This window comes from Streptomyces sp. NRRL S-244 (assembly GCF_000717915.1).
GTDB lineage: Bacteria > Actinomycetota > Actinomycetes > Streptomycetales > Streptomycetaceae > Streptomyces.
In genome coordinates, this window is sequence record NZ_JOCX01000010.1 from 167,604 (window position 1) to 277,203 (window position 109,600).

Sequence of the window (109,600 nt, forward strand, 5' to 3'; positions counted from 1 at the left end):
ACGCGCTCGGCGGTGGCCCGCAGCAGGGTCCGGCCCCCGGCGCGCAGCGCCTCGTAGTACTCCGGGCCCTCGTCCCCGTGGAGCTGCACTCCCCGTACGCCGCTCTCCTCGGCCAGCCGCCGCACCTCCTCGACCGGCTGTCCCCGGAACACCCCGACGGTGAGCACCGAGTCCGGTACCCGCGCCGCCAGCTCCCGCGCCGCGGCGGCGCCGATCGTACGGGGGCTCCCTGCGGCGAAGACGAACCCGACGGCATCGGCCCCGGCCGCCACGGCCACGTCGACGTCCGCCCCGGTCTTCAACCCGCAGATCTTCACGAACAGCTCGCTCATCCCCCCAGTCAACCAAACCGCCCTGTTGGGTGGTGATCCGTCTCGGCACCCGGGCGCGGCCACCCTCGCGCCGCTAGCCTGGAACGGGGCTCACGCCCAGTGCACGGCACGCCACGCGGAGGATCACGGTGACGATCATGATCGAACGGGCCACACCGATAGAGCAGGCGGCACCGCCGACATTCGAGACGCTCCTGCGCACGGTTGCGGAGATGGACACGCCAGACGGCTATAAGGCCGAGCTCATCCGGGGGAAGATCATCGTGTCGCCGTTCTCCAAGCTGCGCTACTCCCGTCGCATGCGTCTTTTGCGCGAGCAGCTCCAGGCCCACGTCCCCGAGGGGCAATTCGCGGACACCTCGCCCTTCCTCTTCCGGTTCGAGGCAGCTGAGCGCGGCTACGGACCAGACCTGTACGTCGCGGACGAGGCGGCCTTCGAGCAGGAGGGGCTGCACGCGGACGGCGCGGCGCTGTCGCTGGTCGGGGAGTTCACGTCCGTCTCCACCAGGGACGCGGACTGGAACGAAAAGCTCGACGTGTACGGCCGGCTCGTGCCCGTCTACCTCGTCGTCGACATGCAGGACTCGGAGATCACCTGCTTCTGGGACCCCTCGCCGCACGGATACCGCTCTCGTACGACGGTGTCCTTCGGGAAGCCCCTGCAGATCCCCGCGCCCTTCGACTTCTCCCTCGACACCAGCGGCTTCTAGGAGCCCCGAAAACGCCCGAGGGCGGCACCCCCCGTGTGGGGAGTGCCGCCCTCGGTCGAAGAACAGCCGATCAGCCAGGGGCCGATCAGAAGTCCATGTCACCGCCCGGCATGCCGCCGCCGGCCGGGGCGCCGGCCTTCTCGGGCTTGTCGGCGATGACGGCCTCGGTGGTGAGGAAGAGGGCCGCGATCGACGCCGCGTTCTGCAGCGCGGAGCGGGTGACCTTCGCCGGGTCGATGATGCCCTCGGCGATCATGTCCACGTACTCGCCGGTCGCGGCGTTCAGGCCCCAGCCGACGGTCAGGTTGCGGACCTTCTCCACGACGACGCCACCCTCGAGACCACCGTTGACGGCGATCTGCTTGAGCGGGGCCTCCAGGGCGAGCTTCACGGCGTTGGCGCCGGTCGCCTCGTCACCCGACAGGTCGAGCTTCTCGAAGACCGAGGAGGCCTGGAGCAGGGCCACGCCACCACCGGCGACGATGCCCTCCTCGACGGCCGCCTTCGCGTTGCGAACGGCGTCCTCGATGCGGTGCTTGCGCTCCTTGAGCTCCACCTCGGTCGCGGCACCGGCCTTGATGACGGCCACGCCGCCGGCCAGCTTCGCGAGGCGCTCCTGGAGCTTCTCGCGGTCGTAGTCCGAGTCGGAGTTCTCGATCTCGGCGCGGATCTGGTTGACGCGACCCTGAACCTGGTCGCTGTCGCCCGAACCGTCGACGATCGTGGTCTCGTCCTTGGTGATGACGACCTTGCGGGCGCGGCCGAGCAGGTCCAGGCCCGCGTTCTCGAGCTTGAGGCCGACCTCCTCGGAGATGACCGTGCCGCCCGTGAGGATGGCGATGTCGCCGAGCATGGCCTTGCGGCGGTCGCCGAAGCCCGGGGCCTTGACGGCCACGGAGCGGAAGGTGCCGCGGATCTTGTTGACGACCAGGGTCGACAGGGCCTCGCCCTCGACGTCCTCGGCGATGATCAGCAGCGGCTTGCCGGACTGCATGACCTTCTCGAGGAGCGGCAGCAGGTCCTTGACCGAGCCGATCTTCGAGTTGACGATCAGGATGTACGGGTCGTCGAGCGACGCCTCCATACGCTCCATGTCGGTGGCGAAGTACGCCGAGATGTAGCCCTTGTCGAAGCGCATGCCCTCGGTGAGCTCGAGCTCCAGACCGAAGGTCTGGGACTCCTCGACGGTGATGACGCCTTCCTTGCCGACCTTGTCCATGGCCTCGGCGATGAGCTCGCCGATCTGGGTGTCGGCGGCGGAGATGGAGGCCGTCGAAGCGATCTGCTCCTTGGTCTCGACATCCTTGGCCTGCGCCAGCAGGGCGGCGGAGACGGCCTCGACGGCCTTCTCGATGCCGCGCTTGAGGGCCATCGGGTTGGCGCCGGCGGCGACGTTGCGCAGGCCCTCGCGGACGAGCGCCTGGGCGAGCACGGTGGCGGTGGTCGTACCGTCGCCCGCGACGTCGTCCGTCTTCTTGGCGACTTCCTTGACCAGCTCGGCGCCGATCTTCTCGTACGGGTCCTCGAGCTCGATCTCCTTGGCGATGGAGACACCATCGTTGGTGATCGTGGGGGCGCCCCACTTCTTCTCAAGGACGACGTTGCGACCCTTGGGGCCAAGGGTGACCTTGACGGCGTCGGCGAGCTGGTTCATCCCGCGCTCGAGACCGCGCCGGGCCTCCTCGTCGAACGCAATGATCTTGGCCATCTGAAGTGGTCCTCCAGGACTGGGGTTCCCCCTGCACCGTCGGTACGAGGGGAGGGTTGGATTGCTCCGGACCGCGCCCGCGCCCGCGACGGACGGCCTGCCAGCCCGGCGGTTCCTTCCCGCCGGACCCTGCGGGCCTCACCGACCCGGTCCTGTGTAGTAGCACTCTCACCAGGAGAGTGCTAACGCCAATGATTAGCACTCGACCCCCGAGAGTGCAAGCGGCTTCGAAGAAGCCTCACCGAGGGGTGGCGGTCGGGCGACGGGCGGGCGCAAGCGGCTTCGGGCAACGGCGGGCAGCCCGCCCGGGGCGGAGGCCGGACATGCGTCGAGGGCCCACATCCCTCCTCCAGGATGTGGGCCCTCGTACGTAATGCGTCGCTGGTCGATCGCGCCGGGGCTAGACGGCGAGCTTGACCATGTCCGCCTGCGGACCCTTCTGGCCCTGCGAGATCTCGAACTCGACCCGCTGACCCTCTTCAAGGGTGCGGTACCCGTCCATCTGGATGGCGCTGTAGTGGACGAACACATCCGCACCACCGTCGACCGCGATGAAGCCGTAGCCCTTCTCCGCGTTGAACCACTTGACGGTGCCCTGAGCCATGCCTAACTCCCCTATTACTGGCCCTTGCGCAGGACCGCACTTCGCGGTCCCGGGTCAGAACTTGCGCCGGAACGCCTCGACCGGGGCTGAATGTATCCGCACCGCTGCTGTCTGCAACAGGTCAATCCGACGAGAATTCTGGACACGGGGATACATTGAAATAGAGTGAAAAGTTGGCATATTCCCGGGCAACTCGGACCCGGCATATCTCGCCAAAGCCCCATACCGCACTTGCACATTGACTCAATGTCAACCATCACGCGACCCGCTCATATGCGGCGGGCAAGAACAGCGGAGGGGACTTCCCCAACTCTACCGCGCCCAACCAAGCAGAATTACCCCCTCCGCTTTTACCGGAGGGGGTAATTCGAGGCTTTCGCGTGTCAGCAGCCGCCCGCGACGGCGGGAATGATCGAGACGCCCGCGCCGTCCGGCGTCACCGCGTCCAGACCGCCCTCGAAGCGCACGTCATCGTCGTTGACGTAGACGTTGACGAAGCGGCGCAGCTTGCCCTGGTCGTCCAGGACGCGGGCGGCGATGCCCGGGTGGCTCGCCTCGAGGGAGGCGATGACCTCGGAGAGGGTCGCGCCCTCGGCGGAGACCTCGGCCTGGCCGCCGGTGTAGGTGCGCAGGATGGTGGGGATGCGGACGTTGACGCTCATGGCGCTACTGCCTTTCCGGTAGAGCAGGGAGGAGATGGTCAGGCCAGGCCGGCGGCGCGGAACGCGTCCAGGCTCGGGCGGATGGTGGCGCTCTGCCCGCTGTCCGCGGCCACCGCCTCCAGGGTCTTGAGGCCGTCACCGGTGTTGAGGACCACCGTGGTCAGTGCCGGGTCGAGCTGACCGTTCTCGATGAGCTTCTTGGTCACGCCGACGGTCACGCCGCCCGCGGTCTCGGCGAAGATGCCCTCGGTCTGCGCGAGGATCTTGATGGCCTCGACGACCTGCTCGTCGGTGACGTCCTCGACGTAGCCGCCCGTACGGCGGGCGATGTCCAGGACGTACGGGCCGTCGGCCGGGTTGCCGATGGCCAGCGACTTGGCGATGGTGTTCGGCTTCTGCGGGCGGACCACGTCGTGGCCGGCCTTGAAGGCGGTGGAGACCGGGGAGCAGCCCTCGGCCTGCGCGCCGAAGATCTTGTACGGCTTGTCCTCGACGAGCCCGAGCTTGATCAGCTCCTGCAGACCCTTGTCGATCTTCGTCAGCTGCGAGCCCGACGCGATCGGGATCACGATCTGGTCGGGCAGCTGCCAGCCGAGCTGCTCGCAGATCTCGTACGCCAGGGTCTTGGAGCCCTCGCCGTAGTACGGGCGCAGGTTGACGTTGACGAAGCCCCAGCCCTCGCCGAGCGGGTCGCCGATGAGCTCGGAGCAGAAGCGGTTGACGTCGTCGTAGTTGCCCTCGATGCCGACGAGGTCGCCGCCGTACACGCCGGCCATGACGACCTTGCCCTGCTCCAGGTCGTGCGGGATGAACACGCAGGAGCGGAAGCCGGCCCGGGCGGCCGCGGCGCCGACGGCGCCGGCCAGGTTGCCGGTGGAGGAGCAGGACAGGGTGGTGAAGCCGAAGGCCCGGGCGGCCTCGACGGCGATGGCCACGACGCGGTCCTTGAAGGAGTGCGTCGGGTTGCCGGAGTCGTCCTTGACGTACAGCTTGCCCGTGACGCCGAGCTCCTTGGCCAGGTTGGCCGCGTCCACGAGCTTGGTGAAGCCGGGGTTCAGGCTGGGCTTGGAGGCCACGTCCGCGGGGACGGGCAGCAGCGGGGCGTAGCGCCAGATGTTGTTCGGGCCGGCCTCGATCGCGGCGCGCAGCGCCTCGGGGTCCCCGGTGGGAAGGTCGTAGGCGACTTCCAGCGGACCGAAGCACTCGACGCAGGCGAAGATGGGTCCGAGTTCGAAACGGGTACCGCACTCACGACACGAGAGGCCGGTGGCAGGTCCGAGATCGACAGAGGTGGCAACAGTCTGTGCAGCCATGATGGCGAGGCCCTTTCTCCTCATCTTCCCCATGGCGCACTTCGCCATGAGACGGAATTGGCACCTTCCCTAGCCGGGGACCTCGCTGCCGCAAGCAAGCAAGCGCGAGAACCGACTGGAGGGTTGCCGGGGCTTCAACGGGCCGTGTCCCTCTGCCCCTCTGGATGAGCGGTATGGCACCGGGCCGCGCGCTCTGCGGCGCGTCCGGGCGTTTGTGCGCGGGGACCCCCGGCATGCGGTGGTCCTTCGCGTTGTTCAAGACTGTAACTGAAGGTCCGGGTGGTTGAGACAGCCGTCCGAACCGCGAGATGGATCACTTTTCGGCTGAAACCGCCGGGGAGCGACGGACGACCAGGGAGTGCTGAACGTGCTGGAAGAGGTGGAGCGCTGGTTCGCGGACCGCTCCTGGTCCGCGGCCGACCGACCGCTCGACCAGCTGCTTTCCGCCAAGCGGGCGGCGGGCACCACGGTCAGCGTCGTCCTGCCCGCGCTCGACGAGGAGGAGACGGTCGGCGCGATCGTCGAGGTGATCCGGCGCGATCTGATCGACGGGCTGCCGCTGCCGCTGGTCGACGAACTGATCGTGATCGACTCGGGCTCCACCGACCGGACCGCCGAGGTGGCCGCCAAGGCAGGTGCCCGGGTGGTGCACCGCGACGACATCCTGCCGCGGATCCCGGCCGTGCACGGCAAGGGCGAGGTGCTGTGGCGCTCGCTGCTGGCCACCACCGGGGACGTGGTCTGTTTCGTGGACGCGGACCTACGGGACTTCTCCTCCGCGTTCGTGTCCGGGATCGTGGGCCCGCTGCTGACCGAGCCCGACGTGCAGTTCGTCAAGGCGATGTACGACCGCCCGCTGGGGGACGCGCCCGGCCAGGGCGGCCGGGTCACCGAGCTGGTCGCCCGTCCGCTCCTCAATCTCCACTGGCCGCAGCTGGCCGGCTTCGTCCAGCCGCTGGGCGGCGAGTACGCCGTGCGCCGGGCCCTGCTGGAACGTTTGCCCTTCCCCGTCGGGTACGGGGTCGAGCTCGGCCTGCTGGTGGACGCGCTGCACACCGTCGGACTGGACGCGTTGGCCCAGGTGGACGTGGGTGTACGGCTCCACCGCCATCAGGACGGACAGGCGCTGGGCCGCATGGCAGCGGCGATCTACCGGACGGCGCAGCTGCGGCTCTCGCGCGGGCATCTCGTACGGCCGGAGCTGACGCAGTTCGAGCGCGGCCCGGACGGGTTCACGCCGCGCACGTACGCCGTGGACACCGAGGAGCGGCCGCCGATGGCCGGGGTGAAGGAGTACTCCGGTCGCCGGGTGGCGTGAGGGAACTGACGTTTGAGCGGGCGGGCCCCGGGCTAGGTTCGCCGCATGGCTTCCCAGGTACTCGTTGCAGCGAACCGCGGCCCGCTCTCCTACGCACTCGAAGACGACGGCACCCTCACGGCCCGGCGCGGCGGGGGCGGACTCGTCTCCGGCCTCTCCGCCGCCCTCGCCCGCCAGCCGGAGGCACTGTGGATCTGCGCGGCGCTGTCGGACGCCGACCGGGAGGCGGTCCGCCGGTGCCACTCCGAGCCCGGTGTCCGGATGCTGGACATCGATCCCACGACGTACGACGACGCGTACAACGGCATCGCGAACTCGGTGCTGTGGTTCACCCACCACCACCTGTACGACATCCCGCGCGAGCCCGTCTTCGACGCGGAGTTCCGGCGGCAGTGGCAGTCGTACGCCGCGTACAACCACGCCTTCGCGCTGGCGCTGGCCGAGGAGGCGGGCGAGGGCGCGGCGGTGCTCGTGCAGGACTACCACCTGGCGCTGGTCCCGGGTGAGCTGCGGGAGCTGCGGCCCGACCTGAAGATCAGCCACTTCACGCACACCCCGTGGGCCTCGCGGGAGTTCCTGGAGATGCTCCCCGACGACATCCGCTCGCAGCTGATGTGGGGGATGCTCGGGGCGGACATCGTGGGCTTCCACACCTGGGCGTGGGCGAACAGCTTCATGGACGGCGCGGACATCGACGACACGAGCGGAATCGCCCGCCCGACCGGGGACCCGCGGCGCAGGGTGCAGCACCAGAGGAGGGGCGGGGCCGTCCGGTACACGGACGTGGCCGTGTACCCGCTGGGCGTGGACGGGGACGAGCTGCGCGCGCTGGCGCACCGGCCGGCGGTGAACGACAAGCTGGCGGCGCTGCGGGCGGAGGCCGGGGACCGCAAGACGATCGTCCGGGTGGACCGGACGGAGCTGTCGAAGAACATCGTGCGCGGGCTGCTCGCGTACCGGGAGCTGCTGACGGTGCACCCCGAGTGGCGCGGGCGGGTGGTGCACATGGCGTCGGCGTACCCGTCCCGTCAGGACCTGGCGGTGTACCGGTCCTACACGGAGGCGGTACGGGAGCTGGCGGAGCGGATCAACGAGGAGTTCGGCACGGAGGACTGGCAGCCGGTGCTGGTGTCGGTGAAGGACGACTTCACCCGCTCCCTGGCGGCGTACCGGCTGGCGGACGTGGCGCTGGTGAACCCGGTACGGGACGGGATGAACCTGGTCGCGAAGGAGATCCCGGTGGTGTCGGACGCGGGGTGCGCGCTGGTGCTGTCGACGGGGGCGGGGGCGTACGGGGAGCTCCGCGAGGACGCGCTGACGGTGAACCCGTACGACGTGACGGCGACGGCAGAGGCCCTGCACGCGGCGCTCGCCATGCCGGCGGGCGAGCGGCTGGAGCGCACGAAGCGCCTGGCAGCCGCCGCGACCGCCCTCCCCCCGACGGACTGGTTCACGGCCCAGCTGGAGGCCCTGCGCGAGGCGTGAGCGCTGGCCGCTGCAGGGGACCCTCCCCTACCCGCCCTTCCACCGTTCCCCGGGCTCTGCCCGGACCCGGGCGGAGCCCGCATGGGGTCCGGGGCTTGCCCCGGTGAACGGGAGAAGGGCGGGTAGGGGACCGGCCCCGCAGGGCCCTGTCAGCCGCGGATGGCTTCGGCGAGGGCGGCCAGGAAGCCGACCACCTGGGACGGGCCGTTCAGGACCAGGTCGGCCCGGGCGGCGAGCTCGGGGACCTCCACCGAACCACTGGCCACCAGCAGCCCCGGCAGACCGTCGGCCCGGCGCTTCTCCACCGCGGAGTACGCGGCGAGGTCGCCGAGGTCGTCGCCCGCGTAGAGGACCGCCTCCGCGTCCCGTTCCGCCACGAACTCCGTCAGGGCGACGCCCTTGTCCATGCCGGGCGGCCGCAGCTCCAGCACCGCCCGGCCCGGCTCCACCATGAGCCCGTGGCGGGCCGCGAGTTCCGCCAGGGGTTCCCGCAGGGCCGCGAAGGCCGCCGCCGGGTCGTCCGCGCGCCGGGTGTGGACGGCCAGCGCCCGGCCCTTCTCCTCGATCCAGGTACCGCGCCAGGCGCCGATGGAGTCCAGGAACCCGGGCAGCTCCGCCCGTACGGCGGCGACTCCCGGGTGCTCGGCCGGCGCGTGGACGATGCCGGTCACCGCGTCCCACCGCTCGGCGCCGTAGTGGCCGAGGACGACGAGGTGCTCCAGCCCGGGGACCCCGGCGAAGCCCCCGTAGCGGACGGCGACGCCGGCCGGGCGGCCGGTGATCACGGCGACCGAGTCGACCTCGGGGGCGAGGGCGGAGAGGGCCGGGACGGCCCCGGGGTGGGCCCGGGCCTGGTCCGGGTCGGGGACGATCTCGGCGAGGGTGCCGTCGAAGTCGAGCGCGACGACGGAACGGCGGGGTGCGCGGAGCAGGGCTTCGAGGCCCTCGCGTCCGGCAGCGGTGACGGGCATCGGCAAGTCGTGCGGATGGCTCCCCATACGGACGACCCTAACGGCCCCGCCGGGCCACGGCTACGGCGCGCGAAGGCCGGACACCCCCTGGGGTACCCGTCCCCGGTGCCGTCCCTCAGCGCCGGGCCCGCTGTGCCTCGCGGATGCGGCGGAGCCGGTTGACGGTGCCGGGGGCGTGGGCCAGCGCGCGCGGGTCGTCCATCAGCACGTTGAGCAGCTGGTAGTAGCGGACCGGGGTCATCCCCAGCCCTTCCCGTATCGCCCGCTCCTTGGCCCCGGGCCCGGGCCAGGTGCGTCCCTCGTACGCGAGCACCGCGGCCTCGGTGGCCGTCAGCCCCACGTCGTCCGTCATACCGCCAGATTAACGCCGCCCTGTGACACCCACCCGGCCCGCGCCCCTCAGTGCCCGCGCCTCGGGCCACGCCCGTCCAGGCCGCGCCCCTCAGGCCGCGCCCCTCAGTGCCCGTCCGCCCTGCGCGCCGACTCCGCGATGTCCTCCAGGACCTTCGCCGGCTGCCCGCCGGGCTGCACGGTCTTGCCGATGTTCTGCTTGACGTCCTCGCTCACCCCGGCCCAGGACTTCTTGCCGACCGGGTAGAGCCGCGCGTTCGGCAGCGCCTGGAGGAACGTCTTCAGCTGCGTGGCCGAGCCGCCCGTACTGGCGTCCATCGCCCGGTAGCCGGTCGTCGTGACCGGCAGCAGGTCGTACTTGTTGGTGAACGTCGTCACGTTCTTCGCCTCGTACAGGTAGTCCAGGAACTTCCCGGACTCCTTGCGGTGGCCGTTCTTGAAGGCCATCACCCAGTCCGCGACGCCCATCGCCGGGTGGTCGGTCCCGTCGGCGGTCGGCAGGGCCACCATGCCGAACTTCACGCCCTTCTCCGCCGCCTGCTTCAGCAGCGTGGGGTGGCCGTTGAGCATGCCGACCTCGCCCCGCGTGAAGGCGTCGAACGCCGCCTGCCGGTCGGTCTTCGCCGGTTCCAGCGCTCCGGTCAGCCCCTGGCCGACCATTTTGTCGCGGAGGAACTCGAACGTCTTGACGTTGTCCGGGGAGTCGATCGAGTACGCCTCTTCGTTGTCGGTGTAGCCGCCACCGCCCGCGAGCATCCACATCATCGTCTCGGCCTGCGCCTCCTCGCGGCCCAGCGGCAGCGCGAGCGGCGTCGGCACGCCCGCGGCCTTGAGCTTCTTCGCGGCGGCCTCCAGGTCGGCCCAGCTCTTCGGCTGCCAGCCGCCCTTGGCGTCCTTCGGCAGGACCCCGGCGTCCGTCAGCAGCTTCTCGTTGTAGAAGAGCAGGCGGGTGCTGGCCACGAAGGGCATCCCGTACTGGACCCGCCGGACCTTGCCGGCGTCCGCGAGGGGCGCCAGGAAGTCGGCCTCGGTGCTGACGGAGAGCAGCTCCTCCGCCGTGTACAGCTTGCCGGCGGCCGCGTAGTCGGCGTACGCGCCGATCTGCGCGATGTCGGGGGCCTTGCCGGTCTTGACCATCTCCGCGACCTTGGCGTCGACCTCGGACCAGGAGTAGACGCTGACCTCGACCTTGACGCCGGGGTGGTCCTTCTGGAAGCCGGCCGCGAGGTCCTTCCAGTAGCCCGCCGAGGAGTTCTGCGGATTGTCCCCGTAGTCGGCCGCCACGACCCGCAGGGTCACCTCGTTGTCCCCCGTGAGACTCCCCACGGCTCCGCAGCCCGTCAGTGCCGCGGCGGTCAGGCTCAGCGCGGCGCCGGTCGCGGCCAGGCTCAGGTAACGGCCCTTCACAGTTCTCGATCCACCCCTTGTTGTACGTACGATCCACGTAAGGTCTACACCACTTTGGCGGCTCGTCCACATCCGGAACGCACGGTGTCCGGTTCGTCGCCCGACCAAGGTCTTCGATTTTGTATGGCCGCTCAACAATCCCCTCCAATGGACTAGACCTTTCCCCGCCGAGCACGCGAGACTGTCACCTGTGAAACCCGTGAAACACGTCATCGCCCTCGATGTGGGCGGCACCGGGATGAAGGCCGCCCTCATCGCCGAGGACGGCTCCCTGCTGCACGAAGCGCGCCGCGCCACCGGCCGCGACCGGGGCCCCGACGCCGTCGTCGAGACGATCCTGGAGTTCGCCGCCGAGCTGTCCGACCTCGGCCGCGAGCGCTTCGGCGTGCCCGCCTGCGCGGCCGGCGTCGCCGTCCCCGGCATCGTCGACGCCGAGAACGGGATCGCCGTCTACGCGGCGAACCTGGGCTGGCGCGACGTACCGATGCGCGAGCTGCTCAGCAGACGGCTCGGCGGCATCCCGGTGGCCCTGGGCCACGACGTCCGCACGGGCGGACTCGCCGAAGGCCGCATCGGCGCGGGCCGGGGCGCCGACCGCTTCCTGTTCGTCCCCCTCGGCACCGGCATCGCCGGCGCCATCGGCATCGCCGGCCGCATCGAGGCCGGCGCCCACGGCTACGCCGGCGAGATCGGCCACATCGTGGTCCGCCCCGGCGGCCCCGCCTGCGGGTGCGGCCAGTACGGCTGCCTGGAGACCCTCGCCTCCGCGTCCGCCGTCAGCCGCGCCTGGGCGGCCGCCTCCGGCGACCCGGCCGCGGACGCCGCGGACTGCGCCAAGGCCGTCGAGTCCGGCGACGCGCGCGCCCGCGAGGTGTGGCTGGCCGCGGTCGGCGCCCTCGCCGACGGCCTGGTCACCGCGATCACCCTGCTGGACCCGCGCACGCTGATCATCGGTGGCGGGCTCGCCGAGGCGGGGGAAACCTTGTTCACACCACTACGGACGGCCGTCGAGGAGCGCGTGACGTTCCAGCGGCTGCCCGACATCGTTCCGGCGGCCCTCGGGGACACCGCCGGATGCCTGGGCGCAGGGCTGCTCGCCTGGGACCTACTCGCCACGGAGGTACCTGCCTGATGTCCGGAAGCGCACACAGCACCGTTCTCTCCGGCGCCAGGGTGGTCCTGCCCACCGGGACCGTGGCGGGCGGCCGCGTCATCGTCGACGGCGAGCGCATCGCCGGCAGCGCCGGCGAGGGCGCGCGGATCGTCGACCTGTCCGGACACTGGCTCGTCCCCGGCTTCGTGGACATGCACAACCACGGCGGAGGCGGCGCCTCCTTCACCTCCGGCACCGCCGAGGAGGTCCTCAAGGGCGTACGGACCCACCGCGAGCACGGCACCACCACGCTCGTCGCCTCCACCGTCACGGGCGACCTGGACGAACTGGCCCGCCGCGCCGGGCTGCTCGCCGAGCTGACGCAGGCGGGCGAGATCGCCGGCATCCACTTCGAGGGGCCGTTCATCAACGCCTGCCGCAAGGGCGCGCACAAGGAGGACCTGCTCCGCGACCCCGACCCGGCCGAGGTCCGCAAGCTGATCGACGCCGCGCACGGCGCCGCCCGCATGTTCACCCTCGCCACCGAACTCCCGGGCGGGCTGGACTCCGTACGGCTGCTGGCCGAGCACGGGGTCATCGCCGCGATCGGCCACACCGACTCCACGTACGAGCAGACCCGCCAGGCCATCGACGCGGGCGCGACCGTGGCCACCCACCTGTACAACGCGATGCCCGGCATGGAGCACCGCGCCCCCGGCCCGATCGCCGCACTGCTGGAGGACGAGCGGGTCACCGTCGAGCTGATCAACGACGGCACCCACCTGCACCCGGCAATGCTGGAGCTGGCCTTCCACCACGCGGGCGCGCACCGCGTGGCGCTGATCACCGACGCGATGGACGCGGCGGGCTTCGGCGACGGGATCTACCACCTGGGGCCGCTGGAGGTCGAGGTCAAGGAGGGCGTGGCCCGCCTCGTCGAGGGCGGCTCGATCGCCGGCTCCACGCTGACCCTGGACACCGCGTTCAAGCGGTCGGTGACCCTGGACAAGCTGCCCGTCGAGTCCGTGGTCCAGGCGATCTCGGCCAATCCCGCCAAGCTGATCGGCCTGTACGACGAGGTCGGCTCGCTGGAGCCGGGCAAGTACGCCGACCTGGTCGTCCTGGACGCCGCGTTCGACGTCAAGGGCGTCATGCGGCGCGGCGAATGGATCGTGAATCCGCTGGTCTGAGCGGGTATCAGAGGCAGCGGGCGGCCCGTGGGACTGGGCCGCCCGTACTGGTGTTTGGCATGATCCCGGCACACACCGAGACCGGGGCCTGCCATGATCCTCACCGTGACGCTCAACACCGCACTCGACGTCACCCACCATGTACCGAAGCTGATTCCGCACACCTCGCACCGGGTCACCGCCGTGACCGAGCGGCCCGGCGGCAAGGGCCTCAACGTCGCCCGGGTGCTGGCCGCGCTCGGCCACGAGGTCACCGCGACCGGCTTCGCGGGCGGGCGCACGGGCGCCGTCGTACGCGAACTGCTCGCCGACACCCTGAAGGTGACGGACGCTCTGGTCCCCTGCGCGGGCACCACCCGGCGCACCCTGGCCGTGGTCGACGCGGCCTCGGGCGACACCACGCAGTTCAACGAGCCGGGCCCGCTGATCGGTTCCGCGGAATGGGCCGGGTTCCTCGACCGCTACGAGGCCCTGCTGGCCGGGGCCGCCGCGGTGGCCCTGTGCGGCAGCCTCCCGCCGGGCGTGCCGGTGGGCGCGTACGCGGTGCTCGTACGGGCCGCCCGCGCGGCCGGGGTCCCGGTCCTCCTGGACACCAGCGGCGAGGCCCTGCGCCGCGGGGTCGCCGCCCGGCCCGAGATCATCAAGCCGAACGCCGCCGAGCTCGCCGAGCTGACCGGCTCCTGCGAGCCGCTCCAGGCCACCCGCGACGCCCGCCGCCGCGGCGCGCACGCCGTGGTGACCTCCCTCGGCCCGGGCGGGCTGCTGGCGGCCACCCCCCAGGGCACCTGGCAGGCGGCCCCGCCGCGCGCCCTGACGGGCAACCCGACCGGAGCGGGCGACTCCGCGGTGGCGGGGCTGCTGTCGGCCCTCACGGAGGGGCTGGACTGGCCGGCCCGCCTGACCCGCGCGGTCGCCCTCTCGGCGGCCACGGTCCACGCCCCGACGGCGGGAGACTTCGACCCCCGCACCTACGAGGAGGTACGGGGGTCGGTGAAGCTGACGGCGCGCTAGGTCGTCGCGGGGGACTGCGGGGGCCGCCGAGGGCCGGTCAGCCCTTCTCGAGCCAGAGCTGGTCGAGGTTGACCTCGCACTGGTTCCCGGCCTCGCACGAGATCTTGACCGTGTTCGTGCCCTGCTTGAGCGTCACGAGCGACCAGGTGTTGGTCCAGCCCTTGTCCCACTCGCCCGGCTTGGCACCGGAGAAGTTCTTCATGTTGATCGGCCGGGACTGGGCCTCACCGTTGATGGTCAGCGTGGTGCTGGCGTCCTTGCCCGGCACCCCGTAGACCATCTTCAGCTTGTACTGGCCCGCCTTGGCCACGTCCACGGTCCAAGTGGCCGCCGCACCGGCGGCGTTCAGGCCGCCCACGTACTGGCCGCCCGTGCTCTTCGCGCCGGGGACCGCGGCCTCCAGGTGCGCGCCGCCCGTGAGGGACATGCCCGCGCCCGAGGCGTCCGCCTTGGGCAGCGGGGCCTCCGGGGACTGCGAGGGGCTCGGCTGGGCCGACGAGGAATTCTGCGGCTGCGCGGACTGCTGCCCGCCCGCCGCGCCGTCCTTGTCGCCCTTGTCCTTGTCCTTGTCGCCGAAGGCCACGGCCGCGCCGATGCCGATCGCGACGGCGGCGACCACCGCGACCGCCGCGATGAGCATGCCCTTGCGGCTGGAACCGCCGCCTCCGCCGCCGTGGCCGCCCGGCGCCGGGATCGTGGCCGTGGCCTGCCCCTGCTGCGGCGGAACCCCGTAGCCGCCCGCCTGGAGCGCTTCCGGGGCCTGGTACTGGGCCTGGTAGGCCGGCTGCTGCTGGGGCGGAACCTGGGCGCCGCGCTGGCCGCCGTACGTCCGCTCACCGACCGTGCGCACCTGGTTGTACGAGGTACGGGGGACACCGGGCTGTACGCCGGGCTGGCCACCGACCGTCGGGCCGGGGTAGCCGTATCCACCGCCCGGTGGGGGCGGGGTGGCTCCGGCGGCCTGGCCGTCCGCGTAGAGATAGCCGAACGGATCGTCGTCCTCGGGCTTGTTCGCCCCACTGTTCGGGCCGTGGTTCGCGGGCGTCGTCATCGCAGGTCACTCCTTTCGACCCACGGGAGCCTACCCCGAACACGTGCACCCACGGGCGGCCGATCGCCTCAGCCGGCTCGGCGGTGCGCCTTGGAACGGGACCTTTTCTCGATGTACATCCGCTGGTCGGCGGAGCGCAGCACCTCGTCCGCCGACATGCCGCAGCTGGCCCATCCGATCCCGAAACTCGCGCCCACACGGACCGCGCGGCCGTCCACCCGGATCGGCGGGATGATCGCGTTGCGCAGCCGGACGGCCAGGTCGGCGGCGTCGGCCGCGCCCAGTCCGTCCGCGAGGACGACGAATTCGTCACCACCCAGCCGAGCGACGGTGTCACCGTCCCTGACGCCCGTCGTCAGCCGCCGGGCCACCTCGATCAGGACGGCGTCACCCGTGTGGTGCCCGAACCGGTCGTTGATCGACTTGAACCCGTCGAGGTCGCAGAAGAGCACCGCGAGCCCCTTCGTCCCGTCGTCGATGTCCGTCGCGGGCGCCACCGTGTGCACGTGGTGGTCGTACGGGCCCGGGCCCGCGCCGGGCCCGCCGGGCCCGGGCACCCCCGGGACACCGGGAGCGGGCACCGCCGGGGCGCCGGGGTACTCGAAGGGCTCGGGGTAGGCGTCGGGCCGAAAGCCGTGCTCCCCGACGGCACCACCGGCCTCGATCGCGCCGCCCCCGTGCCCGCCGTGGCCTCCGTGCCCGGCGTGGGCCCCGTGGGCCCCGTGCGCCCCCTGCCCCTCGTACGCCGCGTCGAGCGCCTCCACGGCGGTGGCGCGGACCGACTGCGGCCTGCGGCACAGCCGCGCGCCGAGGCGGGAGCGCAGCTCGGCGCTGTTGGGGAGGCCGGTCAGCGAGTCGTGGCTGGCCCGGTGGGCGAGCTGGAGCTCGTGGCGCTTGCGCTCCTCGATGTCCTCGACGTGCGTGAGCAGGAAGCGCGGCCCGTCGGCGGCGTCCGCGACGACGGAGTTGCGCAGCGAGACCCATACGTACGTGCCGTCGCGCCGCCCGAGCCGCAGCTCGGCCCGGCCGCCCTCGGCGGAGGTCCGCAGCAGGGTCCCGATGTCCTCCGGGTGGACCAGGTCGGAGAAGGAGTACCGGCGCAGCACGGAGGCGGGCCGGCCCAGCAGCCGGCACAGCGCGTCGTTGGTCCGCAGCAGCCGCCCGTGCTGGTCCCCGCCCATTTCGGCGATCGCCATGCCGCTGGGCGCGTACTCGAAGGCCTGCCGGAAGGACTCCTCGCTCGCGCGCAGCGCCTGCTGTTCACGCTCCAGCCGGACCAGGGCCCGCTGCATGTTCGCGCGCAGCCGTGCGTTGCTGATCGCAATCGCCGCCTGGAAGGCGTACATCTGGAGCGCTTCGCGCCCCCACGCGCCGGGGCGCCGTCCGTTGCGCGGTCTGTCCACCGAAATGACACCCAGAAGTTCCCCGCCGGACGCATACATGGGGGCGTAGAGCCGGTCCTCGGGGTGCCACTCGTCCGCGAAGCGCGGGTCGGGGCCGTCCGTGTGCCACTGGGGCACGTCGTCCTCCAGGAGGACCCAGCCCTCGGTGTGCGGGATGAAGCGGAGCCCGTCCCAGCTCTCACCCATCGTCAGACGGCGCTCCCAGGAGGCGCGGGAGCCGACGCGGCCGGTGATGAGCGCCTCGGCGGCGGGGTCGCCCGCGAAAGCGGCGACGACGAGATCCCCGTCAGGGCGTACGAGGTTGACACAGGCGAGTTCGTAGCCGAGGCCCACGACGATGCCGTCCACGACGGTCTGCAGGGTGTCCGCCAGGCTCCTGGCCGTGTTGAGCTCGGCCACCACCTGATGGAGCTGCCGCAGGGTCGCAAGACGGACGTACGGCTCCGACTCGGTCTCCATTGCTCGCTCTCCCCGAGACCTCGACAGCAACTCCAGGTTTGTCATCGGCGTTTCGTTGCGGTGTCCCGTCCACTGAATCACAGTGAGCTGTGCGGCAGGTACACAGGGTCAACAAATCTTGCCCTCTGTGACTCAAGTCACATGGGATGAATAAAGGTGGGCAATGGGGGTCGTGTCACCTGGAGGCGCTCCCTTGCCATTCCCGGGAGCAAACGATACGCCCAGGCCTAGGCCGAGGGGCGGGGACGCGGCTCGGGCTCGGGCCCGATGTGCGGCGCGGGAGGGCGAGACTAGCGTTCCGAACGTGCCGAAGACGACCCCTGTACCCATGCCGATCCCCGCCACCCTTCATCCTGAGGGCGTGAGCAACGACGAGTTCCGGGCCGCCATGTCCCGACTGGCGGCGGGCGTGTGCCTGATCACCGCGCACGAACCGCCCCTGACGCCGACCGGCCCGGGCGGCGAGGACATCGGCATGACGGCGACCGCCTTCCTGTCCGTGTCCCTGGACCCGCCGCTGGTGCTGGTGAGCCTGCGCGAGGGCTCCCGGATGGACGACCTGCTGGCCGAGCAGCCGCTGTGGGCGGTCTCGGTGCTCGCCGACCACCAGGTGCAGGTGGCGAGCCGCTTCTCGATGAAGAACCGCATCAGCGACCGGCTGCTCTTCGCGGACCTGCCCCACGGGCGCGGCGAGGTCTCGGGGGCCCCGCTGCTGACGGGCGCGCTGGCCACCCTCGAATGCCGTACGGAGAACCGCGTCGAGGCGGGCGACCACACCCTGGTCATCGGCCGCGTCCTGACCGCGTCGCTCCCGTCCCCGGACTCCCCGCCGCTCACGTACTTCCGCGGCCGCTACCGCCACCTGGCGGGCTGAGGGCCCCGGCCGCGCAACCAGTGGCCACCGGCGGTCGCTGCCGGCGGCTACCAGTCGCGGCCGGTGCGGCCGCGCTTGGTCTCCGCCCGGGCCTTCTTCTCGCGCAGGCGGCGCTCGTTGATCCCCCGGGGGATCTTCGTGGCACGGCGCGCCTTCGGCGGCGGGGCGGTGGCCTCCGCGAGCACGGACGCCATCCGGACCAGTGCCATCTCCCGGTTGCGGAACTGCGACCGGTGCTCCGAGGCCCGTACGGTCAGCACCCCGTCCACCAGCCGGGCCGCGAGCCGCTCCAGCGCCCGCTCCTTCCAGACGTCCGGCAGCGCCTTCGTCGCCGCGACGTCGAACAGCAGCTCCACCCGCGAGTCCGAGGTGTTGACGTGCTGCCCCCCGGGCCCGGAGGATCGCGAAAAGCGCCAGGCGAGCTCCGCCTCGGGGAGCACGACCGAACCGCGAATGACATGGGGACCAGGCATGCCCCCTATGATCCCGCCCCGCGCGATGCCCGTCACCCGTATTTCGCCGCGCGTATTTCGCCGCGCGGAACCTACCGGCCCCCTCGCCGCGTTATGTAGGTCAGCGGTACCTTGGCCACGATCTCGCGGCCAAGCGAAGAGGAAGGGACACCAGTCAAAATGGCAGTAAGCCTGTCCAAGGGCGGCAACGTCTCGCTCACGAAGGAGGCCCCCGGCCTCAGCGCCGTCACGGTCGGCCTCGGCTGGGACGTCCGTACGACGACCGGTGTCGACTTCGACCTGGACGCCTCCGCCATCGCGGTCAACGCGATGGGCAAGGTCGTCTCCGACGGTCACTTCGTCTTCTTCAACAACAAGTCCACCCCGGACCAGAGCATCGTCCACACCGGTGACAACCGCACCGGCGAGGGCTCCGGCGACGACGAGTCCATCAACGTCAACCTCGCCACTCTCGCGGCCGACGTGGACAAGATCGTCTTCCCGGTCTCGATCTACGACGCCGACGCCCGCAGCCAGAACTTCGGCCAGGTCCGCAACGCGTACATCCGCGTCGTGAACCAGGCCGGCGGCGCCGAGATCGCCCGCTACGACCTCTCCGAGGACGCGGCCACCGAGACCGCCATGGTCTTCGGCGAGCTCTACCGCAACGGCGCGGAGTGGAAGTTCCGCGCGGTCGGCCAGGGTTACGCCTCCGGCCTGACCGGCATCGCGCAGGACTTCGGCGTCAACGTCTGAGTCTGCGCCCGAGGCCGAGGCTGACGCCGAGGCCGAGGCAGAGGCCGAACCTGAGCCCGACCGGCCCAAAACGCCGTAGCGAAGCCCCCTCCCGGCCGTCCGGGGAGGGGGCTTCGCTACGGTTCGGCAGGTGATCCTGCAACCGCTCGCACCCGTGGACGGCGCCCTGCCGGGCCCGGTCCTCACCGAGATCGCCGCGCTCTACGCGACCAACCACGCCTTCTTCGAGCTCAGCGGCGATTTCCCCGACCCGGACCGCATCACGGTCGAACAAGTCGCGGCGGCCCTCGCCGACGAACTGGCCCACGACGGCGCCGAGGTGCTCCTGGCCCGCTCCGCCGGCCGGCTGGTCGGCCTGGCCGCCACCCTGGCCCACCACCCGGACCCGGCCTCCCGCGACCCGGACCCGTGGATCGGCCTGCTGCTCATCGACGCCACCGCGCACCGCGCGGGGTACGGGAGCGCCGTCGCCGGCCTCGTCGAGGACCGCTTCCGCGCCGCGGGCCGGACCGGCGTACGGCTGGCCGTACTCGACAACAACCCCGCCGGCCTGGCGTTCTGGCAGTCCCGGGGCTACACCGCGCTGCGCCACGCCGAGGACCGCGAGCACGGCCGCGACTGCACGGTCCTGCGCAAGGCCCTGTAGGACCGCCTGCCGCGACGGACGGCTACTTCGGCCGGTCCTCCCCGTACAGCCAGACGTCCCAGACCTTCTTCAGGTCGTGCCCCGTCGACCGCTCCGCGTACGCGGTGAAGTCGGCCGTACTCGCGTTCCCGTACCGGTGGTCGGTGGCCCAGCCGCGCAGCAGGGCGAAGAACTTCTCGTCGCCGACCTCCTGCCGGATCCGCTGGAGGACCATCGCGCCCCGGACGTACACCGGGGTCTCGGAGATGTCCTTCGCGCTGGGCGGGTCGGCGGGCGGGAAGGCGGCCCAGTCGGATTCGGCGTCCTCGTCCACCGCGGTGTCGCCGGTGAGGTAAGCGTCGAAGTGCTGCTGGGCGGTGGTGCCGCCGTGGTCCTCGGACCACAGCCATTCGGCGTAGGTCGCGAAGCCCTCGTTGAGCCACATGTCCTTCCAGGACTTCGGCGACACCGAGTCGCCGAACCACTGGTGGGCCGTCTCGTGCAGGACGAGTTTCTCGTCGGGCGCTCCGGAGAAGACGGGTTTGGTCTGCGTCTCCAGCGCGTACGCGAGGGATTGGGCCGGCAGCACGATCGCCCCGGCGGTGGCGAAGGGGTACGGGCCGAACCTGCGGCTGCCCCACTCCACGATCTCCGGCAGCCGCGCGAGCGCCGGGGCACTGGCGGCCGCCTCGGCGGGTGCCACGGCCTCGTACAGGGCGACCCCGGAGGGGGTCTTGCCGGTCGTCACCTTGAACTTCCCGATCGCGGCGGTGGCCAGGTAGCTCGCCATCGGCTCCGGGTTGTGCCACACGAATTCCGTCTGCCCGCCGGGGGTGTCGGTCCGGGAGGTCAACTCGCCGTTCGAGACCGCCTCGTAGCCCTTGGGCACGGTCAGGGTGATGTCGTACGTGGCCTTGTCGCTGGGGTGGTGGTTCCCGGGGAACCAGGCCATCGACCCGATCGGCTCACCGACCCCGACGGCCCCGTCGGCCGTGGTGATCCAGCCCTCCTCGGAGCCGTCCGCGTCCGTGATGGGCTGCGGCTTGCCGCGGTAGTCGATCTCCGTACGGAAGACCTCGCCCTTCTTGAGGTCCTTGGAGGGACGCACCGTCAGCTCCCGGCCGGTGCGGTTGTACCGGGCGGCCTCGCCCTGCACGGTGACGCCCTCGACCTTCAGGCCGGCGAGGTCGAGGTTGAAGGAGCTGAGCCCCTGCCCGGCGCGGGCGGTGATGACGGCGGTGGCGTTCAACTCCCCGTCGGCGGGGTCGTAGTCGAGGTCCAGGTCGTAGTGCTCGATCTGGTAGCCGCCGTTGCCGGCCTTGGGGAAGTACGGATCGCGCAGCCCGGACGCACCGGGCCGCCCCTGCACCGTGCCGGCCGTACACGCCGTGGTGAGGGCGAGCAGGACGGCAGCGGCGGCGGCAGGGGCGGCGGCGAGGCGGGAGGGTGCGCGGCGGTGTTCCACGCGCCCGATCCTATGGGCGCCCGATGTCGTACTTCGGGGGATTACTTCTCCAGGGAGTCGACGCCGGCCTTGGCGTACTTCTCGTCCAGGTCGCCGCTCGGGGCGCCGGCCACGCCGATGCCGGCGACCGGGGCGCCCTTGGCCTGCACCGGGGTGCCGCCGCCGAGGAAGAGGGTGCCGGGGATGTCCTTCAGGTTCGGGGTCTGGGCGAGACGGCCCGCGAGCACCGAGGTCGGGGCGTTCCAGGACACGGCGGTGAAGGCCTTGCGCTGCGCCGACTCGTAGGACTGCGGGCCCGCGCCGTCGCCGCGCAGGGTGACGATGGTGTTGCCGTTGCGGTCCACGACCGCGACCGTCACCTTCTGGTTCTCCTTCTGCGCGGCGTCCAGCGCGGCCTGGGCGGCGCGGGTGGCGGCGTCGACGGTGAGGTGGGTCGTGGTGGTGAAGTTCTTCTCGTTCGCCCCGCCGTCCTTCTTCGCGGTGGCGGCGGCAGCGGCGGCCGGGGCGGACTCGGTCTGCGCGGCGCTGGCGCTGACCGCGCCGAAGGTCCCGGCGCCGAGCGCGACGGCGAGAGCGGTACCGGTGAGAACGCGGGTGCGGGTGTTCATGTCTGCTGCTCCTGGGTGCATCGGCTGAGTACGTCGGCTCGTCCTGCTGCTCCAAGCCTGGGGCCGCACCCGGCCCCGACCGGTCCCCGTACCGGCTCGCGACGGCTGCCGCACCGGTTGACCCCGGGGTCAACCGATCGGTCGATGCGGAGCGGGTACGGGTGCGGATTGGCTGGTCGGCGCCATCGCGTACGACCAGGCACGATGGAGGAGCCAGACACCGACCCGGGAGCCCGCTGTGAGCCACGTGAGCCGCGTACCGCCACAGGCGCCGGGGGTGCCGGGTGCGCCGGGTACGGCAGGTGCGCCCGGGGCACCGGGTGCGCCCGGGAAGGCGGACACGCGGGCCCTGGCGGCCGTCATGCACACGGCGTTCTTCCTGCTGCTCGGCGCCTCGGTGGCCCGCTTCCTGCTGCGCCACCCCGGCTCGCCCAGCACCCCGTGGATCCTCGCCCTCAGCATCACGCTGGCCCTGCTGTACGTGCTCGGCCCCGCGCTGGGGGCCGCGCCCACCGTGCGCCGGCTGCTCTGGCTCGGGCTGGTGGTGGCGGTCTGGGTGGTCCTGGTCGTCCTCGCGCCCAGCTTCGCCTGGTGCGCCGTCCCCCTCTTCTTCACCGCCCTGCGCACCCTGCCGCCCCGCGCGGCGATCGTCCTGGTGGCCCTGCTGACGGTGTTCGTGGTGGCGGCCCAGCTCAAGCTCTCGCGCGAGTTCGACCCGAACCTGCTGCTGGCCCCGCCCGCGATCGCGGCCCTGGCCACCGCCGTCTTCGTCCACATGGAGCGCCAGGCCGAGTCCCAGCGCGCCCTGATCGACGACCTGATCCGCACCCGCCGCGAGCTGGCCGCCACCGAGCGCCGCGAGGGCACCCTCGCCGAGCGGCAGCGGCTGTCGATGGAGATCCACGACACGCTCGCCCAGCACCTGTCCAGCCAGCAGATGCTGCTCCAGGCCGCGGACCGCACCTGGGACAGCGACCCGGCCACCGCCCGCGCGCACGTCCGTACCGCCACCGGCATCGCGGCGCGCGGGCTGGCGGAGGCACGGCGCCTGGTCCACGACCTGGCCCCGCCGGAGCTCGAAGGGGGCGGCGGCCTCGCGGAGGCGCTGCGCGCGCTCGACGCGGGCCCGGACATCGAGGTCCGCTTCCACCTGGAGGGCACGCCGGCCCCGCTCCCGGACCGGGTCCAGTCGGCGCTGCTGCGGATCGCGCAGGGCGCGCTGGCCAACGTACGGGAGCACGCGCACGCCCGGACCGCGGCCCTGACCCTGAGCTTCCTGGGCGACCAGGTGGTCCTGGACGTCGCGGACGACGGCGCGGGCTTCACCGAGCCGCGCGGGGCGGGAGCGGCCGGGGACCGCGGGCACGGACTCCCGGCGATGCGCGCCCGCGTCCGCCAGCTCGGCGGCACCCTGACCCTCGAATCCACCCCCGGCGAGGGCACGGTCCTCTCCGCGGCCATCCCCCTGGAGCCCCCCGTATGACGACCGGAACCGGAACCGGCCCGACCCCGATGACGACGATCCTGCTCTGCGACGACCACGCGGTGGTCCGCGCCGGCCTGCTGGCGCTGCTCGGCAGCGCGCCCGACATCGAGGTCCTGGGCGAGGCGGGCAGCGGCGAGGAGGCCGTGGCCCTGGCGGCGAAGCTGCGCCCGGACGTGGTGCTGATGGACCTCCAGCTGGGCGAGGGCATCGACGGGGTCGAGGCCACCCGCCGCATCACGGCGGTGACCGACCCGCCGCACGTACTGGTCCTGACGACGTACGACACGGACGCGGACGTCACCCGGGCCATCGCGGCGGGCGCCACGGGCTACCTGCTGAAGGCGGAGCGCCCGGAGGAGCTGTTCGCCGCGATCCACTCGGCGGCTGCGGGCCGCACCACGCTCTCCCCGCCGGTGGCGAGCCGCGTGATGGCCCACATGCGGGGCTCGCGCCCGACGCTGACGGACCGCGAACTGGACATCCTGGGCCAGCTGGCGCGGGGCCTGGGCAACCGGGACATCGCCCGGGCCCTGTTCATCAGCGAGGCCACGGTCAAGACCCACCTGGGCCGCATCTACGACAAGCTCGGCGTGGACACCCGGGCGGGAGCGGTCTCGGTGGCCAAGGAGCAGCGCCTCCTTCCGTAACGTGCCGGTCGGGGGCGGGATCCGGACACCGGGCGGGGCGTGTTCGGACAACCGTCCCGGGATCCCCGCGAATCCTTGTCGCAGACCTGCCAAAGCCGTGCCCCGCCCTGTCACGCTCTCTCGCGCCGCCACCCCGGCCACCGCGAAGGAGCCCGAGTGACCCACCCCACGTCCTCTCGCCGCACCCGCCTCGCCGTCCTCCTCGGGACGGCCGCCGTCCTGACGACCACGGCGATGACGGCCCCGGCGACGGCCGCGGCCGAGACCCCGTACGGCACCGCCGGCACCGGCGTCGGCCCCGGCATCGGAACCGGAATCGGGCCCGGACCCGTCGCCGCCATCGGCACGGGCCACGGCCAGCACGCCGGCACCGTCCCCCTCAGCACCTACTTCACCGGCAGCGCCTACCAGCTCCGCGACACCACCCGCGGCAACCAGCGCACCCTCGACGCCATGAACCAGACCGGCGGCGGCACCCTCTTCACCGACCCCGACAACGACTGGGGCGGTACCGGCACCCCCGCCGACCGCCAGTCCGCCGGCGTGGACGCCCACTACGCCACCGCCGTCACCTGGGACTTCTACAAGGGCGTCCTCGGCCGCAACGGCATCCGCGGCGACGGCACCGGCATCACCTCCCGCGTGCACTACGGCAACAACTACCCCAACGCCTTCTTCGACCCGAGCTGCTTCTGCGCCAACTACGGCGACGACCCCGCCACCGGCAAGACCCTCGCCACTCTCGACATCGTCGGCCACGAGCTCACCCACGGCGTGATCGCCTCCACCGCCGGCCTCGGCTCCTCCGGCGAGCCCGGCGGGCTGGGCGAAGGCACGGCCGACATCCTCGGCACCGCGATCGAGTTCTTCGCCGACAACACCACCGACGTCGGCGACTACTTCATCGGCGAACGCGTCTTCACCGACGGCCCCCTGCGCCGCATGGACCACCCCAGCCTCGACGGCCACTCCCGCGACTACTGGTCACGCGACATCGGCACCCTGGACCCGTACGCCGCCTCCGGCCCCGCCCGGCACTTCTTCTACCTCCTCGCCGAGGGCAGCGGCCCCAAGGAGATCAACAAGATCTCCTACGACTCCCCCACCTACGACGGCTCCAAGCTGCTCGGCATCGGCCGGGACAAGGCCGTCCGCATCTGGTACCGGGCCCTGAGCACCTACATGACCTCCACCACCAACTACGCCCGCGCCCGTACCGCCACGCTCACGGCCGCCGCCGACCTCTACGGCCCCGCAAGCGCGGAATACGGCCGCGTCGCCGCCGCCTGGACCGCCGTCAACGTCCGCTGACGGGCCACCGCCGAACGCGGTTCCGGCAGGCGTTGCGGGGGCGGTGGTCCGCGATGCCGGGCGGTGGTGACGGCGATGTTGCGGTGGGGCGGCGTCCGTGACGTGCGGGGCATGCGCCTCGGGCAGGCCCGCAGCCGCCCATGCCCGCCGGGGCGGCTGCCGGATGCGGCCTGCGGCCCGTCATCCACCGGCTCAGGACGCCCCACCGGCGTCCCGTCCCACGTACCCGCCCCACCGTGACACCATCGGGTACGTGCTCGACATCGGCTACTCCCTCTCCCGGCGCTTCCCGGACCCCCCGCAGACCGACTACCGCTCGGCGGACGTCCACTCCCTGCGCCACGACCTGTTCTGCGGGGACGTCTACCTCGCCGACACCATCAAGGACCGGGAAGTGTCCACAGCCTGGGGATGGGTGCCCGTACTGGACTTCGCCTGGGCGCTCTGCGACATCGTCGAGCAGCTCGACCAGGACCCGCGCGGCAGCCGCTCCGCCCACCGCCAGTACGCCGAACTCGACTTCACCGAGTCCACCGACCGCATGCTCTTCGAGCGCCGCTTCGGCTGGGTGGACGTCGAGGCCGACTGGATGCCGCCGGAGGAGGAGCCGCTGACCTTCAGCCACCGCCTGCTGCGCCGCGAGGCCCGCGACTTCCTGCACGACCTGGTCGCCGACCTCATCGACATGCACGACGGCCTGGCCGACAACCCCGCCATCTGGACCCTCCAGGCCCGCTTCCCCCGCGTCCCGGCGTAGCCCCGGCAGGCCGGGCGGCCCGGCGTAGCCCCGGGCGGCCCGGCTGGACCCGGTGACCCGGCGGGCGGCAGGACCCGGTGGCCCGGCAGGCCCGGCAGGCCCGGCAGGATTACGACAGCACGCGGAGGCCCAGCTGGGCCGCCAGCGCCGGGGCCAGGTCGAAGAGCTGGTGCGGGCTGATCACCGCACCGGACAGCGCTTCCACCCCGCGCGCGATGTCCAGCTCCGCGGCCCCCCGCAGGTCCACGTCCGCCATCCGCGCCCCCGTGAAATCGGCCCCCCGCAGCGCGCACCCGCGGAACTCCACCCGCTCCATGACCGCGCCCCCGAAGTCCGCCTCCACCAGCACGCACCCGTCGAAGACCACGTCCTTGAGCCGCGCCTGCCGCAGGTTCAGGTAGTCGATCTTGCCCCCGCGGAACACCACCCGCTCCAGCACGGCCCCGTGCAACTGCACGCCGCCGAGCCGCGCCTCCACCAGCTCCACGTCCCGCAGCGAGGCCCCGGACAGGTCCGTCCCGACCCCCCGGACCCCCTCCAGCACCGAGTCCAGGATCCGGGCCTTCCCCAGCCCCGTCTCGTCCAGCGCGCACCGCCGCAGCGCGCAGTCCATGAAGCGGGCCCCGATGCCCTCCTGCCCCGCCAGATCCAGGTCCGCGAACTCCAGCCCGTCGTAGTCCCCGTCCGGCTCCAGCTCACCGCCCTCCCACGCGCTCAGCTCCGGAAGCCGCACCTCCGCCGGCCGCGCCGCCTTCACCTTCGCCTTCGCCGTCTCCCGCCGGGCCTGCCGGCCCTGCTGCCCCCGCTGCTCCTGCTGCTCCTGCTGCTCCTTGCGCGCCATTCCCCCATCGTCCCCCGCCCCACTGACAACGCCCGCCGGAGCCTTGACCTCAACCACGCTTGAGGTCAGAGGCTGTCGCCATGGACACCATGCGCGCCATCCGCCTCCACGCCTTCGGCCCCGCCGAGAACCTCGTCCACGAGCGCACCGAAACGCCTGTACCGGCCCCCGGCCAGGTCCGCATCGCCGTGGCCGCCGCCGGAGTCCACCTCCTCGACACGGCCCTGCGCCAGGGCGTGCAGAGCCCCGTCCACGCCCTCCCCGAGCTCCCGACCATCCCCGGCCGCGAGGTCGCCGGCACCGTCGACGCCCTCGGCCCCGGCACCGACCCCGGCTGGCTCGGCCGACAGGTCGTCGTCCACCTCGGCTTCGTGCCGGGAGGCTACGCCGAGTACGCCGTCGCCGACGCCGACCGCCTGCACCCCGTACCGCCCGGCCTCGACCCCGCCCAGGCGGTCGCCATGATCGGCACCGGCCGCACCACCCTCGGGATCCTCCAGTTCGCCGACCTCGGCCCGGACTCCACCGTCCTCGTCCCCGCCGCCGCCGGCGGCATCGGCACCCTGCTCGTCCAGTACGCACGGGGCGCCGGCGCCACCGTCATCGCCCTCGCCGGCGGCCCCGCCAAAACCGCCCTGGCCGCCGCCAACGGCGCCCACCTCGCCCTCGACTACACCACCCCCGACTGGCCGGAGGCCGTACGCGAAGCCCACCCGGCCGGCGCCACCGTCCTCTTCGACTCCGTCGGCGGCCCCATCGCCCGCGCCGCCCTCGACCTCCTCGCCCCCGGCGCCCGCCACCTCGTCTTCGGCTGGTCCGCCGGCCCCATCCCCCTCACCGAAGCCGACCGCGCCCGCCTCACCGCCCGCGCCGTCACCACCGAGAACGTCCTCGGCCCCGCCATGCTCCGGCGCGCCGGCGGCGACGACCCCCTGCGCCTGCTCGAAACCCGCGCCCTCGCCGAAGCCGCCGCCGGCCGGCTCCGGCCCGCCCTCCAGCGCTACCCGCTCGCCGAAGCGGCCGCCGCCCACCACGCTTTGGAGACCCGCGCCACCACCGGCAAGGTCGTCCTCGAACCCTGAGGGGCGCCGGGCCCCCGCCGGTAATATCGGATGACAGCGGCCCGTATCCCCACGTACCGTCCACCGACGTGGACCCGCTCACCGAAAAACAGATCCGTTCGTCCTTCGTGAACTGCACGAAGGGCGAGGCGGCGCGCCTCAGGCTCCCGCTGGACTTCAGCGAACTGCCCTGGGAAGACCTCGACTTCCTCGGCTGGGTCGACCCCGGCGCGCCGCTGCGCGCCCACCTCGTACGCCGGAACGCCGACGGCACCCCCGTCGGCATCACCCTGCGCGTCCCGGGCACGAGCCGCACCAGCGCCCTCAAGTCCAGCGTCTGCCAGATCTGCCTCACCGGCCACGCCGCCTCCGGCGTCTCCCTCCTGGTCGCGCCCCTCGCCGGGGCCCGCGGCCGCGAGGGCAACACCGTCGGCGTCTACGTCTGCTCCGACCTCGCCTGCTCCCTCTACGTCCGGGGCAAGCGCCAGCCGAAGCTGCGGGCGGGCCGGTACGAGGAGACCCTCACGCTCGCCGAGAAGATCGACCGCACCCGCGCCAACCTCGACTCCTTCACGGCCAAGATCACCGCCTGAAGCCGCGCCCCGGCCCGGCGCAGCGGCATCAGCCCTGCGCCGAGCCGAGCCTCTTCAACGGCTCATCGCTCAGCCGGTACACCGACCACTCGTCCTGCGGCCGCGCGCCCAAGGCCTCGTAGAACGCGATCGTCGGCGCGTTCCACTTCAGCACCGCCCACTCCAGGCGCTCGTACCCGCGCTCCACGCAGATCCGCGCCAGCTCCGCCAGCAGCGCCTTCCCGTACCCGCCGCCGCGCACGCCGGGCCGCACGTACAGGTCCTCCAGGTAGATCCCGCGCACCCCGCGCCACGTCGAGAAGTTCAGGAACCAGACCGAGAACCCGACGGCCTCCCCGTCCTCCGTCTCCGCGATGTGCGCGAACGCCGCCGGCCGCGCCCCGAACAGCGCCTCCCGCAACTGCTCCCGCGTGGCCCGCGCCTCGTGCGGCACCTTCTCGTACTCCGCCAGCTCGCGGATCATGGAATGGATGACGGGAACGTCTTCGACGACGGCGCTACGGATCATGGAAGCACCCTAGGGAGTGTCGCCGCCGATGCCGACGGCCTCCAGCGTCTGCGCGAACGCCGCCGCGTCGAACATCGCCCCGTCCTTCGAGCCCACCGACCGCCCGTCCACCCTCACCATCGGCGTCCCCTGCGCCCCCGTCGCCTCGAACGCCTCCTCCGCCTCGCCGACCCACCCCTCGTACGTCTGCTCCGCCACCGCCCGGTCGAACGCCTCCCCGCGCAGCCCCGGCACCTCGGCCGCGATCGCCAGCAGGTGCCCGTCCGTGAACTTCGCCTTCGGCTGGCTCGCGAACACCGCCGCCTGGTACTCCGCGAACTTCCCCGCCTCCGCCGACGCCCGCAGCGCGTTCACGGCCCGCACCGAACCGCTGGCCCCGTCCCGGTCCAGGAACGACGCCAGCAGGTACTCGACCTTGACCTTCCCCTCCGCGGCCAGCTTCAGCAGCACCTCGCCGCCCGCCCCCTCGAACTTCGCGCAGTACCCGCACCGCGGATCCACCAGCACCTGCGCCGTACGCGGCGCCGCCGCGTCCCCGACCACGATCTTCGCCCCGTCCACCCGCGCCGGCAGCTTCGCCAACTGATCGGCGATCGGGCTCGTCCGCACCACCCCGGCGGCGCCGGAGACGGAACCGGAACCCGCTCCCGACCCCTCCCCCGCGCCGCATCCGGCCGCCGCCCCGAAGAGCAGGGCCGCCGCCACGACCGCCCCGACCACACGCCCCGCGCGCCCTGTCTTACGTACGCCCACCATCGACCAAACCTCTCACAACACGGACAAAACCCCCCACCGGCACCCTACGGACCCCCGCACCCCCGCCACATCAGCCAAAAGGCCACCTCTCCCACCCCAAAACCCGGCATCCGGTACCTGGACACCCATCCGGAACGCCCTGTACCAACTCCCCATGACGATCAACGGCGGCATTTCCTTCTGGTACGCGACGGACCACACCGCCACCCAGCAGCCACCCCGCGCCCCCCTCACCGGCCACGCCACGGCCGACGTCGTCATCGTCGGCGGCGGCTACACCGGCCTGTGGACCGCCTACTACCTCAAGACCGCCGCCCCCGACCTCCGCGTCACCGTCCTGGAGCAGAAGTTCTGCGGCTACGGGGCCTCCGGCCGCAACGGCGGCTGGCTCTACAACGGCATCGCCGGCCGCGACCGCTACGCCGAACTCCACGGCCACCAGGCCGCGCTCCGCCTCCAGCAGGCCATGAACGAGACCGTCACCGAGGTCATCGACACCGCCGCCAAGGAGGACATCGACGCCGACATCCACCGCGGCGGCGTCCTCGAAGTCGCCCGCACCCCCGCCCAGCTCAGCCGCCTCAAGGCCTTCCACACCGCCGAACTCGCCTTCGGCGAGACCGACCGCGAGCTCTACGACGCCACCGACACCCGAGCCCGCATCGACATCGCCGACGCCGTCGGCTCCAGCTGGACCCCGCACGGTGCCCGCATCCACCCCCTCAAGCTGGTCAAGGGGCTGGCCGCCGCCTGCGAACGCCTCGGCGTGGTCATCCACGAATCCACGCCCGTCACCGAAATCGCCCCCCGCCGGGCCATCACCCCGTACGGCACCGTCCGCGCCCCGTACGTCCTGCGCTGCACCGAGGGCTTCACCGCCGCCCTCAAGGGCCAGAAGCGCTCCTGGCTCCCGATGAACTCCTCGATGATCGCGACGGCCCCGCTGCCGCCCGAGGTGTGGTCCCGCATCGGCTGGTCGGACGCCTGCACCCTCGGCGACATGGCCCACGCCTACATGTACGCCCAGCGCACCGCGGACGACCGCATCGCGATCGGCGGCCGCGGCGTCCCGTACCGCTTCGGCTCCCGCACGGACACGGACGGCACCACGCAGCAGTCGACGATCGATTCCCTGACCGCGCTCCTGACGTCCTTCTTCCCGATCCTCACGGGAGTGGAGATCACCCACGCCTGGTCGGGCGTCCTCGGCGTCCCCCGCGACTGGTGCGCCACCGTCACCCTGGACCGCACGACGGGCCTCGGCTGGGCCGGCGGCTACGTCGGCTCGGGCGTCGCCACCTCGAACCTCGCGGCCCGCACGCTGCGCGACCTCGTCCTGGGCGAACGCTCCGACCTGACCGCCCTCCCCTGGGTCAACCACCGCGTCCGCCGCTGGGAGCCGGAGCCCTTCCGCTGGATCGGCGTCCAGGCCCTCTACGCGGCCTACCGCGAGGCCGACCGCCACGAATCGGCGACCCACACCCCGACCACAACCCCCCTGGCCCGCCTGGCCAACCGCATCTCGGGCCGCCACTGACCCTTCCGCACGCACACGAAAGGCCCCGGACCACAAGGATCCGGGGCCTTCCCCTTCCATCCGATTCCCTCGACCGGAAACCCTCCGGCCTGGGACGGAGCCCCCTGTCGGATTCGAACCGACGACCTACGCATTACAAGTGCGTTGCTCTGGCCGGACTGAGCTAAGGAGGCGTAACCGCCCTCACTTTACACAGCGCCCCATCCCCCGGGCCATCACGTTGTCCCTCCCACGGGTGCCTCTGCGAACGCTCCGACAGAGGCGGAAGTCACCGCCGCAGGGGTGCTGACAGGACGGGGATCCGGGGGTAGCGTCGGGCGGAGTCCTGATTACTGGACTAGACCTTCCACTCGGATCGTCCGGCACGTTCCTGCCGGTAGAAGGGATTCATCACCATGGCTTCTGTCACCTTCGACAAGGCGACCCGGCTGTACCCCGGCGGCGACAAGCCCGCCGTCGACGAGCTGGAGCTGCACATCGAGGACGGCGAGTTCCTCGTCCTCGTCGGGCCCTCCGGCTGCGGCAAGTCCACCTCGCTGCGCATGCTGGCCGGCCTGGAGGACGTCAACGGCGGTGCCATCCGCATCGGCGACCGCGACGTCACGCACCTGCCGCCCAAGGACCGGGACATCGCGATGGTGTTCCAGAACTACGCGCTCTACCCGCACATGACCGTCGCCGACAACATGGGCTTCGCGCTCAAGATCGCCGGCGAGGACAAGGCGACCATCCGCAGGAAGGTCGAGGACGCGGCGAAGATGCTCGACCTCACCCAGTACCTCGACCGCAAGCCGAAGGCGCTCTCCGGCGGCCAGCGCCAGCGCGTCGCCATGGGCCGTGCCATCGTGCGCAAGCCGCAGGTGTTCCTCATGGACGAGCCGCTGTCGAACCTCGACGCCAAGCTCCGCGTGTCCACCCGCACCCAGATCGCGGCGCTCCAGCGCGACCTCGGGATCACCACCGTCTACGTCACCCACGACCAGGTCGAGGCCATGACGATGGGCGACCGGGTGGCGGTCCTCAAGGACGGTCTGCTCCAGCAGGTCGACACCCCGCGCAACATGTACGACCGCCCGGCCAACCTCTTCGTCGCCGGCTTCATCGGCTCCCCGGCCATGAACCTGGTCGAGGTCCCGATCGCCGACGGCGGCGTGAAGTTCGGCGAGAGCGTGGTCCCGGTGTCGCGCGAGGCGCTGTCCGCCGCCGCGGACGCGGGCGACCGCACCGTCACGGTCGGCGTGCGCCCGGAGCACTTCGACATCGGCACCGAAGGCGGCCTGACGATCACCGTCAACGTCGTCGAGGAGCTCGGCGCCGACGGCTACGTCTACGGCCGCACGACCGAGACCGAGGGCGCGCAGGACATCGTGGTGCGCGTGGGCGGCCGCCAGGTGCCGGAGAAGGGCTCGACGCTGCGCGTGGTGCCGCGGGCCGGCGAGATCCACGTCTTCTCGACCTCGTCGGGCGAGCGGCTCTCCGACTGACCCGGTGCGCGAGTGGGTACGGACAGGGGCGCTCCTTCCCGGGGCGCCCCCGTCCGCGCCCCCGTCCGCGTCCCCGTCCGCGTCCCCGTCCGCGTCCGCCATCCGGGGCAGACCGGGCCATTCGGGCCCAGTCGTCAACCCTTAATTCGAAAAGCCACGTCGAACCATCCCCCGACCGGGTGACTAAATGTCGCCAAATCTTCACCGAGCGCTACTCTCGCCCTCGTGACCCACACTGCCCGCCGTATCGGCCGTTCCCTCGCCCTGGTCCTGCCCGTCGTCCTGGTCCTGTCCGGGACCCTCGCGGTCACCATGGTCCCCTGGGCGGACAACACGCCTTCCCAGATCCTGACCGCCTCCGCCGAGGACGTGTCCGTCCCCGCGAAGCCGCGCGCCGCGCAGGACGTGCTGCGCGACAAGCTGCTGGGCGAGCTCCAGCAGGGCGAGGCGCCGGGCGACGTCCTGACGCACCTTCAGCAGGAGGTGGACCGGCGCCCGTCGCTGGCCGAGCACTGCGTGGGGATCGCGCGGGCGCTGGGGCGGGCCGCCGTGGACGTGTACGGCCCGACGAAGGCGCAGTCCTTCGCGCGTCCCGTCTGCGACACCGCGTACGCGACCGGCGTCGCCTCGATGGGCTGACGGCTGCCGGGCGTCGCCGTTCTCCCCCGCCTCGGGGCCTCTACTCTGGCGGCCATGACCGACGTACCCCCCGTGTCCCGCTCTTCCGATTCCGCGGCCGCGTACCCGGCCTCCCTCGTTCAGGCGCCCGTTCAGGCGGTCGTACTGGCGGGCGGCCAGGGTTCGCGGCTGCGTCCGTACACGGACGACCGGCCGAAGCCGATGGTGGAGATCCCGGGAACCGGGGTGCCGATCATCGGGCACCAGCTGGCCTGGCTGGCGGCCGAGGGGGTGACGGACGCGGTGGTGTCGTGCGGGCATCTCGCGCAGGTGCTCCAGGACTGGCTGGCGAAGGCGGACCTGCCGCTGCGGGTGACCACGGTGGTGGAGGAGGAGCCGCTGGGGCGCGGTGGCGGGCTGAAGTACGCGGCTCGCCATCTGCCGTACCCGGACCGGCCCTGGTACGCGACGAACGGGGACATCTGGACGCGGTTCTCGCTGCGCGAGATGGCGGAGTTCCACGCCGAGCGGGGGGCGACGGCGACGCTGGCGCTGGCCCGGCCGCGGATCCCGTGGGGGGCGGTGGAGACCAACGAGTTCGGGCAGGTGCTGGACTTCATCGAGTCGCCGCCGTCGCCGTACCTGATCAATGCGGGCGTGTACGTCTTCGGTCCCGAATTCGCGGCGCTGCTGCCGGATTTGGGCGACCACGAGCGTACGACGTTCCCGCGGCTGGCGCGGGAGCGGCGGCTCGCGGGCTTCCCGCTGCCGCAGGGGGCCTACTGGCGGGCGATCGACACGGCGAAGGACCTGACCGAGGCGGCACGGGAGCTGGCCGCCCAGAGCGGCTCCTGAGGCCGTTCGCGCGGCAGAGCACCGGAGAACACCGGAGAGCACCGAAGAGGGGCCCGGCGCGCACACGGTGCGCCGGGCCCCTCTCCGTACCGTCGTCAGCCGAGGAGGCCGCCGACCAGTCCGGGCTTCTTCGCCGGCGCGTCCCCGCCGCCGCTGCCGCCTCCGCTGCCGGAGCTGGAGGACGGCGGTTTCGGGGTGGACTGCTTGGGCGAGCTGCCCGGGTTCTGGCCGTTGCCGGAGCCGCGGGTCGCGGTCGGCGACTGCGAGCCGGTGCCCGCGGTCTCCTTGGCGGTGGAACCGGTGCCCCCGCGCCCGGACTTGGCGGCCGGCGCCGAGGCGCTGGCGCTGGGCTCGGCCGTCTTGGAGGGCTGCTGGGTGGCGGGCTGCTGCTGCGGCCGCTGCTGCTTGTCGGCCGGGGCCTGCGGGAGCGGGGAGCCGGGCAGGTAGTTGCTGGGGGCCTGGCCGGGTCCGGGGACGGTGACCACGGTGGTGGAGCGGACGGCGCCGCCGAGGAGCGAGCCGATGAGCAGGGTGAGTCCGCAGACGACGGTGGCCATGATGGTTCCGCGGCGCAGGACGCGGCGGCGCAGCCGCCAGATCTCGGAGCGCGGTCCGAGGGTCCGCCAGGCCTCGCCGGCGAGGCGCCCGTCGAGGGAGTAGACGGGGGCGCCGGCGATGATCAGCGGGCTCCAGGCGGCGAGGTAGATGATGTCGGGGGCGTCGTAGGCGGGGACGGTCTTCCAGCTGACCGTCATCAGCAGGGCGGCCGACAGCAGGGCGCCGATGCAGGCGGCGAACCGCTGCCACAGGCCCAGGACGGTCAGTACGCCGACGATGACCTGGAGGAAGGCCACGCTGAGCCCGGCCCCGACGGGGTGGGCGAGGGCGAAGTCGCGCAGGGGTTCGGCGAGCGCCCAGGGGTGGAGGGTGCGGAGCCAGGTGACCATGGAGCCGCGTTCGCCGCCGTCGAAGTAGACGGGGTCGCACAGCTTGCCCATGCCGGCGTAGATGCAGATGAAGCCGAGGAAGACGCGCAGCGGGAGCAGCACGACGCCGAGGTTCATCCGGCGGCCGGGGTAGTACGAGGCCTGCCCGCGGGTGTCGGAGGGGTTGCGGCGGGAGTCGGCGCCGGGTCCGCCGTCGAGGCCGTCGTACGGTCCCCCGCCGCCCGCGTACCGGGGGTCGTACGGGAGGTCGCGTACGGCGGCCAGCGGGCGGGTCTCGTCCGCGGCTCCGTACGTGCGCTGGCCGATGACGGTCGGCGTGGCCAGCGTGTCCTCGGCGAGGTCGTGGGCCAGGTCGACGCGGGGGATGGTCTGGGTGGCGCCGCCGTCGAACTCGTCGTGTCCGCGCCCGTGTTCGCGCACGGCCTGGAGGAGCCCGCCCATGGCGGCGGTGTCGCCGGGGGCGGACTTGCCGCTCCAGACGACGGGGGCCCGGCGGCGGCCTGCGCCGGCAGCGGCGGCGACCACGGCGCCGCCGAGGACGGGCACGCGGCCGGGGCCGTTCGCGGGCTTGGAACGCGCGCTCGGGCTCGGTGCGAGCCGCACGCGGAAGCTGGCGTGGTTGACGATGACCTGTGCGGGGTCGCACGGCACCTTGACCATGCTCAGCGCGGGCTGGTCGTCGAACCCTGACGTTCTGGTGTCCACACTCATCTAACCGAGTGATCAGTGTTTAGGACACTGCCTTGACAGCAGGGATGTGTCCGAGACCCGTCAAGATCAAGCCACCCCGCCCGAAACGGGCGGGGTGGCACGCTCACGGGTCACGGCGCGTAGGCCATTCGGCAGAGCTCAGGTGCGGGGCGTCGTCGCGCGGCGGCGGGCCGCCTCGTAGAGCACGACGCCCGCGGCGACACCGGCGTTGAGCGACTCGGCGCCGCCCGGCATCGGGATGCGGACGAGGTAGTCGCAGTTCTCGCCGACGAGGCGGCCGAGGCCCTTGCCCTCGGAGCCGACGACGATGACGACCGGGCCCGCGAGCTCGGCGAGGTCGTTGACCGTGTGCGTGCCCTCGGCGGCGAGGCCGACGATGGTGATGCCGGCCTTCTTGTAGTCCTGGAGGGCGCGCGTCAGGTTGGTGACGCGGGAGACCGGGGTGCGGGCGGCGGTGCCGGCCGAGGTCTTCCAGGCACCGGCGGTCATGCCGGCGGCGCGGCGCTCGGGGATGACCACGCCGTGGCCGCCGAAGGCGGAGACGGAGCGGACGATCGCGCCGAGGTTGCGCGGGTCGGTGACGCCGTCGAGGGCGACGATGAGGGGGTCCTCGCCGTTGTCGTACGCGGCGGTCGTGAGGTCCTCCGGGTGCGCGTACTCGTACGGCGGGACCTGGAGGACCAGGCCCTGGTGGTTGAGCCCGTTGGTCATCCGGTCGAGCTCGGGGCGCGGGGCTTCCATCAGGTTGATGTTGCCGCGCTCGCCGGCGAGCTGGAGGGCCTCGCGCACGCGCTCGTCGTTGTCGATGAACTGCTGGACGTAGAGGGTGGTGGCGGGGACGCCGTCGCGCAGCGCCTCGAAGACCGGGTTGCGGCCGACGACCATCTCGCTGGTGCCCTTGGGGCCTCCGCGGCGGGGGGCGGGGCGGCGCTTGGCGGCCTGGCGGGCCATGGCGCCCGCGATGCGGTTCGCCTTGTGCTTCTTGCGGTCCTCGGCCTTGGGCGTGGGGCCCTTGCCTTCGAGGCCCTTGCGCCGCTGGCCACCGCTGCCGACCGTGGCGCCCTTCTTGTTGGACGTGCGGCGGTTCCTGCGCTGGCTGTTCCCGGCCATGACCTCTACCTGTTTTCGTTGATGCTGCGATATGTACGTATGAAGAGTGTGCCGCCCGGAGCCCCGGGCGGCACAGTCGGACTGCTCCGCGTGCCGGGGGCTCAGCGCGGGCCGAGCGACCAGCGCGGTCCCGTGGGGCTGTCCTCGATGACCAGGCCCGACTGCTGGAGCTGGTCGCGGATGGCGTCGGCGGTCGCCCAGTCCTTGCGGGCCCGGGCGGACTCGCGCTGCTCCAGGACGAGGCGTACGAGGGTGTCGACGGCGCCGTGGAGGTCCTCGCCGCGGTCGGACTCCCCGGCCCAGTGCGGGTCGAGGGGGTCCAGGCCGAGGACGCCGAGCATGGCCCGTACCTCGGACAGCCGGGCGATGGCGGCGTCCTTGTCGTCGGCGGCGAGGGCGCTGTTGCCCTGGCGGACCGTGGTGTGGACGATGGCGAGCGCCTGCGGCACGCCCAGGTCGTCGTCCATGGCCTCGGCGAAGGCGGGCGGGACCTCGGAGGCCGGGTCGACGGTCTTGCCGGCCTTCTCGATGACGCGCTGGTAGAAGCCCTCGATGCGCGCGAAGGCGGACTCGGCCTCGCGCAGCGACTCCTCGCTGTACTCGATCATCGAGCGGTAGTGCGGGGTGCCGAGGTAGTAGCGCAGGACGATGGGGCGCCAGACCTTGAGCATCTCGGAGACGAGGACGGAGTTGCCGAGCGACTTCGACATCTTCTCGCCGGAGAGGGTGACCCAGGCGTTGTGCATCCAGTACTTCGCGAACTCGTCGCCGAAGGCCTTGGCCTGGGCGATCTCGTTCTCGTGGTGCGGGAAGATCAGGTCGAGTCCGCCGCCGTGGATGTCGAAGGCGCTGCCGAGGTACTTGTGCGCCATCGCGGAGCACTCCAGGTGCCAGCCGGGACGGCCGCGGCCCCACGGGGTCTCCCAGTCGGGCTCGCCGGGCTTGGAGGCCTTCCACATGGCGAAGTCGCGGGGGTCGCGCTTGCCGGTGATGCCCTCCTCGGCGGGCTGGCGCAGGTCGTCGATGTTCTGGTTCGACAACTCCAGGTACCCGGGGAAGGAGCGCACGTCGAAGTAGACGCTGCCGTCGGCCTCGTAGGCGTGGCCGCTCTCGATGAGGCCGCGCATCATCTCGATCATCTCGGGCACGTGGCCGGTGGCGCGCGGCTCGTAGGTGGGCGGGAGGCAGCCCAGCGCGTTGTAGCCGTCGTTGAAGGCGCGCTCGTTCTCGTATCCGATGGACCACCACGGGCGGCCCTGGTCGCCCGACTTCAAGATGATCTTGTCGTCGATGTCGGTGACGTTGCGGATGAAGGTGACGTCGAGGCCGCGGTAGGTGAACCAGCGGCGCGCGATGTCGAAGTTCAGGTACGAGCGGACATGCCCGATGTGCGGGGCCGCCTGGACGGTGGCGCCACAGAGGTAGATCGAGACGCAGCCCGGAACGAGCGGGGTGAAGTCGCGGATCTGCCGGGCGCTGGTGTCGTACAGGCGAATAGTCACGGCATCCAGGGTAGTGGGCCTGTAGCAGTGCCCCGCGACCCTTTCGGGGCGCGGGGGTGCTTTGTTGCCGAAGCGGTGTGGTCCGGTCTAGGGATTCGTCCGGTACACCAGTGCGGTGGCGATGGCGGCGAGGCCTTCCGCGCGGCCGGTGAGGCCGAGGCCGTCGGTGGTGGTGCCGGAGACGGAGACCGGGGCTCCGGCGGCCGCGGAGAGGGTCTTCTGCGCTTCCTCGCGCCGCTTGCCGATCTTCGGGCGTACGCCGATCACCTGGATGGCGATGTTGCCGATCTCGAAGCCCTCGGCGCGGACGATGCGGGCGGCTTCCGCCAGGAGGGTGACGCCGGCGGCGCCGGACCACTCGGGGCGGGAGGTGCCGAAGTGCGCGCCGAGGTCGCCGACGCCGGCGGCGGAGAAGAGGGCGTCGCAGGCGGCGTGGGCGGCGACGTCGCCGTCGGAGTGCCCGGCGAGGCCGTCCTCGCCCTCCCAGAGCAGCCCGGCGCACCACAGCTCGCGCCCGGTCTCGAAGGCGTGCACGTCGGTGCCGATCCCGACGAGCGGGATCAGCGGGGCGGCGGAAGCTGCGGGGCTAGTAGGCATCGGTGGCCCTCCTGCGGGCGAGTACGGCCTCGGCGAGGACCAGGTCGAGCGGGCGGGTGACCTTGAAGGCCTCTTCGTGGCCGGGGACCACCATGACGGTGACGCCGAGCTGTTCCACCATTCCGGCGTCGTCGGTGGCGCCCTCGCCGTTGACGGCGATGGCCTCGTGCGCCCGTACGAGGGTCGCGAGGTCGAAGCCCTGCGGGGTCTGTACGGCGCGCAGCCGGGCCCGCTCGGGGGTGGCGACGACCGGCTCGGCCTCGCCGGGCTTGCCGGGCTCGACCTCCTTGACGGTGTCGGCCAGCGGCAGAGCCGGCACCACGGCGGGCGAGCCGTCGCGTACGGCTTCGATGACGGAGTCGACGGTCTCCACGGGGACGAGCGGGCGGGCCGCGTCGTGGATGAGGACGGAGGTGACGTCCGCGGGGAGCGCGGCGAGGCCGGCGTTCACGGATTCCTGGCGGGTCTCGCCGCCGGGGACGACCAGGATCTCGGTCCGGTCGGGCAGCGCGTGCTCGTCGACGAGCCGGCGCACCTCAGCGGCGCCGTCGGACGGGGCCACGACCACCACGAGGGAGACGGCCCGGGAGCGGGCCATCGCGCGGACGGCGTGGATGAGCATGGGGGTGCCGCCGATGGCCCGCAGGGCCTTGGGGGCTCCGGGGCCGAGGCGTACCCCACGGCCTGCGGCCGGGATCACCGCGGCGGTGCGGTGGGGGCGCGATTCGTCAGACATCAGTAGCTCCGAGCCAGGTTTGTGACTTCGGCCGACATGGGTATGGCCTGAAGGGTGCCGGGTGCGACGCCCTCGCCCCTTCCGTGACGACCGGTCGAGCAGGCTGTCAGGACCCGGCACGCCGGTGGAAAAAGTGCAGAAAAGGTGTGGGTACAGACATGCCGCAGCGCCCGGCAACAGCCCTCTCGTGGAGGAGAGGGCATGTCATCGGGCACCGCGGCACAACTGTGTGAAGGATTTCCCGCGTCAGGACGCGAGAACCTCGTCGAGGAGGGCCTCTGCCTTGTCCTCGTTGGTGTTCTCCGCGAGCGCGAGCTCGCTCACCAGGATCTGGCGCGCCTTCGCGAGCATGCGCTTCTCGCCCGCGGAAAGCCCGCGCTCACGCTCACGACGCCACAGGTCACGCACCACTTCGGCGACCTTGATGACATCGCCAGAAGCGAGCTTCTCCAGATTTGCCTTGTAGCGCCGGGACCAGTTCGTCGGCTCTTCGGCATACGGTGCACGAAGCACCTCGAAGACCCGGTCCAGCCCGTCCTGGCCGACTACGTCGCGAACGCCGACGAACTCCGCATTGTCCGCAGGCACACGAACCGTCAGGTCGCCCTGGGCGACCTTGAGCACCAAGTAGGTCTTGTCCACGCCTTTGATCTGGCGAGTTTCGATGGCCTCGATCAGCGCGGCCCCGTGATGGGGATAGACCACGGTGTCGCCAACCTTGAACGTCATGTGACAGGTACCCCTTCCGTGGCTATCCAGGGTAACACGAGAACTGACTGTTATGAATGGCGTTTTCGCAGGTCAGGGCACATCTCGGGGCTTGACAACAGCGACAGGAACGTGCTGCGAAGAGCTTCCGGAGGGGGGTATTCGCAGGTCGGAGGCGCTGTGCGGACCGGGCGAAACGGCCACGCTACACCCGGGCGCGGGTCCCGTCAGTGTGATGTACGTCCCGTTTTGCCGGTTTCGAAGCCGGGAAACCGAACTACTCCGTTCGACTGGCGACCACCCGTACGGAGCGGTTCAGGCCCAATCGGAAATTGATCACGGAGGGCCGTTCGAAGGAATCCCGGAATTGATCACCGGGAGGCCGGAGGGGGATATGCGGGCGGCACATGATCAGCAGATGAACGGCACGGGAAGTGCCGAGCGGAAGGGTGGCCGGAAGGGCCGGGGAAGCGCGGTGCGAACGCCGGCCGGACCGCGGGCGGAATGCAAGATCGCGGGGCGGGTGCAGGGCGGCCCGTGCGCTGCGGAGGGTCGGGTGCGGGGGCGGGGCGGCGGCTCGGTAACCTAAGCGCGCTGACACACCCTTAGGGCGGCTTTACCTCGGCCGCTCCGAGACTGCCCACCCTTCCGTTCCGTACGTCCAAGGAGTTGCCGCCGCCGTGAGCCGCAGCCTTCGACGCGGCGCCCTCGCCGCCACCGCCATCGTGTTCTCGATCGCCTCGCTGGCCGCTTGCGGTGCAGGCAAGGACGCGGAGACGCTCCAGATCAAGCCGGACAACGCCGCCGTCACCAAGGGCAACATCAAGATCCAGAACGCGCTGGTGATCACCCAGGGCGAGAAGGAGAAGAAGGCCGTCGTCTCCGCGACGCTCTTCAACAGCGGCATCAAGCCGCAGACGCTTGACGCCATCACCCTCCCGGGTGGCAAGGGCAAGGTCGTCCTGAAGCCCGCCGAGGGCGCGGCCAAGGTCACCGTGCCGGCCGGCGGCTCGGTGGTGCTGGGCGGCAAGGGCAACGCCTCCGCCGTGGTCGAGGGCGGCGAGGCCGTGAAGAACGGCAACGCGCAGCCGGTCGTCTTCCAGCTGAGCAACGCGGGTGACGTGGCGATCTCCGCCTTCGTCGTCCCGGCCGCCGGCATGTACGCGGGCTTCGGCCCGACCGAGGCCCCGGTCGCCGCCCCCGGCGCCACCCCGTCGGGCGCCGCCTCGGGCGCCCCCTCGGGCAGCCCGTCCGGCTCCCCGGCCACGACCCCCTCGGGCGCCGCTTCCGGCACCCCGTCGGGCGCGGCCTCGGGCACCCCGTCGGGCTCCCCCTCGCACAGCGCCGGCCACTGAGCCCGCAGCACCACGTACGAAGGGCCCCGTCCGCTGGAGCGGACGGGGCCCTTTCGTGTGTGCGTGCACGCCGCCCGCACCGGGAGCGGCGGCACGGTCCGCGGTTTACGGCTCGAACTTGTAGCCCAGGCCGCGGACCGTGACCAGGTAGCGCGGCGCGCCCGGGTCCGGCTCGAACTCCTCCCCCGTGCGACCCTCGTGCGGCGCGGCCCTGGGGGCCTCACCGGCTTCGGGGCGCTGCGCCGACCTCCGGCCGGCCCCGGGCCTCGGCGACACCGTCGGTTTACGGCTCGAACTTGTAGCCCAGGCCGCGGACCGTGACCAGGTAACGCGGCGCGCCCGGGTCCGGCTCGATCTTGGCGCGCAGGCGCTTGACGTGGACGTCCAGGGTCTTGGTGTCACCGACGTAGTCGGCGCCCCAGACCCGGTCGATCAGCTGCATGCGGGTCAGTACGCGGCCCGCGTTGCGCAGCAGCATCTCCAGCAGGTCGAACTCCTTCAGCGGGAGGTCCACCTTGGCTCCGGCGACGGTGACCACGTGCCGGTCGACGTCCATCCGTACGGGGCCGGCCTCCAGCGCGGCCGGGGTGACCTCCTCCGGCTCGCCGCGGCGGCGCAGGACCGCGCGGATGCGGGCGACCAGCTCCCGCGAGGAGAAGGGCTTGGTGACGTAGTCGTCGGCTCCTATCTCCAGCCCGACGACCTTGTCGATCTCGCTGTCCTTGGCCGTCACCATGATGACGGGCACGTTGGAGCGGCCGCGCAGCTGCCGGCAGACCTCCGTGCCGGGCAGGCCGGGGAGCATCAGGTCGAGGAGGACGAGGTCGGCGCCGTTGCGCTCGAACTCGTCGAGCCCGTCGGGCCCGGTCGCGGCGATCGCGACCTCGAAGCCCTCCTTGCGGAGCATGTAGGACAGGGCGTCGCTGAAGGATTCCTCATCCTCGACGACGAGCACTCGGGTCACGGAAGGACCTCCGGGGCAGGAATGGCTGGCGTGGATCTCTGGGAAGCGTGGTTCAGGCGGGGGTGGGGTGGCTTGGTGCGGGGGCGGGATCCACGGCCGGGGCGGCCGCGGGTGCAGGTGCCGGAGCGGCTGCTTCCGGCAGGCGCAGGGTGAACGTGGAGCCCTGACCCTCGGAGCTCCATACGGACACCTCCCCGCCGTGTGAGGCCGCTACGTGCTTCACGATCGCAAGGCCGAGGCCGGTTCCTCCCGTGGCACGGGAGCGGGCCGGGTCCACGCGGTAGAAGCGCTCGAAGATGCGCTCGCGGTCCTTTTCCGGGATGCCGATGCCCTGGTCGGTCACGGCGATCTCGATCAAGTCTCCCCCAGGTGCCGCGACCTTGCGTCCGGCTATGCCGACGCGGGTGCGGGCGGGGCTGTAGTTGACGGCGTTCTCGACCAGGTTCCCCAGGGCCGCCGCGAGCTGGCCGCGGTTGCCCCAGACGCGCAGGTCGGCGGTGCCGCCCGCGGCCATGGTGATCTGCTTGGAGGACGCCGTGTGGCGGCAGCGGTCGATGGCCTCGGCCACGAGCGTATCCACCCGTACGGGCTCCGCGTCCTCGAGCGGGTCGTCGTTCTGGACCCGGGAGAGGTCGATGAGCTCCTGTACGAGGTTGATCAGGCGGGTGGCCTCGATCTGCATGCGGCCGGCGAAGCGGCTGACCGCCTCGGGGTCGTCCGCGGCGTCCATGACGGCCTCGGACAGCAGGGAGATCGCTCCCACCGGCGTCTTCAGCTCGTGCGACACGTTCGCGACGAAGTCGCGCCGTACGGCCTCGATGCGGCGGGCCTCGGTGAGGTCCTCGACCAGGAGCAGGACCAGCCGTGAGCCGAGCGGGGCGACGCGCGCCGAGACCGCGAGGGCCTCGCCGCGGCCGGTGCCGCGCCGGGGCAGGTCGAGCTCGACCTGGCGTATTTCCCCGTCGCGGCGGGTGTCGCGGGCCATGTGGAGCATGGGCTCGACGGCCAGTTTGCCGCCGCGTACCAGTCCGAGGGCGTACGCCGCCGAGCTGGCCTTGACCACCGCGTCGCCCTCGTCGAGTACGACGGCGGAGGAGCGGAGCACGGAGAGGACGGTGTCCACGCCGGGCGGGAGCACCGCGTTGATGTCGGGGCGCATGGAGCTCCGGGTGGGGCGGGCCTGGTCGCGCTCGCTCCAGCGGAACGCCAGCATCGCGATCACACCGGTGCAAAGACCGGCGATCGCTGCAGCTGCGGCGACCGCCGCGTTCACGTCCATGCCTCAAGGTTAAGCAGGCTCGACGGCACTTCCACAGCCGTTCGGGTGGCACCTCGAACACTCGTCGCCCAGAGTTCACCGTGGCGACGGGGCTGATTCACTTGTGATGCCGGAGTCGGACGCGTTTGCGCCCCACCGTGTCAACGTGGGGGCACGAGGCCGCCCCGGCCCGTCCCACACGGGCAGCAGAGGCAGTAGGCAAGAGAGGGACAATCCATGCGCGACGCGTACCACGAGGAACTGGACTCGATCGGGGAAGGCCTGGTCGAAATGGCCCGGCTCGTCGGTTCCGCGATCGGGCGGGCCACGACGTCCATGCTCGACGCCGACCTGAAGCTCGCCGAGAGCGTCATCGCCGCCGACCAGAAGGTGGACGACCTCCAGCACGACCTGGAGGCCCGCGCCATCGCGCTGCTGGCCCGCCAGCAGCCGGTCGCCACCGACCTGCGCATCGTGGTGACCTCGCTGCGCATGTCGGCCGACCTGGAGCGCTCGGGCGACCTGGCCCAGCACGTGGCGAAGCTGGCCCGGCTGCGCTTCCCGGACACCGCGGTACCGCGGGACCTGCACGCGACCATCCTGGAGATGGGGCAGCTGGCGCAGCGCCTGATGGCGAAGGCGGCCGAGGTCATCATCACGAAGGACGTCGACCTGGCCCTCCAGCTGGAGCAGGACGACGACGAGATGGACCAGTTGCACCGCACCCTGTTCCAGCACCTGATGGACGACCGCTGGAAGCACGGCATCGAGACCGCGGTGGACGTGACCCTGCTGGGCCGCTACTACGAGCGCTTCGCGGACCACGCGGTGTCTGTGGCCAAGCGCGTGGTCTACCTGGTGACGGGCGAGCACGCGGACGAGCTGCAGGCGCCGACGGTGGTCGACGGCGTCTGAGCCGATCTGCACCAGTGCGCCGTTGACGCGCCGGTGCGGCTGGGCATGAATGAGGGCGAAGGCAGTAAGAGGCTCTGAGAAGCAGTAAGACGCCACGCACGCCGCCTGCGAGGAGGATCCATGCCCGATTCCCCCGTCCCCATCACCCCGGAGCACGAGCAGCAGCAACCGCGGCCTGAACCGCTGCGGCTCCCGCTGCTCGCGGCTTGCGGCTGCGGCTCGGGCTGCGGCTGCGGCTGCCAGTCCGGCGCGCCCTGCCAGTGCGGAGGCTGACCCGGCCGAACCGGGCCGGCACGGCACCAGCAGTAGTAGCAGTAGCAGTAGCAGCAGTAAGGAGAGAGGCCCCCTGCCCGCGGAGATCCGCAGGCAGGGGGCCTTTCTCGGGCTTGCTCGGGCTTGCTCGGTCCTCTGGACCTTCTCGGCCCTCTAAGCCGGACCTACCAGAACACGACGAGGTAGCCGTTGCCGCCCAGGCCACCGGGGCTGCCGGGGCCGCCGACGGTGGTGCCGCCCACGCCGCCGCCACCGCCGTTGCCGCCCGCGGAGGTGTTCGTCGCCGGCAGCTGCACGATGCCGTCGACGGCGGCCCCGCCCACGCCGCCCTGGGCGCCGCTCTGACCGCTCGCACCGCTGCGGTTCGTCACGTCGAGGCTGTTGCAGGTTCCGTTGCCGCCGGCGCCGCCCGTACCCGGGGTGCCGGTCGTGGCGGTGCCGCCGCCCCCACCGCCACCGCCGGTGCCGCCCGTCGCGCTGAGCTGGATGCCACCCGCCGAGGTCAGCGTCGTCGGGCTGCCGGTCCCGCCGGTGCCGCCCGGCTGTCCGTTGTTGCCGCCGGCGGCACCGCCGGGACCGACTGCGCCGGCACCGCCGCCGGCGCCCACGTCCACCGTGTAGCTCTGGCCGGGCTTCACCTTGATGACGCACCAGGTGAACCCGCCGGCGCCGCCGCCACCGCCCTGGCCTCCGTTGCCGGTCAGCTCGGCGCTCGCGCCGCCGCCTCCGCCGCCTCCGCCCCCTCCGCCGCCCCAGGCCTGGACGTGCACCGAGGTGACGCCCTCGGGCGGCGTGAAGAACCCGTCCGCGGTGAAGTCCCGCAGGCCGTGGATGTCGGTGGGCGCCTTCGGCTCCTTGGGCTTGGGCCTGTCGCCCTCGCCGTAGGGGCCGTCGCTGTCGCCGGAGCCGTGGGGGCGGTCGCTGTCACCGGCACCGTGGGGGCGGTCGCTGTCGCCGACGCCGTGGGGGCCGTCGTACGCGAGTGCGCCGGGCGCCATGGTGAGGAGCTGGCCGGAGAGGGCCACCGCTGTCAGGGCGGAGGCGAGGAGCACCCGGCGGGGGGCGCGGGAGCGCTGGGAAACGGGCTTCTGGTTCACGGAGCGAGTTCCTTCCCCGCGGGGAGCCGAGGCTCTCGCGGAGGACGAGTGAATACGGGACCGGTCGGCCCGCGAGCCCATCGGACCCTCACCCTCCGCACTCCGCACCCCGACGAACCGATACTTGGCCCGCGCAGGTGACCGGTTGGTCCACCCGAGCGACCAAGATCCCCGGTCCGTCGCCGACTCCCCTCCCCCGCCCCGCCCTCGCCCCCGAACGCCAACAGGCCCTCTACCCGCCGAAAACCGGCGGGTAGAGGGCCTGTTCGTGCGTGAGGACTACTTCTTCTTGCCCTGGTTCTTGACGGCCTCGATGGCGGCCGCGGCGGCGGCCGGGTCGAGGTAGGTGCCGCCCGGCTTGAGGGGCTTGAACTCGGCGTCCAGCTCGTAGGCGAGCGGGATGCCGGTCGGGATGTTGAGGCCCGCGATGTCGGCGTCGGAGATGCCGTCCAGGTGCTTGACCAGCGCGCGGAGGCTGTTGCCGTGCGCGGCGACCAGGACGGTGCGGCCCGCGAGGAGGTCCGGGACGATGCCGTCGTACCAGTACGGGAGCATGCGGACGACGACGTCCTTCAGGCACTCCGTCTTCGGGCGCAGCTCCGGCGGGATGGTCGCGTAGCGCGGGTCCTCGGACTGGGAGAACTCCGTACCGTCCTCGAGGGCCGGCGGCGGGGTGTCGTACGAGCGGCGCCACAGCATGAACTGCTCCTCGCCGAACTCGGCGAGGGTCTGGGCCTTGTCCTTGCCCTGGAGCGCACCGTAGTGGCGCTCGTTCAGGCGCCAGGAGCGGTGGACCGGGATCCAGTGGCGGTCGGCGGCCTCGAGCGCCATCTGCGCGGTGCGGATCGCGCGCTTCTGGAGCGAGGTGTGCACGACATCGGGGAGCAGGCCGGCGTCCTTGAGCAGCTCACCGCCGCGGACCGCCTCCTTCTCGCCCTTCTCGTTGAGATTGACGTCCACCCAGCCGGTGAACAGGTTCTTCGCGTTCCACTCGCTCTCGCCGTGGCGGAGGAGGATCAGCTTGTACGGTGCGTCGGCCATGCGTACGAGCCTAATGGACGCGCGGGAGCGCCCGCGCGCGGCGTCCACGGCCGCCGACGAGCCGTGGATTGACGGTGCGCGTCAATTCGGTAGCCCGCGCGGACCCCCCACCCGTAGGGTGCGATGAGCAGGAGAGACACTTACATCACCGGGGGGAATCCGTCATGTCCGTTGCCAGTCTCAGACGGGCGGCGCGTGAGAGCGTGGCCGGCCTCCCCCGCGAGTTCTGGTGGCTGTGGACCAGCACCCTGGTGAACCGGCTCGGGGCGTTCGTCGCCACTTTCATGACCTTGTACCTGACCGTGGACCGGGGCTATTCGGCCTCCTTCGCGGGACTCGTGGTGGCCCTGCACGGGCTCGGCGGGGTCGTCTCCTCGCTCGGCGCGGGCGTGATGGCCGACCGCCTCGGCCGGCGCCCCACCCTGGTGGCGGCCCAGGCCTCGACGGCGTTCTCGGTGGCGCTGCTCGGCTTCATGGAGCACCCGGCCGCGATCGCGGCGGTGGCGCTGCTGGTCGGCATGACCTCGGACGCCTCGCGCCCGGCCGTGCAGGCGATGATGGCGGACATCGTCCGGCCGGAGGACCGGGTCCGCGCCTTCGCGCTGAACTACTGGGCGATCAACCTCGGCTTCGCCGTCTCGGCGACGGCCGCGGGCTTCGTCGCCGAGTACAGCTACCTGGCCGGCTTCCTCGGCGAGGCGGCGCTGACGCTGGTCTGCGCGGTCCTCGTGTACATGAAGCTGCCGGAGTCGCGGCCGGAGCGGACCACCGCGGAGCAGGCGGCCGCCGAGCCGGAGATCGGGCTCGGGACGGTACTGCGGGACGGGCGCTTCATGGGCGTGGTCGGGCTGTCGTTCCTGATCTCGCTGATCTTCATGCAGGGCTCGTTCGGGCTGCCGCTGGCGATGGGCTCGGGTGGCTTCTCCGCCAGGGACTACGGTCTGGTCATCGCCGTCAACGGGGTGCTGATCGTGCTGCTGCAGATCCCGGTCACCCGGTTCCTGGAGAAGGGCGACCCGCAGAAGCTGCTGTTGATCTCGGCGCTGCTGGCCGGGTACGGGTTCGGGCTGACGGCCTTCGCCGGGTCGGTGTGGAGCCTGGGGCTGACGGTCTGCGTCTGGACGCTGGCCGAGATCGTCAACTCCCCGACCCAGATGGGCCTGGTCGCCCGGCTCTCCCCGCTGCACGGGCGCGGCCGCTACCAGGGCATGTACACGATGTCCTGGGCGGTGGCCGCGCTGATGGCTCCGCTGATGGCCGGATTCATGATCGACCGGTGGGGCGCCGACTGGCTCTGGGCGTCCGTGGCGCTGCTGGGCACGGTGGCGGCGCTGGGCTACTGGCTGCTGATGCGGAGACTGGCGGACGGCGAGCCCCGGCCCGTGGTCACGGCACCGGCATCTGCACCGGCACCGTCTGCCGCGCCGACGGTCCCGGCGACGGCCCCGGCCGTCGCCGAAGCCTAGGACGACGTCCGCGACGGCTGCGTCAGGTGCTTGAAGGCGTCCAGGTTGCGGGTCGGCTCGCCGCGCGAGACGCGCCACTCGTACTCGCGCCGGATCGCGCTCGCGAAGCCCAGCTCCAGCAGCGTGTTGAACGCGCCGTCCGCCGCCTCCAGGACCGTGCCGAGCAGCCGGTCCAGATCCTCCGGGGTGACGACCGACAGCGGGAGCCGGGCCGTCAGGTAGATGTCGCCGAGCGGGTCGACCGCGTAGGCCATCCCGTACAGCTTGAGGTTGCGTTCCAGCAGCCAGCGGTGGACGCCCGCCTCGTTCTCGTCGGGGTGGCGGATCACGAACGCGTTGACCGACAGCGAGTGCCGCCCGGCCCGGAGCGAGCAGGTGGTGGACAGCTTGCGCGTGCCGGGGAGCTGGACGACGTACGAACCGGGCTCGGGGCTCTCCCAGCCCAGTCCGGCCTCGGTCAGCGTGCTCTCGATGATCGCGGCGGTGTCAGCCATGGTGGGAGCGTACGCGACGGCGGTGATCATGCATCGCCGCGGTGTACACGTCCGCCGTGCCGCTCGCCGCCGTGTCCCAGCCGAAGAACTGCGCGTGCCGCGCGGCCTCGGCGCCCATCCGGTCCGCGAGTCCCGGCTCGTCGACGAAGCGCCGTAGCTCGCGCGCGTAGTCCACCGGGTCGTGCCCGGGTACGAGGATCCCCGTCACGCCGTCGTTGACGGCGACCGGCAGCCCGCCGACCGCGGCGGCCAGCACCGGGGTGCCGGTGGCCTGGGCCTCGATCGCGACGAGCCCGAAGGACTCGCTGTACGAGGGCATGACCAGCACGGACGCCGCCCGGAACCAGTCGGCGAGCGCGTCCTGGCGGACCGGCGGGTGGAAGTGGACGATGTCGGCGATGCCGAGCTTCGCGGCGAGCTTCTGGAGCCCCTCCGGCTTGGCGAGCCCGCTGCCGCTGGGTCCGCCGACGACCGGGACGAAGAGGCGCCGGCGCAGCGAGGGGTCGCGGTCGACGAGCTCGGCGACCGCGCGCAGCAGGATGTCGGGGGCCTTGAGCGGCTGGATCCGGCCGGCGAAGAGCGGGATGACGGCGTCCTGCGGCAGGCCGAGGCGGGCGCGGGCGGCGGCCCGGCCGTCGCCGACGGTGAAGCGGTCGAGGTTCACGCCGGGGTGGACGACGGCCACCTTGCCGGGGTCGGCCTCGTAGTGCCGGACGAGCTCGTCGGCCTCTTCTGTGGTGTTCGCGATGAGCCGGTCGGCGGCGGCCACGATCTGGGTCTCGCCGATGACGCGGGCGGCGGGCTCGGGCGTGTCGCCCTCGGCGAGCGCGGCGTTCTTGACCTTGGCCATGGTGTGCATGGCGTGGACGAGGGGGACGCCCCAGCGCTCGGCGGCGAGCCAGCCGACGTGGCCGGAGAGCCAGTAGTGGGAGTGGACGAGGTCGTAGTAGCCGGGCCGGTGGCCGGCCCAGGCCTGCATGACGCCGTGGGTGAAGGCGCACAGCTGGGCCGGGAGCTCCTCCTTGGCGAGGCCTTCGTACGGGCCCGCGTCCACGTGCCGTACGAGGACCCCGGGGGCCAGCTCGACCGCGGACGGCAGGCCGCCCTCGGTGGCGCGGGTGAAGATCTCGACCTCGATGTTGATCGCGGCGAGGCGCTTGGCCAGCTCCACGATGTACACGTTCATGCCGCCGGCGTCGCCGGTGCCGGGCTGGTGCAGCGGTGAGGTGTGCACGCTGAGCATGGCCACGCGGCGCGGCTTGCGGTGGTGGCCGACGGCCGGCAGGCGCAGGCGCGGCGGGTCGTGGCGGGTGCCGCGGGCGGCGGCGATGCGCCCGCCGATGCTGCCGCCGAGGCGGGACACGTACTGGCTCAAGGGAGCAGTTCCTCTCGCTCGGACGACACTCGGACGGCGCGCGGTGGGAGTGCGGACCACCGGCGGAACGCGGACAGGGCACGTGCAGGGCATGACGGAAGGAGCGCACGGGGCGCCCTTCAAGGAGTGCAACCCGGATGGCCGCGTCCCGCATTCCGGGGGAGCGCGCCTTTTTCCTCGGCGTTTGCGTCGAGGGCCTGCCCGGGGGCGGATTCCGTCAGGTGGGTGCGCTCCGCTTACGCTCGGCGCATGTCCTCCCGCTCCGCCGCCCCGCCCCCGCGCCGCCCCGTGGGCACGGTGACGCGCGGGACGACGAATCCGAACCGGCTGCGCCGGATGGACCGCTGGATCGCGGCCACGCACGGGCCGGTGCTGCGGCGCTCGGAGGCCCCGGTCGCGGTGGACCTCGGCTACGGGGCCGCGCCGTGGACGGCGGTCGAGCTGCTGGCCCGGCTGCGGGAGGCGGCGCCGCGGGTGCGGGTGGTCGGCATCGAGATCGAGCCGGCGCGGGTCGCGGGGGCGAAGCCGTACGAGCGGGAGGGGCTGAGCTTCCGGCACGGCGGGTTCGAGGTGCCGCTGGAGGGCGGGGCCCGGCCGACGCTGATCCGCGCGGCGAACGTACTGCGCCAGTACGACGAGGAGCAGGTCGCGGAGGTGTGGGAGCGGCTGTGCGCCCGGCTGACCCCGGACGGGCTGCTCGTCGAGGGCACCTGTGACGAGATCGGACGGCGCCATGTGTGGGTCGCGTTGGGGCCCGAGGGGGCGCGCACGGTGACGTTCGCGACCCGGCTGGGCTCCCTGGAGCGACCCTCGGACCTGGCGGAGCGGCTGCCGAAGGCGCTCATCCACCGCAATGTGCCGGGGGAACCGGTGCACGCGTTCCTGCGCGACTTCGACCGCGCGTGGGCGGCGGCCTCCCCGTACGCCTCGTACGGCGCGCGGCAGCGCTGGATCCGGACGGCGCGTGCGCTGGCCGCGGACTGGCCGCTGGCGGACGGGCCGGGGCGGTGGCGGCAGGGGGAACTGACCGTGCGCTGGGAGGCGTTGCGCCCGGCGGGGTGAATGTGGCGGGACGGGGAACCGGTTGCCGGGGTGGCCCGTTGAGTCGTCGGGGACAGGTGTGGGGGACTGGGCGGGACCGGGGGCCGGGGCCGGGGCCGGGCCAGGACGAGAGTCAAGATCGGGACGGCATCCGTGAGGGTGTTGGAATTCACCCACTCGTGGCACCATCCCGAAGGCAGGGCAAAGTTACTGATGAATAGTCAGATCTGATACCGGATCCGACTCGGGGCACCTTGGGGGGACCATGGGGACCGTGGAGCGCAGGCGATGGAGGGGCGCGTCCGCCCTCACGCTGCTGTGTGCGACGGCGCTGCTGGCGGTGTCGGCCATGACGGGCACGGCCCAGGCGGCGCCGATGCCCGAGCCCGGCGCCAAGTCCCTTGAGCAGGTGCGCCAGGAGATCGACGAGCTGTACCGCCAGGCGGGCACGGCGACGGACGCGTACAACCTCGCGGAGAGCGAGGCCAAGGCGCAGTCCGCCAAGATCGTCGAGATCGCGAAGCAGGTGGTGGCCGGCCAGGACCGGATCACGGCGCTGAAGAACCGCGCGGGGGCCGCCGCGCGCGCCCAGTACCGCTCGGGCGGGATGCCGGCCGGCGCCCAACTGGCGCTGAGCAACAGCCCGAGCCAGTTCCTCGACGGGGCGGACCGGATCCGCCAGGGCGAGAAGGCGACCACGGACCTGCTCTCCGAAATGAACCGCACGCAGAGCGACTTGCAGCAGTACGCGAAGGACGCGAGCGCGCAGTGGGAGAAGCTCGAAGCCAACCGGATCAAGCAGGAGACCTCGAAGAAGCAGATCGAGGAGAAGATCAAGTCGGCCGAGTCGCTGGAGAGCAAGCTGGAGGCCGAGGCGAAGGCCCGGCTGATCCAGCTGGAGCAGGAAGCCCAGTACAAGGCCCAGACGGCGTGGCTGTCGACGGGCGTGCTGAAGGAGATCAACAGCTCGGCGTCGGAGTCGGGGAAGAAGGCGGTCCAGTACGCCACGGCGCAGATGGGCAAGCCGTACGTGTGGGGCGCCGAGGGACCGGACTCGTTCGACTGCTCCGGCCTCACCTCGCAGGCCTGGCGGGCGGCGGGCAAGGGCATCCCGCGCACCTCGCAGGAGCAGCTGCGGCTGCTGCCGAAGGTCGCGGTCAAGGACATGCGGCCGGGTGACCTGATCATCTACTTCGACGACGCGAGCCACGTCGGGATGTACGTCGGCGACGGCGCGATGATCCACGCCCCCCGCCCGGGCCGCAACGTCACCCTGGCCGGAGCCGGCTCGATGCCGATCAAGGCAGTGGTCCGCCCCGACGCGTGACCGCCGCCTGCGGCGAGGGAACCCCGGAGGGTCGGACTGCGTCTCGTTGGTCGGGACATCGATCACGCATGCCGTGACGTTTCTCATTCAGTGGGCACCCAGTGAGGCGGACTTTCCCCCGCGATAACGGCATATGACTGCGGCCCTGGCCCAGAACGCCATTCCGCTTCCCGGCCACCGCCCGCTAGGGTCTGCCGGACGCACCCTCGGGGGGAGGGAAGGAACCGGAGACGATGGCCGTACCCGTACCGCGGCAGAGGGACACCCCCGCCACGGAGAGCGCTCAGGCAATCCCGCAGGCGATCCCGCAGACAATCGCGCAGGCATCCCCGCCGGCGGCCGCGCACGCCACCGCACCCCAGGCGTCCCTGACCCTGCTGGTGATCGAGGACGACCCCGCGGGCGGGCTCACCGTCCCCGAGATCCTCGACGCCGACCGGCACCGCATCCGCCTCCGCACCGCCCGCAACCTCACCGAGGCCGCACGCCTGCTCACCCACGACGTGCACTGCATCCTGCTCGACCTCTCCCTCCCCGCCACCGGATCCACGACGGCGGGCGGCGCGCGCACCGCCGTCGTCGACCAGTTGGACACCCTCCGCGAGGTGCTGCGGATCGCGCCCCGCCACGCCGTGCTCGTCCTCACCGCCGAGGCCGACGCCGAGCGCGCCGCCGAGGCCGTACGGGTCGGCGCGCAGGACTTCCTCTTCCGCGACGAGCTCGACGGCCGCCTGCTGAGCCGGGCGATCCGCTACGCCGTGGAGAGAAAGCGGGCGGACATCGCCCAGTACAAGCTCGCAGAATCGAAACTTCGGGCCCAGGAGAACGCCCGCCTGGAGCGGGGCCTGCTCCCCAACCCCCTCCTCGAAGGCTCCGATCTCCGCTTCGCCGCCCGCTACCGCCCCGGCCGCAGCCGCGCCCTCCTCGGCGGGGACTTCTACGACACCGTCCGCACCCCCGACGGCACCGTCCACGCCATGATCGGCGACGTCTGCGGCCACGGCCCCGACGAGGCCGCCCTCGGCGTCGAGCTCCGCATCGCCTGGCGCGCCCTGACCCTGGCCGGCCTCTGCGGCGACGACCTGCTGTCGACCCTCCAGGAGGTCCTGGAGGTGGAGCGCCCCGGCGACGAGATCTTCGCGACCCTGTGCACGGTCGACATCTCCCCCGACGGCCGCCGCGCCGGCCTGTGCCTGGCCGGCCATCCGGCCCCGCTGATATCCCGGCCGGGCCGCCGCGCGCAGCTCCTCCCGTACGAGAACAGCGGCCCGGCGCTCGGCCTGCTGCCCAAGGCCCGATGGCCGCGCCGCCAGGTCGAGCTGGGCGGCACCTGGAGCCTGATGCTCTACACCGACGGCCTGATCGAAGGCCGCATCGGCGAGGGCAAGGAGCGGCTGGGGCAGGACGGGATGGTCGAGATGATCAACCGGCACCTCGACCGCGGCCTGAGCGGCGAGGGCCTGCTGGAGGCCTCCGTCACCGAGGCCCGGCGCCTCAACGGCGGCGAGCTCACCGACGACGTGGCCGTGGTGCTGCTCTCGCGCAACGAATCCTGACGGGGTCAGCGCCCGCCGTTGTACGGGCCGTACGGACCGTCGCTGCTGCTCCCACCGCTGCGCCGGCCGCCCCGGCCACCGCCCGAGACCTGCTTGAGGGCCGGGCGTACGTCGACGAAGAACACGATGGTGGCCACGAGGCCGGCGATCTCCAGGAACAGCATCCCCAGGAAGAAGTCCACCAGCACGGTGACCCCGAGGATGACCAGCCAGAACGTCTTGGTCTGCTTGTCGGCGGCGCGGTACGCGTCCTCGCGCGCCAGCAGCGCGAAGACGAAGGCCACGACGGCGAGTGCCAGCATGGCGAACCCGAGCAACGGAAGCACTCCGTTATCGAACCCGTTCATCAACATCGCCTGACCGCCTTCTCACGCCTGCACGCCTGATGCCGCCTGATGCCGCTTGCCTCCACGCTACCGGCAGAGCGGCCCTCGCAAACAACAACGGGCCGGACACCGCACTGGTGCCCGGCCCGCCGTCACGGTTTCAGCTCTCGTCGCCGGCGACGACGGCGGCCTTCTTCACGTTGTTCTTGCGCGTCGCGGTCCGCCGGGCGGCGGGCTTCTCGTCGGCCGAGAAGCCGGCGGCGGGCTCCCCCGCGGCCTCCTGCTCCGGCTGCTCCTGCTTGGGCTCGACGGCGACCGCGATGTCGACGATCTCCTCCGAGACCTCGCCGCGCCACGTCCGTACGGCCTGCTCGCCGTGCTCGGCGACCTTGTCGTACGTCTCCTTGGCGCGCACCGCGTACTCGGCGGCCACGCCGACCCCGCGCAGCGCCAGGTCCTGCGCGGTCTCCCCGAGCTTCTTCGGGTCGATCGCGGTCAGCACCTCGGCGAACTTGGCGGTGACCGCCTCCTGCGCCTCGCGCGCCTTGTCCTGCACGATCTTCGGGTCGGTGTTCTTCACGGCCTCGATGCGCGCGGGAGCCTCGGCGCGCAGCTGCTCGATGAGCCCGGGCACCTTCTTGGCCTGCTGCACCGCGAGGTCGGCGGTGCCGGCGGCGAAGTAGAGCGGCGTCGGGTCGGTGAGGGTCTTCTTCAGGTCATCGGCGATGGCCATGGTGGCTGGTCCTCCCGGATCACAGTTCAGTTCGTAGGGTGCATCGCGTCGTCCCCGCCGGACGGGTCGGACGGATCGGCCGGGTCGGCCTCGGCCGCGTTCTCCTTGCGGAACGAGTCGTAGATCTGGAGCAGCACCTGCTTCTGCCGCTCGTTGATGGACGGGTCGCCGAGTATGACGGCCCGCGTCTCGACCTCGTCGCGATCGCGCTCGTCGAGGATCCCGGCCTGCACGTACAGCGTCTCCGCGGAGATCCGCAGCGCCTTGGCCAGCTGCTGGAGGATGTCCGCGCTCGGCTTGCGCAGCCCGCGCTCGATCTGGCTCAGGTACGGATTCGACACCCCCGCCGCATCGGCCAGCTGCCGCAGCGAAAGCTGGGCCTGCCGCCGCTGCTCACGGAGGTATTCGCCGAGATTTCCGACGTTGAGCGATGCCATGCCCCGATCCTGCCGCACTCTGCTAACTATTGCAAGCACCTGCTTGCAAAATCACCCACGAGCGCGGGGCTGGTTGAAGCGGAGCATGTTGCCGGCCGGGTCGCGGAAGGCGCAGTCGCGGACGCCGTACGGCTGGTCGGCCGGCTCCTGGAGCACCTCGCCGCCGGCGGCCCGGATGCGTTCGAAGGCGGCGTCGACGTCGTCGGTGGAGAAGATCACCCCGCGCAGCATGCCCTTGGCCAGCAGTTCGGCCATCGCCCGCTTGTCGGCGGGCGCCGCGTTCGGGTTGGCGGCCGGCGGTTCGAGGACGATCTCCACGTCCGGCTGCGCGGGCGAGCCGACGGTCACCCAGCGCATCCCCTCGAACGCCACGTCGTTGCGCACCTCCAGGCCGAGGGCGTCGCGGTAGAAGGCGAGCGCCTTTTCGTGGTCGTCGACCGCGATGAAGCACTGGGACAGCTTGATTTCCATGCCACCGACGCTAAGCGCGGGCGGCGGATTCCGCTTCCGGGCCGCTCTCGGCCGGGCCGTTCCTGACCGGCCGCGTGAGGATCTTGGCGATGCACGCCGGAATGGCCGCGCCCGGTTCGTGGCTGCGGGCCCGGTACGCGCTCGGGCTCTCGCCGACCAGCTCGGTGAAGCGGGAGCTGAACGACCCCAGCGAGGTGCAGCCGACCTCGAAGCAGACCTCCGTCACGCTCAGGTCGCCGCGCCGCAGCAGCGCCTTGGCCCGCTCGACGCGGCGCGTCATCAGGTAGCTGTACGGGGTCTCCCCGAAGGCGGCCCGGAAGCTGCGGGAGAAGTGCCCCGGCGACATCAGGGCCACGCGCGCCAGCTCGGCCACGTCGAGGGGGCGCGCGTACTCGCGGTCCATCATGTCCCGGGCCCGGCGCAGCCGTACGAGGTCCTCAAGCGTCACCCTGCCAGCGTACGGCGATGCCGGCGCCGGCGGGAGCCCGTGACCCCGCCGGCCGTGGGCCGCGCCCCGCCAACTCGTCACCCCCGCCGACGCGTTGTCCGTGCGATGGCCCCGGTCTAGGCGGCGCGCGTGCCGATCGCCAGCGTCGCGTGCAGGTCCTCCGACGTGGTGGCGCGGACCGCCAGGCCTGCCGCCACGAGGGCCGAGGCCGTACGGGGGGACTGGCGGGCGCTCGTCTCGATCAGCAGGCGACCGCCCGGTGCCAGCCACGGCAGGGCCCCCGCCGCGACCCGGCGGTGGATGTCCAGGCCGTCCGGGCCGCCGTCCAGGGAGGTCAGCGGCTCGTGGTCGCGGGCCTCCGCCGGGAGCAGCCCGATCTCCTCCGTCGGTACGTACGGGGCGTTGACCAGCAGCAGGTCCACCCGCCCGCGCAGCGAGTCCGGCAGCGCCGCGTACAGGTCGCCCTCGTGGACCTGCCCGCCGTACGGGGCCACGTTCAGCCGCGCGTACGCCAGCGCCGCCGGGTCGATGTCCGCCGCGTGCAGTTCCACCCGGGGGCCCAGCTGCGCCGCCACCGCCGCGCCCAGCGCGCCGACCCCGCAGCACAGGTCCAGTACGACGGCGTCCGGCCGGCCCAGGGCCACGGCCTCCTGCACCAGGAACTCGGTGCGCCGGCGCGGTACGAAGGCCCCCTCGCCCACGCGCATGCGCAGCCCGCAGAACTCCGCCCAGCCGACGACGTGTTCCAGCGGTTCGCCGCCGGCCCGGCGGGCCACCAGGTCCGCCAGGTGCCCGTCGTCCTCGGCGGCGGCCGTCAGCAGCTGCGCCTCCTCCTCCGCGAAGACGCAGCCCGCCGCCCGAAGGGTTTCCACAATCGAAGTCACTGATTCCATCGCTCTCAGAAGATGTCCGGGCACCACGGGCGGCGCGCCGTGCGGAACACCGCGTCCGCGAGCGCCAGCGCCCCCGGCCGCTCCTCCACGATCCGCCCGAGCGCGCCGAGCCGCACCGCCGACGCGTCGCCGAGGTACAGGGAGCCCAGCGCCGACGCGTCGAGCCGCAGGTCCGCCGGCTCCTCGGTCGCCGTGCACTCCCCCGTGCCCGCGTCCAGACGGTAACGCCCCGCGGCCGGACCCGCCGGGTCCGTCACCTCCAGTACGAGGACCCCGGGCACGGCGTACGTCCGCGCGACCAGCGCCCGTACGACGTCCAGCACGCGTACCCACAGGAAGTCCGAGGCCGTCACGATCCCGGCCGCACGCGGGTCGGGCAGCAGCTGCGCGACGAGGTCGTCGGGGGCGCGGTAGCCGGTCCGGACCTTCAGCACCCAGTCGATCGAGCACAGGAAGTGCCACAGCGCGCGCTCCGCGTCCGGGGTGACCGCGATCAGGTCCTTGACCTGCACGGTGTTGAGGGGGACCTTCCCGTCCGTCCAGTGCGCGTCGGACCCGTACACGGCGAGGCCGGCCGGCTCGCCCTCCGCCGTCCGGTACACGGCGTGGAACTTCTCCTGGTACGGGCGGGTGGAGACCTCCTCCAGCCCGGTGGCCAGGCTCCACCAGCGCGCGTCCCGGCCGACCGTGCCGGGCGAGAGCGCCCGCAGCCGCTCGTGCAGCCCGGGGCCGATCGTGCGCGCCTCGGCCGCGTCCACCAGCTCGATCCGGCCGCCGTCCGCGGGCCCGGACCAGCGCGGGTCGAGGCCGGTGCGGCTCACGTCGATCTCCCACTCGGCGATCGATGCGGCGGGCCCGTACCCGTACCGCCCGTAGATCGGGTACTCGGCGGCGATCAGCGTGGACACGACGTCGCCGCGCGCCTGCGCGGCCGCCAGCTCGGTGGCCATCATCCGGGTCAGCAGGCCGCGCCGGCGGTGCGTGGGCAGCACGGCGACGTTGGTGACGGCGCTCGCGGCCACGGTCGCCCCGCCCGGGACGGTCAGCTCCTGGGCGAAGGACCGGAAGGTGGCCACGCAGCGGCCGGTGGAGGAGTCGAAGGCGCCCAGCGTGCGGCCGAGGTCGCCGTACTTGGCCCGCTGGGCCACGTCGGACTCGGTGACGCGGTCGGGGCGCAGGAAGCCGGTGTTCACGGCCCGGAGCCACTCGGGGAGTTCGGATTCGGCGATCGGCCGCACGTCAGCACTCATAACCGGCCACGCTAACCGCCGCCCCGGCCCCCGTCGCCCGAATTACGGTCCCGGGCCGACGGGCTACACCAGCAGGTCGTCCACCTGTGCCTCCCCTTCCCGGTAGCGGCGGGTGATCTCCGTACTGCAGTCGTCCGCCGTGCGCTGCAACTGCTGCCGGCGCCGCGAGACCTGCTGCTCGTACCGCACCAACCGGCCCATCGCGTCGTGCAGTTCGCCGTCCGTGCGGGCTACCAGGTCCGACAGCTCCACATCGGACAGCATCTCCGCCGCCAGCAGCCGGAACTCCTCGCTCTGCGGGGTGCAGAGCGTGACGTGCCGGGCGGAGGCGCTGCGGCTGGAAGGCGCGTCGGCGAGGATCTCCGAGAGCCGGTCGACCACCGGCGGCTCCGGGGTCACCGGCGCCTCCGGGTCGCTGCGCCGGGCCAGTTCGGCACGCAGGATGTCGATCCGGCCCTGGAGGAGTCTGCGTACGTAGCTCAGATCGGCCTCGTCGCGCTGCGCGTCGCGGCGCAGCGCACGCAGCTCCGACAGCCCGAGCGCGGTCGCGGGCGTGGTCAGCGCCAGCTCCCCACCCGTGCGCTGCGCGGGTGGTCGGACCGCGCCCGTCGGAGTGGCCGCGGGTGATGCAGGTACGGAGGTACCAGAAGTATTCATGTGAACGTGTCCGTCCCCTCGACCGGTGCATGGGGTCTCCCCGGCCCGTGGGACCGGAGGGAAGCACCGCCTGCGTGCATCGTGCCACTCTCCGTGGTGCAGGTGCAGTCCCACGCCACCCGATCGGCCCCTGATGGGTGCACGCCTGATACACAGGTGGTATGCGAGCAGTGGTGCAGAGGGTGGACGGCGCGAGCGTCGTCGTGGCCGGCGAGACCGTGGGCGAGATCGTCGGCGAGGGGCTGTGCGTACTGGTGGGGGTGACCCACGACGACACCCCGGAGAAGGCGGCGCAGCTGGCGCGCAAGCTGTGGTCCGTACGGATCCTGGAGGCGGAGAAGTCCTGCAGCGACGTGAACGCGCCGCTGCTGGTGATCTCGCAGTTCACGCTCTACGGGGACGCCCGCAAGGGCCGGCGCCCCACCTGGAACGCGGCGGCGCCGGGCGAGGTCGCCGAGCCGCTCGTCGACGAGGTCGTCGCGCAGCTGCGCGCGCTGGGGGCGACGGTGGAGACGGGCCGGTTCGGCGCGGACATGCGGGTCTCGCTCACCAACCACGGCCCGTTCACCATCGTCATCGACATCTGAGCCGACGGGTCCGCCGCTACGGCGCTACGACGACCTCCTGCGCGGCGGCCGTCTTCCCGGCCAGCAGCGGCGCGTCGACCGGCACGTTCCGCTTGACCAGGGCGAGCGCGATCGGGCCGAGCTCGTGGTGGCGGACCGCGGTGGTCACGAAGCCCAGCTGGCGGCCCTCCTCCCCGTCGGCGGCGAGCCGGATCGGCGTGCCGTGCCCCGGGAGGAGCACCTCGGAGCCGTCCAGGTGCAGGAAGACCAGGCGGCGCGGCGGCTTCCCCAGGTTGTGGACGCGGGCCACCGTCTCCTGGCCGCGGTAGCAGCCCTTCTGGAGGTGCACGGCGGTGCCGATCCAGCCGAGCTCGTGCGGGATGGTGCGGTGGTCGGTCTCCAGGCCGACCCGCGGCCGGTGCGCCTCCACGCGCAGGGCCTCGTACGCGAGGAGCCCGGCGGCGGGCCCGTGCGCGGCGGCGAAGGCCTCCAGCTCGGCGCGGGGCAGGAAGACGTCGCGGCCGTACGGGGTCTCCCGTACGGCGTGCTCCTTGGTGAGCTCGGCGATGGAGCCGGCCGGCAGGTGGACGACGGCGAAGTCGGCGGTCCGGTCGGCGACTTCGACGCGGTAGAAGAACTTCATCGACTCCAGGTAGGCGATCAGCGCCTCCTGGGTGCCGGGCTCCACGTGCGCCCACACGGTCTCGCCGTCGTCGACGAGGTAGAGCGCGTGCTCGATGTGGCCGTTGGCGGAGAGGATCAGCGCCTCGGTGGCCTGCCCGGGCGGGAGTTCCGTCAGGTGCTGGGTGAGCAGCAGGTGCAGCCAGCTCAGCCGCTCCGGTCCGGTGACGGTGACGACTCCGCGGTGCGACAGGTCGACGAAACCGCGGCCGTCGGCGAGCGCGCGCTGTTCGCCGTACAGCTCTCCGTAGTGGGCGGCGACGCCCTCGTCGCGGCCTTCGGCCGGTACGGCGCCGGGGAGATGGAGCAAGGGGCTGCTGGTCATGCCACCAAGCCTACGACGGGGCGTCCTGGTGCTTGGCGGCGCACTTCTTGCAGAGCCCGAAGATCGCGAAGTGCTTCATGTCGGTCTCGAAACCGAAGGTGGCGCGCAGTTTCGCGGTGAACTCGGCGGCGATGTCCACGTCCGCCTCGATCACCTCGGTGCACTCGCGGCAGACCAGGTGGATGTGGTGGTGCCGGTCGGCGAGGTGGTAGGTGGGGGCCCCGTGCCCGAGGTGGGCGTGCGAGACCAGCTTCAGCTCCTCCAGGAGCTCCAGCGTGCGGTAGACGGTGGAGATGTTGACGCCGGAGGCGGTCTTGCGCACCTGGGCGAGGATCTCGTCCGGCGTCGCGTGCTCCAGGCTGTCGACGGCTTCCAGCACGAGCTGGCGCTGCGGGGTCAGCCGGTATCCGCGCTGCCGCAGGTCGGCCTTCCAGTCGGCACTCTCGGTGTCTCCGATGCTCCCCACCCGGCCAGTGTAAGCGCGCGAAGGGGACCGCGGGCCGAGCCCGCGGTCCCCTTTCCCGCACGATCCGTCAGCGCAAGCGTCAGCGGAAGAAGGCGATGCCGTCGTCCGGCATGTCCGGGAGGTTGCGCGCCATCTCGGCGACCTCCTCCGGGGTGACGACCTTCTTGAGCTGGGCCGACATGTACGGGCGCAGCTCGACGTCCGGGGTGGCCTTCTCGCCGACCCACATCAGGTCGCTCTTCACGTAGCCGTAGAGCCGCTTGCCGCCGCTGTACGGGCCGGAGGCGGCGGTGCGGGCGACGGCGTCCGTGACCAGGTCGATCTGGGGCTTCTGGTCGGCGAGCTCGCCGTACCAGACCTCGACGACGCCCTGGTCGCGGACCATGACGATCTCGACCTTGCGGTCCTTGTCGATGCGCCAGTAGCCGGACTCGGACTCCAGCGGCCGCACCTTGTTGCCCTCGGCGTCGAGGACCCAGCTGTGGGAGGTGTACTCCAGGAAGTCCCGGCCGTCGTGGCTGAAGACGACTTCCTGGCCGAAGTTGCACTTCTCTTCGCCGGGGAAGTCGAAGACGCCCGCGCCCTCCCAGGTACCGAGGAGGAAGGCGAGGGGGACGAGGCCCGGGTTCAGGTCGGACGGGATCTGGATCATGTGTGGCTGCTCAGGCGATCTGTGGGGAGGGGTTCCGGGTCCGGGACGGCGGCCGATCGGATGATCAGCGCTGGCCCTGGTACAGCTTCTTCACTGCGAGGCCGCTGAAGGCGAGCACGCCGACGCAGACCAGGACCAGCAGGGAGGTGAAGATTGCCTCAAGCACGGGGTGCTCCTCGAAGTGATGTGGGCGTGTACGGGGCCGGTCCCCAAGCCTACTGGCCCGGGGACCGGCGCACTCCGCGAGGTAGGCCGCACGGCCTTTCCCGCAGGTGGTCAGCCCAGCAGCTGGCTCTGCAGGATCACCGTCTGGTGGAGGGGGAGGACCGGAGCCTGCCCCTTGCGGGTCTGCAGGACCAGGCCCTGGATGTCGCCCGACTGGACGCAGCCGAACCGCACCTGCTCGTCACCCACCGGCTTGGCCTCCTGGTAGAGCGTGACGTCATGGGCACTGCGCCAGGAAGGGCCCGAGGCCGCGCTGTCGCGGCCCAGGTCGTTGCGCTGGCTCCGCTTGACCTCGCTCCAGACCGGGTCGGCCTCCAGCACGGAGGCATGGGCCAGGCCTGTCGACATCGTGCAGCCCTTGAAGGCGTCAACGAACCCCGGCCCGTGGAAACGCAGCAGGTAGATGCGGGTGCGAGTGCCGTCCGGGGTGGTCCAGCCGCGGCCGGCGATCTGGCGCAGCCCCTCGTTCGCGAGCTGCGTCTTGAGCTTCTCCCGCTCGCCGGCCTGGTACTCCTCCAGGAAGGTGTCGACCGTGACCGCCCCGTCCTTCTCCAGCTTCAGCGTGGAGTCGGGGGTCGCACCGGCCGGTGCGGGGAGCAGCAGCTGGGGCAGACCGGCGTAGTGGATGCCGTCCGGGTTGTCCTCGGCGAACGGCAGCGCGGCGCCCGCCGGCAGCTGCGGCTTGGCCAGCGCCGGGTAGTTCCAGCGGCCGTCGTCCTTGGTGGACAGACCGGGGACGTCGGTGCGCTCGACGCGGGTGATCCCGTACGCGACCCCCGTGCCGACGGTCGCGAAGACGAGCGCGGCGGCGGTCCAGCGCAGCGCGGCGAACAGCTTGCGGCGGTCCTTGGGCGCGGGCGGCGCGGCCTCGGCGGGTGCCTGCTCCGGGGCGGCGATCTCGACGGGTGCCTGCTCCGGGGCGGTCTCGGCGGTGTTCGGCTCGGTCACACGGACTCCCCGGGGGACTTCAGGTGGTTCAGCTGCCGCTTGAAGAGGTCGGCGCCGTCGTTCGCGGAGAAGGGCTTCGGTCCGTACGTCCGGAAGGCCACGAGCACATCGCCCTGGAGGGCCACGCAGTCCATGGCGCCGATCTTGTCCTTGTCCTCCACCTTCTCCTTGCCGAGGGTCTCCAGTCCGCACGTGGCGTCCGGGAAGCCCTCGATCTTCGGAGCGTCGCGGTCGCCCCCGGTCAGCTCCAGGAGCTTCTTGCTGAACTCGGAGAACTTCGCGAGGGTCTGGGGATCGGCCTGGGTGAGGTGGATCTCCACCACGCGGCTCTCGCGGGCCTGCCGGTAGCTGCGTCCGGCCATGCCCTTGAGCTTGAGGTCGGCCAGCGCCTTGTCCCGTTCCGCCCGCTGGTCGCCGGACAGCCCGGAGCGCACGTCCTTGAGGGCCTGGAGCGCCTGCTCGCCCGACACGTAGAAGTCGTTGCCGTCCTCGTCGAGGTCGGGGCCGGGCTCGTAGCCGGACGGGAGCGGCAGCAGCTTGCCCGTCAGCTCGTTCGGCGGCACGGTCGGCGCCGGATCCGGCGTCCCGGTGGACCGGGGAGCGGCCTTCGCCGCGACCCAGTAGGGGGTCGGCGCGGTGCGGTCGGCATCGGCGATCCGGCCGGCCCCCCAGAGGGCCCCGCCCGCGAGGACGGCGATGCCGACACCGCCCGCGATCAGCGCCGCGGTCCGGCGGCTGCGCACCGGGGACGCGGTGGCCGACGCCTCGGTCGGCCCGGGCACCTCGGTCGCCTGCGCCGGCTCCGTCGCCTGCGCCGGCTCCGTCGGCTCGGCCGTCACGGCCTCGGCGCCGTCCTGAGGGTCGCTCACAGCCGCTCCCACTGTCGCTTGGCGATCTCGACGACCTCGTTCTCGTCGACGACGCCCCGGTTGTTCATGTATTCGAGCTCCATGACGACGTCGCCGCGCCGGGCGATGACCCGGGCCGACTTCGTCGGGAGGTAACCCGCCGTCTCGCGCTGCGCCGAATCCACCCAGAGGTGGCCGAAGTCGGCGGGCACGCCGGGCAGGTCCTTGCCCGGGTTGCCCGCGTACTCCTTCTCGTTCATGTAGCTGTGGGCGTGCTGGTACCAGTCGGCGCCGGAGCGGTCGCGGTACTGGAAGAGCCGGATCTTGACGAAGTTCCGGTCGTCCTGTGCCCACTCCCGCGCGGCGATCCGCCGCACGGAGTGGCCGATCTGGCCGGACAGGCCGCCGCCCGGCTTCTTGTAGTAGTCCGCCGAGAACTCGTCCGGGGACAGGGTCCCCGAGTACCGGACCTCCGCCCCGGACGGGGCTTCGACCAGGAGCTTCGTCAGGGCGTCGTCCGTCGCGTGCCAGCGGCCGGCGTTGATGGTGCGGGTGCTCGTCGACCCGTTCGGAGCCTGCGGCTTCGGCTGGTCGATCGTCTGCTGCGCCAGCGGCGGCAGTGGCGTGGGCTCGCGGTCGTACTGGATCGCGTAGCCCGTGACCGTGCCCGCGAGGGTGCCGAGTACGACGGCGCCGGCGATCAGGAAGACCGTACGGCGGCCGGCGCGCGGGCGGCGGGCTGCGGTCTCCTCCCCTTCCGGCTGCGCGGGAAGGGTCTGTTCGTGTTCCAAGGAAGTCCCCCACAGGACATGAGGCACCGGGTGAGTACCCGTGCACAGCCATGACCTGTACAGAAGGGGGGTGGTTGTAGATGCGCCGATCACATTCTTATCTCGGCCTTACCTCGGCCCGTGATCGGTGCGTCTCAGTCGTCGTGACGGTCCTCGTGACGCCGTTTTCCGTCCAGTTCGTCCCACCACTCGTCGGACTTCGGGTCGCCCGAGGGGTCGTCCCACCAGCGGTCCTCCGGGCCGCGCCGGTTCGCGATCATGGCGGCGACCGGCGGGATGACCATGGCGACCACGCACAGGGCCACGGCCGCCTCGACCGAGAACAGCCGCACGAAGGACCAGGCGGATACGAAGAGGAAGATGCATCCGCCCATGAGGACGAAGTAGGCGCGGCGCCGCCGGGCGTACATGCCTCCAGGGTAGAGCCGGGAGGCGGACGGCGCGAAGGGCCGCACCCCGTTCCAGTGGCGTCCAACCCCCTGGGGTGCGGCCCTTCGGCCGGTCATTCAGGCGTGCGGTGCTCAGACCGCGATCGCCACGTCCGTCACGCCGCCGGCCTCGGCCACGACCACGGCGCGGTCCGCCTGGGCGCCGGGAACCAGCGCGCGCAGGGTCCACGTGCCGGTCGCCGCGTAGAAGCGGAACTGGCCGGTCGCCGAGGTCGGGACCTCGGCCGTGAACTCGCCGGTCGAGTCGAGCAGGCGCACGTACCCGACGATGGGCTCGCCGTCCTTGGTCACCTGGCCCTGGATGGCGGTCTCACCGGGCTTGAGCGTGGCGAGGTCGGGCCCGCCGGTCTGTGCTCCACACATGTTCTCTGTCCTGTCCTAGAGGTCGTACTGCCTACGGGCGTCGCGTACCCGGGGGAACTACTTGTTGGCGCCGAGCTCGATCGGCACGCCGACCAGGGAGCCGTACTCGGTCCAGGAGCCGTCGTAGTTCTTGACGTTCTGCTGGCCCAGGAGCTCGTGCAGCACGAACCAGGTCAGCGCGGAGCGCTCACCGATGCGGCAGTACGCGATGGTGTCCTTCGACAGGTCGACCTGCTCGGCCTGGTAGAGGGCGGTCAGCTCCTCGTCGGACTTGAACGTGCCGTCGTCGTTGGCGTTCTTCGACCACGGGATGTTGCGGGCGCTCGGCACGTGGCCGGGGCGCTGCGACTGCTCCTGCGGGAGGTGGGCCGGGGCGAGCAGCTTGCCGGAGAACTCGTCGGGCGAGCGGACGTCGACCAGGTTCTGGACGCCGATCGCGGACACGACGTCGTCGCGGAAGGCGCGGATCGAGGCGTCCTGCGGCTGGGCCTTGTACTGGGTGGCCGGGCGGCTCGGGACCTCGGTGCCGTCGACCAGGTCGCGGGAGTCGAGCTCCCACTTCTTGCGGCCGCCGTCGAGGAGGCGGACGTTCTGGTGGCCGTACAGCTTGAAGTACCAGTAGGCGTAGGAGGCGAACCAGTTGTTGTTGCCGCCGTAGAGGACGACCGTGTCCTCGTTGGAGATGCCCTTGGCGGAGAGGAGCTTCTCGAAGCCCTCCTGGTCCACGAAGTCGCGGCGGACCGGGTCCTGGAGGTCCTGCTTCCAGTCGATCCGGACGGCGTTGGTGATGTGGTTCTTGTCGTAGGCGGACGTGTCCTCGTCCACCTCGACGATGACGACGTCGGCGTCGTTCAGGTGGGCCTCGACCCAGTCGGCGTCTACGAGGACGTCGCTGCGGCTCATGGTGATCTCCTCCGGGGCAGTGTGCGGCGGGGCGTGCTGTGCAGGTGCAGGTGGCGCGGGGCGGTCTGCGGGTTCTGCAGGTTCTGCGGATTCAGCGGATTCAGCGGATTCTGCTGGTGCGTACCGCGGCGGGCGGCTCCCCCGGGCACTGCGCGGGGAGGCGTCAGTGGGCAGGAGGGGGCGGCTGCGGTGCGGTCACGCGGGAAGGACGGTCGTCCGGCTGATGGAGCGGAAGCGCTCACAGGTCACATGGATCGACAGAGCATGGCGGCGACGCGACACAGGTCTACTGCCCGTCGCTTCGTGAGGTCCGCCTGCTGATGCTTCATAGCCATGGATCGTAGGGACGAATCGGCCGCCCTGTCACCGGTGTGTCATATTCCGAGACAGGATCGTCCGAATGGCGGGACGCACATGCCCCCGGACGGCTGCCGCACCGCCTCCGGGGGCCTTCGTACGGCCCACCCTTCTGCGGGTCGGACCGCGGCGTCTCACGATCCGGCCAGCACCACGTCCGTGCCGCTCAGCGTGAGGTGTACGCCGGACTCGTCCGAGGTCAGCGTGGTCAGCTTGAGCCCGGACGGGAGGCCGCTGTCGAGACGGCGGTCGAAGTCGGTCTTCTTGCGGACCGCGCCCTCGATCCCGGGCAGCCCCGCGCCCGGTATCTCGTCGGCCCGGACGCGGACCATCTTGCCGCCGCCGGGGGCGTCCACGAGCGTGACCGTCGACACCACGCTGGGGGCGAGCTTCTTGCCGAGGACCTCCACGGCCGCCGTCACCTTCACCTTGCCGGGCGCCCCGCCGTACGTGACCGTCACGCCGGTCTGCGAGGCCTCCGTGAGGTCGCGGTACGTGACGAGGGCCGTGCCCTCGGCCCGCTTCGCGGTACCCCCGCTGTAGTCCCCGTTCAGCTTCACGCTGCGGAAGCTGGCGTCGAGCTCCGAGAGACGCGTCTTGCGTCCGTCCGACACGGCCTCCACGTCCTTGAGCCTCACGTCGACGCGGTCGAGGTCGTGGCTGAGCGCCTGGGTCAGGAACGGGAACCCCTGGATGTCCACCTCCGTGGACCCCGCGAGCCCCTGGCGGGCCTGGATGCGCTCGGCCAGCCTGTTCTCGGCGTAGTTCACCGCCCAGCGGTCGGCGCCGGCGAACAGCGCCCCCAGCACCACTCCGATGATCACAACGACGCGCAGGAACCGCACGTGCCCCTCCCCCTGTAGACCGGTACGTGCGTTCTAGTTGACCATGGCCGGCCGTACGGAGGCCGTCAGGCCCGGAGTCGGGCCCGGCGGCGGGCAACGACTGCGGGCCTGACGGAGGGGCCTGACGGAGGGGCCTGCCGGGGCCTGCCGGGGGGCCCGGCGGAGGCCCTGCCTCAGCCGACCACCCGGCCGATCAGGTAGACGGCGGGAGCGGCGGCCGCCAGCGGCAGCGCGACACCGGCCGTCATGTGGACGAACTTGGACGGGTAGTCGTACGCGGCCACCCGCAGCCCGATCAGCGCGCACACCCCGGCGGCCAGGCCGAGCAGCGCCCCGCCGACCCCGACGGAGGTCAGCCCGCCGACGGCGATGCCGGCTCCGGTGGCGGCGGCCAGCGAGACCCCGACGGAGGCCGGGGTCGGCAGCGGCAGCGCGCGGGTGAAGACGGCGACCGCGACGGCCGCGGCTCCGACGCTGACGGCGGCGGGGTCGGCGGCCAGGTAGCCGGCGCAGACGATGGCGAGCGCGGCGGAGGCCACGGAGGCCATCAGCCCGTACATCCGCTCGTCGGGGTCGGCGTGGCTGCGCAGCTGGAGGACCAGCGTGAGCAGCACCCAGGCGCCGAGGGTGCCGATGATCGCGCCGGGGCCGTACGTGTCGTCCACGGCCAGCACGGCCGCGTCGGCGACGAGGGCTCCGAGGAAGGCGAGGGCGATGCCTTGCCGGGCGGGCCACATGCCGTTGAGCCGGAACCAGCCGGCCGCGGTGAGCCCCTGGAGGACGATCAGCGGCGCGAGGAGACCGAGGTCCCCGACGGCGGCGGCACCGGCCATCAGCAGCCCGAGCGCGGCGGTCAGTATGGCCGGCTGCGGCCCGGGATCGATGATCGGCGACCGCCCCTCGGCGCGCGCCTGGGCAGGATCCACGGCCCGCAGGGTGTTCCCCCCGAGGGTGGGCGGAGAGTACGCGGCATCCTCGCCCTCGGCGCCGCCGGGAGCCGCGGGAGCGACGGCCGGGGCGGCGGCGGCCGGCTCCGCGGAGCCGGGGCCGGTGCCGGGGCCGGGGTACGGCGGCAGGTACGCGGTCTCCGCCGCTCCGGCGGCCCCCTGCGGGTCGGCCGCGGCCGGGCCCGGGTAGGGCGGCAGGAAGGCGGTCTGCTCGGCGGCGCCGCCGCCCGTCGGGGCGGCGGCCTGCGGCGGGAGATAGGCGGTCTGCTCGGCGGCGGACCCCTCGGCCCAGGCCGCGCCGGAGCCGCTCTGCGCCCAGTCGGCGGCAGGGGCGGCGACCGGGGCCTGGGCGGCAGGCGCCTCGTCCCGGAACCACCCCTCGGGAACCACGGGCTGCGCCTGCGCCTCGGCCGGGGCGAGGCCGGGGTAGGACGGCGGGTAAGCGGTCACGGCCGCAGCGGCGGAGCCCTGCGGCTCGGCCCCGCCCGGGACGGGGTAGGGCGGCAGGTACGCGGTCTCGGCGGCCGCGGAGGCGGAGGCGGGCCCCACGCCCGCGGCGGAACCCGGGTACGGCGTACCGGCGGCCGGCTGCGGCGCGGCCGGGCCCGGGTACGGCGGGAGGAAGGCCGTCTGGTCGGCGGCGTCGGCTGCCGGGGCGGCGCTCTGGGGCGGGAGGTAGGCCGTCTGCTCCGCGGCGGAGCCCTCGGTCCACGCCCCGCCGCTCGCCGCCCATCCCGCGGCGGGCGGCTCCTCCCGTACGCCGCTCGGCTGCCAGTCGGCCGCGGGGGCCTCGTCGCGGAACCAGCCCTCGGGGGCGACCGGCTGCGCGGGCTGCGGCTGGTACGCGGGCTGCTCGGCCCCGGCGCCGGAGGCCTCCGGCTGGGGCCAGCCCTGCGGCTGGGCCGGGGCCTCGTCGCGGAACCAGCCCTCCGGCGCCACCGGCTGGCCCGGCAGCGCGCCCAGCGGCGGCTGCACCGGCTGGTAGCCGGTTTCCCAGGTGTCCGCCTGCCAGGTCTGGGTCCCGTACGGGTCCTCCTGCCGGCGCTGCTGCTGCTGTTGTTCCTCGGGAGTGCTCATCGGTTTCCGCTCACCCGCCCGCGAACGGCGGGAGCACCTCGACGGTGCCCCCCTCGGTCAGCGGAACGGCATCGTGCGGGCGCTTGCCCACGGGCTCTTCGTTCACGAGGAAGGAGCAGCGCTGCAGGACCCGGGTCAGCTCACCGGGGTGGCGTTCCCGCACGGCGTCGAGCGCCTCGGCCAGTGTCCGCGCCGAGTACGGCTCCTCCGCCGTCTTGGCCGCGGCCTTGGCCGCCGCCCAGTAGCGGATGGTTCCGGTTGCCACTGCAGCTCCTATCGTCGGCTCTCTACCGTCGGCCTCCATGATGAACCCTCCGGCCCCCGGTTCCGGTGTGCCTCCGCACGCCCCGCATGCGCCCGGGCAGCCTCCCGTACATCCATCGATCCGGTGAAACCGGGGCATACGCTGGTCATGAGGGTGGCAGGAACCACAGGAGCCAGAGAGGCCGATGCCTCGGCCACGCAGCGACGGGTGGGCTATTCTGCTGGCGAGAGGATCCGGGCAACGTTGCCCCCGGGTCCTTTTGTGCTTTCAGCACGTTGAACGGACCGAGAACAGTGGTGGCCGTACGGACCTCAGGGCGCGGGGCCCGGCGAACCACCACACTGCATCAGCACCACGCACCACGTACGAAGCAGTACCGCGAACGTCCTCGACGGGACCGAGGAGGAACCGACGTGATGGACCAGCGAACCGTGCACGAACGCCCGACCGGGGCAGGTGGTCGGGCATGAGCTCTCTCCTGCTGCTGACCAATGCCCTTCAGCCTTCCACCGAGGTGCTGCCCGCCCTCGGCCTGCTCCTGCACAGCGTCCGGGTGGCCCCGGCCGAGGGCCCGGCCCTCGTGGACACCCCCGGCGCGGACGTCATCCTCGTCGACGGCCGCCGCGACCTGCCGCAGGTGCGCTCGCTCTGCCAGCTGCTGCGCTCCACCGGCCCCGGCTGTCCGCTGATCCTCGTCGTCACGGAGGGCGGCCTCGCGGCCGTCACCGCCGACTGGGGCATCGACGACGTCCTCCTCGACACCGCGGGCCCGGCCGAGGTCGAGGCGCGGCTGCGCCTCGCCACCGGCCGCCAGCAGCTCGGCTCCGACGACTCCCCGATGGAGATCCGCAACGGCGACCTGTCGGTCGACGAGGCGACGTACTCGGCGAAGCTGAAGGGGCGGGTCCTCGACCTCACCTTCAAGGAATTCGAGCTGCTCAAGTACCTCGCCCAGCACCCGGGCCGGGTCTTCACGCGCGCGCAGCTGCTCCAGGAGGTGTGGGGGTACGACTACTTCGGCGGCACCCGGACGGTGGACGTCCACGTACGGCGGCTGCGCGCGAAGCTCGGCCCCGAGCACGAGTCGCTGATCGGTACGGTCCGCAACGTCGGCTACCGCTTCGTCACGCCGGAGAAGGTCGAGCGGGCGGCCGCGGAAGCGGCGGCCCAGGCAGCTGCCCAGGCGGCCGCCAAGGCCGCGGCGCAGGCGGCGGCCCAGGCAGCGGCCGGCGTCCCCCGTATGGAGGAACCTCCTGTGATCGTCCAGTCGTCAGGACGGCCTGCCCAGAGGTAGGTCACCCCGCGTAGACTCCCGAGCGTGGCCAAGGTGACGCGGGATGACGTTGCACGACTTGCGGGTACGTCTACCGCCGTCGTGAGCTACGTCATCAACAACGGACCCCGGCCGGTCGCCCCGGCCACGCGCGAGCGTGTACTCGCCGCGATCAAGGAGCTGGGCTACCGCCCGGACCGGGTCGCCCAGGCGATGGCGTCGCGGCGCACCGACCTCATAGGCATGATCGTCCCCGATGCGCGGCAGCCGTTCTTCGCGGAGATGGCGCACGCGGTCGAGCAGGCCGCCGCCGAGCGCGGAAAGATGGTCCTGGTCGGGAACTCCGACTACCGGGACGAGCGCGAGGTGCACTACCTGCGGGCCTTCCTCGGGATGCGGGTCTCGGGCCTGATCCTGGTCAGCCAGGGCATGAGCGAGCGCGCCGCCTCGGAGATCGAGGCGTGGGACGCGCGGGTGGTGCTGCTGCACGAGCGGCCGGAGGCCATCGACGACGTCGCGGTCGTCACGGACGACATCGGCGGCGCGCAGCTCGCCACCCGGCACCTGCTGGAGCACGGGCACGAGTACGTCGCCTGCATCGGCGGGGTGGAGAACACCCCGTCGGTCGGCGACCCGGTCGCCGACCACGTGGAGGGCTGGCGCCGGGCGATGCAGGAGTCGGGCCGCTCGACCGAAGGCCGCCTCTTCGAGGCCCCGTACAACCGCTACGACGCGTACCGGGTGGCGCTGGAGGTCCTGTCGGGGCCGGACCGGCCGCCGGCCATCTTCTGCGCCACGGACGACCAGGCCATCGGCGTGCTGCGGGCTGCGCGCGAGCTGCGGATCGACGTACCGGGGGAGCTGGCGGTGGCCGGCTTCGACGACGTCAAGGAGGCGGCCCTGACGGACCCGCCGCTGACGACGATCGCCTCGGACCGCCCGGCGATGGCCCGCGCGGCGGTGGACCTCGTCCTGGACGACGCCCTGCGCGTGGCCGGCTCCCGCCGCGAACGCCTGAAGCAGTTCCCGTCGGCCCTGGTGATCCGCCGCTCCTGCGGCTGCCGCTGACCGCTCCTTCACGCGCCCCTCGCACCGCTCGGCCCCGGCGGGCCTCCCGGGCTTCGGGCCGCTGCGCCGGACTCCGTCCGTCGCCCCCCGGCCGGGATACGGCAGCCCCGGTGGGCCCGGGCGGGCTTTCATTCTCCGCGGGCTTATTTCGGGCATACGCGGTTCTGTCGGGCTTCTCAGGGGGGACTCAGGAAGCTCTCATGATCCGGGGACAGAGTCGTGGTCATGACCGAGAGCTTCCGCCGCGACGGCGAGTACCCGCAGGAGAACCGCCCGACCCCGCGCGCCGGCCACGGGGACTACCCGCCGCCGCCCGCGTACCCGCCGCCGGCGGCGCCGGCGCCCGCGGCGGCCGCGCCCGGGTGGCACGAAGCACACCAGCCGCCGATGGCGCCCACGCCCCCCGAGGGGCCCGCGCAGGCAGGCCCCGAGGGGCCCGCGCACGCGGCCACCCGGGCCAAGCGGCCCGTCGCGCTGCTCGCGGCCGTGGCGCTGGCCGCCGCCGTCATCGGGGGCGGCACCGCCGCCGGCGTACAGCAGCTCCTCGCCGGCCAGGACCGCACCGGCGGCGGCGTCAACGGCACCAACGTCTCGCAGTCCAGCACCGGCACCGTCTCCGGGGTCGCCGAGCAGGTCAGCCCCTCCGTCGTCCGGATCGACACAAGCACCGGCTCCGGCCAGGGCACCGGCTCCGGCATCGTGGTCACCGCAGACGGCGAGATCGTCACCAACAACCACGTCGTCGACGGCGCCACCGAGATCCAGGTGACGATGAGCGACGGCAAGAAGTACACGGCCAAGACCGTCGGCACCGACCCCGACAAGGACCTCGCCCTCATCAAGCTCCAGGGCGCCACCGGGCTCAAGCCGGCCAAGCTCGGCAACTCCGACAACCTCAAGGTCGGCGACCAGGTCGTCGCCATCGGCTCCCCCGACCGCCTCACCGGCACGGTCACCAGCGGCATCGTCTCCGCCCTGAACCGCGAGGTCAACGTGCCCAAGTCCGAGCAGCAGTCGCCCCAGCGGCAGCGCGGCGGGGGCGGGGGCAGCTGGCCGTTCTCGTACGACGGTCAGCAGTTCAACGGGAACACCGGATCGAACACCACCTCGTACAAGGCCATCCAGACAGACGCCTCCCTCAACCCGGGCAACTCCGGCGGCGCCCTCGTCAACATGAACGGCGAGATCGTGGGCATGCCCTCCGCGATCTACTCCCCCTCCAACGACAGCTCCTCCGCCGGCAGCGTCGGCCTCGGCTTCGCGATCCCGGTGAACACGATCAAGGCCGACCTCGACTCCCTCCGCAAGGGCGGCCCCGGCGGAGCCGGCAACAACAACAGCGGCAACAGTGGCAACGGCAGCAGCAACGGCATCAGTGGCTTCGGAACCTCGTACTAGGCGCCGCGTGCGAGCCTGGTACGACCGACCACGACCACCCCTGGGGGACCGAAGATGAATCCGGCCGAAGGCGACCCGCACCGCATCCTCGTCGTCGACGACGAGCCGGCCGTGCGGGAGGCCGTGCGCCGCAGCCTCGCCTTCGAGGGGTACGCCGTGCAGACCGCCGTGGACGGGCTAGACGCCCTCGACAAGGCGGCCTCGTACGACCCCGGCCTGATCGTCCTCGACATCCAGATGCCCCGGATGGACGGCCTCACGGCGGCCCGCCGGCTGCGCGCCTCCGGCAATACCACCCCGATCCTGATGCTCACCGCCCGCGACACCGTCGGCGACCGCGTCACCGGCCTCGACGCGGGCGCCGACGACTACCTCGTCAAGCCCTTCGAGCTCGACGAGCTCTTCGCCCGCGTCCGCGCCCTGCTGCGCCGCAGCGCCTACGCGACCGCGCGCCCGGGCGCCGACGGCCACGAGGAGACGGACACGCTCGCCTTCGCCGACCTGCGCATGGACCTCGCCACCCGCGAGGTCACGCGCTCCGGGCGCCAGGTGGAGCTGACCCGCACCGAGTTCACGCTGCTGGAGATGTTCCTGGCGCACCCGCGCCAGGTGCTGACCCGCGAGCAGATCCTCAAGACCGTCTGGGGCTTCGACTTCGAGCCCAGCTCCAACTCCCTGGACGTGTACGTCATGTACCTGCGCCGCAAGACCGAGGCCGGGGGCGAGCCCCGCCTGGTGCACACCGTGCGCGGGGTGGGCTACGTCCTGCGCGCCGCCGGGGCCGGCGATTCCGGGGGGCCCGAGTGAGCCCGGCGGCCAGGTTCCGCGCCCTCCCCCTGCGCTCCCGGATCGCCCTGCTGGTGACCACGGCCGTGGCCCTAGCCGTGGCCATCGTGTCCGCGGTGTCGTGGGTGATGGTGCAGGCGCAGCTGGGCAACCAGCTGAACCAGTCGCTGATGTCCACCAACCCGACCGCGCAGGTGCTGGAGCGGCTGCGCCAGGGCTGCCCGGCCCGCCCGCCGGCCCAGGCACAGCAGGACATCGCCGAGAACCTGAACGCCACGGTCCAGATCGTCACCGCGGACGGCAGCCACTGCTGGGTGAGCGGGCAGACCGACCTGCCGGTGACCGATACGGACAAGCAGGTCGCGGCGGGCCGCAAGGCCAAGGCGCTGCACGACGCGACGACCGACAACGGCGTCGGGATGCGCGTCTACACCTTCGCGGCGCAGACCCAGCCCGGCGCCCCGGTCTTCGCGGTCTCGGTGGCCCGGCCGCTGGCCGACATCGACAAGCCGCTGTCCACCCTGGCCTGGGTGCTGATCCTGGTCTCCGGCATCGGGGTGGCCGGCGCGGGCGTCGCCGGCCTGTGGGTGGCCCGTACGGGGCTGCGGCCGGTCGACGAGCTGACGGGCGCCGTCGAGCACATCGCCCGGACCGAGGACCTGACCGTACGGATCCCCGACGAGGGCGACGACGAGATCGCCCGCCTGTCGCGGTCCTTCAACTCCATGACGGCCGCCCTCGCCTCCTCCCAGGAGCGGCAGGCCCAGCTGATCGCGGACGCCGGGCACGAGCTGCGCACCCCGCTGACCTCCCTGCGGACCAACATCGAGCTGCTCGCGCGCAGCGAGGAGACCGGCCGGGCCATTCCGCCCGAGGACCGCAAGGAGCTGCTGGCCTCGGTCAAGGCGCAGATGACGGAGCTGGCCGCGCTGATCGGGGACCTCCAGGAACTGTCCCGCCCGGACGCGGCCCCGCCGGCCAAGCTGGAGGTGGTGGCCCTGCACGAGATCGCGCAGAGCGCGCTGTCCCGCGCCCGGCTGCGCGGCCCCGAGCTGCGCTTCACCGACGAGCTGGCGCCCTGGTACGTACGGGGCGAGGCGGCGGCGCTGGAGCGTGCGGTGGTCAACGTCCTGGACAACGCGGTGAAGTTCAGCCCGCCGGGCGGCGCGGTCGAGGTCTCGCTGCGGGCGGGCGAGCTGACCGTACGGGACCACGGGCCCGGTATCCCGGCGGAGGACCTGCCGCACGTGTTCGAGCGGTTCTGGCGCTCCTCCTCGGCCCGCGCCCTGCCCGGCAGCGGGCTGGGCCTGTCGATCGTGGACCGTACGGTGCGCCGCGCGGGCGGCAGCGTCGAGCTGCGGGCGGCGCCGGGCGGCGGCCCGGGCACGGAGGCGGTGCTCCGCATCCCGGGCGCCCCGGCGCCGCCGCCGGAGCAGCCGTCAGTTGTGCCGGATCAGTGAGGCGACGAGCCCGGAGCGGGTGTTGGGGAAGTCCATCGGGACGATCCCCAGCCCGGTCCGGCCGGCCAGTTCCCCGCCGTCGACGAACGAGTGCACCTGCGGGTTGAGCCGGTCGGAGTTCCAGCGCGGCGGCATGTAGGCGGACGTGCTCACGTAGTTGACGAAGAGCTTGCCGGGCTGCTGGACGGCCCGGCGGAACTGGTTCTCGATCTTGCCGCGCTTGGCGAACGGCTCGGCGTTCCAGTCGTCCTGGATGTCGAAGACGTTGCCGTCGCCGTAGCGCAGTCCGGGCAGACCGCCGTTGTCGGCGAGCAGGACCACCTTGCCGCGGGCCTGGCCGAGGGCGGGCAGCGAGTCCGCGATCCGGAACAGCGGGCGCCAGCCCCGGTTGTCGAGGTAGTCGTCGAAGACGGCGCGGAAGGTGGCGTCGCTGTCCTCCGAGTACTCCTGCTTGAGGCGCATCAGCACGGTCTCGGAGGGGTGTGCGGCGAGGAAGTTCCAGCAGGCGACGAGGACGTCCCCGAACATCAGGCCCTGGTAGAAGGAGCCGTGGTGGATCGCGAACGATCCACCGGTGACTCTGCACCGGACGTCGAGGAACCGGATGCCCGAGTCGAGCTGTTCGGCGATCGAGGTGTTCTGGCAGGCGACGAAGAGCCCGCCCTGGCGGGCGCCGGAGTCGTGGGTGCCGGGGATGGTCATCCGCTGGAGGGCGGTGGAGTCCCCGAGCCCGGCCATCCAGTCCTGCGTGCCGAGCGTACGGGCCGAGGCCGGCCCCGCCGCTGCCAGTCCCACGGCCGCGCCGGCGCCCGCCGCCATCGCCCCGACCAGAAATGCCCGACGATCCAGTGCCATGCCCGCCCCTTTTGCCGACCCGGTGACGGCTCCCAGCCTCAGCCGGCTGGTGCCCCCGGGATTCTGGCGTGCGGGACGCGGCTTTACTACCCTTCGGTAGTCCTCAGCTTTCGAGCAACTCGGCCATGGCGCGCAGGCCTTGGGCGAGCTCCCGGCCCGTCGGCGTCTGCTCCGGGTCGGTCAGCGCCTGCACCATCACCCCGCTCAGCAGCGCGATGTGCACCGACCCGAGGGACCGTACGTCCTCCTCGGTGACCGCGTCCCCGGGGACCCCGCGCAGCTGCGCGGCCACCATGCGGCGAGCCTGGCGCTGGTTCTCGGCGAGGGTGGCGAGCAGCTCGGGCGAGGACTGGGCGTGGACGAAGGCTTCGACGGAGGCGGTCCAGAGCCAGCGCATGTCGCCGAAGTCGCGGATCTTGCGGTCCCAGGTGTCGGCGTACCGCTCCGCGGTGGTGGCGCCCTGGCCGGCGAGCCGGCCGGACCCGGCCGCCCACTCGTCCATGGCGGCGAAGAGGGCGAGGTTGAGCAGGGCCTCGCGCGAGCCGAAGTGGTAGCCGATCGCGGCCATGCTCACCTGCGACGCCGAGGCGATGTCGCGCACGGTCGTGCGCAGGTAGCCCTTCTCCTCCAGGCAGCGGCGCGCTCCGGCCAGCAGGTCCTCGCGATTTCCCATGCCGGGATCGTATCCGCGGCAGCATTTGGGCAAGCGCCCAAGACATTCGTATTGCGCGCTTGCCCAAATCCTGGCAGGCTCGTCCCCGTACCGCACGACCGCACCGCCACCGCCACCGCCACCGCATGACTCACAGGGGAGAGCCAAGCCATGCGCCACACGCTGACGATCGACGGCCGCACGCTGTCGTACCTGGACTTCGGCGGCCCGGGCCGCCCGCTGCTCGCCCTGCACGGGGGCATGTCCGAGGGCCTCGCCTTCGCCGGCCTCGCCGACGCCCTGGGCGACGCCTGGCGGGTCATCGCCCCCGACCAGCGCGGCCACGGTGACTCCGACCGGGCCGACGACTACGGCCGCGAGGGCTACCTCTCGGACGCCGTCGCGCTCCTCGACCACCTCGGCCTCGACGCCCCCGTGGCCCTCCTCGGCTACTCCCTCGGCGGGTTCAACGCCTACCACCTGGCCGCCGCCCACCCCGACCGGATCACGGCCCTCGTCAACGTGGACGCCACCGTGGCGATCGATCCCGACACGGCGGGAGCGCTCTTCGGCTTCCTGCGCGACATGCGGTACACCGCCCCCACCCGCGAGGAACTCCTCGCCGCGGCCGGGCCGGTGGGCTCGCAGTTCGTCGAGCGGGCGCTGCGCCCGCTCCCCGACGGCGGCTGGCGGCTGCCGTTCCACCCGCAGGACATGATCGACTCCGCCGAGGCCTGCCGCGGCGACCACTGGGACACCTGGCTCGCGAGCCACTGCCCGGCGCTGCTGGTCCACGGCACGCGCAGCCAGACGCTCCGGCAGGAGACGGCCGACGCGATGGTCTCCCGCCGGCCGGGGACCTCGTACACACCTGTGGACGCGGAGCACTTCCTGCCGTTCACCCACCCCGAGGAGTTCCACGAGGCCGTCCGGAAGTTCCTCGCGGACCTCTGACCGCTCCGCTCCGCTTCGCTCCGGTACGGGGGTCCGGGGCGGACACGCCGAAGGGGCGGCGGGCCGGGAAGGCCCACCGCCCCTTCGGGCGCGTGCTGTGCGCGGGTGTTACTTGACGACCGTGATGCGGTCCGCCGCCGGCGGGGCGAACGGGGCCGCCTCGGTCGACTTCGCGAGGTAGGTGTTGAAGGCCTCCAGGTCGGGCACGCCGACCAGCTTGTTCTTGTGCTCCTTCAGGACGGTGAAACCGTCACCGCCGCCCGCGAGGAACTCGTTCATCGCGACCCGGTAGGTCTTGGCGGGGTCGATCGCCGCGCCGTTCAGCTTCACCGAGTCCACGACGATGCGGTCCGCGCCCGTCTTCGTCATGTCCAGGGTGTACGTGAAGCCCTTCGAGACCTGCAGGATCTTCGGGTTCGGGCCGTTGACCGGGCCGCTGACCTGCTGCTGGAGCGCGGTGATCAGCTGCGCGCCCGTCAGGTCCACCACGTTCATCAGGTTGTTGAACGGCTGGACCGTGTAGGACTCGCCGTACGTCACGACGCCGTCGCCCTCGGCGCCCGCGGCCTTGTAGGCCAGGTCGGCGCGGATGCCGCCCGGGTTCATGATCGCCAGCTGCGCGCCGCCCTTGGCGGCCGGGGCCGTGGCCTCCAGCTGAGCGTCGGCGATCATGTCGCCGAGCGGCTTCTCGGGCGCCTCGGAGCCGCGGCCCGCGATGTCCGCCGAGATGTAGCCCATCGGACGGCTCGCGACCGGGGCCGCCAGCGCGTTCCAGCGGGTGATCAGCTCGGTCATGTCCGGGGCCTTGGGCTGGTCCCGGGTGACGACCTTGTTGACCGGCTTCGGCGCGAGGGCCGCCGTACGGACGATGTCCTTGGTCTGACGGTCGTACGTGAGCGTGGTGTCCGTGAACAGGCGGCCGTACGAGGCGGCCGAGGTCACCATGCGCGGGTTGCCCGCCGGGTCCGGGATGTTGCAGGCGTACGCCTGGTGCGTGTGGCCGGTCACCAGGGCGTCGACCTTCGGGTCCACGTTCTTGGCGATGTCCACGATCGCGCCCGAGATGCCGGCGCCGGCGCCCGGGGCGTCGCAGTCGTAGTTGTAGGCGCCGTTCGCGGGCAGGCCGCCCTCGTGGATGAGCGCGACGATCGACTTGACGCCCTGCTTGTTCAGGTCGGCGGCGTACTTGTTGATCGTCTCGACCTCGTCGCCGAACTTCAGGCCCTTGACCCCGTCGGCGGTGACGACGTCCGGCGTGCCCTCCAGGGTGACGCCGATGAAGCCGATCTTCACGTCCCCCTTCTGCCAGATGAAGGTCGGGTTCATCAGCGGACGCTTGGTCTTCTCGTCCGTGACGTTCGCCGCGAGGTACTTGTACTCGGCGCCCGTGTACTCCTTGCCGGACTCGAAGCAGCCGTCGACCGGGTGGCAGCCGCCATACGCCATGCGGCGCAGCTCGGTCTTGCCCTCGTCGAACTCGTGGTTGCCGACGCTGCTGACGTCCAGCTTCAGCTTGTTCAGCGCCTCGACGGTGGGCTCGTCGTGGAAGAGGCCCGACAGCATCGGGCTGCCGCCGATCATGTCGCCGGCCGCGGCGGTGACGGAGTACTCGTGGCCCTTGCGGGCCTCGCGCAGGCTGGTCGCCAGGTACTCGACGCCACCCGCGGGTATCGCCTTGGTGGTGCCGTCCGCCTGACGCTCGGTCACGGTGCCGGACGAGCCCTGCGGGGGCTCCAGGGTGCCGTGGAAGTCGTTGAACGACAGCATCTGCACGTCGACGGTGCGGCTCTTGCCGGCACCGCCACCACTCGCGGCACCGGCCGGCAGTGCGGCCGCGACCATCGCTCCGGCACCGGCCGTGACGGCGATGGCGGCGAAGGTCAACCGGCGGGTTCGGCGGTGCCGTTGTGGCGTCGCTGACATTTAGTCCCCTTTTGGACAGCGGTAAAACTCGGGAGGTCGGCGGCAGCCTATGGTCAACGCGCGTAGCACGACAGGGGGTACGGGTGTCGGACTGGTTACACGTAGAAGACGGCTCACCGCCGGTCCGCCGCACGCACACCACCGCGGGCGCCTCCCGCGGTCGTAGGCTCGACGCATGACTGACGACGCAGCAGCGGCCCTGGAGCCGGGACGCCAGATTCAGACCCTCGACGAGCTGACGGAGGAACAGGCCGACGCCGTGCTCGCCCTCATCGAGGACGCGGCGCGGACGGACGGCACCACCGCCGTGTCCGAGCAGGGCCGCCTCCAGCTGCGCGGCGGGCGCCGCGAGGGGATCCGGCACTTCCTGCTCACCGAGAAGGGCCGGCTCGCCGGATACGGGCAGCTGGAGGACACCGATCCGGTGGAGGCCCCCGCCGCCGAGCTCGTCGTCCACCCCGCGCTGCGCGGGCGCGGGCACGGGCGGGCCCTGGGCTCGGCCCTGCTGGCCGCCTCGGGCAAGCGGATCCGGGTGTGGGCGCACGGCGGCAAGTCGGCCGCCCGCCACCTCGCGCAGGTGCTCGGCCTGACCCTGTTCCGGGAGCTGCGCCAGCTGCGCCGCCCGCTGGGCCCGGACGGGCCCCCGCTGCCCGAGGTGGTGCTGCCCGCCGGGGTGACCGTACGGACCTTCGTGCCCGGCCAGGACGACGCGGCCTGGCTCGCGGTGAACTCGGCCGCCTTCGCCCACCACCCCGAGCAGGGCTCGCTGACCCAGCGGGACCTGAACGACCGGATCACGCAGCCCTGGTTCGACCCCAAGGGCTTCTTCCTCGCCGAGCGGGACGGGGAGCTGATCGGCTTCCACTGGACGAAGGTGCACGCCGAGGAGCGGCTCGGGGAGGTCTACGTGCTCGGCGTCCGTCCCGGCGCCCAGGGCGGCGGCCTCGGCAAGGCCCTCACCGCGATCGGCCTGCACCACCTCGCGGGGGCGGGCCTGCCCACCGCGATGCTGTACGTGGACGCCGACAACCCGGCGGCTCTGGCCGTGTACGAGGGCCTCGGCTTCAGCACCCACGAGGTCGACCTGATGTACCGCACCGAGAGCTGACGGAGGGCGGGCGGAAGGCCGGCCGCAGGGCCGGGGCGAAGGCCGACCGGAAGCCCGGCCAGCGGCCACGGAGAGCGAGGGCCCGTCCACGGACAGGCCCCGCGCTCCGGGCGCACGCCGGGGACACAGGGGACGCGCCGGATCATTCCGGGCGCGGAAACGACGTAAAAGACGTACTCGTGCACCACCCGGAGCCTGGAAGCCATGCGCCATTCACCGGACCTTCATGAGCGCTTGGGAGTCTCCCGGCATGCAGCCCCGACTCCGACTGACGGCAAACCCGTCCGACGCGCCTGTCCTGCCGCCTGCGCGGAACAATGGAGTCATGAGCCCCCAGCCCAGCGCAGGCCCCGCCGAGGTTCCTGCCCAGCACCCGTCTCACACGTCTGCCGACGCCTCCCCGGCCGCCCCCGGCCCGGCGGCCAAGCCCGCGCGGATCGGCTCCATAGCCGCGCACCGCCCGCACTCCGGCCTGGAGCCCGGCCTCGCGCCCGATCTCGACGCCGACCTGGACGCCTACGACGACAAGGACGGCGACGAGCTCCCCGCAGGGCGCTTCCTCGACCGCGAGCGCAGCTGGCTGGCCTTCAACGAGCGGGTCCTGGAGCTGGCCGAGGACCCGGCGACCCCGCTCCTGGAGCGCGCCAACTTCCTGGCGATCTTCGCGAGCAACCTCGACGAGTTCTTCATGGTCCGCGTCGCCGGCCTCAAGCGGCGCATCGCGACCGGCGTCGCCACCCGTTCGGCCTCAGGCCTCCAGCCCCGCGAAGTGCTGGACCTGATCTGGACCCGCTCGCGCGAGCTCATGGCCCGGCACGCCGCCTGCTTCCAGCAGGACATCTCCCCGCAGCTCGCCGAAGAGGGCATCCACCTCATCCGCTGGCCGGACCTCACCGAGAAGGAGCAGGCCCGCCTCTTCACGCTGTTCCGGAACCAGATCTTCCCGGTGCTCACCCCGCTGGCCGTGGACCCCGCGCACCCGTTCCCGTACATCTCCGGGCTCTCGCTGAACCTCGCGGTCGTCGTCCGCAACCCCGTCAGCGGCCACCGCCACTTCGCGCGCGTCAAGGTCCCGCCGCTGCTCTCGCGCTTCCTGGAGGCCTCCCCGCAGCGCTACGTCCCCCTCGAGGACGTCATCGCCGCGCACCTGGAGGAGCTCTTCCCCGGCATGGAGGTCCTGGACCACCACATGTTCCGGGTGACCCGCAACGAGGACCTGGAGGTCGAGGAGGACGACGCGGAGAACCTGCTCCAGGCCCTGGAGAAGGAGCTCATGCGGCGCCGCTTCGGCCCGCCGGTGCGCCTGGAGGTCGAGGAGTCCATCGACCCCGCCGTCCTGGACCTCCTCGTACAGGAGCTGAACGTCTCGGCCGCCGAGGTCTACCCGCTGCCCGGCCCGCTGGACCTCACCGGCCTCTTCGGCATCGCCTCCCTGGACCGGCCCGAGCTGAAGTACCCCAAGTTCGTCGCCGGCACCCACCGCGACCTCGCCGAGGTCGAGTCCGCTTCCGCGCCCGACATCTTCGCCGCGCTGCGCGAGCGGGACGTACTGCTGCACCACCCGTACGACTCCTTCTCCACCTCGGTACAGGCCTTCCTGGAGCAGGCCGCCGCCGACCCGGACGTCCTCGCGATCAAGCAGACGCTGTACCGGACCTCCGGCGACTCCCCGATCGTGGACGCCCTGATCGACGCCGCGGAATCCGGCAAGCAGGTCCTCGTACTCGTCGAGATCAAGGCCCGCTTCGACGAGCAGGCCAACATCAAATGGGCCCGCAAGCTGGAGGAGTCCGGCTGCCACGTCGTGTACGGCCTGGTGGGCCTCAAGACCCACTGCAAGCTGTCGCTCGTGGTCCGCCAGGAGGGCGACACGCTGCGCCGCTACTCCCACGTCGGCACCGGCAACTACCACCCCAAGACCGCCCGCCTGTACGAGGACCTCGGCCTGCTCACCGCCGACCCGCAGGTCGGCGCGGACCTCTCCGACCTCTTCAACCGGCTGTCCGGCTACTCGCGCCGCGAGACCTACCGCCGCCTGCTGGTGGCCCCGCGCTCGCTGCGCGACGGCCTGATCTCGCGGATCGACAAGGAGGCCGCCCACCACCGGGCCGGCCGCCCCGCGTACGTGCGCCTCAAGATGAACTCGATCGTCGACGAGGCGCTCATCGACTCGCTCTACCGGGCCTCCCAGGCGGGAGTGCCCGTCGACATCTGGGTCCGCGGCATCTGCGCCGTGCGCCCCGGGGTCCCCGGGCTCTCGGACAACATCCGGGTCCGCTCGATCCTCGGCCGCTTCCTGGAACACTCCCGGGTCTTCGCCTTCGGCAACGGCGGCGAGCCCGAGGTGTGGATCGGCAGCGCCGACATGATGCACCGCAACCTCGACCGCCGCATCGAGGCACTGGTCCGGGTCGCCGACCCGGCCCACCGCGCGGCACTGGACCGGATGCTGGAGACCGGCATGTCCGACGCCACCTCCTCCTGGCACCTGGGCCCGGACGGCGAATGGACCCGGCACAGCACGGACCACGAAGGCCAGCCGCTGCGGCACGTTCAGGAGATGCTCATAGACGCCCGGAGGCGCCGGCGTGGCTCTGCCAAACCATGACCTGACAGCGCGTGGAGAGGGCTCCGCGGGTGACGTGCTCGGCACGTACCTGCGGGCCCAGGCCACCGCCTTCCTGCGCGGGCTCCGCCTCCACGAGGAGAGCGGGGCCGACGCCGCGGAGGGCAGCGATGCGGCGCGCGGCCTGCGGGGGGCTGCGCGCCGGATCAGCGGGTCCCTGTCCACCTTCCGGGTGGTGACCGAGTCCTCGTGGGCCGACGGGCTGCGCACCGAGCTGGTGTGGCTGTCCTCGACCCTGGCGGACGAGCACGCGTACGCCGCCCGGCTGACCCGGCTGCTGGACGCGCTGCACCGGCTGTCGGGCTCCCCGGAGGTGCCCGCGCCCCGGGGCGCCGCGGGCGCGCTGACGGTGGGCTCGGCGCGCGCCGGCGCCCTGCTGGAGCGCCAGCTCACGCTGGCCCGGACCCGCGCCCACTCCGCGACCCTGCAGGCGCTGGGCTCGTCCCGGTTCCACGCGGTCGCGGACGCCGTGGCCGTACTGGCCTCCGAGGTGCCGCTGGACCCGGTCGCGGCCCGGGGGCGGGTGGACGAGGTCCTGATCCCGCTGGCGGAGGTGGCCCGCACCCGGCTGGCGGCGGCCGTCTCGGCGCTGCCGCACGCCGCCGAGTCCCAGCCGTACAACGCCGACCACGACGGCTCCTGGCACGAGGTGCGCCGGCTGCTGCGGGTCCACCGCTACGCCCGGGAGGCCCTGGGCGAGGACGTGGCCCGGCTGGCGGCGGCCGGCCAGGCCCTGGACCGCCACCGCGACGCCGCCGAGGCCGCGGCCGCCTCGGCGACGGCGGCCCGCACCCCGCGCATCGCCCCGGCGACGGCGTACGCCCTGGGCGTCCTCCACGCAGACCAGCGGCACGAGGTGGAGGCGGCCCGCTTCACCTTCCAGGGCCTGTGGCAGCCCGTACCGGCCGCCGCCCCCTGACCGGGCGGAGACCGAAAAGATTCAGCCACCCCCGGGTCCGCGCAGGACCCGGGGAAGCACCCCTCCGGGGGTCACATAACGGTAACGACGGGACAACGGCGGATGACACTCCGGAGCAAACCCGGCCATCCACACCAGGCCGTCCGCCACGGTTCACCGTCCGTTCACTTGCCCCGGTCGGCCACTTCACCTGATCTGCCTAATTTCAGTGGTGCACGGAGCGAGTCGCCCACCAGATCGAATGACACGCCGTGCAATCCGACGTAGTCCTCTTCGCACGCCGCCCCGATACAGAAAGCGGCCGGCGGCTTCTGGAAGGAACACCCGAAAAGTGAAGCTTCAGCGCAAGAACATGCTTCGTGCCTCCGCCCTCGGGGCGCTTGTCGTGTCCGGCGCCCTGGTCCTCACGGCGTGCGGCTCGGACAACAACACGAAGACCGCCGACGGATCGGCGAAGCCCTCCGCGGCCGCCGCCGGCGACGTCAAGTGCGACGGCGCCAAGGGCAAGCTCCTGGCCTCCGGCTCTTCCGCCCAGAAGAACGCCGTGGACCTGTGGGTCAAGAACTACATGGCCGCCTGCTCGGGCGTCGAGGTCAACTACAAGTCCTCCTCCTCCGGTGAGGGCATCGTCGCCTTCAACCAGGGCACCGTCGGCTTCGCCGGCTCGGACTCCGCGCTGAAGCCCGACGCCGTCGAGGAGTCGAAGAAGATCTGCACCGGTGGCCAGGGCATCAACCTGCCCATGGTCGGCGGCCCGATCGCCATCGGCTTCAACGTCGCCGGCGTGGACAAGCTGACGCTGGACGCCCCCACCCTCGCCAACATCTTCAACGACAAGATCAAGAAGTGGGACGACGAGGCGATCAAGAAGCTGAACCCCGGCGTCACGCTTCCCTCCACCGCCATCCAGGCCTTCCACCGCTCCGAGGACTCGGGGACCACCGAGAACCTGGGCAAGTACCTCAAGGCCGCCGCTCCCGAGGCCTGGACGTACGAGGCCGCCAAGAAGTGGCCGGCCCCCGGTGGTCAGGCCGCGACCGGCTCCGCCGGTGTCGCCTCCCAGGTGAAGGCCGTTGACGGCGCGATCGGCTACTTCGAGCTGTCCTACGCCTCCTCGCAGAGCATCAAGACGGTCGACGTGAACACGGGCGCCGCCGCCCCGGTCAAGGCCTCCTCCGAGAGCGCCTCGAAGGCCATCGCCGCCGCCAAGATCGCCGGCACCGGCTCCGACCTGGCGCTGAAGCTCGACTACACCACCAAGGCCGAGGGCGCCTACCCGATCGTCCTGGTGACGTACGAGGTCGTCTGCGACAAGGGCAACAAGGCCGAGACGCTCCCGACCGTCAAGTCCTTCCTGAACTACACCGCCTCGGACGCGGGCCAGAAGGTCCTCTCCGAGAACGGCTACGCGCCGATCCCGGCCGAGATCAACACCAAGGTCCGCGAAGTCATCAACTCGCTGTCCTAATCACTGAGCCCCGGATGCCGGGCAGTTCCCGTCCGAACTGCCCGGCGCCCGAGGACCCTCCCCTCCACCCAGGGGATCCGGTGCACCGCCGCCAGGGGGCCTTCCCCCCACCCAGACCGGAAAGATCATGGCTTCCACCACACCCACCCAGATAGACCAGGCTCCGCCTGTCTCCAAGAGCGCGAGGTCCACCGGCCGAGCCGGTGACAAGATCTTCGCCGGGCTCTCCAAGGGCTCCGGCATCCTGCTCCTGGTGATCATGGCGTCGATCGCCATCTTCCTCACCTACCGCGCCTCGATCGCACTGTCGAAGAACGAGGGGAACTTCCTCACCACCTTCGACTGGAACGCGTCGGCCAACCCGCCCGTCTTCGGCATCGCCGTCCTGCTCTTCGGCACCGTCGTCAGCTCGATCATCGCGATGGCCATCGCGGTTCCGATCGCTGTCGGCATCGCCCTCTTCATCTCGCACTACGCGCCGCGCAAGCTGGCCGCGCCCCTCGCGTACGTGGTCGACCTGCTGGCCGCCGTGCCGTCGATCATCTACGGCATCTGGGGCGCCCTCTTCCTCGTCCCGCAGCTCGCAGGCCTCAACCTCTGGCTCGACGAGTACATGGGCTGGACCTACGTCTTCGACAAGACCCAGGTCGGCGTCGCCCGCTCGCTCTTCACCGTCGGCATCCTGCTCGCGATCATGATCCTGCCGATCGTCACCAGCGTCAGCCGCGAGGTCTTCCTCCAGGTCCCGCGCATGAACGAGGAGGCCGCCCTGGCCCTCGGCGCGACCCGCTGGGAGGTCATCCGCATGTCGGTGCTGCCCTTCGGCCGCTCCGGCGTCATCTCCGCCTCGATGCTCGGCCTCGGCCGCGCGCTGGGCGAGACCATGGCCGTCGCGACCGTCCTGTCCCCGAGCTTCCTGATCAACGGGCACATCCTGGACCCGGGCGGCGGCACGTTCGCGCAGAACATCGCCGCGAAGTTCGACGAGGCCAACGAGTTCGGCCGCGACGCGCTGATCGCCTCCGGTCTGGTCCTCTTCCTGCTCACCCTGCTGGTCAACGGTGCAGCTCGCCTGATCATCGCTCGCCGCAAGGACTTCTCGGGGGCGAACGCCTGATGAGCCACGCACTCCAGGACCAGCGGCCGGCCCCGGCCCGCAAGTCCGCCGCTCCCGCCGGCCTCACCCGAGGCGGCCTCCCCCGCTGGGCCCCGGCCGGCACCGCGGTCCTCTCGATCGCCCTCGGCTGCGGCATCGGCGTCGTCGCCGACCTGCACAGCAAGGTCCAGTGGGGCCTGATCGCCTCGATCCTGTTCGTCGTGATCACCTACACCTCCAGCGCGATCGTCGAGAACCGCCGCCAGGCCAAGGACCGCATCGCGACCTCCCTCGTGTGGGTCTGCTTCGTCCTCGCGGTCATCCCGCTGCTCTCGCTGATCTGGACCACCGTCAGCCGCGGCATCAAGGCCCTCTCCGGCGACTTCCTCACCCACTCGATGAACGGCGTCACCAGCTTCGAGGAGGGCGGCGGCGTCTACCACGCGCTGCTCGGCACCATCGAGCAGGTCGCCCTGGCCGCCCTGATCGCGGCGCCGATCGGCCTGCTGACCGCCGTCTACCTGGTCGAGTACGGCAAGGGCTCGCTCGCCAAGGCCGTGACCTTCTTCGTCGACGTCATGACCGGCATCCCCTCCATCGTCGCGGGTCTGTTCATCCTCACGACCTGGAACCTGGCGCTCGGCTTCGGCCCCTCCGGCTTCGCCGGCTCGATGGCCCTGTCGATCCTGATGATGCCCGTCGTGGTCCGCTCCACCGAGGAGATGCTGAAGCTCGTCCCGAACGAGCTGCGCGAGGCCGCCCTCGCCCTCGGCGTGCCGAAGTGGCGCATGATCCTCAAGGTCGTGCTCCCCACCGCCATCGGCGGCATCGCGACCGGCGTCATGCTGGCCGTCGCCCGCATCGCCGGTGAGACCGCGCCGATCATGCTGCTGGTCTTCGGTACCCAGCTGATCAACCCGAACCCCTTCGAAGGTGCTCAGTCCTCGCTCCCCCTGTACATCTGGGAGCAGTACAAGGTCGGCAGTGACGCCTCCTACGACCGGGCATGGGCCGCAGCGCTCGTCCTGATCGCCTTCGTCATGATCCTCAATCTGGTGGCCCGCGGCATCGCCCGCTGGAAGGCCCCGAAGACCGGTCGCTGACGCGACTGTATGAAAGCGAAGTGACCCCTCATGGCGAAGCGAATCGACGTCAGCGGACTGTCCGCCTTCTACGGCGCCCACAAGGCCATCGATGACATCTCGATGACCGTGGAGCCGCGCTCCGTGACCGCCTTCATCGGCCCGTCCGGCTGCGGCAAGTCCACCTTCCTGCGCACCCTGAACCGCATGCACGAGGTCACCCCCGGCGGCCGCGTCGAGGGCAAGGTGCTCCTGGACGACGAGAACCTGTACGGCGCCGGCGTCGACCCGGTCGCGGTCCGCCGCACGGTCGGCATGGTCTTCCAGCGTCCGAACCCCTTCCCCACCATGTCGATCTTCGACAACGTGGCGGCGGGCCTGCGCCTGAACGGCAGCTTCAAGAAGTCCGAGCTCACGGACATCGTGGAGCGGTCGCTGAAGGGCGCGAACCTCTGGAACGAGGTCAAGGACCGCCTGAACAAGCCGGGCTCCGGCCTCTCCGGCGGCCAGCAGCAGCGCCTGTGCATCGCCCGCGCCATCGCGGTCGAGCCGGAGGTCCTGCTGATGGACGAGCCCTGCTCGGCCCTGGACCCGATCTCCACCCTCGCGATCGAGGACCTGATCGGCGAGCTCAAGGAGCGCTTCACGATCGTCATCGTGACGCACAACATGCAGCAGGCCGCCCGCGTCTCCGACCGCACCGCGTTCTTCAACCTCTCGGCTGTCGGCCAGCCCGGCAAGCTCATCGAGATCGACGACACGGACCGGATCTTCTCGAACCCGTCCGTCCAGGCGACCGAGGACTACATCTCGGGCCGCTTCGGCTAAACCGAAGCCCCTCGGATGTGCACAACGTCCTGCGGTGCTGCATGGCGGTGCCACCGCAAGGCGAAAGAAAAGGGCCGGCTCCCCCTGGGTGGGGGGAGCCGGCCCGCTTTCGTTCTCGGATCGCCGTCCTAGACGAAGGCCAGGTCCACGATCCAGAAGCTGAGCGCGGCGACCAGGGCCGCGGCCGGCATGGTGATGAACCAGCCCATCACGATGTTCTTGGCGACACCCCAGCGGACCGCGTTGACCCGCTTGGTCGCGCCCACGCCCATGATCGCCGAGGTGATCACGTGGGTGGTGGAGATCGGCGCGTGGAACAGGAACGCCGAGCCGAACATGATCGAGGCACCGGTGGTCTCGGCGGCGAAGCCCTGCGGCGGGTCCAGCTCGATGATCTTGCGGCCGAGGGTCCGCATGATGCGCCAGCCGCCCGCGTACGTACCGAGCGAGAGCATCACGGCACACACGATCTTGACCCAGACCGGGATCTCGGAACCTTCGGTCTGCAGCTCCGCGATGGTCAGGGCCATCATCACGATGCCCATCGTCTTCTGCGCGTCCTGGAGGCCGTGGCCCAGCGCCATACCGGCCGCGGACACCGTCTGCGCGATACGGAAGCCGCGCTTGGCCTTGTGCGGGTTGGCCCGGCGGAACATCCACAGGATGGCGACCATCACCAGGTAGCCGACGAGCAGGCCGACGACCGGCGAGACGAACATCGGGATGACGACCTTGTCGACCACACCCGACCAGATGACCTCGGTACCGCCGGCCAGCGCCGCGCCGACCATGCCGCCGAACAGCGCGTGCGAGGAGGACGAGGGGAGCCCGAAGTACCAGGTGATCAGGTTCCAGACGATCGCGCCGACCAGCGCCGCGAAGAGGATCCACATGCCCCGGTTGCCCTGGGGCGTCTCGATCAGCCCCTCGCTGACCGTCTTGGCGACCCCGCTGCCCAGGAAGGCACCGGCGAGGTTCATCACCGCGGCCATCGCGAGGGCGGCGCGCGGGGTCAGCGCGCGGGTCGAGACCGAGGTCGCGATCGCGTTCGCCGAGTCGTGGAAACCGTTGGTGTACGTGAAACCGAGCGCGACACCGATGGTCACGATCAGAGCGAAGGTGTCCACGAGGTTCAGGACTCCTTGACCGCGATGGTCTCCACCGTGTTCGCGACGTGCTCGAACGCGTCGGCCGCCTCTTCGAGCACGTCGACGATCTGCTTGAGCTTCAGCACCTCGATGGCGTCGTACTTGCCGTTGAAGAGCTGTGCGAGCAGCTTGCGGTGGATCTGGTCGGCCTGGTTCTCGAGGCGGTTGACCTCGATCCAGTACTCGGTCAGGTTGTCCATCGTCCGCAGGTGCGGCATGGCCTCGGCGGTCAGCTCCGCCGCCCGCGCCAGCACCTCGATCTGCTGCTCGACACCCTTGGGGAGCTCCTCCACCTGGTACAGGACGACCAGGTCGACGGCCTCCTCCATGAAGTCCATGATGTCGTCGAGCGACGAGGCCAGGTTGTAGATGTCCTCGCGGTCGAACGGCGTGATGAAGGAGGAGTTCAGCTGGTGGAAGATCGCGTGTGTGGCGTCGTCCCCCGCGTGCTCGGCTGCCCGCATCCGCTCCGCGATCTCGGCCCGGGCGGAGGAGTCCGCTCCGAGCAGTTCCATCAGGAGCTTCGAGCCCGTGACGATGTTGTCCGCGGATGCGGCGAACATGTCGTAGAAGCTCGTCTCCCTGGGGGTCAGACGAAATCGCACGTGAGGTCCTCGGGGTGCATTGGATTCGGTCAGGCTGATGCTAGGCGCATCCCCCGGCCAGGGCTAACCGGCGGTTCCGGGCGATTACCCAGTGTCCTCCATCAGGCAGAGTGAGGACCACGGGCCCCTGCCGCTCCGTCCGGGGCCCAGTACCCTATACCCATGAGGGGTATCCATCCCCCTCGATCCGGACCACGGGAGGACGCATGACTGCCATCGAGGCGGAGGGCTCCGGAGCCGACGTCACCACAGGTACGGGAACGGCGACCGGGACCTCCACTGCCACCGCTACCGCCACGGGCGCGGTGCACGGCTACCACCACCAGAAGGACGAGCACCTCAAGCGGCTGCGCCGCATCGAGGGCCAGATCCGCGGTCTACAGCGGCTCGTCGACGAGGACGTCTACTGCATCGACATACTCACCCAGGTCTCGGCGAGCACGAAGGCCCTCCAGTCCTTCGCGCTCCAGCTGCTCGAAGAGCACCTGCGGCACTGCGTCGCCGACGCCGCCGTCAAGGGCGGGGACGAGATCGACGCCAAGGTCGAGGAAGCGACGAAGGCGATCGCCCGCCTGCTGCGCACCTGACCCGGTACGGCGGCGGCTACAGCCCGAGACCCATCAGGACCTCGTCGATCCGGTCCTGGCTGAGCCGCTCCTCGTCCGCCGCGGACGCCGCGATGATCAGCTCGCCGCACAGCTCGATCTCGGCGAGCGCCACGTGGTCCTGCACCGTCGTACCGCCTGCGGGAGTCACGCGTGTCACCTCGATCTGCCGTCATCGGTCAGGGGCCGTCTCAGCGTAGGGAGGGCGGGGCGCTGTGCGCATGACACGGATGGACCATTTCCGGATACCGGGCCATGGCCCGATCGCGCCGCCCCGGCACCGTCCGGCCGGCTATTCGGCGATCTTCCCGGCGTAAATGTCCCCGCTTGCGGGCAATACGACCTTCACCGGCGTCCCGAACCCGTAGAGCAGCGTGGTCGAGGAGACATCGATCACGCCATTGTTGACGTAGCTGAAGCGGTGCCGGACCTTCCGCAGCCGGCCCTCCTCGTCGAGGTAGACGTCGAACGGCACGGCGTCCTTGCTGAACCCTTTCGCCGCCGCCTCCAGTGCCCCCTTGACCGCCGGTGAGGCGTTCTTCGCGGCCTGCCCGATGTCGGTGGTCCCGCGGTAGTGCCGCACCTTGGTGCCCGCCACCTCGGTCTCTCCCACGTACGTCGCCTCCTGTACGCCGCGCAGCAGCTCGGCCGCGGCCAGCGGATCGGTGGCCCCGCCCGTGACGAGGTTCCCGTCGGCGAGGGCCGTCGTGTCGACCCGCACCCACTTGTCGTCGGGGACGCCCGCGCCCCGGTTCTTCATGTACAGGGCCCCGGGGACGAGCAGCTCGGTGATGGGCCGGTGCTCGTCCTTGCCGGCCGCGTCCGCCGGGAGCATCACCAGGAGCTGGCCCATCCGGTTCTTGAAGTCGACGCCGCCCTCGCCGCGGATCGTGACCCGGGTCCCGCCCGTGGCCATCTCCATGGCCGTACGGGCCTGCGCGCTGCCGGTCTTCGCCAGCCGGTCGGCGGCTCCCCGTACGGTCGCGGCCGGGTCGGCGGGGGGCCGGCCGTCGTCCTTGGCCGCGCCCGCGCACCCGCCGACCGCGGCCAGGGTCACGGCCATGCCGAGGGCGAGCGCCACCTCACCCGCACGCCCGCGCCGCCGCCTGTGCTGGTGCACCACCATCGCCTGCCAACCCCCAACGCATGACCGCTGCTTGCCCGAGGCCCCCACCCGCTCCGGTTAACGAGGTCCGGGGTTTCCCGTCACGGTCGCCTCGGTCCCGGGGCCCCAAGCGGTCCGGGTACCGTGGTGGTGTGGATTCGCAGAGCAAAGCGTCGCTTGTCCCTCCGCTTGACGTCGCGCCGCACTCCCGTCCCACGGAGCGGCCACCCACCGGGCCCACCGGGCACACCACGAGCACCGCCGAGCGCGGGGCTTTCTGCCTTGCCTCCTGCACCTGCGGCTGGAGAGGCCCGGCCCGCCGCTCCCGCGATCTGGCCCGCAGGGACGCGGACCGGCACCCCACCACCTGACCGGGAAGCCCGGCGGGTCGCCCGTTCGGACGGCCCGGCTGGCCGGGGTCCCCGGGAGCGGATGCCCTGGTTGCATGCCAGGACCCGCACCCCGCGTCGCCGCCCTCCTCTGGGCCCTGCTCATCGTGCTCACGCCCGCCGCCGCGGCCTCGGCCCGCCCGACGGGTTCGGCGGACGGCCCGGCCGACGTGGCCCTGGCCATCGGGGCGACCACCACGGCGGCCGTGGCCACCGGCTTGTGGCTGCGCTCCCGGTACCGCCGCGAGGACGACTCGGAGGGCAGCGGCGCGGAGAGCGGCGACCCGTGAGTCCGCGCCCCCGCCCGAGGGCGGTCCGCCTGTGCTTCGGCGGAGCGGGCCTGTGCCTGCTGGCGGCGGTCCTGGTCTCCGTATGGCACGCGTACGGGCGGCCGTGAGCCGGACCCGCGGCTCCCGCTCCTCCTCGTACTCCTACGCGGCGAGGTCGCTCTCGTGCGGGGCCGGCGGCTGCGCGAGGTCCACCGGGCGGGCCAGGGCGCGGCGCTTGGCCCGGACCAGCCGGCCGGCGCGCGGCGAGCGGGCCACCGCCCGCACCACCGGGGTCAGCAGCGCCATCGCGAGCGGGGCGAGCAGCAGGACGACGGCGGTGCCGAGCGCGAAGCCGCCGATGACGTCGGTGGGGTAGTGGACGCCGAGGTACACCCGGCAGAGGCCCTCGGCGAGGGCCAGCCCGATCCCGATGAGCCCGAGCTTGCGGTGGGCGATGAACAGGCCGACGCCCAGGGCCATCGCGAGGCCGGCGTGGCCGCTGACGAAGGAGAAGTCGCCGGGGCCGGAGTACGGGGCGAGCACGTCCAGGCCGCCGTGCGTGACGAACGGCCGCGGCCGGGCGACGAACGCGCGCAGCGGGACGTTCACGAGGAGGACGAGCGCGGCGGCGAGCGGAGCCCATACGAGGGCGGCGAACGACTCGGCGGCCGTGGCCTCGTCCTGCCGGCGCGTACCGTGCCAGCACCACAGGAAGAGGAGCACCAGGGCCAGCGGGATCCCGTACGAGCCGACGAGGCCGACGGCCCGGTCGACCGCGGCCGGGGCGTGCCGCGCCAGTCCGTTGATGTCGTACAGCAGGCTTACGTCCACGTTCGGCCCACCGGTTGTGAGTCCAGCCATGGCGATGCGCCCCTTAGCCCTTGCTCGGTTCCCCTCGGGCGCACGCCGGTGTGCGCCCCTGAACCCCCCCGTTGATCAAGCCTGCGTCCATGGAACGCCCGTTCTGAACAGCGCGTTCCACTCTCCACCGAATGATCACGGCAACGTTATCGAAGAGAGACTCGTCGTCGCAGCTCAGGGCCTTGGGTTAACGCAGCGTGGGCAAGCGTGGACAAAGGCGCGGTGACTAGGAAGACTTGGCGTCGGCGCTCCGGTCGGGAAGGGCCGCGGCCCCGTCCTTGGTGACACGCGTCGCCCCGAAGTAGTCCGGGGTGTCGATCTTGTCGAACCGGATCACGGCGCCGGTGTAAGGGGCGTTGATCATGTATCCGCCGCCCACGTAGAGGCCCACGTGGTGGATCGCCCGGGAGTTCGTCAGATCATCGGAGAAGAACACCAGGTCGCCGGGGAGCAGTTCATCGCGCGACGGATGCGACCCGGCGTTGTACTGGTCGTTGGCGACGCGCGGCAGCTCGATCCCCACCGACTCGTACGCGGCCTTGGTCAGACCCGAGCAGTCGAACCGCCCGTCCTGATCCGGCGTCCCGTTCCCGCCCCACAGGTACGGCGTCCCCAACTGCTTCTGCGCGAAGTAGATCGCCCCGGCCGCCTGCTGCGAGGGCGCGACCCGCCCGATGGGCCGCTCGAAGCTCTTCGCAAGGGTCGTGATGGCCTTCACGTACCCCTGGGTCTCGTTGTACGGAGGCACGCCGCCGTACTTGATGACCGCGTACGCCCCCGCGTTGTACGCCGCGAGCATGTTGCTCGTCGCGTCCCCCGGCACGCCCGCCACGTCCTTGGCCAGCTCGCAGTCGTACGAAGCCGCCGAGGGGATCGCGTCGTTGGGGTCCCAGATGTCGCGGTCGCCGTCACCGTCCCCGTCGATGCCGTGCCCGGCCCAGGTGCCCGGGATGAACTGGGCGATGCCGCGGGCGTCGGCGGGGCTGACGGCATTGGGATTCCAGCCGCTCTCCGAGTACAGCTGCGCGGCCAGCAGCGCCGGGGTCATGGCCGGGCACAGCGTCCCCCACTTCTGCACCAGACTCTGGTACTTCGCGGGTACGGCCCCCTTGGCCAGCCCCAGCGCCCGGCCCCCGGCCGCCCCGGCTCCGGCGAGGCCGGCCGCGGCCGAGTACGTCCCCACCACGATCAGCACGAGGAAGCTCAGACAGAGCCCGATCCCGATCCCGCCTGCCATCCAGAATCTGCGCACCCGTCAACACTCCCCCATCCCCGTCGCTTTAACGTGTGATTCGCCCGTGTCGCCGGATCCACTAGGCCGCTTGGAAGCCCGTGCAGTGGATACTCGCGTATTTCGCAGGGTCATCCTCGACGTGGTAGAAGACCACCGTCCAGTCCCCCGGGTCGTTCGCCAGGGGCACGCCGGGGCGCGCCTTGCCGTTCACGTGCTCCGCGAAGTCTTCCGGGTACCTGAGCGTCAGGAACTCGCCCGTGTTCCATTTGCCGTAGATGTCGACGGGCTTGCTGGTGAAGCCCACGGCACGGTTGTCCATGGGGAAGGGCTGCCCGGTCTGCGGATCGAGGTCGTGCGGGGACCTGACCGCCACCGACACGTAGTACGGATCGGGTTTGGTCTGGCTGTTCTCGGCGTACTTCACGCGCATCCTGATGGTCACAGACTTCCCGGAGACCTCGGTGCCGACCTGCAGGTCCGCGCCGGGCGGCTTCTGCTCCGCCCCGATGTTGCACGCGCCGGTGCCGTGCGCGGCACGTTCCGGGTCGGTGGAGGGCAGCCAGAAGTAGTGCGAGATCTGATTGCCCTCGATGAACTCGGCGGGCGGCTTGGCTGCCGCGCCTTGCGACGCCGAGGGCGCGGCAGCAGCGTCCTTGCCCCGGTCCTGCCCCCGACCCTCCTCGCCCTTCCCGTCGGACGGAAGCAGCATCCAGGCGGCCAGGGACAGCGTTGCGACCACGGCCACGGACGCCGCGGCCCGCGGCGAACCCCACCCCGCCCGCCGCCCCGGTACGGGAACCGCGGCGTGCGTCGGGGTGTAGCCCGGCGGGAGGCCCGGGCCCTGCGTCCGCATCTCGTGCACCGGCACCGCCTCGCCCAGCGCCCCCAGCCCCAGGTACACCGGATCGTCGATCAGCGCGTCCCGCACCCCGCACCGGGCGATCACCTCCGCCGGCCCCGGCCGGGCCGCCGGGTCCTTCGCCACGCACGCCTCGATCAGCGCCGCCAGCCCCGGCTCCACCCCGGCCACGTCGATCGGCTCGTGCACCGCCCGGTAGCCCACCGTCGCCGCCACGCCCGTACCGAACGGCGGCCGCCCGGTCGCCGCGTACGCGAGCGTCGCGCCCAGCGCGAAGACGTCCGCGGCGGCCCCCGCCCCGGCGCCGAGCAGCACCTCGGGCGCCGTGTACCCCGGTGTCCCGGGCGCCTGGCCGTCCTGGGTCAGGGCCGTCTCGCCCACGCCGCGCGCGATGCCGAAGTCGATGAGCTGCGGGCCCTGCGCGCCCAGGATCACGTTCTGCGGCTTGAGGTCCCGGTGGGTCACCCCGTACGCGTGGACGCTCGCCAGCCCCTCCGCGAGGGCCGCGAACAGCCGCCGGCAGGTGTCCGCGGGCAAACCGCCGCGCTCCGCCACGGCATGACCGAGCGTCGGCCCCGCCACGTACTCCGTCGCCAGCCAGAACGGCGGCGCCGCCAGCGAGGCGTCGATCAGGTTCGCCGTGTACGCCGACCGCACCGCCCGTACGGTCTCGGCCTCGCGCCGGAACCGGGCGAGGGCCTCCGGGTGCCCGGTGATCTCGTCCCGGATCACCTTCACCGCCACCAGGCGGCCGCCGGGCGAGCGCCCGAGGTACACCTGCCCCATCCCTCCGGCACCGAGCCGGGCCAGCAGCGCGTGCGCCCCGATACGGGCGGGGTCGACGTCTCTCAGGGCCTCCACCGGCACGAGCCTGCCACACCGACTCCCGTGCGCGGCAGGCGGGTTGACCCCTCTCGCGGAGTCGGGAACGCGGGGTCAGGAACGCGGTGCGACGAACAGGCTCTGCGCGCTGCGCCCGATGGGCCCCTTCTCGTCGTGCAGCCGGGCGTCGGCGAGCCCGATCCCGCCCGCGTCCACGCTCGTACGGGCCTCCACGCAGGCCCACTCGCCCACCGGGTGGCGGTGCAGGTGCACGGTCAGGTCGCTGTTGACGAACACGTACCGGCCGAAGTCCATCACCGAGCTGATCCCGTTGCCCGAGTCGGCGGCGACCAGCACCCGGTCCAGCGGCCTGGGCTCCTCCCCGGCGACGAGCGGCACCTTCATCCGCATCCAGCAGGTGCCCGGCCCCAGCTCGACGAAGGCGCCTTCGGTGAACCGGGTCTCCATCGCCGAGTGGTAGCCGGTCTCCCACGGCACCGGGAAGAACGGAGTCGGCCCCACCTCCCCGGGCGGCGGCAGCTGCGGCCCCGGCGCCACGCCCGGTACGGCCTCCCCGGCCACCCGGATCCGCAGCGCCCGCGCGAGCATCACCGGCGCGGCCCCGGCCGGGCCGAGGGCGGCCTCGACCACCTCGGTGCTGCGGCCGGCCCGGAGCACCGAGGTGGTGACCTCCAGCGCGCCGATCGGCACCGGCCGCAGGATCTCGTACGTGATCCTCGCGATCCGCATGTCCGCGCGGGCGCCCTCCCGCTCCTCCACGGCCCGCCCGAGCAGCGCGGCCGGCGGCCCGGCATGCTGCGAGCCCGGGTCCCACGGCCCGCGCGTGTACTCGGTGGCCAGGAACCGGCCGGCATCGACCCGCTCGTAGAACGCCTCGGAGATCGCCATGGCCGGAACGCTACCGACAGGTAACCCGTCCCGCCAGGCTTCCCGGAAACCCGGCGGATCCGAACCTCACGGCCCGATCGCACGGGTTCCCCCGAACCCCACGGGCCCAGCGGGCCGCCTCAGCGGGCGAAGCCCAGCCCGACTCCCAGCCCCACCAGCACCGACCCGATCGCCCGGTTCAACGCCTTCTGCGCCTTCAGCATCCGGTCGCGCAGCCGCGAGTTCGAGAAGAACAGCGCCACCGTGCCGAACCAGCCCAGGTGCGCCGCCGACATGAACAGCCCGTACCCGGCCTGCTGCCACAGCGGCGTCTGCGGATCGACGACCTGCGTGAACGTCGACACGACGAACAGCGTGGTCTTCGGATTGAGCACATTGGTCAGGAACCCGGAGCGCAGCGCGCCCAGCCGCGTCAGCTCCGGCTTGGACTCCAGGTCGACGCTGACCTCGGCCCGCGCCCGGAAGGTCCGTATCCCGATCCACACCAGGTACGCGGCGCCCGCCAGCTTGATCGCCGTGAACAGGGCCGTGGAGGAGGCGATGAGCAGACCGACCCCGAGCATCGTGTACGAGACGTGCACCAGCACCCCGGCCGCGACCCCGGCCGCCGCGAACAGCCCGGTGGGCCGCCCGTACAGGTAGCTGTTCCGTACGACCATGGCGAAATCGGCGCCGGGACTGATCACGGCGAGGAGGGTGATGACGGCAACTGCGATCACTTCTGTCATGTACGGGATGCTCACCGCCCCGGCGCTCCCGATCAACCCCTCACCGGGCCGCGCGCCCCCGACCGGTCACAATGGAGGGGTGTCCGCCAACCCCGCCATACCCGGCACCCCCGCACTCCCCGTCCTCCCGGTCCTGCAAGCAGACTGCTCGAACTGCTTCGCGCTCTGCTGCGTAGCCCTGCCCTTCGCCAAGTCCAACGACTTCGCGGTGCACAAGGCCGCCGGAACCCCCTGCAAGAACCTCCAGGAGGACTTCCGCTGCGGCATCCACACCCGGCTGCGCGACAAGGGCTTCCAGGGCTGCACCGTCTTCGACTGCTTCGGCGCGGGCCAGCAGGCCTCCCAGGTGACCTTCGGCGGCCGGGACTGGCGTACGCACCCCGGCACGGCCGGCGCGATGTACGAGGTCTTCCCGGTGCTGCGGCAACTGCACGAGCTGCTCTTCTACGTCACCGAGGCACTCACCCTCCCGGCGGCCGCCCCGGTCCACGCGGACCTGCGCCGCGCACAGACCGAGACCGCGCAGTGGACCGCGGCCGACGCGGAGGCCCTGACCACCCTGGACGTCGGCGCCCTCCGGCAGCGCGTCAACACGCTCCTCCTGCGCGCCAGCGAACTGGCCCGCGCCAAGGCCCCGGCCCGCAAGAAGAACCACCGCGGCGCCGACCTCATGGGCGCCCGCCTCGCGGGCGCGGACCTGCGCGGCGCCAACCTGCGCGGCGCCTACCTGATCGCCGCGAACCTCAACGGCGCCGACCTGCGCCTCGCGGACCTCATCGGCGCCGACTTCCGCGACGCCGACCTGCGCGGGGCGGACCTGCGGGGCGCCCTCTTCCTGACCCAGCCCCAACTTGCCGCGGCCCGGGGCGACGCGGCGACCAAGATCCCGTCGACCTTGGTCCGACCCGCCCACTGGGCCGCGTAAGCCGGCTACGAAGCGGGTGCCGGTGTGGGTGCCGGCGCCCGTACCGGCACCCGCACCGGCACCCGCACCGGCTCACGGCCTGATGATCGCCGTCCAGCCCGACGGGCAGGTGAGCGCGGCCTCCGGCGTGTACGTGCACTGGTTCTCGAAGACGTCGCCCGTGGTCGTCAGCACCTTCACGTACACCGTGAGGCCCACGGTGGCGACCGACACCCCGCACGCGTTCCGCGGATGCCCCGGGTTCAGCTGCGTCGTGAGGTCCCTCCAGGTGTACGAGCCGAGCGGCGCCGTCGACCGTACGCCCAGGGCCGTCCTCCCCCGGTGGAGCACGGCGCTGAACTCCGTGTCGCTCGCCCCCAGGGCCGTGTCGATGTCCTCGCACGGCCCGTGCGGACCGTTCGGCCCGCGGTCGCCCTTGGGCCCCTGCGGCCCCCGGTCGCCCTTCGGCCCCTGCTGCCCGTGCTCGCCCTTGGGCCCCTGCGGTCCCCGGTCGCCCTTGGGCCCCTGGGGACCCCGCTCGCCCTTCGGCCCGGCGCACGGGTTCGCAGGCTTGGCCGCCTTCCTCGCCTTGGCGGCCTTCGCGGCCTTGCCGGGGGCCTTGGCCGGCAGCGTCCTCGCGTCCGGCTCCGGACACCTGCTGCTGCTCCAGCCGGGCGCGATCGCCGCGCCCGTCCCCTGAGTGGCAGCCATCGCCGGAACCGAGGCGCCCGCGAGCGCGATCGCCAGCGGAACTGCGAAACCACCGGCGAACCACGCCCGCCTACCGGCCTTTACTGCGGAACCCATCCGTCCACTCCTCGCGTCGTCCTACCGAACGGCCTGGAGCATCCCCCGCAACCCGCCGTCGGGATGGAACGACTGACGGAATGTCGGACGAACGTCAGCGACTCGGCCCAACGACACGCCCGCACACTGCGCCGAACGGCGGCCACCCGAGCGGCCCCCCGCACGCCGAGAGGGCAATCATGTGCCCGGGGTCACCCCCCGTGATACACAGAGTGACCATATGTTCTCCCGCCCACCCGCCGCCCCTGCCCAGGTCAGAGCGCGCGGGCGGGCCAAAGGGCGGGAGATCGAGTAAAGAGAGACGTCAAGTCGACGTACGGCGGCGGTTTCATCAGCGAAGATAGTGCGTGACCCATGCCGTCGGGCACGGGCTACCGGAACTACCCATACAGGGGCGGTGAGTTACATGATCCTGGCAGCCGAAAAGGGCGACATCACCACCATCATCGGCGGAATCGCCCCGAACTGGGGGCCGTTCGGCAGTCTCGGCAATGAAGCGAAGGTCATGATCGAGGTGGTCATGGCCGTCGCGATCCTCCTCTGCCTCGGCATCGCCATCTGGGGCGCGGCCAAGCAGCGCATCGGCGCGACCGCACTGCGCGACACGTTCAGCGCGGAGCAGGGCAAGGGCCTGATCGTCGCCGGCCTCACCGGCGTGTTCATCATCGGCTCCCTCGGCACCCTCTTCACCATCGTCTACGGAATGGCCGTCTAGCCGGGCCGCCCACCGGCTGCCCGACCTGATGACAACCAGCGCTACCGTCGTACGAGGCGGAGGGGGCGGACACGGAATGAGCAACGACGACCAGTACGGCGGCGCCGGCGGCAGCGGATACGGCGAGATCGGCGGCACGGGCCAGACCCGCACCCGCCTCCCGGACTCCGCCTCGGACCCGTACGGCGCCCCGCCCCGCCGCACCCCACGCGCCTCGCGCGGCCTGGTCACGGTGGTCGGCGTGGTGGTCCTCCTGATCGCCGCGATCGCCTTCGCCAACCAATCCGGAGACACCCCCGAGACCCCGGCCGAGCAAACCCCACCGGCAGCCTCCTCCACGGCAGCCACGGGCACCCGCCCGGTCGACGGCAAGAACGGCACCATCCCGAAGGGCTTCGCGCACGACGAACAGGGCGCCCAATCGGCGGCCGCCAACTACGCGGTGGCGCTCGTTTCCGCCGACATCCTGAAGCCGCAGATGAGGCGCCAGATCGTCCGTCAGGTCTTCGCCGCAGACAAGGTGTCCGAGCTCGAGACGCGGCTCGACCAGGCTTACGGCAAAGCCTTCCTGGACCAGGCCGGACTGGACGCCAACGGCAACGCGGCCCAAGGGCTCACGTACATCTCGCGGACCGTGCCGGTCGGCACCAAGACGACCAAGTACTCCGACAGCACCACAACCGTCGACGTGTGGTGCACCGGCGCTTTCGGCACCGCAGGCGTCGGTTCGACCAACCCGGTCAGCAACGACTGGTTCACCATGACGCTGACTCTCCGGTGGGCGGAGAACGACTGGAAGGTCGAGAACTTCGCCCAGAAGGACGGGCCGGCCCCGGTCCACACGGACCGCACGGCCTCCACGGCCGAGGAGATCGCAAAGGCCGCAACGGAGTTCGGAGGGTTCACGTATGCCCGGTAGCCGCACCCTCCGCGTCGGCGGGGCCTTGGCCGCCGTACAAACGGCGGCCGTGCTCCTGTCGGCCCGGGCCTTCGCCGCACCCACCCCATCGCCGTCCCCGTCCCCGTCCCCGTCTCAGTCCAACGACAACCGGTGCGACCTGATCGTGGGCCCGGCCAAGGACTACTGCGAACGAGGCAGCGGCGCCGCAGGCGCCCCCCGTACGGGCCTGGCACCCAGCGACCCGGCCGACGCCCTCAACCCCCTCGCCTCCCTGGCCAAGGGCTGCGCCGACGCCGCCGCCTGGATCGTCACCGAGCTCAGCAAAGCGATCAACGGCACGGCCAACGTCGACTTCACCAACGGCGCCTTCCTCAAGCAGTACGCCGTCGTCTTCGCCGCCTCCACCATCCTCACGCTAGTGCTCTGGCTCTTCGCCGTCGCCAAGCGCGCCATCCGCGGCGTCCCCCTCACCACCGCCATCTCCGAAGCCGTCGGCTTCCTCTGGCTCACCGTCCTCGCCTCCGCCTTCACCCCCCTGATCCTCTACACCGTCGTCTCCGCCACCGACGGCGTCACAGAAGTCATCGCCTCGGCGAGCGGCGGCCAGACCGACGTCTTCTTCGGCTCCTTCATCGAAGCCCTCAAGAAGGGCGACTCCATCGGCGGCGGCCCGATCATGCTGATCGTCGTCTCCCTCGTCACCGTCCTCGCCGCCGGCGTCCTCTTCCTCGAACTCTTCATCCGGGCCGCCCTCCTCTACGTCGGCGCCCTCCTCGGCGTCGTCGTCTACGCCGGGCTCGTCGACCGCAACCTCTGGGGCCACGTCCGCCGCTGGGCCGGCATCATGATCGCCGTCATCCTCGTGAAGCCGGTCATCGTCATCGTCCTCGGCCTCGCCGGAGCCCTCGCCGGAGAGAAGGGCCCGAACGCCTTCTCCGCCGTCGTCTCCGGCCTCGCGATCATCCTCCTGGCCATCTTCGCCTCCGCGATGATCTACCGCTTCGTCCCCGGCTTCGGCGACGAGATCGCCTCCGCCCGCTCCAACCGCAGCAAGGCCACCGACGGCGCCCAGGCCGCCGCCGTCATCAGCTCCCCGGCCTCCCTCGTATCCCAGGGCATCAAGACCCACAGCAGCCGCGGCGCCCACCGCGGCGGCGACGGCGGCGGCTCCAGCGCCCCCCGCCCCGCCAACCCCCTCTCCGGAGGCGTGGCCGCCCACAGCAGCCGCCCCACCTCCGGCGGCGGGGCCGGCGGCGGATCCATCCCCTCCGCCACACCCCCGCCCCGCACGAGCTCGAGTACGAGGAACACAGGAGGTGACGGGCGTTGACGACCCAGTCACACCAGCTGCACCCGATCGCGCCCCGCCGCACGTACCTCATCGGCCGCGCCCGGCCGAACGCGATCGTCGGCAAGAACCGCGAGAGCGGCGAGATCGCCCTGATCATCGTCGGCGCGTTCCTCGGCATGATGAGCGGCCTGCTCGTCCCCGGCCTCACCCTGCGCATCGTCAGCCTCGCCGGGTTCCCCATGCTCGCGCTCGCCGCCGTGTACGTCCCGTACAAGGGCCGCACCTTCTACAAGTGGTTCGAGATCAACCGCAGCTACAAGCGCACCCTGCGCCGCGGCACCACGTACCGCTCCTCCGCCATGGAGGCCGGCGTCCGCGCCGCCGACGGCCGCGAGGTCGAGGTCGGCCCGCCCCCCGGCATCGGCCGGATCAACTGGCTCGCCGCCCCCTTCGGCCCCGACGAGATCGCCGTACTCCTCCACGCCGACCGCAGAACCGTCACCGCCGCCATCGAGATCGAGGGCCCCGGCGTCGGCCTGCGCGACAGCGAGGACCAGGAAGCCCTCGTCGACCGCTTCGGCACCCTCCTCAAGCACGTGGCCAACGGCGACGGCTTCGTCACCCGCCTCCAGATGCTCGCCCGTACGCTCCCCGCCGACCCGGACGCCCACGCCAAGGACGTCGCCCAGCGCGGCGACACCCACGCCCCCGTCTGGCTCCGCGACTCGTACGACCAGCTCCAGTCGATGGTCTCCACCTCCTCCGAGCAGCACCGCGCGTACCTCGTCGCCTGCATGCACTACACGCGCGAACTCGCCGCCGAGGCCCACACCATCGCCCGCGCCGGCACCCCCCACAAGGGCCGCAAACTCGACCGCGACGCCGGCCTCGCCATCGTCATGGCCCGCGAGCTCACCGACATCTGCGCCCGCCTCGCCGAGGCCGACATCCGCGTCCGCCAGCCCCTCGGCCAGGGCCGCCTCGCCTCCCTCGTGCACTCCATGTACGACCCCGACCACCCCATCGACCACATCCAGGCCATGACCAAGCGCAACGCCTGGCCGGCCGAACTCGACGCGGTGGAACCCACCTACCTCCAGGCCAAGACCCGCGAGTCCTCCACCCGCGCCCCCTGGTGCCACGCCACCGCCTGGGTGAAGGAGTGGCCGATGACCCCCGTCGGCGTCAACTTCCTCGCACCCCTCCTCGTCCACACCCCGGACGTGATCCGCACTGTCGCCGTCACCATGGATCTGGAGCCCACCGAGGTGGCCATCGAGCGCATGCTCACCGAGAAGACCAACGACGAGGCCGACGCCAGCCGCGCCGCCAAGATGAACCGCACCGTCGACCCCCGCGACATCGCCGCCCACGGCCGGCTCGACCAGAGGGGTGAAGATCTCGCCAGCGGTGCGGCAGGAGTCAACCTGGTCGGGTACATCACGGTGTCCTCGCGATCCCCGGAGGCCCTGGCCCGCGACAAGCGCACCATCCGCGCCTCGGCGGGCAAGTCCTACCTGAAGCTGGAGTGGTGCGACCGCGAGCACCACCGCGCCTTCGTCAACACCCTGCCGTTCGCCACCGGCATCCGACGCTAGCTGGAGGGAAGTGCCGCCCATGCGAGATCCCATGTCCGCTCTGACGGACGCCTTCACCAGCTTCCTGTTCGGCAAGGTCGAGACCACGCGCCTGCCCGTCCGCACCTCCACCGGGCAGGCGCAGGCCGTCTACCTGCCCACCGCCGCCCCCGGACTCGGCGACTCCGGCGTCATCATCGGCCGCGAGGTCTACAGCGGCAAGGGCTACATCTACGACCCCTTCCAGCTGTACGGCCAGCAGCTCCCGGCCCCGCACTGGCTGGTCCTCGGCGAGTCCGGCAACGGCAAGTCCGCCCTGGAGAAGACGTACGTCCTGCGCCAGCTCCGCTTCCGGGACCGCCAGGTCGTCGTACTCGACGCCCAGGGCGAGGACGGCGTCGGCGAGTGGAACCTCATCGCCCAGCAGCTGGGGATAACCCCCATCCGCCTGGACCCCATCGCCGCCAACGACGACGGGATCCGCCTCAACCCCCTCGACCCGGCGATCACGACGACCGGCCAGCTCGCGCTGCTCCGGACCATCATCGAAGTCGCCATGGGCCACGGCCTCGACGAACGCTCCGGCTTCGCGCTCAAGGTCGCGCACGCGTACGTCGTCGACACGATCCGCGACCGCCAGCCGGTCCTCACGGACATCGTGGAACAGCTCCGCCACCCGGAGGCCGAATCCGCGGAGGCCATGAACGTCGACATAGACGACGTCCGCGCCTGGGGCCTCGACGTCGCGCTCGTCCTCGACCGCCTGGTCGACGGCGACCTCCGCGGCATGTTCGACGGCCCCACCACGGTGGGCATCGACCTCGACGCCCCCCTCATCGTCTTCGACCTCTCCCACATCGACCGCAACTCGATCGCCATGCCGATCCTGATGGCGATCGTGGGCGTCTGGCTGGAACACACCTGGATCCGCCCGGACCGCAAGAAGCGCATCTTCCTGGTCGAAGAGGCCTGGCACATCATCAACAGCCCCTTCGTGGCCCAGCTGTTCCAGCGCCTCCTGAAGTTCGGCCGCCGCCTCGGCCTGTCCTTCGTCGCCGTCGTCCACCACCTCTCGGACGTCGTCGACGGCGCGGCCGCCCGCGAGGCCGCGGCCATCCTCAAGATGGCCTCGACCCGCACGATCTACGCCCAGAAGGCGGACGAGGCCCGGGCGACGGGCCGGGTCCTGGGCCTCCCCCGCTGGGCGGTGGAGATCATCCCCACCCTCACCCCCGGCATCGCGGTCTGGGACGTCAACGGCAACGTCCAGGTGGTCAAACACCTGATCACGGAGGCGGAACGCCCCCTGGTCTACACGGACCGCGCCATGACGGAGTCCTCGTCCGGGCCCCAGCTGCCCGACGACCTGCTGGCGGCCGAACTGGAGGCGGAGGAAAGAGCCCTCCTGATGGAACGCCACCGCAACGGCGGCCCTGGCTCGGCGACAACGGTGGCGTAAATGCACGAACGCACGGGGAAAGAACAGGGCGGCATCCCGGACGCCCTCCTCCTCGCCCTCCTGGCGTTCCTCCTGGGCCTGGCGGCCCTGGTCTGGACGTCCACGGGCCTGGCCGCGCTCTTCGCGAAGGGCGCCTGGCCGTCCACGGTGACGTTCACCCGCACCCCCGGCGCGGTCCGCGCCCTGATAGCTCAACCGCACGACGTCCCGGGAGCCTGGCCGGACACGGACCCCTCGGCCCTCTCGGGCTGGGGCCTGTTCTGGGGCCTGTTCATCAGCCAACTGCTGATCCTGTTCGTCCTGACGATCTTCGTGATGGGCGTGATCGCCCGCACGAAGTCCCGCCGCACGAAGCCGGGCCCGCCGCCCGTCCCGGCCGCGGCGGCCGATTCAGCCCCGCCGGCGTTTGAGGCGTGGGGGTCCGGGGGCAGCGCCCCCGGCAACTCCGCCCCCACGATCCCGCCCCCGACCGAGCCGCACCTCCTGCCCGGTCCGCACCACGCATCCACGCTGCCCATCCCGGCCCCGACGGCACATCCAGCCCCGACGGAGTTCGAGGCGCGGGGGCCCGGGGGCAGTGCCCCCGGCACCGGAGGCCGCAACGACAGCACCGTCGGCCACATGGCCTACGGCCCCCCGGCCCGGCGCCACCCCCTGGCCCTCCAAGCCCTGGCGGCAGCGGAAGGTTCGGCCCTCGTCGTCACCTCCTCCCCCGCCCTCTGGGCAGAGACCAAGGACGCCCGCGCCAAACTCGGCCCGGTCCTCCTCTACGACCCCTCCCACCTCTGTGACACCCCGGCCCGCATGCACTGGAACCCCGCCGACGCCTGCGCCGACCGCGACACCGCCGCCGCCCGCGCGATCGCCCTCCTGGCCCCCGTACGCCCCCAGGCCCGCATGGACGCGGCCATCGCCGACACGGCGGAAACGCTCCTGCGCAGCTGGCTGCAAGCCGCGGCCCTCGACGACCGCCCGTTCAAGCAGCTGCACCGCTGGGCCCAGGGCAACAGCGCCCAGGACCCGGTCCGCATCCTCCGTACCCACCCCCAGGCAGCCCCCGGCGCCGCCGGCGAGCTGGAGAGCGCGCTCACCGCCCACCCCGAACGCCGCGAGCAGGCCCAGCACCTGACGGCCCGTGCGCTCTCCTGCCTCACGTCGATCCACATCCGCGAGGCCTGCAACCCGAACCGAACAGATGCACTGACACTGGCATCGTTCGTGGCCGAAGGGGGCACCCTCTACTTGGTGGGCGAATCGCTGGAAGATCTCCGTACCCACCCGGGTGCGATGCCACTGCTCACCGCACTCGCCGCGAGCGTGGTCGAGCACGGCCGCCGCATGGCCGCACGGTCATCCCACGGCCGGCTCGACCCACCACTCACGCTGGTCCTGGAGGACATCGCGGCCGTGGCCCCGATCCCCCAGCTCCCCGAGCTTCTCCAGGAGGGGTCCCTCCCCCTGCTCGCCCTGTGCCGCAGCCGCGAACAGGCCCGCGCCCGCTGGCCGGAGGCAGCCGCACTCCAGCACTAGGGGACGGCTACGGACGGGGCAACACGTACTCGAACTCCGTGGCACCCGGATCCGCCGGCACCGGCAGGACCTCCCCGGTCGCCCGGAACCCGAACCGCCGATAGAAGGCCGCGGCCCGCGCGTTGTCCTCGTGCACGAAGAGCCGTACGCGCTCCAGCGCCGGCCCCTCCAGCGACCAGGCCCAGTCCAGCGCGGCCGCGAAGAGCCCCTCGGTCAGCCCGGTACCCCGCTGCTCGGGACGTACGAACACGCCCACCAAATGCCCCTGGGTCTGCTCGACGACGCGCTCGAAGAAATCGGTGGTCCCGCCCTCCTCGACGAGCACCGTCACCGACCCGACCCACTCCCCGTCCGGTGCCTCGGCCACGAACTGCCGTGCATGCCGCCCGTGCGAAGCCCCGTTCGCCCGGTCCTGCCAGAACTCATCCGTCCTGGCCTCGGCCTGGTCCAAGGTCTCCAGGAAGGCCACCGGCGCCGCCGGATCCTTGAGCGCGGTGATCCGCAGCTCCTTGACCTTCTCCCACTCGTCCGCCCGCACCGCACGCATCACATATTGATCCATGCCCGGATCCAATCACAGGCCCGAATGCCCGTAAACGCAGAAAAGCCCCGTACCGGATACCCGGTACAGGGCTTTTCTACAATGATTGTTCGGCGGCGTCCTACTCTCCCACAGGGTCCCCCCTGC

The 109,600-nt window shown here is 71.9% G+C and carries 112 protein-coding genes, 1 tRNA gene and 1 riboswitch (1 of these 114 running past the window's edge); of the genes, 49 read left to right on the forward strand and 64 right to left on the reverse strand.

Features of this window, described 5'->3' with window-relative positions:
• Positions 1-332, reverse strand: partial view of a phosphoribosylanthranilate isomerase gene (locus IF02_RS0114645; protein ID WP_030156968.1) — the 5' portion only. The gene continues 268 nt to the left of window position 1, outside the view; 332 of the gene's 600 nt are visible here — the first part of the coding sequence; the start codon lies at positions 330-332; its stop codon lies off the left edge, out of view.
• 212 nt (positions 333-544) lie between these two features.
• On the opposite strand from IF02_RS0114645, the gene IF02_RS0114650 reads away from it, so the two are divergent.
• The gene (locus tag IF02_RS0114650) at positions 545-1,042 is read left to right on the forward strand and encodes a Uma2 family endonuclease (protein WP_234318209.1); all 498 of its coding nucleotides are present in this window, start codon (positions 545-547) and stop codon (positions 1,040-1,042) included.
• Positions 1,043-1,127: 85 nt separating this feature from the next.
• On the opposite strand, the gene groL is transcribed toward IF02_RS0114650, so the two are convergent.
• From groL to thrC, 4 genes are all read right to left on the reverse strand, one after another.
• On the reverse strand, positions 1,128-2,750 hold the full coding sequence (gene groL, locus IF02_RS0114655) for a chaperonin GroEL (RefSeq protein WP_030156971.1): 1,623 nt from the start codon (positions 2,748-2,750) through the stop codon (positions 1,128-1,130).
• Positions 2,751-3,150: 400 nt separating this feature from the next.
• Positions 3,151-3,354, reverse strand: coding sequence for a cold-shock protein (locus tag IF02_RS0114660; protein ID WP_005315736.1), 204 nt, complete (start codon positions 3,352-3,354; stop codon positions 3,151-3,153).
• Between the two features lie 383 nt (positions 3,355-3,737).
• Positions 3,738-4,016: a MoaD/ThiS family protein gene (locus IF02_RS0114665; protein ID WP_030156974.1), complete on the reverse strand. Its 279-nt coding sequence runs from the start codon at positions 4,014-4,016 to the stop codon at positions 3,738-3,740.
• Between the two features lie 38 nt (positions 4,017-4,054).
• Positions 4,055-5,329 (reverse strand): threonine synthase, encoded by a 1,275-nt coding sequence (gene thrC / locus IF02_RS0114670; RefSeq protein WP_030156975.1) that lies wholly within the window; start codon positions 5,327-5,329, stop codon positions 4,055-4,057.
• A gap of 17 nt (positions 5,330-5,346) precedes the next feature.
• Positions 5,347-5,500, reverse strand: a riboswitch (SAM riboswitch).
• A gap of 196 nt (positions 5,501-5,696) precedes the next feature.
• Between thrC and IF02_RS0114675 the strand changes: the two genes are divergently transcribed.
• Together IF02_RS0114675 and IF02_RS0114680 are read left to right on the forward strand one after the other, a co-directional pair.
• A complete protein-coding gene (locus tag IF02_RS0114675; RefSeq protein WP_030156977.1) occupies positions 5,697-6,647 on the forward strand; it encodes a glucosyl-3-phosphoglycerate synthase in 951 nt (316 codons plus the stop codon).
• A 45-nt stretch (positions 6,648-6,692) separates the two neighbouring features.
• Positions 6,693-8,132: an alpha,alpha-trehalose-phosphate synthase (UDP-forming) gene (locus IF02_RS0114680; RefSeq protein WP_030156978.1), complete on the forward strand. Its 1,440-nt coding sequence runs from the start codon at positions 6,693-6,695 to the stop codon at positions 8,130-8,132.
• A 149-nt stretch (positions 8,133-8,281) separates the two neighbouring features.
• On the opposite strand, the gene otsB is transcribed toward IF02_RS0114680, so the two are convergent.
• From otsB to IF02_RS0114695, 3 genes are all read right to left on the reverse strand, one after another.
• A complete protein-coding gene (otsB, locus tag IF02_RS0114685; protein ID WP_030156980.1) occupies positions 8,282-9,130 on the reverse strand; it encodes a trehalose-phosphatase in 849 nt (282 codons plus the stop codon).
• 88 nt (positions 9,131-9,218) lie between these two features.
• Positions 9,219-9,455, reverse strand: a complete 237-nt coding sequence (locus IF02_RS0114690) for a DUF3263 domain-containing protein (protein ID WP_030156982.1) — start codon at positions 9,453-9,455, stop codon at positions 9,219-9,221.
• A 104-nt stretch (positions 9,456-9,559) separates the two neighbouring features.
• On the reverse strand, positions 9,560-10,861 hold the full coding sequence (locus IF02_RS0114695; RefSeq protein WP_030156984.1) for an extracellular solute-binding protein: 1,302 nt from the start codon (positions 10,859-10,861) through the stop codon (positions 9,560-9,562).
• A gap of 199 nt (positions 10,862-11,060) precedes the next feature.
• On the opposite strand from IF02_RS0114695, the gene IF02_RS0114700 reads away from it, so the two are divergent.
• The 3 genes from IF02_RS0114700 to IF02_RS0114710 all read left to right on the forward strand — a co-directional run bounded on the left by IF02_RS0114700 (position 11,061) and on the right by IF02_RS0114710 (position 14,155).
• A complete protein-coding gene (locus IF02_RS0114700) occupies positions 11,061-11,993 on the forward strand; it encodes an ROK family protein (RefSeq protein WP_030156985.1) in 933 nt (310 codons plus the stop codon).
• Positions 11,993-13,144: an N-acetylglucosamine-6-phosphate deacetylase gene (nagA, locus tag IF02_RS0114705; RefSeq protein WP_030156987.1), complete on the forward strand. Its 1,152-nt coding sequence runs from the start codon at positions 11,993-11,995 to the stop codon at positions 13,142-13,144. Before IF02_RS0114700 ends, nagA begins: the two co-directional genes overlap by 1 nt.
• A gap of 93 nt (positions 13,145-13,237) precedes the next feature.
• Positions 13,238-14,155 carry a 1-phosphofructokinase family hexose kinase gene (locus tag IF02_RS0114710; protein ID WP_030156989.1) on the forward strand — a complete coding sequence of 306 codons (918 nt, stop codon included), beginning with the start codon at positions 13,238-13,240 and terminating at the stop codon, positions 14,153-14,155.
• Positions 14,156-14,192: 37 nt separating this feature from the next.
• Here IF02_RS0114710 and IF02_RS0114715 read toward each other — a convergent pair whose 3' ends face one another.
• Both IF02_RS0114715 and cdgB read right to left on the reverse strand, forming a co-directional pair.
• Positions 14,193-15,206, reverse strand: a complete 1,014-nt coding sequence (locus IF02_RS0114715) for a CBM35 domain-containing protein (protein WP_030156991.1) — start codon at positions 15,204-15,206, stop codon at positions 14,193-14,195.
• A 68-nt stretch (positions 15,207-15,274) separates the two neighbouring features.
• On the reverse strand, positions 15,275-17,068 hold the full coding sequence (gene cdgB, locus IF02_RS0114720; protein WP_030156992.1) for a diguanylate cyclase CdgB: 1,794 nt from the start codon (positions 17,066-17,068) through the stop codon (positions 15,275-15,277).
• A gap of 328 nt (positions 17,069-17,396) precedes the next feature.
• Between cdgB and IF02_RS0114725 the strand changes: the two genes are divergently transcribed.
• The gene (locus tag IF02_RS0114725) at positions 17,397-17,942 is read left to right on the forward strand and encodes a flavin reductase family protein (protein ID WP_078622094.1); all 546 of its coding nucleotides are present in this window, start codon (positions 17,397-17,399) and stop codon (positions 17,940-17,942) included.
• 47 nt (positions 17,943-17,989) lie between these two features.
• Here IF02_RS0114725 and arfB read toward each other — a convergent pair whose 3' ends face one another.
• On the reverse strand, positions 17,990-18,415 hold the full coding sequence (gene arfB, locus IF02_RS0114730) for an alternative ribosome rescue aminoacyl-tRNA hydrolase ArfB (RefSeq protein WP_030156996.1): 426 nt from the start codon (positions 18,413-18,415) through the stop codon (positions 17,990-17,992).
• A 159-nt stretch (positions 18,416-18,574) separates the two neighbouring features.
• Between arfB and IF02_RS0114735 the strand changes: the two genes are divergently transcribed.
• On the forward strand, positions 18,575-19,150 hold the full coding sequence (locus tag IF02_RS0114735; RefSeq protein ID WP_030156998.1) for a TerD family protein: 576 nt from the start codon (positions 18,575-18,577) through the stop codon (positions 19,148-19,150).
• Between the two features lie 130 nt (positions 19,151-19,280).
• A complete protein-coding gene (locus IF02_RS0114740) occupies positions 19,281-19,796 on the forward strand; it encodes a GNAT family N-acetyltransferase (protein WP_030157000.1) in 516 nt (171 codons plus the stop codon).
• A gap of 22 nt (positions 19,797-19,818) precedes the next feature.
• Here the strand turns inward: IF02_RS0114740 and IF02_RS0114745 are convergent, their stop codons facing one another.
• Positions 19,819-21,240: a M1 family metallopeptidase gene (locus IF02_RS0114745; RefSeq protein WP_051696224.1), complete on the reverse strand. Its 1,422-nt coding sequence runs from the start codon at positions 21,238-21,240 to the stop codon at positions 19,819-19,821.
• 41 nt (positions 21,241-21,281) lie between these two features.
• Positions 21,282-21,848: a GlcG/HbpS family heme-binding protein gene (locus IF02_RS0114750; RefSeq protein ID WP_030157003.1), complete on the reverse strand. Its 567-nt coding sequence runs from the start codon at positions 21,846-21,848 to the stop codon at positions 21,282-21,284.
• A gap of 238 nt (positions 21,849-22,086) precedes the next feature.
• On the opposite strand from IF02_RS0114750, the gene IF02_RS0114755 reads away from it, so the two are divergent.
• The 4 genes from IF02_RS0114755 to IF02_RS0114770 all read left to right on the forward strand — a co-directional run bounded on the left by IF02_RS0114755 (position 22,087) and on the right by IF02_RS0114770 (position 26,049).
• A complete protein-coding gene (locus IF02_RS0114755) occupies positions 22,087-23,331 on the forward strand; it encodes a sensor histidine kinase (protein WP_420708152.1) in 1,245 nt (414 codons plus the stop codon).
• Positions 23,328-23,981 (forward strand): response regulator, encoded by a 654-nt coding sequence (locus IF02_RS0114760; RefSeq protein WP_051696226.1) that lies wholly within the window; start codon positions 23,328-23,330, stop codon positions 23,979-23,981. The genes IF02_RS0114755 and IF02_RS0114760 overlap by 4 nt, the downstream gene beginning before the upstream one ends.
• 156 nt (positions 23,982-24,137) lie before the next feature.
• Positions 24,138-25,292 (forward strand): M4 family metallopeptidase, encoded by a 1,155-nt coding sequence (locus tag IF02_RS0114765; RefSeq protein WP_051696227.1) that lies wholly within the window; start codon positions 24,138-24,140, stop codon positions 25,290-25,292.
• Between the two features lie 253 nt (positions 25,293-25,545).
• Positions 25,546-26,049, forward strand: a complete 504-nt coding sequence (locus IF02_RS0114770; RefSeq protein WP_030157011.1) for a hypothetical protein — start codon at positions 25,546-25,548, stop codon at positions 26,047-26,049.
• Between the two features lie 109 nt (positions 26,050-26,158).
• Here IF02_RS0114770 and IF02_RS0114775 read toward each other — a convergent pair whose 3' ends face one another.
• Positions 26,159-26,890, reverse strand: coding sequence for a pentapeptide repeat-containing protein (locus IF02_RS0114775; protein ID WP_078622095.1), 732 nt, complete (start codon positions 26,888-26,890; stop codon positions 26,159-26,161).
• 89 nt (positions 26,891-26,979) lie between these two features.
• On the opposite strand from IF02_RS0114775, the gene IF02_RS0114780 reads away from it, so the two are divergent.
• Together IF02_RS0114780 and IF02_RS0114785 are read left to right on the forward strand one after the other, a co-directional pair.
• On the forward strand, positions 26,980-27,972 hold the full coding sequence (locus IF02_RS0114780) for a zinc-binding dehydrogenase (RefSeq protein WP_030157014.1): 993 nt from the start codon (positions 26,980-26,982) through the stop codon (positions 27,970-27,972).
• A gap of 68 nt (positions 27,973-28,040) precedes the next feature.
• Positions 28,041-28,544, forward strand: coding sequence for an FBP domain-containing protein (locus IF02_RS0114785; protein ID WP_030157015.1), 504 nt, complete (start codon positions 28,041-28,043; stop codon positions 28,542-28,544).
• 28 nt (positions 28,545-28,572) lie between these two features.
• Here IF02_RS0114785 and IF02_RS0114790 read toward each other — a convergent pair whose 3' ends face one another.
• Together IF02_RS0114790 and IF02_RS0114795 are read right to left on the reverse strand one after the other, a co-directional pair.
• Positions 28,573-29,052, reverse strand: coding sequence for a GNAT family N-acetyltransferase (locus tag IF02_RS0114790; RefSeq protein ID WP_030157017.1), 480 nt, complete (start codon positions 29,050-29,052; stop codon positions 28,573-28,575).
• 9 nt (positions 29,053-29,061) lie between these two features.
• Complete coding sequence (locus IF02_RS0114795) at positions 29,062-29,808, reverse strand: DsbA family protein (protein ID WP_078622096.1); 747 nt, start codon at positions 29,806-29,808, stop codon at positions 29,062-29,064.
• Positions 29,809-29,962: 154 nt separating this feature from the next.
• Here IF02_RS0114795 and IF02_RS0114800 point away from each other — a divergent pair, with 154 nt between their 5' ends.
• The gene (locus IF02_RS0114800; RefSeq protein WP_030157021.1) at positions 29,963-31,345 is read left to right on the forward strand and encodes an NAD(P)/FAD-dependent oxidoreductase; all 1,383 of its coding nucleotides are present in this window, start codon (positions 29,963-29,965) and stop codon (positions 31,343-31,345) included.
• Between the two features lie 98 nt (positions 31,346-31,443).
• On the opposite strand, the gene IF02_RS0114805 is transcribed toward IF02_RS0114800, so the two are convergent.
• Positions 31,444-31,518 (reverse strand) — tRNA-Thr (locus IF02_RS0114805).
• Between the two features lie 222 nt (positions 31,519-31,740).
• Between IF02_RS0114805 and IF02_RS0114810 the strand changes: the two genes are divergently transcribed.
• The 3 genes from IF02_RS0114810 to IF02_RS0114820 all read left to right on the forward strand — a co-directional run bounded on the left by IF02_RS0114810 (position 31,741) and on the right by IF02_RS0114820 (position 34,302).
• Entirely contained in the window at positions 31,741-32,829 is a 1,089-nt protein-coding gene (locus IF02_RS0114810) for an ABC transporter ATP-binding protein (protein ID WP_030157022.1), read from the forward strand.
• Between the two features lie 225 nt (positions 32,830-33,054).
• On the forward strand, positions 33,055-33,468 hold the full coding sequence (locus IF02_RS0114815; RefSeq protein WP_030157024.1) for a hypothetical protein: 414 nt from the start codon (positions 33,055-33,057) through the stop codon (positions 33,466-33,468).
• Positions 33,469-33,522: 54 nt separating this feature from the next.
• On the forward strand, positions 33,523-34,302 hold the full coding sequence (locus IF02_RS0114820; protein WP_078622097.1) for a nucleotidyltransferase family protein: 780 nt from the start codon (positions 33,523-33,525) through the stop codon (positions 34,300-34,302).
• Positions 34,303-34,397: 95 nt separating this feature from the next.
• Here the strand turns inward: IF02_RS0114820 and IF02_RS0114825 are convergent, their stop codons facing one another.
• The 6 genes from IF02_RS0114825 to IF02_RS0114850 form a co-directional block, all read right to left on the reverse strand.
• Positions 34,398-35,960 carry a DoxX family protein gene (locus tag IF02_RS0114825; RefSeq protein WP_030157027.1) on the reverse strand — a complete coding sequence of 521 codons (1,563 nt, stop codon included), beginning with the start codon at positions 35,958-35,960 and terminating at the stop codon, positions 34,398-34,400.
• Between the two features lie 138 nt (positions 35,961-36,098).
• Positions 36,099-37,070, reverse strand: coding sequence for a 23S rRNA (guanosine(2251)-2'-O)-methyltransferase RlmB (rlmB, locus tag IF02_RS0114830; protein WP_030157029.1), 972 nt, complete (start codon positions 37,068-37,070; stop codon positions 36,099-36,101).
• 101 nt (positions 37,071-37,171) lie between these two features.
• Entirely contained in the window at positions 37,172-38,572 is a 1,401-nt protein-coding gene (gene cysS / locus IF02_RS0114835; protein ID WP_030157030.1) for a cysteine--tRNA ligase, read from the reverse strand.
• An 87-nt stretch (positions 38,573-38,659) separates the two neighbouring features.
• Complete coding sequence (gene ispF, locus IF02_RS0114840) at positions 38,660-39,169, reverse strand: 2-C-methyl-D-erythritol 2,4-cyclodiphosphate synthase (protein WP_030157032.1); 510 nt, start codon at positions 39,167-39,169, stop codon at positions 38,660-38,662.
• Positions 39,159-39,905 (reverse strand): 2-C-methyl-D-erythritol 4-phosphate cytidylyltransferase, encoded by a 747-nt coding sequence (gene ispD, locus IF02_RS0114845; protein WP_030157033.1) that lies wholly within the window; start codon positions 39,903-39,905, stop codon positions 39,159-39,161. The genes ispF and ispD overlap by 11 nt, the downstream gene beginning before the upstream one ends.
• A gap of 246 nt (positions 39,906-40,151) precedes the next feature.
• Complete coding sequence (locus IF02_RS0114850) at positions 40,152-40,634, reverse strand: CarD family transcriptional regulator (RefSeq protein ID WP_003953493.1); 483 nt, start codon at positions 40,632-40,634, stop codon at positions 40,152-40,154.
• A gap of 659 nt (positions 40,635-41,293) precedes the next feature.
• Between IF02_RS0114850 and IF02_RS0114855 the strand changes: the two genes are divergently transcribed.
• Positions 41,294-41,968 (forward strand): hypothetical protein, encoded by a 675-nt coding sequence (locus IF02_RS0114855; RefSeq protein WP_030157046.1) that lies wholly within the window; start codon positions 41,294-41,296, stop codon positions 41,966-41,968.
• Between the two features lie 283 nt (positions 41,969-42,251).
• On the opposite strand, the gene IF02_RS0114865 is transcribed toward IF02_RS0114855, so the two are convergent.
• Both IF02_RS0114865 and IF02_RS0114870 read right to left on the reverse strand, forming a co-directional pair.
• Positions 42,252-42,932, reverse strand: coding sequence for a response regulator transcription factor (locus tag IF02_RS0114865; protein ID WP_007265514.1), 681 nt, complete (start codon positions 42,930-42,932; stop codon positions 42,252-42,254).
• Positions 42,933-42,984: 52 nt separating this feature from the next.
• Positions 42,985-44,211 carry a sensor histidine kinase gene (locus tag IF02_RS0114870; protein WP_030157048.1) on the reverse strand — a complete coding sequence of 409 codons (1,227 nt, stop codon included), beginning with the start codon at positions 44,209-44,211 and terminating at the stop codon, positions 42,985-42,987.
• A gap of 216 nt (positions 44,212-44,427) precedes the next feature.
• On the opposite strand from IF02_RS0114870, the gene phoU reads away from it, so the two are divergent.
• Both phoU and IF02_RS35165 read left to right on the forward strand, forming a co-directional pair.
• Positions 44,428-45,105: a phosphate signaling complex protein PhoU gene (gene phoU, locus IF02_RS0114875; protein WP_030157050.1), complete on the forward strand. Its 678-nt coding sequence runs from the start codon at positions 44,428-44,430 to the stop codon at positions 45,103-45,105.
• A gap of 120 nt (positions 45,106-45,225) precedes the next feature.
• Positions 45,226-45,378 (forward strand): hypothetical protein, encoded by a 153-nt coding sequence (locus IF02_RS35165; RefSeq protein ID WP_199809224.1) that lies wholly within the window; start codon positions 45,226-45,228, stop codon positions 45,376-45,378.
• A gap of 164 nt (positions 45,379-45,542) precedes the next feature.
• Here the strand turns inward: IF02_RS35165 and IF02_RS34805 are convergent, their stop codons facing one another.
• Positions 45,543-46,475, reverse strand: a complete 933-nt coding sequence (locus IF02_RS34805; RefSeq protein WP_030157052.1) for a hypothetical protein — start codon at positions 46,473-46,475, stop codon at positions 45,543-45,545.
• A gap of 279 nt (positions 46,476-46,754) precedes the next feature.
• Positions 46,755-47,516 carry a phosphoglyceromutase gene (locus tag IF02_RS0114885; protein ID WP_030157053.1) on the reverse strand — a complete coding sequence of 254 codons (762 nt, stop codon included), beginning with the start codon at positions 47,514-47,516 and terminating at the stop codon, positions 46,755-46,757.
• Between the two features lie 164 nt (positions 47,517-47,680).
• Between IF02_RS0114885 and IF02_RS0114890 the strand changes: the two genes are divergently transcribed.
• Positions 47,681-48,982, forward strand: coding sequence for an MDR family MFS transporter (locus IF02_RS0114890; RefSeq protein WP_030157054.1), 1,302 nt, complete (start codon positions 47,681-47,683; stop codon positions 48,980-48,982).
• Here IF02_RS0114890 and IF02_RS0114895 read toward each other — a convergent pair.
• Positions 48,979-49,476: a YbjN domain-containing protein gene (locus tag IF02_RS0114895; protein WP_030157055.1), complete on the reverse strand. Its 498-nt coding sequence runs from the start codon at positions 49,474-49,476 to the stop codon at positions 48,979-48,981. The genes IF02_RS0114890 and IF02_RS0114895 overlap by 4 nt on opposite strands.
• On the reverse strand, positions 49,469-50,851 hold the full coding sequence (gene mshA / locus IF02_RS0114900; protein WP_030157056.1) for a D-inositol-3-phosphate glycosyltransferase: 1,383 nt from the start codon (positions 50,849-50,851) through the stop codon (positions 49,469-49,471). The genes IF02_RS0114895 and mshA overlap by 8 nt, the downstream gene beginning before the upstream one ends.
• A gap of 249 nt (positions 50,852-51,100) precedes the next feature.
• Here mshA and IF02_RS0114905 point away from each other — a divergent pair, with 249 nt between their 5' ends.
• The 3 genes from IF02_RS0114905 (at position 51,101) to IF02_RS0114915 (ending at position 54,775) form a co-directional block, all read left to right on the forward strand.
• Positions 51,101-51,913 (forward strand): methylase, encoded by an 813-nt coding sequence (locus tag IF02_RS0114905; protein WP_030157057.1) that lies wholly within the window; start codon positions 51,101-51,103, stop codon positions 51,911-51,913.
• Positions 51,914-52,157: 244 nt separating this feature from the next.
• A complete protein-coding gene (locus tag IF02_RS0114910; RefSeq protein WP_199809225.1) occupies positions 52,158-53,219 on the forward strand; it encodes a C40 family peptidase in 1,062 nt (353 codons plus the stop codon).
• 233 nt (positions 53,220-53,452) lie between these two features.
• Positions 53,453-54,775 (forward strand): PP2C family protein-serine/threonine phosphatase, encoded by a 1,323-nt coding sequence (locus IF02_RS0114915; protein ID WP_030157059.1) that lies wholly within the window; start codon positions 53,453-53,455, stop codon positions 54,773-54,775.
• A gap of 5 nt (positions 54,776-54,780) precedes the next feature.
• Here the strand turns inward: IF02_RS0114915 and IF02_RS0114920 are convergent, their stop codons facing one another.
• The 8 genes from IF02_RS0114920 to IF02_RS0114955 form a co-directional block, all read right to left on the reverse strand.
• Entirely contained in the window at positions 54,781-55,128 is a 348-nt protein-coding gene (locus IF02_RS0114920) for a DUF2516 family protein (protein ID WP_030157060.1), read from the reverse strand.
• Positions 55,129-55,261: 133 nt separating this feature from the next.
• Positions 55,262-55,834: a hypothetical protein gene (locus IF02_RS0114925; RefSeq protein ID WP_030157061.1), complete on the reverse strand. Its 573-nt coding sequence runs from the start codon at positions 55,832-55,834 to the stop codon at positions 55,262-55,264.
• Positions 55,835-55,860: 26 nt separating this feature from the next.
• Positions 55,861-56,271 (reverse strand): helix-turn-helix domain-containing protein, encoded by a 411-nt coding sequence (locus IF02_RS0114930; RefSeq protein ID WP_037836293.1) that lies wholly within the window; start codon positions 56,269-56,271, stop codon positions 55,861-55,863.
• Between the two features lie 51 nt (positions 56,272-56,322).
• Complete coding sequence (locus IF02_RS0114935) at positions 56,323-56,742, reverse strand: VOC family protein (RefSeq protein ID WP_030157063.1); 420 nt, start codon at positions 56,740-56,742, stop codon at positions 56,323-56,325.
• Between the two features lie 10 nt (positions 56,743-56,752).
• Positions 56,753-57,190, reverse strand: a complete 438-nt coding sequence (locus IF02_RS0114940; RefSeq protein WP_030157064.1) for a helix-turn-helix domain-containing protein — start codon at positions 57,188-57,190, stop codon at positions 56,753-56,755.
• Positions 57,191-57,306: 116 nt separating this feature from the next.
• Positions 57,307-58,083 (reverse strand): putative protein N(5)-glutamine methyltransferase, encoded by a 777-nt coding sequence (locus IF02_RS0114945; RefSeq protein WP_030157066.1) that lies wholly within the window; start codon positions 58,081-58,083, stop codon positions 57,307-57,309.
• A 5-nt stretch (positions 58,084-58,088) separates the two neighbouring features.
• Positions 58,089-59,333 carry a GNAT family N-acetyltransferase gene (locus IF02_RS0114950; RefSeq protein ID WP_030157067.1) on the reverse strand — a complete coding sequence of 415 codons (1,245 nt, stop codon included), beginning with the start codon at positions 59,331-59,333 and terminating at the stop codon, positions 58,089-58,091.
• A gap of 63 nt (positions 59,334-59,396) precedes the next feature.
• Positions 59,397-59,990: an AmfC protein gene (locus IF02_RS0114955; RefSeq protein WP_078622098.1), complete on the reverse strand. Its 594-nt coding sequence runs from the start codon at positions 59,988-59,990 to the stop codon at positions 59,397-59,399.
• Positions 59,991-60,151: 161 nt separating this feature from the next.
• On the opposite strand from IF02_RS0114955, the gene dtd reads away from it, so the two are divergent.
• Positions 60,152-60,577: a D-aminoacyl-tRNA deacylase gene (gene dtd, locus IF02_RS0114960; RefSeq protein WP_030157071.1), complete on the forward strand. Its 426-nt coding sequence runs from the start codon at positions 60,152-60,154 to the stop codon at positions 60,575-60,577.
• 16 nt (positions 60,578-60,593) lie between these two features.
• Here dtd and IF02_RS0114965 read toward each other — a convergent pair whose 3' ends face one another.
• From IF02_RS0114965 to IF02_RS0115025, 13 genes are all read right to left on the reverse strand, one after another.
• Entirely contained in the window at positions 60,594-61,562 is a 969-nt protein-coding gene (locus IF02_RS0114965; protein ID WP_030157072.1) for a YgfZ/GcvT domain-containing protein, read from the reverse strand.
• A 10-nt stretch (positions 61,563-61,572) separates the two neighbouring features.
• Complete coding sequence (locus IF02_RS0114970) at positions 61,573-62,028, reverse strand: Fur family transcriptional regulator (RefSeq protein WP_234318210.1); 456 nt, start codon at positions 62,026-62,028, stop codon at positions 61,573-61,575.
• 79 nt (positions 62,029-62,107) lie between these two features.
• Positions 62,108-62,680 (reverse strand): FABP family protein, encoded by a 573-nt coding sequence (locus IF02_RS0114975; protein WP_030157076.1) that lies wholly within the window; start codon positions 62,678-62,680, stop codon positions 62,108-62,110.
• Positions 62,681-62,956: 276 nt separating this feature from the next.
• On the reverse strand, positions 62,957-63,853 hold the full coding sequence (locus IF02_RS0114985; RefSeq protein ID WP_030157079.1) for a hypothetical protein: 897 nt from the start codon (positions 63,851-63,853) through the stop codon (positions 62,957-62,959).
• On the reverse strand, positions 63,850-64,722 hold the full coding sequence (locus IF02_RS0114990) for a hypothetical protein (protein ID WP_234318211.1): 873 nt from the start codon (positions 64,720-64,722) through the stop codon (positions 63,850-63,852). The genes IF02_RS0114985 and IF02_RS0114990 overlap by 4 nt, the downstream gene beginning before the upstream one ends.
• Positions 64,719-65,492: a hypothetical protein gene (locus tag IF02_RS0114995; RefSeq protein ID WP_051696230.1), complete on the reverse strand. Its 774-nt coding sequence runs from the start codon at positions 65,490-65,492 to the stop codon at positions 64,719-64,721. The genes IF02_RS0114990 and IF02_RS0114995 overlap by 4 nt, the downstream gene beginning before the upstream one ends.
• A 134-nt stretch (positions 65,493-65,626) precedes the next feature.
• Positions 65,627-65,902 carry a DUF3099 domain-containing protein gene (locus tag IF02_RS0115000; protein ID WP_030157084.1) on the reverse strand — a complete coding sequence of 92 codons (276 nt, stop codon included), beginning with the start codon at positions 65,900-65,902 and terminating at the stop codon, positions 65,627-65,629.
• Positions 65,903-66,013: 111 nt separating this feature from the next.
• Positions 66,014-66,304 (reverse strand): DUF1416 domain-containing protein, encoded by a 291-nt coding sequence (locus tag IF02_RS0115005; protein WP_030157085.1) that lies wholly within the window; start codon positions 66,302-66,304, stop codon positions 66,014-66,016.
• 57 nt (positions 66,305-66,361) lie between these two features.
• Complete coding sequence (locus tag IF02_RS0115010) at positions 66,362-67,207, reverse strand: sulfurtransferase (protein WP_030157087.1); 846 nt, start codon at positions 67,205-67,207, stop codon at positions 66,362-66,364.
• Between the two features lie 245 nt (positions 67,208-67,452).
• Positions 67,453-67,542: an Ms5788A family Cys-rich leader peptide gene (locus tag IF02_RS36220; protein WP_350875872.1), complete on the reverse strand. Its 90-nt coding sequence runs from the start codon at positions 67,540-67,542 to the stop codon at positions 67,453-67,455.
• A gap of 156 nt (positions 67,543-67,698) precedes the next feature.
• Entirely contained in the window at positions 67,699-68,409 is a 711-nt protein-coding gene (locus tag IF02_RS0115015) for a DUF2993 domain-containing protein (RefSeq protein WP_030157088.1), read from the reverse strand.
• Between the two features lie 173 nt (positions 68,410-68,582).
• On the reverse strand, positions 68,583-69,905 hold the full coding sequence (locus tag IF02_RS35170) for a hypothetical protein (RefSeq protein WP_030157090.1): 1,323 nt from the start codon (positions 69,903-69,905) through the stop codon (positions 68,583-68,585).
• Positions 69,906-70,443: 538 nt separating this feature from the next.
• Entirely contained in the window at positions 70,444-70,698 is a 255-nt protein-coding gene (locus IF02_RS0115025) for a MoaD/ThiS family protein (protein ID WP_030157092.1), read from the reverse strand.
• Positions 70,699-71,164: 466 nt separating this feature from the next.
• Here IF02_RS0115025 and IF02_RS0115030 point away from each other — a divergent pair, with 466 nt between their 5' ends.
• From IF02_RS0115030 to IF02_RS0115050, 5 genes are all read left to right on the forward strand, one after another.
• Positions 71,165-71,992 carry a response regulator transcription factor gene (locus tag IF02_RS0115030; RefSeq protein ID WP_030157094.1) on the forward strand — a complete coding sequence of 276 codons (828 nt, stop codon included), beginning with the start codon at positions 71,165-71,167 and terminating at the stop codon, positions 71,990-71,992.
• A gap of 24 nt (positions 71,993-72,016) precedes the next feature.
• Entirely contained in the window at positions 72,017-73,039 is a 1,023-nt protein-coding gene (locus tag IF02_RS0115035) for a LacI family DNA-binding transcriptional regulator (RefSeq protein WP_030157095.1), read from the forward strand.
• Between the two features lie 225 nt (positions 73,040-73,264).
• Positions 73,265-74,437: a S1C family serine protease gene (locus tag IF02_RS0115040; RefSeq protein WP_037836296.1), complete on the forward strand. Its 1,173-nt coding sequence runs from the start codon at positions 73,265-73,267 to the stop codon at positions 74,435-74,437.
• A gap of 54 nt (positions 74,438-74,491) precedes the next feature.
• On the forward strand, positions 74,492-75,244 hold the full coding sequence (locus tag IF02_RS0115045) for a response regulator transcription factor (RefSeq protein WP_030157099.1): 753 nt from the start codon (positions 74,492-74,494) through the stop codon (positions 75,242-75,244).
• Positions 75,241-76,683: a sensor histidine kinase gene (locus IF02_RS0115050; RefSeq protein ID WP_037836297.1), complete on the forward strand. Its 1,443-nt coding sequence runs from the start codon at positions 75,241-75,243 to the stop codon at positions 76,681-76,683. The genes IF02_RS0115045 and IF02_RS0115050 overlap by 4 nt, the downstream gene beginning before the upstream one ends.
• On the opposite strand, the gene IF02_RS0115055 is transcribed toward IF02_RS0115050, so the two are convergent.
• Together IF02_RS0115055 and IF02_RS0115060 are read right to left on the reverse strand one after the other, a co-directional pair.
• Positions 76,663-77,538 (reverse strand): phosphatidylinositol-specific phospholipase C, encoded by an 876-nt coding sequence (locus IF02_RS0115055; RefSeq protein WP_030157100.1) that lies wholly within the window; start codon positions 77,536-77,538, stop codon positions 76,663-76,665. The two genes, IF02_RS0115050 and IF02_RS0115055, sit on opposite strands and share 21 nt — an antisense overlap.
• A gap of 103 nt (positions 77,539-77,641) precedes the next feature.
• Entirely contained in the window at positions 77,642-78,211 is a 570-nt protein-coding gene (locus tag IF02_RS0115060; RefSeq protein ID WP_030157102.1) for a TetR/AcrR family transcriptional regulator, read from the reverse strand.
• A 150-nt stretch (positions 78,212-78,361) separates the two neighbouring features.
• On the opposite strand from IF02_RS0115060, the gene IF02_RS0115065 reads away from it, so the two are divergent.
• A complete protein-coding gene (locus IF02_RS0115065; protein WP_030157104.1) occupies positions 78,362-79,144 on the forward strand; it encodes an alpha/beta fold hydrolase in 783 nt (260 codons plus the stop codon).
• A 108-nt stretch (positions 79,145-79,252) separates the two neighbouring features.
• Here the strand turns inward: IF02_RS0115065 and IF02_RS0115070 are convergent, their stop codons facing one another.
• Positions 79,253-81,067, reverse strand: coding sequence for a bifunctional metallophosphatase/5'-nucleotidase (locus tag IF02_RS0115070; RefSeq protein WP_030157105.1), 1,815 nt, complete (start codon positions 81,065-81,067; stop codon positions 79,253-79,255).
• 175 nt (positions 81,068-81,242) lie between these two features.
• Here IF02_RS0115070 and mshD point away from each other — a divergent pair, with 175 nt between their 5' ends.
• From mshD to pstB, 7 genes are all read left to right on the forward strand, one after another.
• Positions 81,243-82,175: a mycothiol synthase gene (gene mshD, locus IF02_RS0115075; RefSeq protein WP_030157107.1), complete on the forward strand. Its 933-nt coding sequence runs from the start codon at positions 81,243-81,245 to the stop codon at positions 82,173-82,175.
• Positions 82,176-82,500: 325 nt separating this feature from the next.
• Positions 82,501-84,783: an RNA degradosome polyphosphate kinase gene (locus IF02_RS0115080; protein WP_030157108.1), complete on the forward strand. Its 2,283-nt coding sequence runs from the start codon at positions 82,501-82,503 to the stop codon at positions 84,781-84,783.
• Positions 84,764-85,720, forward strand: a complete 957-nt coding sequence (locus IF02_RS0115085) for a CHAD domain-containing protein (RefSeq protein WP_030157109.1) — start codon at positions 84,764-84,766, stop codon at positions 85,718-85,720. Before IF02_RS0115080 ends, IF02_RS0115085 begins: the two co-directional genes overlap by 20 nt.
• 331 nt (positions 85,721-86,051) lie before the next feature.
• A complete protein-coding gene (gene pstS / locus IF02_RS0115090; RefSeq protein ID WP_030157110.1) occupies positions 86,052-87,188 on the forward strand; it encodes a phosphate ABC transporter substrate-binding protein PstS in 1,137 nt (378 codons plus the stop codon).
• 127 nt (positions 87,189-87,315) lie between these two features.
• A complete protein-coding gene (pstC, locus tag IF02_RS0115095; protein WP_030157111.1) occupies positions 87,316-88,305 on the forward strand; it encodes a phosphate ABC transporter permease subunit PstC in 990 nt (329 codons plus the stop codon).
• Complete coding sequence (gene pstA / locus IF02_RS0115100) at positions 88,305-89,387, forward strand: phosphate ABC transporter permease PstA (RefSeq protein WP_030157112.1); 1,083 nt, start codon at positions 88,305-88,307, stop codon at positions 89,385-89,387. Before pstC ends, pstA begins: the two co-directional genes overlap by 1 nt.
• Positions 89,388-89,417: 30 nt before the next feature.
• Entirely contained in the window at positions 89,418-90,194 is a 777-nt protein-coding gene (gene pstB / locus IF02_RS0115105; RefSeq protein ID WP_030157113.1) for a phosphate ABC transporter ATP-binding protein PstB, read from the forward strand.
• Positions 90,195-90,322: 128 nt separating this feature from the next.
• Here pstB and IF02_RS0115110 read toward each other — a convergent pair whose 3' ends face one another.
• Positions 90,323-91,321: an inorganic phosphate transporter gene (locus IF02_RS0115110; RefSeq protein ID WP_030157114.1), complete on the reverse strand. Its 999-nt coding sequence runs from the start codon at positions 91,319-91,321 to the stop codon at positions 90,323-90,325.
• Positions 91,322-91,326: 5 nt separating this feature from the next.
• A complete protein-coding gene (locus IF02_RS0115115) occupies positions 91,327-91,947 on the reverse strand; it encodes a DUF47 domain-containing protein (RefSeq protein WP_030157116.1) in 621 nt (206 codons plus the stop codon).
• Positions 91,948-92,153: 206 nt separating this feature from the next.
• Between IF02_RS0115115 and IF02_RS0115120 the strand changes: the two genes are divergently transcribed.
• Positions 92,154-92,534 carry a metal-sensitive transcriptional regulator gene (locus tag IF02_RS0115120; RefSeq protein WP_030157118.1) on the forward strand — a complete coding sequence of 127 codons (381 nt, stop codon included), beginning with the start codon at positions 92,154-92,156 and terminating at the stop codon, positions 92,532-92,534.
• A gap of 16 nt (positions 92,535-92,550) precedes the next feature.
• Here the strand turns inward: IF02_RS0115120 and IF02_RS35175 are convergent, their stop codons facing one another.
• Both IF02_RS35175 and IF02_RS0115130 read right to left on the reverse strand, forming a co-directional pair.
• Positions 92,551-92,703, reverse strand: coding sequence for a hypothetical protein (locus tag IF02_RS35175; RefSeq protein ID WP_165937309.1), 153 nt, complete (start codon positions 92,701-92,703; stop codon positions 92,551-92,553).
• A gap of 141 nt (positions 92,704-92,844) precedes the next feature.
• Positions 92,845-93,678, reverse strand: a complete 834-nt coding sequence (locus tag IF02_RS0115130) for a hypothetical protein (RefSeq protein WP_030157120.1) — start codon at positions 93,676-93,678, stop codon at positions 92,845-92,847.
• A gap of 424 nt (positions 93,679-94,102) precedes the next feature.
• Between IF02_RS0115130 and IF02_RS0115135 the strand changes: the two genes are divergently transcribed.
• Complete coding sequence (locus tag IF02_RS0115135; protein ID WP_030157121.1) at positions 94,103-94,336, forward strand: hypothetical protein; 234 nt, start codon at positions 94,103-94,105, stop codon at positions 94,334-94,336.
• A gap of 141 nt (positions 94,337-94,477) precedes the next feature.
• On the opposite strand, the gene IF02_RS0115140 is transcribed toward IF02_RS0115135, so the two are convergent.
• The 5 genes from IF02_RS0115140 to IF02_RS0115160 form a co-directional block, all read right to left on the reverse strand.
• On the reverse strand, positions 94,478-95,176 hold the full coding sequence (locus tag IF02_RS0115140; protein WP_030157123.1) for a phosphatase PAP2 family protein: 699 nt from the start codon (positions 95,174-95,176) through the stop codon (positions 94,478-94,480).
• Between the two features lie 226 nt (positions 95,177-95,402).
• Positions 95,403-96,413 (reverse strand): NlpC/P60 family protein, encoded by a 1,011-nt coding sequence (locus tag IF02_RS0115145; protein WP_030157125.1) that lies wholly within the window; start codon positions 96,411-96,413, stop codon positions 95,403-95,405.
• A gap of 76 nt (positions 96,414-96,489) precedes the next feature.
• On the reverse strand, positions 96,490-98,130 hold the full coding sequence (locus tag IF02_RS0115150) for a serine/threonine-protein kinase (RefSeq protein ID WP_030157126.1): 1,641 nt from the start codon (positions 98,128-98,130) through the stop codon (positions 96,490-96,492).
• A 75-nt stretch (positions 98,131-98,205) separates the two neighbouring features.
• Complete coding sequence (locus tag IF02_RS0115155; protein ID WP_030157128.1) at positions 98,206-99,000, reverse strand: thioesterase family protein; 795 nt, start codon at positions 98,998-99,000, stop codon at positions 98,206-98,208.
• 119 nt (positions 99,001-99,119) lie between these two features.
• On the reverse strand, positions 99,120-99,728 hold the full coding sequence (locus tag IF02_RS0115160; protein ID WP_030157130.1) for a LysE family translocator: 609 nt from the start codon (positions 99,726-99,728) through the stop codon (positions 99,120-99,122).
• Between the two features lie 79 nt (positions 99,729-99,807).
• On the opposite strand from IF02_RS0115160, the gene IF02_RS0115165 reads away from it, so the two are divergent.
• Positions 99,808-100,653, forward strand: coding sequence for a pentapeptide repeat-containing protein (locus tag IF02_RS0115165; RefSeq protein WP_234318212.1), 846 nt, complete (start codon positions 99,808-99,810; stop codon positions 100,651-100,653).
• 72 nt (positions 100,654-100,725) lie between these two features.
• On the opposite strand, the gene IF02_RS34810 is transcribed toward IF02_RS0115165, so the two are convergent.
• Positions 100,726-101,439 (reverse strand): collagen-like protein, encoded by a 714-nt coding sequence (locus IF02_RS34810; protein ID WP_051696232.1) that lies wholly within the window; start codon positions 101,437-101,439, stop codon positions 100,726-100,728.
• 406 nt (positions 101,440-101,845) lie between these two features.
• Here IF02_RS34810 and IF02_RS0115175 point away from each other — a divergent pair, with 406 nt between their 5' ends.
• From IF02_RS0115175 to IF02_RS0115200, 6 genes are all read left to right on the forward strand, one after another.
• Positions 101,846-102,154 (forward strand): hypothetical protein, encoded by a 309-nt coding sequence (locus tag IF02_RS0115175; protein WP_008742356.1) that lies wholly within the window; start codon positions 101,846-101,848, stop codon positions 102,152-102,154.
• Positions 102,155-102,230: 76 nt separating this feature from the next.
• Complete coding sequence (locus IF02_RS0115180) at positions 102,231-103,073, forward strand: hypothetical protein (protein WP_030157136.1); 843 nt, start codon at positions 102,231-102,233, stop codon at positions 103,071-103,073.
• On the forward strand, positions 103,063-104,385 hold the full coding sequence (locus IF02_RS0115185) for a hypothetical protein (RefSeq protein WP_030157138.1): 1,323 nt from the start codon (positions 103,063-103,065) through the stop codon (positions 104,383-104,385). The genes IF02_RS0115180 and IF02_RS0115185 overlap by 11 nt, the downstream gene beginning before the upstream one ends.
• On the forward strand, positions 104,382-105,944 hold the full coding sequence (locus IF02_RS0115190; RefSeq protein WP_030157139.1) for an SCO6880 family protein: 1,563 nt from the start codon (positions 104,382-104,384) through the stop codon (positions 105,942-105,944). The genes IF02_RS0115185 and IF02_RS0115190 overlap by 4 nt, the downstream gene beginning before the upstream one ends.
• Before the next feature lie 19 nt (positions 105,945-105,963).
• Complete coding sequence (locus tag IF02_RS0115195; RefSeq protein WP_030157141.1) at positions 105,964-107,382, forward strand: ATP-binding protein; 1,419 nt, start codon at positions 105,964-105,966, stop codon at positions 107,380-107,382.
• The gene (locus tag IF02_RS0115200) at positions 107,383-108,912 is read left to right on the forward strand and encodes a hypothetical protein (RefSeq protein WP_030157142.1); all 1,530 of its coding nucleotides are present in this window, start codon (positions 107,383-107,385) and stop codon (positions 108,910-108,912) included.
• Positions 108,913-108,919: 7 nt separating this feature from the next.
• On the opposite strand, the gene IF02_RS0115205 is transcribed toward IF02_RS0115200, so the two are convergent.
• Positions 108,920-109,474, reverse strand: a complete 555-nt coding sequence (locus IF02_RS0115205) for a GNAT family N-acetyltransferase (RefSeq protein WP_030157144.1) — start codon at positions 109,472-109,474, stop codon at positions 108,920-108,922.
• Between the last annotated feature and the right edge of the window lie 126 nt (positions 109,475-109,600).

Coding starts and splice junctions, on each gene's coding strand:
- thrC (WP_030156975.1), bottom strand. CDS start 5,329: ATGGCTGCACAGACTGTTGCCACCTCTGTCGATCTCGGACCTGCCACC.
- IF02_RS0114930 (WP_037836293.1), bottom strand. CDS start 56,271: ATGGCATCGCTCAACGTCGGAAATCTCGGCGAATACCTCCGTGAGCAG.
- IF02_RS0114910 (WP_199809225.1), top strand. CDS start 52,158: ATGGGGACCGTGGAGCGCAGGCGATGGAGGGGCGCGTCCGCCCTCACG.
- IF02_RS0115065 (WP_030157104.1), top strand. CDS start 78,362: ATGCGCCACACGCTGACGATCGACGGCCGCACGCTGTCGTACCTGGAC.
- IF02_RS0114975 (WP_030157076.1), bottom strand. CDS start 62,680: ATGATCCAGATCCCGTCCGACCTGAACCCGGGCCTCGTCCCCCTCGCC.
- IF02_RS0114925 (WP_030157061.1), bottom strand. CDS start 55,834: ATGGCCATCGCCGATGACCTGAAGAAGACCCTCACCGACCCGACGCCG.
- IF02_RS0114710 (WP_030156989.1), top strand. CDS start 13,238: ATGATCCTCACCGTGACGCTCAACACCGCACTCGACGTCACCCACCAT.
- IF02_RS0114905 (WP_030157057.1), top strand. CDS start 51,101: ATGTCCTCCCGCTCCGCCGCCCCGCCCCCGCGCCGCCCCGTGGGCACG.
- IF02_RS0115135 (WP_030157121.1), top strand. CDS start 94,103: ATGCCAGGACCCGCACCCCGCGTCGCCGCCCTCCTCTGGGCCCTGCTC.
- IF02_RS0115120 (WP_030157118.1), top strand. CDS start 92,154: ATGACTGCCATCGAGGCGGAGGGCTCCGGAGCCGACGTCACCACAGGT.
- IF02_RS0114660 (WP_005315736.1), bottom strand. CDS start 3,354: ATGGCTCAGGGCACCGTCAAGTGGTTCAACGCGGAGAAGGGCTACGGC.
- IF02_RS0115130 (WP_030157120.1), bottom strand. CDS start 93,678: ATGGTGGTGCACCAGCACAGGCGGCGGCGCGGGCGTGCGGGTGAGGTG.
- IF02_RS0115045 (WP_030157099.1), top strand. CDS start 74,492: ATGAATCCGGCCGAAGGCGACCCGCACCGCATCCTCGTCGTCGACGAC.
- nagA (WP_030156987.1), top strand. CDS start 11,993: ATGTCCGGAAGCGCACACAGCACCGTTCTCTCCGGCGCCAGGGTGGTC.
- mshD (WP_030157107.1), top strand. CDS start 81,243: ATGACTGACGACGCAGCAGCGGCCCTGGAGCCGGGACGCCAGATTCAG.
- IF02_RS0114690 (WP_030156982.1), bottom strand. CDS start 9,455: ATGACGGACGACGTGGGGCTGACGGCCACCGAGGCCGCGGTGCTCGCG.
- IF02_RS0114945 (WP_030157066.1), bottom strand. CDS start 58,083: ATGGAATCAGTGACTTCGATTGTGGAAACCCTTCGGGCGGCGGGCTGC.
- IF02_RS0114725 (WP_078622094.1), top strand. CDS start 17,397: ATGCCGATCCCCGCCACCCTTCATCCTGAGGGCGTGAGCAACGACGAG.
- IF02_RS0115060 (WP_030157102.1), bottom strand. CDS start 78,211: ATGGGAAATCGCGAGGACCTGCTGGCCGGAGCGCGCCGCTGCCTGGAG.
- IF02_RS0114680 (WP_030156978.1), top strand. CDS start 6,693: ATGGCTTCCCAGGTACTCGTTGCAGCGAACCGCGGCCCGCTCTCCTAC.
- IF02_RS0115145 (WP_030157125.1), bottom strand. CDS start 96,413: ATGGCAGGCGGGATCGGGATCGGGCTCTGTCTGAGCTTCCTCGTGCTG.
- IF02_RS0114665 (WP_030156974.1), bottom strand. CDS start 4,016: ATGAGCGTCAACGTCCGCATCCCCACCATCCTGCGCACCTACACCGGC.
- arfB (WP_030156996.1), bottom strand. CDS start 18,415: ATGCCTGGTCCCCATGTCATTCGCGGTTCGGTCGTGCTCCCCGAGGCG.
- IF02_RS0115080 (WP_030157108.1), top strand. CDS start 82,501: ATGAGCCCCCAGCCCAGCGCAGGCCCCGCCGAGGTTCCTGCCCAGCAC.
- IF02_RS35165 (WP_199809224.1), top strand. CDS start 45,226: ATGCCCGATTCCCCCGTCCCCATCACCCCGGAGCACGAGCAGCAGCAA.
- IF02_RS0114750 (WP_030157003.1), bottom strand. CDS start 21,848: ATGAACACCCGCACCCGCGTTCTCACCGGTACCGCTCTCGCCGTCGCG.
- IF02_RS0115000 (WP_030157084.1), bottom strand. CDS start 65,902: ATGTACGCCCGGCGGCGCCGCGCCTACTTCGTCCTCATGGGCGGATGC.
- pstC (WP_030157111.1), top strand. CDS start 87,316: ATGGCTTCCACCACACCCACCCAGATAGACCAGGCTCCGCCTGTCTCC.
- IF02_RS0114950 (WP_030157067.1), bottom strand. CDS start 59,333: ATGAGTGCTGACGTGCGGCCGATCGCCGAATCCGAACTCCCCGAGTGG.
- IF02_RS0115155 (WP_030157128.1), bottom strand. CDS start 99,000: ATGGCGATCTCCGAGGCGTTCTACGAGCGGGTCGATGCCGGCCGGTTC.
- IF02_RS0114760 (WP_051696226.1), top strand. CDS start 23,328: ATGACGACCGGAACCGGAACCGGCCCGACCCCGATGACGACGATCCTG.
- IF02_RS0115030 (WP_030157094.1), top strand. CDS start 71,165: ATGAGCTCTCTCCTGCTGCTGACCAATGCCCTTCAGCCTTCCACCGAG.
- IF02_RS0114825 (WP_030157027.1), bottom strand. CDS start 35,960: ATGAGTGTGGACACCAGAACGTCAGGGTTCGACGACCAGCCCGCGCTG.
- IF02_RS0114850 (WP_003953493.1), bottom strand. CDS start 40,634: ATGACGTTCAAGGTTGGCGACACCGTGGTCTATCCCCATCACGGGGCC.
- rlmB (WP_030157029.1), bottom strand. CDS start 37,070: ATGGCCGGGAACAGCCAGCGCAGGAACCGCCGCACGTCCAACAAGAAG.
- phoU (WP_030157050.1), top strand. CDS start 44,428: ATGCGCGACGCGTACCACGAGGAACTGGACTCGATCGGGGAAGGCCTG.
- IF02_RS0114810 (WP_030157022.1), top strand. CDS start 31,741: ATGGCTTCTGTCACCTTCGACAAGGCGACCCGGCTGTACCCCGGCGGC.
- IF02_RS0115195 (WP_030157141.1), top strand. CDS start 105,964: ATGCGAGATCCCATGTCCGCTCTGACGGACGCCTTCACCAGCTTCCTG.
- IF02_RS0115055 (WP_030157100.1), bottom strand. CDS start 77,538: ATGGCACTGGATCGTCGGGCATTTCTGGTCGGGGCGATGGCGGCGGGC.
- otsB (WP_030156980.1), bottom strand. CDS start 9,130: ATGGGGAGCCATCCGCACGACTTGCCGATGCCCGTCACCGCTGCCGGA.
- IF02_RS0114735 (WP_030156998.1), top strand. CDS start 18,575: ATGGCAGTAAGCCTGTCCAAGGGCGGCAACGTCTCGCTCACGAAGGAG.
- IF02_RS0114775 (WP_078622095.1), bottom strand. CDS start 26,890: ATGGCGCGCAAGGAGCAGCAGGAGCAGCAGGAGCAGCGGGGGCAGCAG.
- IF02_RS0114920 (WP_030157060.1), bottom strand. CDS start 55,128: ATGTTGATGAACGGGTTCGATAACGGAGTGCTTCCGTTGCTCGGGTTC.
- IF02_RS0114650 (WP_234318209.1), top strand. CDS start 545: ATGGACACGCCAGACGGCTATAAGGCCGAGCTCATCCGGGGGAAGATC.
- IF02_RS0115185 (WP_030157138.1), top strand. CDS start 103,063: ATGCCCGGTAGCCGCACCCTCCGCGTCGGCGGGGCCTTGGCCGCCGTA.
- cdgB (WP_030156992.1), bottom strand. CDS start 17,068: ATGGAGACCGAGTCGGAGCCGTACGTCCGTCTTGCGACCCTGCGGCAG.
- pstA (WP_030157112.1), top strand. CDS start 88,305: ATGAGCCACGCACTCCAGGACCAGCGGCCGGCCCCGGCCCGCAAGTCC.
- IF02_RS0115040 (WP_037836296.1), top strand. CDS start 73,265: ATGACCGAGAGCTTCCGCCGCGACGGCGAGTACCCGCAGGAGAACCGC.
- IF02_RS0114955 (WP_078622098.1), bottom strand. CDS start 59,990: ATGAATACTTCTGGTACCTCCGTACCTGCATCACCCGCGGCCACTCCG.
- IF02_RS0115070 (WP_030157105.1), bottom strand. CDS start 81,067: ATGTCAGCGACGCCACAACGGCACCGCCGAACCCGCCGGTTGACCTTC.
- IF02_RS0114895 (WP_030157055.1), bottom strand. CDS start 49,476: ATGGCTGACACCGCCGCGATCATCGAGAGCACGCTGACCGAGGCCGGA.
- dtd (WP_030157071.1), top strand. CDS start 60,152: ATGCGAGCAGTGGTGCAGAGGGTGGACGGCGCGAGCGTCGTCGTGGCC.
- IF02_RS0114870 (WP_030157048.1), bottom strand. CDS start 44,211: ATGGACGTGAACGCGGCGGTCGCCGCAGCTGCAGCGATCGCCGGTCTT.
- IF02_RS0114780 (WP_030157014.1), top strand. CDS start 26,980: ATGCGCGCCATCCGCCTCCACGCCTTCGGCCCCGCCGAGAACCTCGTC.
- pstB (WP_030157113.1), top strand. CDS start 89,418: ATGGCGAAGCGAATCGACGTCAGCGGACTGTCCGCCTTCTACGGCGCC.
- ispF (WP_030157032.1), bottom strand. CDS start 39,169: ATGCCTACTAGCCCCGCAGCTTCCGCCGCCCCGCTGATCCCGCTCGTC.
- IF02_RS0115010 (WP_030157087.1), bottom strand. CDS start 67,207: ATGAGCCGCAGCGACGTCCTCGTAGACGCCGACTGGGTCGAGGCCCAC.
- IF02_RS0114715 (WP_030156991.1), bottom strand. CDS start 15,206: ATGACGACGCCCGCGAACCACGGCCCGAACAGTGGGGCGAACAAGCCC.
- ispD (WP_030157033.1), bottom strand. CDS start 39,905: ATGTCTGACGAATCGCGCCCCCACCGCACCGCCGCGGTGATCCCGGCC.
- IF02_RS36220 (WP_350875872.1), bottom strand. CDS start 67,542: ATGGCTATGAAGCATCAGCAGGCGGACCTCACGAAGCGACGGGCAGTA.
- IF02_RS0114915 (WP_030157059.1), top strand. CDS start 53,453: ATGGCCGTACCCGTACCGCGGCAGAGGGACACCCCCGCCACGGAGAGC.
- IF02_RS0115175 (WP_008742356.1), top strand. CDS start 101,846: ATGATCCTGGCAGCCGAAAAGGGCGACATCACCACCATCATCGGCGGA.
- IF02_RS0114790 (WP_030157017.1), bottom strand. CDS start 29,052: ATGATCCGTAGCGCCGTCGTCGAAGACGTTCCCGTCATCCATTCCATG.
- IF02_RS0114965 (WP_030157072.1), bottom strand. CDS start 61,562: ATGACCAGCAGCCCCTTGCTCCATCTCCCCGGCGCCGTACCGGCCGAA.
- IF02_RS0114795 (WP_078622096.1), bottom strand. CDS start 29,808: ATGGTGGGCGTACGTAAGACAGGGCGCGCGGGGCGTGTGGTCGGGGCG.
- IF02_RS0114890 (WP_030157054.1), top strand. CDS start 47,681: ATGTCCGTTGCCAGTCTCAGACGGGCGGCGCGTGAGAGCGTGGCCGGC.
- groL (WP_030156971.1), bottom strand. CDS start 2,750: ATGGCCAAGATCATTGCGTTCGACGAGGAGGCCCGGCGCGGTCTCGAG.
- IF02_RS0114820 (WP_078622097.1), top strand. CDS start 33,523: ATGACCGACGTACCCCCCGTGTCCCGCTCTTCCGATTCCGCGGCCGCG.
- IF02_RS0114935 (WP_030157063.1), bottom strand. CDS start 56,742: ATGGAAATCAAGCTGTCCCAGTGCTTCATCGCGGTCGACGACCACGAA.
- IF02_RS0115005 (WP_030157085.1), bottom strand. CDS start 66,304: ATGTGTGGAGCACAGACCGGCGGGCCCGACCTCGCCACGCTCAAGCCC.
- IF02_RS0115200 (WP_030157142.1), top strand. CDS start 107,383: ATGCACGAACGCACGGGGAAAGAACAGGGCGGCATCCCGGACGCCCTC.
- IF02_RS0114885 (WP_030157053.1), bottom strand. CDS start 47,516: ATGGCCGACGCACCGTACAAGCTGATCCTCCTCCGCCACGGCGAGAGC.
- IF02_RS0115180 (WP_030157136.1), top strand. CDS start 102,231: ATGAGCAACGACGACCAGTACGGCGGCGCCGGCGGCAGCGGATACGGC.
- IF02_RS0115205 (WP_030157144.1), bottom strand. CDS start 109,474: ATGGATCAATATGTGATGCGTGCGGTGCGGGCGGACGAGTGGGAGAAG.
- IF02_RS0115160 (WP_030157130.1), bottom strand. CDS start 99,728: ATGACAGAAGTGATCGCAGTTGCCGTCATCACCCTCCTCGCCGTGATC.
- IF02_RS0114800 (WP_030157021.1), top strand. CDS start 29,963: ATGACGATCAACGGCGGCATTTCCTTCTGGTACGCGACGGACCACACC.
- IF02_RS0115140 (WP_030157123.1), bottom strand. CDS start 95,176: ATGGCTGGACTCACAACCGGTGGGCCGAACGTGGACGTAAGCCTGCTG.
- IF02_RS34810 (WP_051696232.1), bottom strand. CDS start 101,439: ATGGGTTCCGCAGTAAAGGCCGGTAGGCGGGCGTGGTTCGCCGGTGGT.